This window comes from Microlunatus capsulatus (assembly GCF_017876495.1).
Classification (GTDB): Bacteria; Actinomycetota; Actinomycetes; order Propionibacteriales; family Propionibacteriaceae; genus Microlunatus; species Microlunatus capsulatus.
Genome location: NZ_JAGIOB010000001.1, coordinates 1,422,768 through 1,538,110, shown reverse-complemented (window position 1 = coordinate 1,538,110; position 115,343 = coordinate 1,422,768). Strand labels below are relative to the sequence as shown.

The window sequence follows — 115,343 nt, the reverse complement described above, 5'->3', positions numbered from 1 at the left end:
ACCTCAAGCAGTTCATCTACGACCTCGACGTCCCCGTGATCGTCGGCGGCTGCGCCACCTACCAGGCGGCGCTGCACCTGATGCGCACCGGCGCGGCCGGCGTGCTCGTCGGCTTCGGCGGGGGAGCGGCGTCCACCACCCGCTCCGTGCTGGGCGTCGCGGTGCCGATGGCCTCGGCCGTCTCCGACGTCGCCGCCGCCCGCCGCGACTACCTCGACGAGTCCGGCGGCCGCTACGTCCACGTCATCGCCGACGGCTCGGTCAACCGCTCGGGCGACATCGCGAAGGCCGTCGCCTGCGGGGCCGACGCCGTGATGGTCGGCTCGCCGCTGGCCAAGGCCGTCGAGGCGCCCGGGCACGGCTTCCACTGGGGCCCCGAGGCCTGGCACGCCACCCTGCCGCGCGGCGAGCGCGCCCACTTCGAGACCGTCGGCACCCTGGAGCAGATCCTGCTGGGGCCCTCGACGGTGCCCGACGGGACGATGAACCTCGCCGGCGCCCTGCGCAAGGCCATGGCCACCACCGGCTACACCGACGTCAAGGAGTTCCAGCGGGTGGAGATCGTCGTCGGCTGAGGACGCCGCCACCCGCACGCAGCGACGGGCGCCACCGGAGTCCGGTGGCGCCCGTCGCTGTCGTGCGGGGGTGGGTCAGGCGGTCAGTCGCGCGCCGCCTCGCGAGCGCTGGTGAGCGTGGCGGTCGGGGAGACCTTCGTGCTCGTGCCCAGCTTGACGGTCATCGACGTGCCCTTCTGCTTCGTCACCTTCAGCGTGACGCCGACGCCCGGGGTCTTGACCCCGGTCCGCGGCTGCTCGGCGCGCCAGTAGCTGCGGGTGTCGTCGAACAGCGGCTGCGCCTTCGCGCCCCGGATGTAGCTGGGGGTGCCGTTGATGTGCAGCGTGAACGAGTCGGCCCGCTTCAGCGAGAACGGCGCGTCGTAGGTCTGCACGCGACCGCGGAACGGCTGCCCGTTGAGCCCGTAGAACAGGTCCGGGTGGGCGTCGACCGGCAGCACGAGCCCGTTGCCCGGGTGCTCGCTGGTGTTGTTGTCGCCGTACGAGGTGTCCCAGTAGTTGACCAGCAGGCCGGTCTGGTACGGGAAGAACTCGGCCTTGTTCGGCGCCGTGGCCCCGAAGCCGAAGTTGTACGGCCCGGTCTTCATGTACCGGTCGTAGGACTGGTAGGTCCGGTTGGACGCCAGGTAGTACTGGTTGTACAGGTCGGAGCGCGAGTCGCCGACGGCGGTGAAGCCGTCCGCGACCCAGCCGCCGGCGCCGGACTCGGCCCCGTCGCTGAACACCGTGGTCGTGCCGCTGGTGACGGCGATCTGGTCGGCGAAGAAGCCGATCCCGCCCTCGGCCCCGTCGGTGCGGTAGGCGAGACGGAGCTGGACCGAGCGGCCCGCGTAGGCCGACAGGTCGAAGGAGGCCGGGACGTAGCCCTTCGACGTCCCGTCGATGCCGTTGCCCTCCTCGGGGTTGGTGATCGTCCCGGCAAGGGACGCCCAGCCGGAGCCGTCGTTGACCTGCACGTAGGCGTAGTCGCAGGCTGTCTCGTCGCAGTCCTCGATGTCCCACGCGGCCTGGAAGGTCAGCGTGGCCGGACCGGTCGGCAGCGTCAGCGAGCGCGTGAGGGTGTTGCTGAGGTCGTCACCCTGGCCGCTCCACCACTGCTTGGCCCCGGCCGCCGGGGTGACGAGCGGGGTCTTGACCTCCTTGTCCGGGAGGACGACGGCGAGAGCCTGGGCCTTCTTGGTGTTGTACTCGTGCGGACCCAGCTTGAAGGTCTTCTTCTGGCCGGCGACCGCGGTCTCGTAGTCGAGCCAGTCGAGCTGCAGCTTGTCCCAGACGCCGAGGTCGGCCGGCCGGGTGCCGATGCCGACGTCGTCCTTGCCCCGGACGCGGCTCTGGGCCATCAGGGTCCACCAGTTGACGGGGTTGTCCCCGCTCTCGGCGGTGTCGTAGTGGTCCGGCAGGCCGAGGTCGTGGCCGAACTCGTGGGCGAAGACCGACAGGCCCCCGTTCTCGGGCTGGATGGTGTAGTCGCCGACCCACAGGCCCGTGTCGCCGACCGGCGTGCCGCCGAGCTTGTTGTTCGCGGGACCGGTCTTGCCCTCGTCGGTGTAGTACGCGTACCAGCGGTGGGACCAGATGGCGTCCTCACCCTGCTGCGGGTCCCCGTCGGCCTGGTCGCCCCCGGAGTGGACGATCTGGAAGTGGTCGAGGTAGCCGTCCGGCTCGTTGAAGTTGCCGTCGCCGTCGTAGTCGTAGCGGTCCTGCTGGTCGAAGGACGCAACGCCCTTCTTGATCTCGGCCGCGGTGCGGCCGGCGGCCTTCTGGTCGGCCACCCACTGGGTCAGCGCGTCGCTCAGCAGGGCCCAGGTGTTGTCGCAGACGTTGGAGTTGCAGACCGCCGGGTCGTCGCCGTTCGCGTCCTTCGGATTGTCGTCGGACCGGCCGTAGCGGGCCTCGTTGTACTTGACCTTCACCCAGGAGGTGACGCCACCGGTGACGGAGTAGCGGCCCGAGGACTGCTTCTCGTAGTAGGTCTTCAGCGACTCCTGGCCCTCGGCGTCGCCGAAGTAGAGGTCGCGGTAGTGCTGCGGGCTGTAGTTCGGCTGCCAGATCGTGGAGTTGTCCACGCTCCGGTCCGGCTCCGGGATCTGGTTGTGCAGCGGGCCCTCGAACGTCGTCGGGCCTTCCGTCCTCGGGTCGACGTCCTTGTCGGGGAAGTCCGGGTGGCGCTCGTCGCCGAACTCGGCCAGCACCACGAAGATCTTGTCGGTCTGCTGGCGGTCGAGCTCGACGTAGGAGTCGACCTTCCGCGGCTTCACCGCCTTGCCCGCCGCGAGCGCCTTCAGCTCGGCCTTGCTGTAGGGGGCGGTCTTGGTGCCGACCCGGACGACGTCGGACCCGTTGATCCGCTCGATCTTCCGCTCCCCGGTCAGCACCAGGTCGAGCGCCTTCTGCCGCAGCGCCCGCCGGTCGCTCTCCATCGGGCTGGAGAGGTCGTCGTCGACCTTCTCCGCCTTCGGAGCGGCCCCGAGCGGCCCCTCCTTGCCCACCCCGGTCACGGGGCTCCCGCCACTGCTGGGTCCTGCGACCGCCAGCCCACCGCTGCCCGCGGCGAGCGCCGCCGTCAGCGTCAGGCCCAGCAGCCCCATCGTTGCTCTGCGCAAGACAAACCTCCCCTGGGTGGCTCGTGGCCACCCTCGAACGATCGGATGTGGGCTCACCCTAGGCACCGGTCGCACAGGAAAGATAGGGGCCCCTCAACGAAGACCTACGTCAATTCGTGCCCCAGTGTGAAGGTTCAACCGTGCACCACGACGAAACGACGCCACCTCAGCGATGAGGTGGCGCCGTACCCGATCCCGGTCACCCCCACCGACGGGGGGACCGGGGCTTGACGCGCGACCGGCGGGGGCGCCGGCCGCGCGAGCTCGTCAGCCCGTCCGCACGCTCATCAGCCAGGCGAGCAGGTAGGCGCGGCTGTTGCCGTCGTCGACCCACTCGTCGTCGAGGTCGCGCGCCTGCTCCAGGGCGGCCCGCCGCTGGTCCTCACCGGCCAGCGCCGAGTACATCAGCAGGTAGTCGCCGAACTTCTGGCCGAACCGGCCGCCCGTCGCCTCGGCGACGTTCGCGTCGATCTGGGCCGGGTCGCCGGCGAGGTAGGTCGACGCCGGGCTCATCGGGATCACGAGGATGCCCAGCATCGCCGCGGGCTCGGGGGAGAACCAGGTCGCGTAGTCGCGCTTGCCGCCCCAGTTCAGGGCGACGATCTCGTGGCCGTAGCCGGCGTAGGCGGGGTCGTCCCGGTCCGGGTTGGTCCAGTAGGCGAGCCCGGCGTGCGCCTCGCTGGAGAGCAGCCACGTGGCTTCCCCGGCCAGGTCGGCATTGTCGCGCACCTCGGCCCACAGGGCCAGGCCCGTCCAGGCGGTGACCGCCTCCGAGCTCGACTCCTGGTTGTTGCCGTCGGCGAAGGGCGACGTGCCGGAGGCCCAGGAGTGGCTGGCGTAGGCGTCGAAGACCCGCAGGTCGGGGAAGGCGCCGTTCGCCGCGGACGAGCCGATGTCGGCCGCCAGCAGGTCCATGACCGGCGCGTACCGCTCGGCGAGCGACGGGTCGTCCTCGGCCAGCACGGCGGCGGCGTAGAGGAAGTAGCCGTAGTGGAAGTGGTGGTCGTTGAACTCCTCCGAGCCGAACGACGGCGTGAGCCCGACGAGGCCCTTGGCCTGCTCGTCGTAGACGAAGCAGAACGCCTCCCGCTCGGCGCACCCCTGCGGCTCGGTCCAGCGGCCCAGGGTCTCGGTCAGCTCGGCCTTCATCGCCGCCGCGGGAGCGTCGGCGCCCAGCTGCGCGGCCAGCCGGTAGAGCATGGCGCCGCGGTAGAGGGCCTTGCCGCCGAAGTAGGTGTCGGCGGGGAAGTCCGGGGTGGCGGCCACGTCGGCCTCGACCTGGCGGGTCAGCTCGGCCTTCTCGTCCGCGCTGAGCCCGCTGAGGTCCAGCCGGCCGGTGGCCGGGGACCGCGGGACGGTCCAGGTCAGCTCGGTGCCCGCGCAGAGCGCGAGCGTGCCGTAGATGCTGGGGTAGCTGCCCAGCGCGCAGTCGGTGCCGGCGGCCAGCCCGCCCCGCTGGTGGGGCATGACGGCGAACGCGGTGCCCCCCTCGGCCTGGTAGCCGAGCGTGGTGGTGACGTCGTCACCGGCCAGCGCGTAGCGCAGGGTGCTGGCCGTGACCGGGTGCGCGGCGAGGGCGCCGAGCGCCTCCACCGAGCCGTCGGCCGGGACCGGGAACCAGGTGGCGCGGCCGCCCTCCTCCAGCTCGACGGCGCCGCCGTCCACCGTGCCGTCCTCGACGGCCAGGCCGTAGGTGACCCCGCCGGCCTGCGCCGTCCAGAGGTCCCCGGCGGCGGTGAAGGTGAGCGGGGTCCGCAGGGTCTGCTCCCGCTCGGCGGTGTAGTGCACGAAGGGCGAGCCCTGGGCGATGACGGTCCGGCCCAGCACCTCGCCCGCGTCGTCGCGCTGGTCGAGGGTGACGGTCAGGGTGTCGTAGGCGCTGACGACCGAGGAGGCTGCGCCCGTGTCGACGGCGACGTCGGGCTTGAAGCCGCCCGCGATGTTCTTCGCGGTCGCGCTGACCGTCGGCAGCCCCAGGGCGAAGCCGTTCTCGGTCAGCCCGAAGGACAGCGGCAGCGGGAACACTGGCTGCGGCTGGTCGCCGAAGACCAGGCCCGAGAACCACCGGTTGGTGGGCGGCACGAGGTCGGGGGCCAGCCGCTGCACCGGGAGCTCCTTGACCGTGCGGTGCACCACGCCCTCGACGAGGGGGTCCACCTCCGCGGCGGGGAACACCGCGCCGGTGCTGGTCGGGCCCGCGGGGGCCGGGTCGTCGCCGGCCGCGCCCGGTCCGGAGGCCGGGTCGGCGTCGCAGGCCGCGACGGCCAGCACGGCCAGGGCGACCCCGCCGGCGAGCGCGGTGCGCAGCAGCCGGCCCGGCCTCACGAGAGGCCGATCTGGCGGAGGAAGGCGAAGCCCGCGTCGCCGACGCCGGCCAGCGGGCCGTCGTCGCGGAGCTGGACCGTGGCGACGACGGGCGTGCCCGACTTCGCGAGGTCGGCGTTGGCGCCCTCGTGCAGGCCGGGGGCGTCGATCCGGATCCGGGTCAGCGCCTGGCCGGCCTCGGTGGCCACGGTGGTGGAGCTGACGGTGCCGATGACCGTGGTCCGGTCGGGCAGCAGGACCGTGGCCTCGGCGCCCTGGACGACCCGGGCGTAGTCGCCGGGGGAGAGCAGGTAGGTCGCGTCGACGTACTGGGTGTCGGTGACGGTCAGCTGGGCGAACGGCTCACCGGTGCCCAGCGCGTTGCCGAGGGTGGCCTCGAGCTGGTCGACCTGCCCGGCGACGGTGGCCTTGTAGGTCAGCGTGCCGGCCTTCGCGTCGACGTCGTAGGCCGCGGAGCTGCGGACCTCCAGGCCGTTGGCCAGGTCCTGCTGCAGCGGGACGCTCTGCACGGTGAAGAGGTCGTCGCCCTCCTGCACCACGTCGCCCTCGTCGACGAACTGCTCGACGACGGTGCCGCCGTACGCGGCGCCGACGGCGTAGGTGTCGGCCGCGACGGTGGCGGAGAGGCTGGCGGCGCGGGTCTGCCGCTGGTTGAACACCACGGTCAGCACGGCCACCAGCAGGAGGACGGCCAGCACGCCGGCGGTGAGGCGGAGTCGGTTGGTCCAGGTCATGAGCGCACTACCTCTTTCTGGGCGCGCCGAGGCGCGGGTTCGTCGGCGGGCACCGGGCGGTCGTCGCCTCGGGTGCCGGGGAGCGGGGCGGGGTCGGCGCCGGCGCGGCGGATCGGGTCGCGGCGGGGCAGCGGCCCGTCGTCCTCCAGCAGCGCACGGACGTCGAGGAGGTCGTCGTCCTCCGAGGCCGCCGCGGCGGCCTGGCCGAAGGCCGGCTCGGTGACGGCGGCCGGCACGCCGGCGAGGGCGGCGTCGGTCTCGACCGGTGCGGCGACCGGGCGGGGGTGCTTGATGTGGTGGGCCTCGCGCAGCGCCACGACCATGAAGGAGCCGAGGATGAGCGCGTTGGTGACGGTCCAGGCGGTGGCCAGGCTCAGCTGGCTGTTGCCCAGGTCACGCCAGACGGCCACCACGGAGGTGAGGGCCAGGAAGACGAAGACCAGCACCTGCGGGATGATGAAGTTGAACGGCGAGTCGGCCCGCACCTTGCTGCCGGTCACGTGCCACTTCTGCTCCTTGCCGATCAGCGCGTTGTAGAGCGCCTGCAGGTAGATCGGGAACGAGACGGCGGCCAGCATCAGCACCTCCCAGCGGAACGAGCCGAGGGTGTAGAAGGCGAGCAGGATCTGGAGCAGGTAGAAGCCGGCGTAGAACAGCAGCCAGGTGGTCCAGTCGATGGAGAGGTTCACCGGCCGCAGGTCGAAGAAGATCTCCAGCGGCGGCACCAGCAGCAGCAGGCCCGGCGCGATGCCGGTGAGGTAGTGGGTCGCGGTGACCAGGTACATGATCCGCTGGTCGAGGGTGAGGCGGCGGCGCGGGTTGAGCGGGTTGCGGGTGAGCATGATCTCGAACCCGCCCGTCGCCCAGCGCAGCTGCTGCTTCGTGTAGGCCTCGATGGTCTCGGGGGCGTCGCCCACGGCGAGGGTCTTCGGGATGTAGATGGTCTTCCAGCCGCGCTCGTGCAGCATCAGCGAGGTCCACACGTCCTCGGACTTCGAGTCGGTGTAGATGCCGCCGATGTCGTTGATGGCGGCGCGGCGGAAGATCACGTTCGTGCCGACGCAGAAGGCGGCGTTGAAGTGGTTGCGGCCGGGCTGGACGAACTTGTAGAACACGGCCTGCATGTAGCCGGCGCCGCGGGAGATGAGGTTGACCAGGTTGCCGTAGGTCTGCGGCGTCTGGACGAAGGCCACCGTGGTGTCCACGAAGAACGGCACGGTCTCGACCAGGAAGTCGGGGTGCGGCACGAAGTCGGCGTCGAACACGCAGAAGAAGTCGCCCTTGGCGATCGACAGCGCGTGGTTGATGTTGCCGGCCTTGGCGCCGTTGCTGGAGAGCCGGCGGATGTAGAAGCAGCCCAGCTCGTCGGCGAGGGCGCGGACCTCGTCCGAGCGGCCGTCGTCGAGGATCCACGTGCGGTGGCGGCCCTTGATCTCCAGCGCGGCCGCGGCGGTGGCGCGGATCTTGGCCAGCGGCTCGCCGTAGACGGTGATGAAGACGTCGACGTCCACCTCGCGGCCCTTGACCAGGACCGGCCAGAGCGTGGGCTGGCCCTTGAGGCCGGCCTTCTTGATCATCTTCGTGTCGAAGAGCTCCCGCTTGGCCTGGAAGAAGCCGAAGTCGCGCGGGCTCTTCGCCCCCGAGAGGATCGTCCACATGGCCAGCAGGGCGTGCGCGACCAAGATCGTCTCGGCCAGGATCACCAGCGCGTAGGGCAGGAAGTCGCCGCGGTTCGCCGGGTTCAGCAGGAACTGCGCGTAGAACAGGATGCCCAGCGTGGCCACCAGCGAGATCAAGATCATCACGGGTGAGTAGGGGTTGGCGGACGCGGCACGGCGCGTGACCGGTACGTGCCGGTCGACGCGTGCGTAGTCGTGGTCAGGCATGCGGGACTCCCACAAGTCGGTGTTCGTGGTCGGTCGTCGCGCAGCGCGGAAGAGCACAGGGTCGGTCGTCGGGGAGGGGGGAGGGGCTCGGGCAGACCCGCCCCTGCCTCGACGTGCTGGGCAGTTCCGCCGGCTCGACGGATGCGGCGTCATCGCCACCGGGAACTGCGCACACGCACGCTGCTGTACTGCGAACCGCCCCCGATTCGGCCCGACGTCGTACCGCCGGGAAGAGCCCGTCGACGACGGGCCGAGACCATGATCGACACCGGGGGACGTGGTCCCTGCCGGGTCGCCGTGGACTCGATGTTTCAACTGTAGAGGAGTTCGGGGTCTGCCGTGGGCGTTCGGCGCAGCGCTCCCGGACCCCTCGGCCGGCCCCGCGCCGCTGCGGTGGGAGGGCAGACCACCGGGGGCCAACTGGTATCACCCGGTCGTCCCCGGTGGGCTGAACCGGTTCGACGCGCGCGACCGCGCTCGTCCCGGGGCGAGCCGGTCGCCGCGGTGACCGCTACTGGTATCAGTCCAGTACCGGTGGTGGTCGTGTGACGCACGTCGCCCGGTACCGGCCCCGGGGTGCCGCACCTCACACCCGGCCCCGTCCCGGGGCGCGGCCGGGGCGGGTCGGACGCCGGGTGCGGAAACTAGGGTGACCCCATGACCGACCCGGTGACCGCCGAGCTCCTGCGGCTGCGCGACAGCATCGACAACATGGACGCCGCCCTGGTCCACCTGCTCGCCGAGCGGTTCAAGATCACCCAGCAGGTCGGGGTGCTCAAGGCCGAGCACGGGCTCCCGCCCGCCGACCCGGCCCGCGAGGCCGAGCAGATCGCGCGGCTGCGCAGCCTCGCGGTGCAGGCCAAGCTCGACCCCGAGTTCGCCGAGAAGTTCCTCGGCTTCGTCGTCGCCGAGGTGGTCCGCCACCACGAGGCCATCGCCACCGCCCAGCCCGGCCGCTAGCCGGTCGGCGCCGCGGCGGACCTCGCGCGGGGTCGGACGAGGTCACGAACGGGTCTCCGACCGCCCTGCTGCGGGTGGCGCCCTTGCCGCTGCCGACGGCGGCGTGGCACGGTCGACGGGCGGGGGGACCCGTGCGGGCCCAGCGCGGGCCTCGGGGGCACGTCGAGGAAGTTGAGCGGATGGTCGTTCGAGCACGCCGGTGGCTGACCGGAGGGCTGGTCGCGGTGCTGGGGGTGGCCCTGCTGGGCGGTGCCGGTGCGGCGGCCCCGCCCGCTCTCGCGGCCCCGCCGGTGACCGCCCCGCGCCCCGCCGCTCCCGCCGCGGGGCGCGACCCCGCCCCGGTCCGGGTGCCCGCCCGCTACCTCCAGCAGCAGGTCCGCTGGGAGCCCTGCGACTTCGACTACTTCGTCCGCAGCATCGCCCCGTCCGCGCCGGAGACCCGCTGCGCGGACCTCGTGGTGCCGATGGACTGGCGCCACCCCGACGACCACCCCGACATCACCGTCGCGGTCGCCCTGAGCCTGGCCACGGGCCGCTCGCAGGGCCTGCTGGCCCTGAACCCGGGTGGTCCCGGCCTGCCGGCGCTCGACAACACCGCGCTCTTCGCCGCCAGCGAGCGGCCGCGGCTGTTCCGCGAGTACGACCTGCTGGGCTTCGACCCCCGCGGCTTCGGCCGCAGCACCCCGGCCTCCTGCCGCGGCTCCGCCCGAGCCGCGGCGGCCCTGCCCGTCGTCGCCGACCCGCGGGTGCGCGGTCGCGCCACCCACCGCTGGGAGGTGGTCTCGGCCCGCTACGAGGCCCGGGCCTGCACGGCCGAGCTGACGCCGTTCCTCGGCACCCAGCAGACCGTCGAGGACCTCGAGTTCACCCGGGCCTACCTGCAGAGCCGGCGCCCGGCGGGCGACCGGCGCTACGAGCGGCTCAACTACGTCGGCTTCTCCTACGGCACCTGGCTCGGCGCCTGGTACGCCGACACCTACCCGTCGCGCACCGGCCGCTTCCTGCTGGACTCGAACATGGACTGGACCGCCTCGATGGACGCCAACCAGGCCTCGGACCCGGCCTCGTTCCAGCGCCGCCGGGACCGGATGTTCTTCCCCTGGGTGGCGCGGCACGCGCGGACCTACGGGTTGGGCACGACCGCCGCGGCCGTCCGCCGCCGCTACGAGCAGATCCGCGCCGGCGTGCTGGCCAGCTACGCGGACGGCCGCTCACCGGCCACGGCCACCGACCTGGACCGGGAGGTCCTGCTCCTCCTCTACAGCGACCGGGACTTCCCGGCGGCGGCCGAGACCCTGCGCGACTACGCCGAGCTGGCCGAGCCGGCGGGCGACGACGCCGTGACCCGCGCCCGCGCCCGGGCTCGTGACGCGTCGGCGCCGACCCGGCCCGGCCGGGTCACCCGGCCCGCCGTCGAGGACGACGAGCTGACGTGGGACCCCGCCCTGGCCGTCCGCTGCAACGACAGCGTGTGGTCGCGCGACGTCGCGGCGGTGCAGCGGCGCACGGACGTCGACGCCCGGCGCCAGCCCTTCGTCGGCTACTGGAACGCGCTGACGATGTGCACCTACTGGCCCTTCCCGGCGCTGACCCGGACCGTCGACCTAGTCGGGGCGCCGACGGTGCTCATGGTGCAGTCCGAGGGCGATCCGGCGACCGCCTACGAGGGAGCCCTGCGGGCGCACCGCGCGACGCCGGGGCGCAGCCGCCTCGTCTCCGTGCAGGACGAGGGCCAGCACGGCCTCTACCTGTCGGGGGTGTCGCCGTGCGTGGAGCGGATCGGCGACGCGTTCCTCTTCGCCGGCACCCTGCCGGCGGAGGACACGGTCTGCCCGACCACTCCGCTGCCGGGGGACCGCGCGGTCCACCCGCTGGTCAGTGGGGTGGCGGGCACGCCTGGACGCCAGCGGGTCCGCCCTGCGGCACCCACAGCCCGAGCCGACCGCGCCGAGCGCGGCCGGCGGGCCGTCCAGCGGATCCGCCGGGCGGTGGCCGCCGCCGAGCTCGGCTGAGCGGCTAGCGGCCGACGGGGTTGGTCCGCAGCGAGCGCGCGTCCACCCGGCGGGCCTGCAGCCGGCCGTCGACCTCGCGCACCTCGAAGGCGGCGGCGGGCCGGGTCGGCGGGCCGAGGACGACGGAGCCGTCCTGCAGGTCGAACTTCCCGCCGTGCCAGGGGCAGACGACGCAGCCGTCCTCCAGCGTCCCCTCGTGCAGCGGGCCGCCCCGGTGGGTGCAGCGGTCGGCGTAGGCGACGACCCGGTCGTCCAGCCGGGTCAGCACCAGCGGCACGCCGTCGAGGTCGCCCTCGGCGAGCTCGCCCGCGCGCACCTCCTCGGCGCCGGCGACGTCGGTCCAGCGCTCCTCGGCGTGGGAGAACGCGGTGGTGTCCACCCCGACGCCCAGCGCGTAGGCCAGGTGCCCGCCCATCCAGCCGCCGAGGCCGACGGCGCTCATCCCCAGCAGGGAGGTGACGACCCCCGCCCCGTCGCGGCCCTGGCGCCGCAGCAGCCAGCTGGCGGTGTAGGCCGCCAGCGCGACGGTGTTGGCCGCCAGGTGCACCAGCCCGACGCGCCGCTCGGCGCCCTCGGTGCTGCTCCAGTCGTGCAGCCCCGTGAAGGCGGTGGGCAGCGCCGACAGCAGGCCGAAGCCGACGAGGGTCCGGGCGGGCTCGGGCCGGCGCAGGCCGTCGAAGAGCAGGGCCCCGGTCCACGCCCCGATCGGGACGGTGACCAGCAGCGGGTGCAGCGGGTGCCCGATCGGGGTGCCCGCCGCGACGTGCCGGACGGCCGCCGGGGTGAAGACCGGCGCCACCGCGTTCGCCAGCGCGTCGCCCGGCCGGTCGAGGATCTTCGCCCGCTCGATCCGGGAGGTGACCGCGTCCGTCAGCTTGTTCAACATGAGGGCTCCTGCGCGCTCGAGGGGTGGACGGCTCAGGGCTTCAGCATGATCTTGACCGCGCCGTCCTGCTTCTTCTGGAAGATCTCATAGGCGTGCGGGGCCTCCTCCAGCGGGAGCCGGTGGGTGGCGAAGTCGTCGACGCCCAGCGGGTCGGCGTCGGTGAGCAGGGGGAGGATCTCCGGCACCCACTTCTTGACGTTGGCCTGGCCCATCCGCAGCTGGATCTGCTTGTCGAACATCGTCATCATCGGCATCGGGTCGGCCATCCCGCCGTAGACGCCGCTGAGGGAGACGGTGCCGCCGCGCCGGACGAGGTCGAAGGCGGTGTGCACCGCGGCGAGCCGGTCGACACCGGCCGTCTTCAGCAGGGGCTGGGTGACGGCGTCGGGCAGGTGGGCCGCCATCCGCTGGACCATCGACGCGCCCGGTGAGCCGTGCGCCTCCATGCCGACGGCGTCGATGACGGCGTCGGGACCGCGGCCCCCGGTCATGTCCTGGACCACGGCCAGCAGGTCGTCCCCGACGGCGTCGAGGTCGACGACGCGGACCCCGCGGGCCTGCGCCCGGGCCAGCCGCTCGGGCACCATGTCGACGCCGATGACGGTGCGCCCCGGATTGTTGTGCAGCGCGATCCGGCAGGCCATGTCGCCGATCGGGCCGAGGCCCAGCACGACGAGCGAGCCCTCCGCGGGCACGTCGGCGTAGGTCACCGCCTGCCAGGCGGTCGGCAGCACGTCGGAGAGGTAGACGAAGCGGTCGTCGGGCGGGCCCTCGGGCACCTTGACGTGGGTGAAGTCGGCGTGCGGCACCCGCAGGTACTCCGCCTGGCCGCCGGGGACCTGGCCGTAGAGCTTGGAGTACCCGAACAGCGCAGCACCCGAACCCTGCTCGCGCACCTGGGTGGTCTCGCACTGGGTGTAGAGGGTCTGGTCGCACATCCAGCAGTGCCCGCAGGCGATCTGGAAGGGGATGACGACGCGGTCACCGGCCCTGAGGTTGGTGATGCCGCTGCCGACCTCCTCGACGATCCCCATCGGCTCGTGGCCGAGGATGTCGCCCGGGTCCATGAAGGCCCCGAGGACCTCGTAGAGGTGCAGGTCGGACCCGCAGATGTTGGTGCTCGTGACCTTGATGATGGCGTCGGTGGGCTGCTCGATGACGGGGTCGGGGACGGTGTCCACGCTGACCTTGCGCCGGTCCTGCCAGGTGACTGCTCGCATGCTCTCGACGCTAACCCCCGCTCCCGAGCCCCTGCGCCCGCCCCCCGTCCGGGCTCCGGCCGGGTGCCCGGGGGCCGGGCGCGCCGACACTAGACTGCCGGTGCCCGGGCCGACCGGGCCCCCCGCCCCCGGGGAGCGTCGCCCGAGAGGTGCAGTCCCGATGAGCCAGCCCCAGACCGTCGGAGGCGAGGACGCCCCGGTCCGCGTCGGCAGCGAGGCGGTCGACCACGACCTCGTCCTCGTCGTCGACTTCGGCGCCCAGTACGCCCAGCTGATCGCCCGCCGGGTCCGCGAGGCCAACGTCTACTCCGAGGTCGTGCCGCACACGGTGACGGCCGCCGAGATCGCCGCCCGCAAGCCCAAGGCGGTCATCCTGTCCGGCGGCCCGCAGTCGGTCTACGCCCCCGGCGCCCCCCAGGTGGACCCGGCCCTCTTCGAGACCGGCGTCGCCACCTTCGGCATCTGCTACGGCTTCCAGGCCATGGCGCGCGCCCTCGGGGGCGACGTCGCCCGCACCGGGATCAGCGAGTTCGGCCGGACGTCGGCCCACATCGGCACGCCCGGCACCCTGCTGGCCGACCTGCCCTCGCCGCTGCGCGTCTGGATGAGCCACGGCGACTCGGTGGCGGCCGCGCCGGCCGGGTTCACCGCGCTGGCCAGCAGCGAGGGCGCCCCGATCGCGGCGTTCGAGGACGCCGGCCGCGGCTTCGCCGGCGTGCAGTGGCACCCCGAGGTGCTGCACACCCAGGCCGGCCAGAAGGTGCTGGAGCAGTTCCTCTTCGACATCGCCGGCTGCCGCCCGGACTGGACCGCGGCCAACATCGTCGACGACGCCGTGGCCGCCGTCCGCGAGCAGGTGGGGGACAAGCAGGTCATCTGCGGCCTCTCCGGCGGCGTCGACTCCGCCGTGGCCGCCGCGCTGGTGCAGCGCGCCGTCGGGGACCAGCTGACCTGCGTCTTCGTCGACCACGGGCTGCTGCGCGAGGGCGAGGCCGAGCAGGTGAAGCGGGACTTCGTCGCCGCCACCGGCGTCGACCTCGTCGTCGTCGACGCGGCCGACCAGTTCGTCGGCGCGCTGGCCGGGGTCACCGACCCCGAGACCAAGCGCAAGATCATCGGCCGCGAGTTCATCCGCACCTTCGAGGCGGCGGCCCGCGACATCACCCGCAGCGCCGACGACGTCGAGTTCCTGGTCCAGGGCACGCTCTACCCCGACGTCGTGGAGTCCGGCGGCGGCGAGGGCGCGGCCAACATCAAGAGCCACCACAACGTCGGCGGGCTGCCGGACGACCTGCAGTTCGCGCTCGTCGAGCCGCTGCGGACGCTGTTCAAGGACGAGGTCCGCGCCGTCGGCGCCCAGCTGGGGCTGCCGGCCGAGATCGTCTGGCGGCACCCGTTCCCCGGTCCCGGCCTGGGCATCCGGATCATCGGCGAGGTGACCCGCGAGCGGCTGACGATCCTGCAGCAGGCCGACGCCATCGCCCGCGCCGAGCTGACGGCGGCCGGGCTCGACCGCGACGTCTGGCAGTTCCCCGTCGTGCTGCTGGCCGACGTGCGCTCCGTCGGCGTCCAGGGCGACGGCCGGACCTACGGCCACCCCGTCGTGCTGCGCCCGGTGAGCAGCGAGGACGCCATGACGGCGGACTGGAGCCGGCTGCCCTACGAGGTGCTGGAGAAGATCAGCACCCGGATCACCAACGAGGTGCGCGAGGTCAACCGCGTCGTGCTCGACATCACCAGCAAGCCGCCGGGGACCATCGAGTGGGAGTGACGGCGCGTGGGAGTGACGTGCGAGTTGGAGTGACCTCCCGCCTCCTGCCGTGCTGATCCTGCTGCCGCCGTCGGAGGGCAAGGCCGCGCCCCGGCGGCGGGGTCGCCCCGCGGACCTGGGCGCCCTCGGGCTGCCCGAGCTGACGGCCACCCGCGCGGCGGTCCGCGACGCCCTCGTCGCGGCCAGCGCCGGTCCTCACGCCCTCGCGCTGCTGGGGGTGGGGGAGAGCCTGCGCGCCGAGGTGGAGCAGAACACCCGGCTCGCGACGCTGCCGGGAGCCGGGGCGCTGGAGGTCTACACGGGGGTCCTCTACGACGCCCTCGACTTCGGCACGCTCTCGCCGGCCGCGAAGCGCCGGGCGGGACGGTCGCTGCGGGTGCAGAGCGCCCTGTGGGGGCCGGTCGGACCGGCTGACCGGATCGCGCCGTACCGGCTGTCGATGGCGGTGACCCTGCCCGGCGTGGGCCCGCTGGCCCGGGCCTGGCGCGCCGTGCTGCCGGGCCCGATGGCGGCCCTGGCCGGCGACGGCGTCGTCGTCGACTGCCGCTCCAGCACCTACGCCTCGGCCTGGCTGCCCGCCGGGGACGCCGCCCGGCGGCTGCTGGCCGTCCGCGTGCTCACCGAGGTGGCGGGCCGGCGGACGGTCGTCTCGCACCTGGCCAAGCACACCCGGGGCGAGGTCGCCCGCGTCCTGCTGGAGCACCCGGGCCGGCTGCGCACGGTCGTGGACGTGGCGGCAGCGGTGGCCGGGAGCGGCCACCGCTGCGAGCTGGTCGACCACGGGCGGCGGGGCCACAGCCTCGACGTGCTGCGCTGACGCCCCGCCCGGGCCGGGGTCCTGCCTAGCGGTCGTCCTCGGGACGCCCGGGCCCGACCGGCCGGTCGGTGACGGGGGCTCCGACCTGCGGCTGCTCCCAGGGAGCGCCCTCGCGACCCCAGACCGGGTCCTGCGGGGCGGGACCGGCGACGCCGCTCGGGGGCTGCGGCGGCCAGGCGGTCGGCGGCACGCGGGGCGGCGGCGGGCTGACCCGGTCGTCCTCGGGCACCACCAGGAGGGCGATGACGTAGACCAGCAGGGCGGCGCCGCTCGTGACCAGGGTGAGCACGACGGTGAGGATCCGGACCAGCGACGGGTCCATGTTGAGGTAGCGGGCGAGGCCCCCGCAGAGGCCGGAGACGACCTTGTCGTCGCGGCTGCGGGTGAGCCGCTTGGGGCCCTGGGTGGGGTGGTTCATGGTGACCTTCCTGAGGTGGGACGGGCGGGACGAGGACGGCGACGGGGTCATCGACGGCGGGTGAGCAGCAGGCCCAGGGCGCCGACGGCGACCAGGACGAGGGGGGCGGCGGTGCCGATCAGGCCCCAGTCGAGCGGGCCCACGAAGGTGAGCCAGAGGGCTCCGCCCGCGACGACCACGAGCAGCAGGCCGAGGACGAGGGAGACGACGTCGAGGCGGCCCCGGGTGGGGCGGGGGGTGCTCACCGGACCACCGCCACCTGGCCGAGCTCGGCCGACAGGTCGAGGGTGAGGGTGGGTCGGCCCGCCACGGGCGGCTCGAGGTCGGCGGTGTCGTGGAGGTCGAAGCCGGACCGGCTCTGGTCGCCGAGGATCTCGACGGCGCCGAGGTCGACGCCGTAGCGGACCTCCACGTTGACGTCGTCGGGGACCCGCACCTCGAGCTGGCCGGCCTCGAGCTGGGCGGTGTAGGTGGCGTCGTCGGTGAGGACCAGCCGGCTGAGGTCGACCTCGGCCTGGCCGGACCCGAAGACCTCGGGGGTGCGGGGGAGCTGCTCGACGCTGACGTAGCTGCGCTGCACCCGGGTGAAGTCCTCGGGGGCGGGCAGGACCTGGGCGGCCGCGGCCGTGACCACGACGACCGGGACCAGCAGCAGCCCGACGGGGAGCAGCCCGCGCGCCCGGCCGAACCAGGTGGCCGCGACGAGGGCGAGGCCGACGACGAAGAGCGCGGCCGCGGCGTAGCCGGCCGGCGTCACCGCCGCCCCGGCGCGGTCGAGGAGGGTGAGCCCGCCGAGCACCAGACCGAGCACCAGCAGGGTGAGCAGCCGCAGCCGACGGGCGGCCAGGCTGTCGCGCCGGTTCAGCGGAGCGGCCAGGGCGGTGGCCCCTGCGGGCTCGTCGTACAGGCCGGCGGGGTCGGCGGTGGCGAGGAAGGCGCTCCGCTCGGCCACCTCCGGGTCGGGAGCGGGGTCCTGGACGGTGCTCGCGGCGGCCGGGGCGCCCGGCCACGTCGTCGCCGCGGCGACCGGGGCCGCGACGCGGGCCTGCTGGACGTGCTCCTCGATCCGTCGGCGCCAGCTGTCGGCGGCCGCCGTGAACGGGGTGGGGGGCCCGGGGTGGGTGACGAACGTGGGAGCGGCCGGGGCGGGCGGCTGGTCGCCGACGCCGACCGGGGCCGGCGCGGCGCTCGGGGTGCCCTGGCGCTGCTTGTAGAAGCCGAAGTACCAGATGCACGCGATGACGACGGCGGGCCCGATGCCGAAGGGGCTGGCCGAGCCGAAGATGGCGAAGACGGCCAGGCAGGCCAGCGCGACGAGGGCGACCCACACCTCCTTCGGCCACCGGCGGGTCTTGTCACCCAGCAGGTCGTCGAGGGTGGCGGTGCTGCGCCCCTGCACGGGGACGAGCAGCCAGGCGGCGACGTAGAGGACGACGCCGATCCCGCCGCTCAGCGCCAGCAGCACCCAGCCGACGCGGACGAGCACGGGGTCGACGCCCCAGTGCTCGGCGACGCCGCCGCACACGCCGGCGACCTTGGTGTCGGTGGCGCTGCGACGCACGGTCCAGATCGAGCTCATGGCGCCATCCTGCCCAGCGGGGGTGCCGGCGGGCATCAGGGACGACCCCCAGTCGCCCCCTCGTCAGCCCTGGCGGCCGCCCGGCCGCCGGGTTCCGGGGGTGCGGCCGGGGGAGTCCCTGGTGGTCAGACGGGCGCGCGCGTGGAACGCTGGGACGCACCATGTCGACCGCCGAGGGAAGCCGCCTGCACGCTCCGCCCGCGGAGCGGCCCGCGCCCCCGGCCCCGGTGACGCCCCCGGCGAGACCCGGGCCCGTCCCGCCGGTCCCGTTGCGTCCCCTCCCGGGCAGCAGCACCCCGGCCGGCTCGGTCCCGCCCGGGTCCACCGCGCTGGAGCCGGTGCCGCCCGGCCGCCCCCGCGCCACCCGGGTGTCCGAGGGCGCGATGATCGGCGGCGTCTGCACCGGCCTCGCCCGCCACCTCGGCTGGCCCGTGCTGGCGGTCCGGATCGCGTTCGTCGCCCTCACCCTCTTCCAGTTCCTCGGCGTCCTCGCCTACGGCGCCCTCTGGCTGCTGCTCCCGGCCCAGCCCGCGGTCAGCTCGCCCGGTCTGGAGGCGGCGACCCGCACGGGGCTGCGCAAGCCGTCGGCGCCCCGGCGCCGCGTCGACTGGGGCGCGGTCGTCGCCCTCGCCGCGCTGGGCAGCGGCCTGCTGTGGCTCGTCCAGGTCAGCGGGCTCGGCGTCAGCCAGCGGCTGTTCTGGCCGGTGGCCTTCGCCTGCGTGGGCGCCGCGCTGGTCTGGCGGCAGGCGGACTCGGCCCAGCAGAAGCGCTGGCAGGCCGAGGCCGGCGGGCGGGCCTGGCTCGCCCCCCTCGTCGCCCGCGGCGGCTGGCCCGCCCTGGTCCGGGTCATCGTGGGGCTCGGCCTGGTCGGCGCCGCCTTCGGGCTCGTCGTCGCCCAGCAGGGCCAGCTCGACCAGCTGCCCGAGGTGATGGCCATGACGGTGATGGCGCTCGCGGGGCTGGCCGTCGTCGTCGCCCCCTGGATCCACCGCTCCCGCACCGCCCTCAACACCGCCCGCGCGGAGAAGGTCCGTGCCGACGCCCGCGCCGACATGGCCGCCCACCTGCACGACTCGGTGCTGCAGACGCTCGCGCTGATCCAGCGCCAGTCGGAGGACCCGCGCGCGGTCCAGCAGCTGGCCCGCCGCCAGGAGCGCGAGCTGCGCACCTGGCTCTACGGCGAGGAGCTGACCGAGACCACGCTCAAGGCGGCGCTGACCACCGCCGCGGCCGAGGTCGAGGACGAGCGGGCGGTGCCCGTCGAGCTCGTCGTCGTCGGCGACGTGGAGCCCTCCGACGCCGTCCAGGCCCTGGTCCGGGCCGCCCGGGAGGCCATGGTCAACGCGGCCAAGCACTCCGGGGCGGACAAGATCGACGTCTACGCCGAGGTCGACGAGGACCTCATCGAGGTGTTCGTCCGCGACCGCGGTGCCGGCTTCGCGCTGGACGACGTGCCGGAGGACCGGATGGGCGTCCGGGGCAGCATCATCGACCGCATGGCCCGCCACGGCGGCACCGCCACCGTCCGCTCCCGCCCGGGAGACGGCACCGAGGTACGACTGGAGATCAGACGATGACCCACCCGCAGCACACCCCGCCCGCCGGCAGCCGTCCGCCGGCCCCGGGGACCCCCGCCGGGGCACCCGCCGCGGCCCCCGACGCCGCTCCGCCCGGGCCGTCGCGGGTGGTCGTCGTCGACGACCACGCCATGTTCCGCACCGGCGTCAAGGCCGAGATCGGCCAGGCCGTCCGGGTGGTGGGGGAGGCGGCCGACGTCGACTCCGCCGTCGAGGTGATCACCCGCACGAAGCCGGACGTCGTCCTGCTGGACGTCCACCTGCCCGGCGGCGGCGGCGTCGAGGTGCTGCGCCGGGTGCACGCCGTCGCGCCGGAGCAGAAGTTCCTGGCCCTGTCGGTGTCCGACGCCGCCGAGGACGTCATCGGCGTCATCCGCGGCGGGGCGCGGGGCTACGTGACCAAGTCGATCAACGGCACCGAACTGGTGGACGCCATCCGGCGGGTGGCCGAAGGGGACGCCGTCTTCTCCCCGCGGCTGGCCGGGTTCGTGCTGGACGCGTTCTCCGGGGCGATCGACCTGGCCACCGTCGACGAGGACCTCGACCGGCTCTCGCAGCGCGAGCGGGAGGTCCTGCGGCTGATCGCCCGCGGCTATGCCTACAAGGAGGTGGCGCGCGAGCTGTTCATCTCCATCAAGACCGTGGAGACCCACGTCAGCAGCGTGCTGCGCAAGCTCCAGCTCTCGAACCGGCACCAGCTGACGCGCTGGGCGACCGACCGCCGCCTGGTCTGAGGTCCGGAGACGGAACAGCCCGGCCGACCACGAGGGTCGACCGGGCTGACCGGGTGAGCGGGACGCGTCAGGCGCGCGAGCCCGAACGGCCGCTAAAACGCGTGTAGAGCAGCAGGACGATGATCGCACCGATGATCGAGCCGATGATCCCGGCGGGCTGCAAGAAACTGCCGCCGTTACGGAAGATGAGGTAGCCAAGGAAGCCCCCAACGAAGGATCCGATGATTCCGAGGAGGATCGTCATCGGAATCGAGAGGTTCTGACGTCCTGGCACTACCAGTCGGGCGATGGCTCCCGCGATCAGGCCGACGACGATGATGCTGATGATGAGTCCGAACATGAAGTACCTCTCCTATGATGTCTGCTTCCAGCATGAGACCGGATATTGACCCGGTCGTGGCTGCAGAGCACTGAAGTCAACCACCCGTAGGTTCGAGTCATGCAACTGGGCCAGGAAATTGTCGTGCTGGTGCACCTGGTGGGCTTCGCCGCGCTGCTCGGCGGGATCCTCGTCCAGACCCGGGTGGCCGAGCCCGAGGTCAGCGCCACGATGCTCGCCGGCGGCTGGACCTCGCTGCTCAGCGGCGTCGTCCTCGTCGTGCTGGCCCTGGTCGCCGGCCAGGACGTCGCCTGGGGTCCGGTGGGCGTGAAGACCGGCGTCACCCTCGTCCTCGTCCTGCTGCTGGCCCGGAACCGCCGCTTCCTGTCGGTGCCGCGCGGGCTCTGGCTGCTGATGGGCCTGCTGACGCTGGCGAACGCGGCCCTCTCGGTGCTGTGGCGCTAGGCTGCAGGGGTCGTCCGACCCGGGCCCGGGCCCGGTACGACCGAGCCCGAGGAGACCGCGTGAGCAGGACGGACGTGCCCGCGTGAGGCTGTCGGCCCGGGTGGACTACGCGCTCCGCGCCACCGCCGAGCTGGCGGCCGCCGACGCCCCCCGCACCGTCGACCAGCTGTCGGCGGCCCAGCGGATCCCGCCGAAGTACCTCGAGAGCATCCTCGGCGAGCTGCGTCGTGGCGGGCTCCTGCGCAGCCAGCGCGGTCCCGACGGCGGCTACCGGCTGGCCCGGCCCGCGTCCGACATCAGCATCGCCGACGTCATCCGCGCCCTCGACGGCGAGCTCGCGAACGTCCGGGGCAGCCGTCCGGAGCACCTGCAGTACGAGGGCGCCGCGGCGCCCCTGCAGGAGGTGTGGATCGCGCTGCGGGCCTCCGAGCGCGCCATCCTCGAGGGCGTCAGCCTCGCCCACGTCGCGGCCGGCCAGCTGCCGGCGCCCGTGGTCGACCTCGTCGCCAACCCCGCCGCCTGGAGCTGAGCCCGGCCCTCCTCCGTCCCAGGACTCCCTCCTGTCCCGGAGGTGTCCACATGTCGGATTGTCTGATCACCAAGTGAGACGAGCGGTGGGCAGGACGCCGAGGGCTTGCTACGTTCCTGCAATTCCTAGTAACTCGCTAGGCATCGGGAACAAGGTGGACCACCCATGCGCAAGCTCATCGTCCTCGCCCTCGTGGGGTTCGGGGCCCAGCTCGTCGACGGCAGCCTCGGCATGGGCTACGGCGTCACGTCGTCCACGCTGCTGATCCTGGCCGGCCTCACGCCGGCTGCGGCGTCGGCCTCGGTGCACTTCAGCGAGCTGGGCACCAACCTCGCGTCGGGCTTCTCGCACTGGAAGCTCAAGAACGTCGACTGGCGGGTCGTGGCCCGGATCGCCGGACCCGGCGCCGTCGGCGCCTTCCTCGGCGCCACGGTGCTCTCCAACCTCTCGACGGAGGCGGCCGCGCCCGTGATGGCGGCGATCCTCGCCGCGCTCGGGCTCTACATCATCATCCGCTTCGTGCTGGGCGTCCGGCCCGCGCTGAAGAAGGCGCTGACGATGAAGTTCCTGGCCCCGCTCGGCCTCTTCGCCGGCTTCATCGACGCCACGGGTGGCGGCGGCTGGGGCCCCGTCGCGACCCCGGCCCTGCTGGTCGACGGCCGGATGCCGCCCCGCAAGGTGATCGGCTCCATCGACACCTCCGAGTTCGCCGTCAGCGCGGCCGCCAGCCTGGGCTTCCTCTTCGGCCTCGGCGCCGCGGGCATCAACTGGGGCTTCGCCCTGGCGCTGCTGGTCGGCGGCCTGGTCGCCGCTCCGCTGGCCGCCTACCTCGTGAAGGTCGCCCCGGCCCACCTGCTGGGCGTCGCCGTCGGCGGGCTGATCCTGCTGACCAACAGCCGCACGCTGCTCAAGACCTACGACGTCGCCGACGGCACCCGCTGGGTGGTCTACGGCGCGGTGCTGGTGCTGACCGTCGTCGGGCTCTCGGTGGCCGTCCAGCGGCAGCGCCGCCGGGGCCCCGTCGACGAGGAGGACCGCGCGCAGGAGTCCGTCAGCGTCTGACGCCGTCGCTCCGCTCGGTCCCGCCCCAGCCCTCCCGGTCCTCGACCGGGAGGGCTGCGGCGTCTCAGAGCAGCGGGCGGAAGGGGGTGAGGACGGTCTCGGAGAACTTGACCATCGCGTGCCGGCGGCGCCAGGCGGCCAGCGTCAGCTCGACGGTGTTGGAGGAGTCGAGGGCGAAGATCTCCTCCATCTGCCTCGCCACGTCGGCGTTGAGGACCTCCATGTTGATCTCGTAGTTGCCCGTGAGGCTGAGTCGGTCGAGGTTCGCCGTGCCGATCGTCGACCACTGGCCGTCGATCGTCGCCGTCTTCGCGTGCACCATCGCGCCCTGGTAGAGGAACAGCCGGACCCCGCCGCGCAGCAGCTGGGTGTAGAAGCCGCGCGACAGCCAGTCGGCCACGATGTGGTTGGACTCGGCCGGGACGATGATCCGCACGTCCACGCCCCGCCGGGCCGCCCGCAGCAGCGCGTCGAGCATGTCGGTGTCCGGGATCAGGTAGGCGTGGGTGAGGTAGATGTGGTGGGCGGCGCGGTCGAACGCGTCGAGGTAGACCCCGCGGATGGGGTAGACGACGTTGCGCGGGATGTTGCGGTGGATGCGGATGTCGGACTGCCAGGTCCGGCCGCCGACGTCGGGCAGCTCGGGGCGCCGTCGGCCGGCGAACAGGTTCCAGAAGTCGATGAACGCGTTCTCGGCGTCCCAGACGATGTCGCCCGTCAGCTTGGCGTGGGTGTCGCGCCAGTCCGTCGCGTAGAGGCTGCCGATGTTGTAGCCGCCGAGGAAGGCCACGGCGTCGTCGACGACCACGAGCTTGCGGTGGTCGCGGCCGGAGTTGCGGACGCTGGGCCACGAGCGCCCGATCGGGTGCCGTCGGACGTGGATGTTGTCGGGGAAGTGGAAGAAGCTCCGGGGGACGACGAGGTTGGCGAACTCGTCGAAGACGACGTAGACCTCGACGCCGCGGTCGGCGGCCTCGGTCAGCGCGTCCTTGAAGGCCTGGCCGACGGCGTCGCCCTTCCAGATGAAGGTCTCGAAGAACACCCGGCTGCGGGCCTGCCGGATGGCGTCCAGCATGTCGCGGTAGAGGTCCTCGCCGTAGGTGTAGACCGTCACCTCCGAGCCGCCGGCGGTCACCGAGCGGGGGGCGACGCGGGGGAAGACGGCGGGCTTGCGGGTCCGCTTGCGGCGGTGGTCGACCACGGCGAGGACCGCCAGCGTCGTGCCCTGGACGGCGGCGACGGCGAGCGCGGTGTGCTGGAGCACCGTCCGCAGCCTGATCCGCCTCATCCACCCCATGTGCCTACGGTAGCCCGCGCGCCCGGGCCGCTGACGCGGCAGGTGGACCTCCCCGCGCGCGGGAGGAGGGCGTTGTCGGCGGTGGCGTCTAGGGTGGATCGGGAGATGACCAGTGCGCCCCGCCCCCTCGTCCCCACCCCGTCCGACGGCCTGCCGGACGACCTGTTCCCGGAGGTGACCGTGGCCCGCCCGCGCACCCGGACGTCGTCCGGCCCCAGCACCGACAGCCTGCTCGAGGGGCTCAACCCGCCCCAGCGCGAGGCCGTCCTGCACGCCGGCGGCCCGGTCCTCGTCGTCGCCGGCGCCGGGTCGGGCAAGACCCGCGTGCTCACCCGCCGGATCGCCCACCTGGTGGGGGAGCGGAAGGTGCACCCCGGCTCGATCCTGGCCATCACCTTCACCAACAAGGCCGCCGCCGAGATGCGCGGCCGGGTGATGGACCTCGTCGGCAACCGCGCCAAGCTGATGTGGGTCTCGACGTTCCACTCGGCCTGCGTGCGCATCCTGCGCTCCGAGATCGGCCGCTTCCACGTCTCCCGCACCTTCTCGATCTACGACGACGCCGACTCCAAGCGGCTGATGCAGCTGGTCGCGAACGACCTCGAGCTGGACCCCAAGCGGTTCCCGGTGCGGGCCATCATGAGCTGGGTCTCGAACTGCAAGAACGAGCTGGTCGACCACGAGTCGGCCCGCGGCCGCGCGGCGGAGGGCAGCGTCGAGGCGTCCTACGCCGAGGCCTACGCGGAGTACCAGCGGCGCCTCATCGCGGCGAACGCGCTGGACTTCGACGACCTCATCATGACCACCGTGCACCTGCTGCAGGCGTTCCCCGACCTGCGCGAGCAGTACCGCCGGCGCTTCCGCCACGTGCTGGTCGACGAGTACCAGGACACCAACCACGCCCAGTACGTGCTGGTCCGCGAGCTGTGCTCGGCCGACGTCGAGCCGGGCCCCGAGACGGTGGCGGCGGAGCCGCCGGAGCTGATGGTGGTCGGGGACTCCGACCAGTCCATCTACGCCTTCCGCGGCGCCACGATCCGCAACATCAACGACTTCGAGCTCGACTTCCCGGGCGCGCGGACGATCATGCTGGAGCAGAACTACCGCTCCACGCAGACGATCCTCACCGCGGCCAACGCCGTCATCGGGCAGAACGCGGGCCGCAAGCCGAAGAACCTGTGGTCCGACGCCGGTGACGGCCCGATGATCGTCGGCTACGTCGCCGACACCGAGCACGACGAGGCCCAGTTCGTCGCCAGCGAGATCGACCGGCTGAGCGACGCGGGGGAGGGCCGCTACGGCGACACGGCCGTCTTCTACCGGACCAACGCCCAGTCGCGGACGTTCGAGGAGGTGTTCATCCGCGTCGGCCTGCCCTACAAGGTCGTCGGCGGGGTCCGCTTCTACGAGCGCCGCGAGGTCCGCGACGCCATCGCCTACCTGCGGGCGATCAGCAACCGCAGCGACGACGTCTCGGTCCGTCGGATCCTCAACGTGCCCAAGCGCGGCATCGGCGACCGGGCCGAGGCCGCCGTCGCCGACCTCGCGAACCGGGAGCGGATCAGCTTCGGCGAGGCGCTGCGGCGCATCGACGACATCCCGTCGCTGGCCACCCGCTCGGCCAACCAGCTGCGCGGCTTCGTCGACCTGATGGACGCCCACGAGGCGATGGTGGCCGAGGGGGCGCCCGCCGACGCCATCCTCACCAGCGTGCTGGAGGCCTCGGGCTACCTGGCCGAGCTGCAGACCTCGTCCGACCCGCAGGACCAGACCCGGCTGGAGAACCTCGTGGAGCTGGTGACGGTGGCGCGCGAGTTCGTCAGCGGGGTGGCCGTGCTGGCCGCGGTCGACGACGACGTCGTCGACGAGGCCTTCGACCCGGCGGCCGAGCTCGCCGCGCTGACGGCCCCGGTCGTGGAGCCGCGGGCGGGCGTCCGGCTGGCCGAGCTGCCGCCGGAGTTCGACCCCCTGGACCCCGAGCAGGACCTGGCCGCGGGTGCCGCCGAGGTGGACGACTCCCTCGGCGCGTTCCTCGAGCGGGTCGCCCTGGTGGCCGACTCCGACCAGATCCCGTCCCCGGACCGCGAGAGCGCCGGCGTCGTCACCCTGATGACGCTGCACACCGCCAAGGGGCTGGAGTTCGACAACGTCTTCCTGACCGGCTGCGAGGACGGCGTCTTCCCGCACATGCGGGCGCTCAACGACCCCGACGAGCTGGCGGAGGAGCGGCGGCTGGCCTACGTGGGCATCACCCGGGCCCGGAAGCGGCTGCACGTCTCCCGTGCGGTGGTCCGCGCGGCGTGGGGCACCCCGCAGCACAACCCGCCCAGCCGGTTCCTGGGGGAGATCCCCGACCGGCTGGTCGACTGGCGGCGCACCGAGCGGGCCGTCACGTCGTGGCGCAACACCTCGGCGACGACGCGCTCGAACCAGTCCTGGCGCACCACCGTCGGCTACGGCGCCGGCAAGCCGAAGGTCCGCGAGATCCCGGTCCTGGCCGCCGGGGACCGGGTGCTGCACTCCACCTTCGGGCTGGGCTCGGTGGTGGCCACCTCGGGCACCGGCGACGACACCAAGGCCGACGTCGACTTCGGCTCGGCCGGGCTCAAGCGGCTCTCGCTCAAGCACGCCCCGCTCGAGAAGCTGTAGGGGCCCCGGAGAGGCGACCACCGCCGGCCCGGGACCGGGCGGCGGTGGTGTGCGGGGGGTGGAGCGCGTCGGCTACGGGTTGATGCCGTGCGCGTTCAGCCAGGTCAGCGGGTTGACGGCCTTGTAGACGTCGCCCGGGGTGATCCCGGCGGGGTAGATCTCGAAGTGGACGTGCGGGCCGAAGGTGCGGCCGGTCATCCCGACGGCGCCGACGGTCTGGCAGGCCGTGACGGTCTGGCCGACGCTCACCGAGACCGTCGACATGTGCGCCATCAGCGACGAGGTGCCGTCGGGGTAGCGGATCGCGACGTAGTTGCCGGCCCACCCGCTGGCGGACCCGGAGCCCGCGTTGGTGACGACGCCGGAGGCGGGGGCCTGCAGCGGGGTGCCGACGGGGGCGGAGAAGTCGAAGCCGGTGTGGTAGCGCGACCACGAGCCGACCTGGCCGAAGCGGGCCGCGATGCTGTAGCCGCCGCGGACGGGCATGCAGCTCTTGCCGCTGGCGTTGACCGGGCCGCTCTCGGCGGGGGCCGTCGTGGCGGGGGCGTCGGTGGTGCCGGGAGCGGGCGCGGGGGCGTCCGGCTCGGCGGCCTGGGCCAGCTCGGCCGCCCGCTTGGCGTCGGCGCTCTTCTTGATGAGCACCGCCTGCTCCTGGGTGGACTCCGAAGCCGACTCCAGCGTCTTCTCCCGCTTGGCGGCGGCCTTGGTGCTGGCGGCCTGCTCGATCTGGTCGTCGGTCTTGGCCAGCTCCTCGGCGCGCTGGTCGGCGAGGCTCTGCAGCTTGGCCTGGTCCAGGGCGGGGCGGCCGGCGCTGTCCCGGCTGGTGGAGGAGGCGTCGCGGTCGAAGGCCGACGGCAGCTGGACGGCGGGGTCGGTGCTCGCGGTGACGCGGGTGCTGGGCACGGCGACCTGGGAGGGCTGGGCGTTGCCGGTGAGGACGACCGAGCCGGCCACGCCGAGGCCCAGCAGCGAGACGGCGAGCGCGGCGGCACCGTGCTGCAGCCAGCCCCGACGGTCGTCCTTGATGTCCTCAATCAGCGCACGACGCGCAGGCGCGTCCGGCGTTGTTGACTTGGGCACTCAGGATCTCCTACGTACGACGACATGGGCCGGTCCGGCCTCATGAACAAGTGCGTCGGTTCCCGCTCCCTCGAGGCCCTGCTGGCTCACTCCCAGCAGCGGACGGTTGAAACCATAACGGATGCGTAACAGCGAGCAAAAACGAGACGGCGTCCGCCAGGCGTGAGGACGCGCGGCGTGTGACCGAGATCTCCGTGCACGCGCGGTCAGCGGGTGGTGACGCCCGCGGCGCGGAGCCACGGGACGGGGTCGACGGCCTGGTAGACGTCCCCGTAGCGGACACCGGCAGGGTAGAGCTCGAAGTGCAGGTGAGCGCCGAACGCGCGGCCGGTCTGGCCCACGTAGCCGATCACCTGGCCGGCCTGCACGGTGTCCCCGGCCCGCACCGTCATCGAGGACATGTGGGAGGACATGGTCGTCATGCCGTCGCCGTGCAGCACGGCCACGTGGTTGCCGGCCCAGTTGCCCGAGTTCCCGGCGTAGAGCACCTGGCCGGACTTCACGGCCCGGATCGGCACCCCGTAGGCCGCCCGGAAGTCCAGGCCGGTGTGGTAGCGCGACCACAGCCCGTACTGCCCGAAGCTGGCGCCGACCACTGCGCCCGGGACGGGGGAGACCCCGCCGCCGCTGCCGGTGACCGGCGGGGTGACCGGCGGGGCGACCGGGACGGCGCGCGTCGCGGGGCTGGTCGGGGCGGCGCCGGGGACCGGGGTCGGCGCCGGGGTGGCGCTCGACGCCGCGCGGGCGGCGGCCTCGGCCGCGGCCCGGGCGGTCACGGCGGCCGCGCGGGCGGCCGCGGCGCGCTCGAGGGCCGCGCGGGCGAGCTCCTCGCCCTTGGCCTGGGTGGCCTGCTCGGCCGCGGTCAGACCCTGCTGGCGGGCCTGCTCGCGGGCACGGGTGGCCGCCCGGCTGACGGCCTCGGCGTCCTTGGCGAGCTCCTCGGCGCGCTGGGCCGCGCGCTCGGCGACGACGGCCTGCCGCAGCGGCTCGCCGCCGTCCCCGCCGAAGCCGTACGTCTCGAGCAGCGACGGGTCGAGGCTGGGGGTCGGGGTCGCGACCCGCACGACCGGCGGGCGCAGCCCGGCACCGGGCGCGGCGGGCCGGGTCTCGGCGCTGCCGGTGGCGGTGAGGGAGCCGGCCAGGGCCAGGCCGAGGGCCGAGACGGCCAGGGCGGCGGCGGCGGTGGAGAGCCAGTGCCGGTGCTCGCCGGCGGCGGCGACGGCGGCCGGGCGGGCCGGACGTCGGGGCGCTGGCACGTCCACGGCGGGTTCTCCTGGGTCTGCGGGCGGCGACGCGGGGGCGACGCGTCGGGGGCTCGGTCCCGACCGGGACAGTTCGCCCCGCCCCAGGATACGGACGACCGGGCCCGCTATCCACCGAATCCGCAGGGTCTTAGGTCCTCTTTTCGCGGGGGTCGGCGCCGGTGGTCGGAGCCCGCCCGCGCTCGCCGCCCGTGAGCTCGGCCAGCGTCGCCGCGATCTCGCGGGCGACGCGGGCGTCCCCGGTGAGCGAGAGGTGCCCGACGCCGCGGACCGCGAGGTTGCGGACGTCGAGGTCGGGGTGCTCGAGGGCTGCGTTCCGGCCGGGCACCACGAGGTGGTCGAGGTCGGTCCGGACGGCGAGGAACCGGGTCCGGCAGCCGGGTGCCGGCTCCGCGAGCTCGGCGATGACGTCGGACCCGGGCGCCAGCTGGCGGAGCAGCGGCAGCCCGGGGAGCGCCCGGGCCAGCACGGTGCCGCCGTGCGGGGTGCCGAGCGTGACCAGGGTGTCGACGCGCGCGTCGCCGCCCTGGCGCTGCACGTGGTAGCGGGCGATCAGCCCGCCGAGGCTGTGGCCCACGACGTGCAGCCGCTCGTGGCCGGTGCTGGCGCACAGCGCCTCCACCGCCTCCCCGAGCTGGCGGGCGGCCGCGCGGACGTCGCGGGTGAGCAGGCCGTAGTCGTGGGTGGACACCGTCCGGAAGCCGCGGCGGCGCAGCTGGCGCTGGAGCAGCGCGAAGATCGTGTGGTTGTCGCCGATGCCGTGCACCAGCAGGATCGGCGTCCCGGCCGCCTCGACGTCGCGGCTGGCCAGGCCGCGCTGCGCGGGGCTCAGGTCGGCGAGGCCGCCGGCTGCCGCGGCGGGCACCGGGGCCCGGCGCAGCCCCCAGGGGTACAGGGCGAGGTGCGCGGCGGTGTAGCCCGCCTCGACCGCCACCCCGGCGGCGACCCGCGGGAGACCACGACCGAGCCGCCACGCCGCCCGCACCAGCTCCGGGGGCGGGCCGCCCCGCCGAGGACCGTCGGGCACCGGGCCAGGTTACCGCGCAGTAGCCTGACCCCCGTGGAGCCCTCCGAGCAGCCCGGGACCGGCCGACGCCTGCGGGTCGTCGTCGCCAAGCCGGGGCTGGACGGCCACGACCGGGGGGCCAAGGTGGTCGCCCGGGCGCTCCGCGACGCCGGCATGGAGGTCATCTACACCGGGCTGCACCAGACCCCGGAGCAGATCGTCCGGACCGCGCTGGCCGAGGACGCCGACGCCGTCGGGCTGTCGGTGCTCTCCGGGGCGCACCTCACCCTCTTCGCCCGGGTGCTCGAGCTGCTCGCGGCCGAGGACGCGTCCGACGTCGTGGTCTTCGGCGGCGGCATCATCCCGCCGGCCGACCGGGCGGCCCTGCTGGAGCTCGGCATCGGCGAGGTCTTCACCCCCGGCGCGACGATGGCCGACATCGTCAGCTGGGTCCGGGGCCACGTCGGCCTGGACCGCGACCTCTGAACCCCGTCACCGGTCCGGGGCCGCCGAACCACTAGGCTCGTCCTCGGTCCGCCGGCGGCGGACCGACACCGGGGCCGGGCCGGGCCCGGGTGTCCGAGGCGGTCGACCAGCCGGTGACGGCGGGTCGCGACCAGGAGGCGCTGTGGATCTGTACGAGTACCAAGCCCGGGACATGTTCGAGGCGCACGGGGTCCCCGTGCTGCGCGGCATCACCGCGACCACCCCCGAGGAGGCCCGGGACGCTGCGGCGGAGCTCGGCTCGCCCGTCGTGGTCGTCAAGGCGCAGGTGAAGACCGGGGGGCGCGGCAAGGCCGGCGGCGTCAAGATCGCCCGGAGCCCCGAGGAGGCGGCCGCCCGCGCCGAGGAGATCCTCGGCCTGGACATCAAGGGCCACGTGGTCAAGACCGTGATGGTGACCGAGGGCGCCGACATCGCCGAGGAGTACTACTTCTCGCTGCTGCTGGACCGGGCCAACCGCCGCTACCTCGCCATGTGCTCCAAAGAGGGCGGCATGGAGATCGAGCAGCTCGCCGTCGAGCGCCCCGAGGCCCTCGCCCGCGTCGCCGTCGACCCGATCGTCGGGATCGACCAGGCGAAGGCCGACGAGATCGTGGCCGCGGCCGGCTTCGACGCCGCCGACGCCGCCGAGCTCGCCCGCGTCTTCCAGCTGCTGGGCCAGGTCTACCTGAAGTCCGACGCGACGCTGGTCGAGGTCAACCCGCTGGTCAAGACGGGCAGCGGCTCGATCGTCGCCCTCGACGGCAAGGTCTCGCTCGACGAGAACGCCGACTTCCGGCACCCCGAGAACGCCGCCCTGGTGGACAACTCCGCCACCGACCCGCTGGAGAACGCGGCGAAGGAGAAGGGCCTCAACTACGTCAAGCTCGACGGCTCCGTCGGCATCATCGGCAACGGCGCCGGCCTGGTGATGAGCACCCTCGACGTCGTCGCCTACGCCGGCGAGGAGGTGGCGGGGAACCCGAAGCCCGCCAACTTCCTCGACATCGGCGGCGGCGCGAGCGCCGAGGTGATGGCCAACGGCCTGGAGATCATCCTCGGCGACGCCCAGGTGAAGAGCGTCTTCGTCAACGTCTTCGGCGGGATCACCGCCTGCGACGCGGTGGCCAACGGCATCGTGCAGGCCTTCCAGCTGCTGGAGAGCCGCGGCGAGGCCGTCACCAAGCCGCTGGTCGTCCGGCTGGACGGCAACAACGCGGAGGAGGGCCGGCGCATCCTCACCGAGGCGGCGCTGCCCGGTCTGGAGCAGGTGGACACGATGGACGGCGCCGCCAAGCGCGCCGCCGAGCTGGCTGGGAACTGAGGACCGACTGACATGGCAATCTTCCTGAACAACGCATCCAAGGTCATCGTGCAGGGCATGACCGGCTCCGAGGGGCGCAAGCACACCTCCCGGATGCTGGCCTCCGGCACCGCCGTCGTCGGCGGCGTGACCCCCGGCAAGGGCGGCCAGTCCGTCGACTTCGACGGCACCGCCGTCCCCGTCTTCAACTCGGTCGGCGAGGCGATGGCCGAGACGGGCGCCGACGTCACCGTCATCTTCGTGCCGGCCAAGTTCACCAAGGCCGCCGTCGTCGAGGCGATCGAGGCCGAGATCCCGCTGGCCGTCGTCATCACCGAGGGTGTGCCGGTCAAGGACAGCGCCGAGTTCTTCACCCTGTCGCAGGGGTCGAGGACCCGGCTCATCGGGCCGAACTGCCCCGGGCTGATCTCGCCCGGGCAGGCCAACGCGGGCATCATCCCGTCCGACATCACGAAGGCCGGCCGGATCGGCCTGGTGTCGAAGTCGGGCACGCTGACCTACCAGATGATGTACGAGCTGCGCGACATCGGCTTCTCCTCCGCGGTGGGCATCGGCGGCGACCCGGTCATCGGGACCACCCACATCGACGCCCTGCAGGCGTTCCAGGACGACCCGGACACCGACGCGATCGTCATGATCGGCGAGATCGGCGGCGACGCCGAGGAGCGGGCGGCCGAGTACATCAAGGTCAACGTCACCAAGCCGGTCGTCGGCTACGTGGCGGGCTTCACCGCCCCCGAGGGCAAGACCATGGGCCACGCCGGCGCCATCGTCTCCGGCTCCTCGGGCACCGCGGCCGCGAAGCAGGAGGCCCTCGAGGCCGCCGGGGTCAAGGTCGGCAAGACGCCGAGCGAGACCGCGCAGCTGATGCGCGAGATCATGCAGGGGCTCAGCAGCTGAGGCTGCCCCCTCACCCGCACGACCCCGACGTGCCCCGGACCTGCTGGTCCGGGGCACGTCGGCGTCCGGGGCGGCGCTCCGCACGCGCGGGGGCGGTTGGCAGGATCAGGGCCATGTGGACGACGACCGCCAGCCGGACCGCCTACGAGAACGCCTGGATCCGGGTGCGGGAGGACCAGGTGGTCCACCCCGACGGCCGGCCCGGTCTGTACGGGGTGGTGGAGGTGCGCTCCCCGGCGGTGTTCGTCGTCCCGGTCACGGCGGCCGACGAGGTCGTGCTGGTCACCGTCGACCGCTACACCACCGGCCGGGCCACGCCCGAGGTGCCGGCGGGCGGCTCCGACGGCGGCGACCTGCTCGAGGCGGCGCAACGCGAGCTGCGCGAGGAGACCGGGCTGGCCGCGGCCACCTGGCGGCCGATCGGGGCGGTGGACTCGCTCAACGGCGTCGCCGCGGCCCCCGGCCAGGTCTACCTGGCCACCGACCTGACCGAGGTCGGCGGGGACGAGGCCGCGGCCGAGGGCATCACCGCCGTCCGGCGGGTCCCCTGGGCCGAGCTGGTGGCGATGGTCGGCCGGGGCGAGGTGACCGACAACGAGACCCTCGGCGCCCTGATGCTCGCCGCCGTGGCCCTGGGGCGCGTGCGCACCTGAGGGCGTGCTGGCCCCTTCGACGGGCTCAGGGGGCGGTGGGCCCGGGAGCGGGAGCGCTCAGGGGACCTGGGTCATCCGCTGCCCGGCACGGACCGCGACGCGGTCCCACTCGCCGTCGGTGAGGTCGTAGCCGCCGTCCAGCGGGTTGAGGAAGGTGTAGGCCACCTTGGCGCCGGAGGAGACGATGCCCACCCGGTAGCGCTGGGTGCCCTGGGTGGACTTCTGCGCGACGCGGGAGGTCCAGCCCGTGACCTGGGCGGCCGAGGCCCCGACGCCGGTCACCTTCTCCGGCTCGGAGACGTTGGCCGTGAGCTTGCGCTTCTCGCAGCTGTCCAGGTCGGACTTGATCTTGGCGACCAGGTCGGACGCCGCCTTCTCGTCCTCCATCGTCAGCACGATGGCGTTCAGCCCGAAGGTCGTGCTGCTCGGCACGAGGTACACGCGGCTGCTCGAGGTCTCGGCGTCCAGCCGGGCCCAGGTGACGGTCTCGCAGCCGGAGCCGGCGAAGTCGGTGCTGACGGGCTCGGCGGGCGTCGCGACCCACAGCTCGTCGTCCTCACCGGCGGGCGGCAGGTCGCCGCTGGCCAGGAAGCCCGGCACGTCGCCGCCGAGCGGCGGGGGTCCGAACGCGACGGACGGGTCCGGGGTGCAGGCCTGGCCGGCCGCCTGGCACTGCTTCTGGGTGACGGCGCCCAGCGCGGCGGCCACCTCGCGCACGCCGAGCGGCTTGCCGGCCCGGGCGGCGTCGACGAGGTTGACCACGCTGCCGGAGCGGTTCAGCACGATGCTGTGCCACTGCGTCTTGCCGCCGCTGACGACGTTGGCGATGAGCCCGGTCGACTGGTCGCCGAGCCCGCTGACGGCGGAGCCGTCGTAGATGTAGCTGCCGGGGCTGACGCAGCCGCCGAGGGTCTTGGCGGCGACGGCGTAGGCCTGCGCGGCCTCCTCGGGCGAGGCGTAGGCGCTCGCGTGGTGCAGCGCGCTCGGGGCGTCGTCGCCGGAGCCGCTGAGCAGCCGGAGCACGTCCTGCTGCGCGGTGGGCTGGCCCTCGGCGGGCTCGCCGGTGGTGCAGGCAGCCGTCGGGGCGTCGTCGGCCGGCGGCCGCTGGGTCAGCGCGACGGTCCAGGTGCCCGGGTCGATCTGGGCGGCCGTCGCCGGGTCGAGGAGGACGGCGTCGGCGAGCACGGCCCCGGGGTCGCCGGCCGTCGGGGCGGGGGAGCCGGAGGCCGACGGGGCGGGCGCGGAGGTGCTGGGCGCCGGGTCGGCGGTGGGGTCGCCCACCGTCGAGACCGCGTAGCCGATGGCCAGGCCGACGGCGATGACGGCGGCCAGCGCGCCGACGAGCAGCGCCAGCCGGCCTCGGCGGCCGAGCCGGGTGCGCGGCTCGTCGTCGTCGAGGCGCTCCTCGCGCTCCGCGCCCGGCCGGCGGCCGGCGGCGGGGGTGCGGGGGAGCAGGGTCGTGGAGTCCTCGTCGTCCGGGGTGCGCCGGGCGCGGGGCTTGAACACGGGCCGGGTCACCCGGGTCTCCTCACCGAGCGGGGAGCCGCCGGCCGTCGGGGCGGCCGGCTCGTCGCGGTAGAGCGGCTTCGGCTGGTCCTCGTCGTCGGCCGGGACGGGCGCGGGGGCCGGGGCGGGCGGCTCGCCCGCGGGGGCCGGGCCGGACGGCGTCGGGGCCGCTCCGCCGGTGGCGGGCGTGCCGGGCGCGGGCGTCGCGGGGGTGGTCGCCCCCTCGGGCGCATCACCGCCCGACGTCGAGCCGTCGGCGGCGCGCCGGGGTCGGTACCCGGGGTCGGGATCGACCATGCGAAGAGCTCCTAGCGGTCACGGGGACGAGCGGTCGGGTCCGGCCGGGGCACCCGTGCGCCGGGACGCGGACCACAAGACTTTACCCCCCGGCGGGCGTGTCCGGCCCAGCCCAGCCGGCCGCCTGGGTGAGCATGGACGCGCCATGGCTTCCCTGTTGACCCCTCGCCGCACCGCTCCCGCCGTCGTCCTGCAGGCCACCGAGCCCTCCCGCCCGGTGCCCGAGGACCGCGCGGGGGACGGCGGACCCCGCCCCGGATGGGGGGTCACCGCCGTCGCGGCCGGGCTGCTGTGCGCGCTCACCGGCTGGCTGCTGGTCGCCGGCCTGGCCGTGGTCGGCTGGGTGACCGCCGACCCCGGGACCCTCGTCGGGGCCCTCGTCGTCGGCACCGGCCTCTGGCTGGCCGGCCACGGCGTGGCGGTCCCGCTGGGCGGTCTCGTCGTCACGCTGGTGCCCTGGGGGGTGGCCGCGCTGATGGCCGTGCTGCTCTCCCGGGCCGCCGGCTTCGCGGTCCGCTCGGCCCGCCCGGGGCAGCACCCGCGCGCTCTCGGGGTCGCCGCCGCCCTGGTCGGGGCGTACGCCGCCCCGCTGCTGGTTGCCGCTGCCCTGCTGGGCCGCGTCGGGGCCGCTCCCGGGCACCTCGTCGCCGTGCTGGCCGTCCTCCTCGCCGCGTCCCTGCACGGGGCCGGGCGGGCGCTGGGCACGTCGTGGACCGACGCCCTGCCCGGCTGGGCGCGCGCCGTCCCGCAGGCGGTGCTCGCCTCGCAGCTCGTGCTGCTCGTCGCCGGCGCCTCGGTGCTGGTCACCGGCCTGGCGCGGCACCTCGACCGGGTGACCGCCCTGCACGACGGCCTGGCCCCCGGCCTCGCCGGCGGGTTGGCCCTCCTGCTGGCCCAGCTGGCGCTGGCGCCCAACGCCGTCGTCTGGTCCGGCGCCTACGCCCTCGGCGGCGGCTTCACCCTCGGCAACGGCTCGCTCGTCTCCCCGTCCTCGACCGACCTCGGCGTGGTCCCCGGCCTCCCTCTGCTGGGGGCCCTGCCCGCCGAGGGCCCGGGACCCACCGCCGCTCTGTGGTGGCTGGCCGCCGGGGTGCTGGCCGGCGCCGTCGCCGCCTGGTTCGTCGTCCGCGCCCGCCCGCAGGCCCGCTTCGACGAGACGAGCCTGGTCGGCGGGCTGGCCGGTGTGACCGGCGGCCTCGTCTTCGTCGCCCTCGCCTGGGCGACCTCCGGGGACCTGGGCACGCTCCGGCTCACCGGGCTGGGCCCGCTGCTGCTGCCGCTCCTGGTCATGGCGGTGACCACCCTCGGCCTGGCCGGCATGGTCACCGGGCTGGCCCTCGGGCTGTGGCGCCGTGCGCGCCGTGGCGCCGACCTCGAGCGCGCCGAGTCCACGAGCGTGCTCCGCCGCCGCGCCACCGCCGTCCCGGTCCGGGACGAGGGGTCCGAGGAGGCCCGCGAGGGCGACGGTGAGCTCACCGAGGTGCTGGGGCGCGGACACCCCGACCACGAGCCGACCGAGGTGCTGCCGCGGTCCGCCGGGTCCTCGCCGTCGGAGGACCCCCGCTCCTCTCGATAGGGTGGCAGCCGTGCCCGAGCCCGCCCCGACCCCGACGACGGGGCCCCCGTCCGCGGACGGGCCCGCCCGCGTCGTCGTGCTGATCTCCGGCACCGGCACCCTCCTGCAGGCCCTGCTCGACGCCTGCGCCGGGCCCGGGTTCGGCGCTCAGGTGGTCGCCGTGGGCTCGGACCGGCCGGGCGTCGCCGGGCTGGCCCGGGCCGAGGCCGCGGGGGTGCCGACCTTCGTGCACCCGCTGAGCCCCGGCGCCGACCGCGCCGCCTGGGACGCGGGCCTGCGCGACCGGGTCGCCGCCCACGCCCCCGACCTCGTCGTCAGCGCCGGGTTCATGAAGCTGGTCGGCCCGGCCTTCCTCGCCGCCTTCGGCGGCCGCACCCTCAACACCCACCCCGCCCTGCTGCCGGCCTTCCCCGGCATGCACGGGCCGCGGGACGCGCTGGCCCACGGCGTCAAGGTCGCCGGCGCCACCGTCTTCCTCGTCGACGAGGGCGTCGACACCGGCGTCATCCTCGACCAGGCCGCCGTCCGGGTGCACGACGACGACACCGTCGCCTCGCTGCACGAGCGGATCAAGGTCGTCGAGCGCGACCTCCTCGTCTCCACCACCCACCAGCTCGCCACGCGCACGTGGCAGGTCGTCGACAGAAAGGTGCGCTGGGACTCATGACCGAGCCGCAGACCGCAACACCCGCCCCCGAGGGCCGCCGGCCGCTGCGCCGTGCCCTCGTCTCGGTGTACGACAAGACCGAGCTGCTGACGGTGGCCCGCGCCCTCGTCGACGCCGGCGCCGAGATCGTCTCTACCGGGTCCACCGCGCGGACCATCGCCGACGCCGGGCTGCCCGTCACCCCCGTCGAGGACGTCACCGGCTTCCCCGAGTGCCTCGACGGCCGGGTCAAGACCCTGCACCCGAAGGTGCACGCCGGCCTGCTCGCGGACCTCCGGCTGGAGTCGCACCGCGACCAGCTGGACGAGCTGGGCGTCGCGCCGTTCGACCTGCTGATCAGCAACCTCTACCCGTTCACCGCGACCGTCGCCTCGGGCGCGACGCCGGACGAGTGCGTCGAGCAGATCGACATCGGCGGGCCGGCGATGGTGCGCAGCTCGGCCAAGAACCACGCCTCCGTGGCCGTGGTCACCTCCCCCGACCAGTACGACGCGCTGCTGGCGGCCATCGCCGCCGGCGGGTTCACCCTGGCCGAGCGCCAGGGCCTGGCCGCGGCCGCCTTCGTGCACACGGCGACCTACGACGTGGCCGTCGCCAGCTGGATGGGCAACGTGGTCACCGACACCTCCGCCGGCTCGGGCTTCCCGGCCTGGGTGGGGGCGACCTGGGACAAGGTGGCCGGGCTCCGCTACGGCGAGAACCCGCACCAGCCGGCCGCGCTGTACCGCTCCGGGTACGGCGACGCCGGCCTGGCCGGCGCGCAGCAGCTGCACGGCAAGGAGATGTCCTACAACAACTACGTCGACACCGACGCGGCCCGCCGCTCGGCGCACGACTTCGAGGCGCCCGCCGTCGCGATCATCAAGCACGCCAACCCGTGCGGGATCGCCGTCGGCGCCGACATCGCCGAGGCCCACCGGCTGGCGCACGCCTGCGACCCCGTCTCGGCCTTCGGCGGCGTCATCGCCACCAACCGGCCGGTCAGCGTGGCCATGGCCGAGCAGGTCGCCGAGGTGTTCACCGAGGTGATCGCGGCGCCGGGCTACGAGGACGGCGCCGTCGAGGTGCTGGCGCGGAAGAAGAACATCCGGATCCTCGTCGTCGATCCGCCGACCCCGGGCGGGGTCGAGATGCGCGGGATCGACGGCGGCATGCTGATGCAGCACCGCGACCAGGTCGGGCTGGAGCACGACCAGGCCGCGCACTGGACGCTGGTCGCGGGTGAGCCGGCCTCGGCTGAGACCCTCGCCGACCTCGAGTTCGCCTGGCGCGCCGTCCGCGGGGTCAAGAGCAACGCGATCCTGCTGGCCGCCGGCGGCGCCTCCGTCGGCGTCGGGATGGGCCAGGTCAACCGGGTCGACTCCTGCAAGCTCGCGGTCGAGCGGGCGGGGGACCGGGTGCAGGGGGCCGTCGCCGCCTCCGACGCGTTCTTCCCGTTCGCCGACGGCCCGCAGATCCTGCTCGACGCCGGCGTCCGCGCCATCGTCCAGCCGGGCGGCTCGGTCCGCGACGAGGAGGTCGTCGCCGCGGTGCAGGCCGCCGGCGCGACCATGTACGTCACCGGCGCCCGGCACTTCTACCACTGACCGCACGGCACCACCACGGCACGCCCCGGTACCAGCACAGCACCAGCACCCGCACCCCGATCGGAGAACCATGACCGCGCAGATCCTCGACGGCAAGGCGCTCGCCGCCACCATCAAGGCCGAGCTCAAGGAGCGGGTGGCCGCCCTGGCCGCGCGCGGGATCGTCCCCGGGCTGGGCACCGTGCTGGTCGGCGACGACCCCGGCAGCCACTCCTACGTCGCGGGCAAGCACCGCGACTGCGCCCAGGTCGGGATCGCGTCGCTGGAGGTCAACCTCCCCGCCTCGGCCAGCGCGGCCGAGCTGCAGGCCGAGATCGAGCGGCTCAACGCCGACCCGGCGTGCACCGGCTTCATCGTGCAGCTGCCGCTGCCGGGCAGCCTGGACGACAACTGGGCGCTCGGCCTGGTCGACCCAGGCAAGGACGCGGACGGCCTGCACCCGGCCAACCTCGGCCGGCTGGTGCTGTCCGAGCCCGGCCCGCTGCCCTGCACCCCGCGCGGCATCGTCGAGCTGCTGCGCCGCAACGGCGTCGAGCTGGCGGGGGCCGAGGTCTGCGTCGTCGGCCGCGGCACCACCGTCGGGCGCCCGCTGGGCCTGCTGCTGACCCGCAAGAGCGAGAACGCCACCGTCACCCTCTGCCACACCGGCACCGTCGACGTCGCGGCGCACACCCGCCGGGCGGACATCGTCATCGCCGCGGCCGGCCGGCCCGGCCTGGTCACGGCCGACATGGTCAAGCCCGGCGCGGTCTGCGTCGACGTCGGCATCACCCGCACCGAGAAGGGGCTGGTCGGCGACCTCGACCCCAGCGTGCACGAGGTGGCCTCCTGGGTCGCGCCCGTGCCGGGCGGGGTGGGCCCGATGACCCGAGCCATGCTGCTGAGCAACGTCGTCGACCGGGCCGAGCGGCTCGCCGACGCCGCGGCCTGAGCCCGGCCGGGTGAGCCGACCCGAGGCCGGGCCGCCGCAGCCCCAGCGACCCTGGCCCCTGCTGGTCGTCGTCGCCGGGGTGGTGCTGGGCCTCGCGCTGAGCGTGCTCGGCCAGACCACCTGGCGCGCCGGCTCGGTCGTCGTCGGCGCATCCCTGCTGGTGGGCGCCGTCGAGCGGCTGGTGCTGAGCGACCGGGCGGCCGGGTTGCTGCAGGTGCGGGCCAAGGCCTTCGACGTGGCCCTGCTGGGGCTCGCCGGGGTGGCCGTCGTCGTCCTGGCCCTGGCGGTGCCGCCCGGCCGCTGAGCGGCCTAGGAGCTGGCGCTCAGGGTGAGGGCCAGGACGAAGATCGCCACGAAGGCGAGCAGTCCGAGGACCCAGAGCGCCGTCGAGACGATGCCGAGGATCCGGCCGACGACGACCAGCTGCTCGTTGCGGGGGTGCGCCCCGCTGGACCGGATCTCCCTGAGGGCCCGGCCGCCCATGATCCAGGCCACCGGCCCCAGCACGCCCACGAAGAAGCCGGCGATGCCGAACACCAGGATGAGCGTGCCCTGCGGGTGGTCGGCGCTGCCGTAGGGCTGCGCCGAGACGCCGTAGCCGGGCTGGCCGTAGGCCTGGGGGGCGTAGCCCTGCTGGCCGTAGCCCTGGTCCCCGTAGCTCGCGTCGCCGTACGTCGAGGTCTCGTAGCCCTGGTCCCCGTACCCCGGGCTCCCGGAGCCCTGCTCACCGGCCGGACGGCCGTCGCCGTCGTCGGCCCGGGCGGGGTCGGCGTAGGGCGGCGGCTCGGACGTGGAGCCCTCGTCGCGGCGCTCCGGCTCGGGGGTGGCGGACGGGTGCTGCGGGTCGGTCATGGTGCTCCTCCGGGAGACGGGAGAGCCGGGACGGGCCGGCTCGGTCGGGTCAGGTCAGGTCGTGCCCCAGCGCCACGACGGCGACCAGGTAGAACAGGATGGCTCCGGCCCAGACGACCAGGGCGACGATGCTGAGCAGCCGTCCGACCACCACCGGCGTGCGGTTGGAGTAGAGCGTCGGGCGGGCGTCGATCTCGCGCAGCACCTGCGTGCCGCGCAGCAGCCCGGGCACCGCGACGGGGGCGAGCGCGAGGCCCAGGATCCCCAGCACCAGCACCAGCGTCCCCTGGGGGTGCGGCCGGCCGTAGCCGCGCACGGGGGGCGGCTGGTACGGGTTGCTCACGCCCGACATCCTCGCGCACGGCCGGTCCGGCGCGACGGAGGCGCCGCGCGGGCCTCACCCGGAGACGCGCTGCACGAACGCGGCCAGGTCGGCCGACTGCTGCAGCCGGCTCGGCTCGTGCACGTACATCATGTGGCCGGCCTCGTAGTAGTCCCAGGTGACCCGGTCGGCGACCTGGGGCGGCACCCGCAGGTGGGCGAAGACGTGCTCGGCGGCGAAGTGCGGGGTGGCCCCGTCGAAGTAGCCGCAGGAGACGTGCACCTGCAGGTGCGGGTTCGAGCGCAGCGCCGACGCGAGGGCCGAGGCCGACTCGACGGAGCGGCCCTCGAACTCCTTGTACGACCACGGGTGCACCTGGCCGGTGAGCAGGTTGTAGGCCAGGTCGGTGCGGTAGCCCAGCTCGCCGTGCAGGTAGGCGTTGGCCGCGGCCGCGTACGGCCCGACCAGCGCGCGGTAGCTGGGGTCCTCCCCGCTGCGGCTGGCGTTGCCGTGGTCGGGCCAGGACGTGAAGCGCAGGTCCAGCCGGCCCAGCTGCAGGCCGCGGTCGCGGAGCAGCTCGGTGACGAAGGAGAACAGGTCCACCCGCAGGTCCGCGCGGTCGACGTAGCCCGGGTCGAGCCCCGTCAGCTCGGCGTAGCGGGCGACGACGGCGTCCCGCTCGGCGCCCTGCAGCCGCGACCCCCGGCCCAGCGCCCAGGGCAGGTCCCGGGCGGCGAACTCCTCGGCCTCGGCGACCCGGGCGCGCAGCTCGCCCCCGATGCGGCCGTGGTGGTGGGCGGCGGCGGTGTAGGTGGGCAGGTAGAGCGCGTAGGGGAGGTCGTTGCCCTCGACGAAGTCGACGGTGCCGATGTCCAGCACCGAGGAGATGAGCAGCAGCCCGTTGAGGTAGAGCCCGCAGCCGTCGGCGAGGTGCTGGGCCAGCGCGGCCGCGCGGGTGGTGCCGTAGGACTCCCCGGCCAGCAGCTTGGCCGACGACCAGCGGTCGTTCCGCGTCGTCCACAGCCGGATGAACTCCCCGACCGACTCGACGTCCCGGGTGTAGCCGTGGAAGTCGCCGGCCTGGTGACCGGGGGCGGGACGGGAGTAGCCGGTGGTGACCGGGTCGACGAAGACGAGGTCGGAGACCCGGAGCAGGGTCTCGAGGTTGTCCGCGAGGCCCCACGGCGGCGGGACCAGGGCGTCGGCGTCGCCCATCACCACCCGGCGCGGGCCCAGCAGGCCCAGGTGCAGCCAGGCCGAGGACGAGCCGGGGCCGCCGTTGAAGGCGAAGGTGACCGGGCGGGTGCGCGGGTCGACGTCGTCCAGCACGTAGGCGGTGGAGAAGATCTCGGCCCGCGGCTGGGGGTCGCGCACGGTGCCGTCCTCGACGACCTCCTCGCGGAGCACCGTCCGGCCGGTCGTCACGGAGTAGCGCAGCCGGCCGCGACCCACCCCCACCGCGTGCTGCGTGGTGACGAGGTCGTCCTCGGGCGCGCGCGGCGCTCTGGGCTCGGGGCTGGGGGCGTCGGCCATGGTCCGACCCTAGGCGGCAGGGCTGACAGGGCCGCGGGCCGGTCAGCTGCCGGAGGCGACCCCGATGACGAAGAACAGCGCCCAGAGGGCCGCCACGACCAGCCCGATGATGCCCGTGACCACCCCGGCGTTGGCCTTGCTGCGGCCGGTCCAGCGGGCCGGGTCGCCGTCGATCTCGCGCTTGGCCCGGCCGCCCTGCACGATGCCGGCGATGCCGACCAGGCCGCCGACCCCGCAGAAGAGGCTGGTGGCCAGGCCGACGATGCCCAGGACCAGCGCGGAGGCGACGGCGGGGTGGTCGGTGGGCCCGTAGGTGTAGCCGAACCCCGAGCCGTAGGGGCCGGGCTGCCCGTACGGTGCGGGCTGGCCGTAGGGGGCCGGCTGGCCGTACGGGGCGGGCTGGCCGTAGGGGGGCTGCTGGGCGTACGGGTCGGGCTGGCCGTAGGGCGGCTGCTGGCCATAGGGGTCGGGCGCCGAGCCGTAGGAGGCCGCCGGCGGCTGCTCCGCCCACGGCGGCTGGTAGGGCGGGGCCGGCTGGTAGGGCGCGGGCTGCGGGGAGGGCGGGGCGGCCTGCTGGGCGTCGGGCGGCCACGTCCCCGGGTCGGCCGGCGCGCCGGGGGCCGGCTGGCCGTAGACGGGGTAGGGGCCGTCCTCGGCGCCGGACGGGGCTGGCGTCGGCGGGCTGGCGGGCGCCGGGCCGGATCCGTCCGTGGTCCGGTCCTGGGGCGACCAGGACGGCGAGGTCCAGGGCGCGGGCTTCTCGCCCGAGGGCGGCGTGCCCGCCGCCGCGGCGCCCTCGCGGCTGAACGGGTCGGGCCCGCCCGTCCCGTGGTCGGGGTGGACGGGCCCTGCTCCCTGGTCGCTCATGGTCGAAGTCTGGCCGACGGGCCGGTCAGTCGATCAGGCCGAGGGAGCGGACGGCCTCGCGCTCCTCGACGAGCTCGGCGGCCGAGGCGTCGATCTTGGCGCGGGAGAAGTCGTTGACCTCGAGGCCCTGGACGATGCTGTACGCACCGTCGGCCACCGTGCAGGGGAACGAGGAGATGATCCCCTCGGGCACCCCGTAGGAGCCGTCGGAGGGCACCGACATGGAGACCCAGTCGTCCTCGGGGGTGCCGTGCACCCAGTCGCGCACGTGGTCGACGGTGGCGTTGGCCGCGCTGGCCGCCGAGCTGGCGCCGCGGGCCTCGATGATCGCGGCCCCGCGCTGCTGGACCTTCGGCAGGAAGTCGCTCTCCAGCCAGGCCTGGTCGACCAGCTCGGCGGCCGGGCGGCCGCCCACGGTGGCGTGGAAGACGTCGGGGTACTGGGTGGCGCTGTGGTTGCCCCAGATGGTCAGGTGGCGCACGTCGTTGACGCTGCTGCCGGTCTTGGCGGCCAGCTGGGCGACGGCGCGGTTGTGGTCCAGCCGGGTGAGCGCGTTGAACCGCTCGCGGGGGATGTCGGGGGCGTTGCTCATGGCGATCAGCGCGTTGGTGTTGGCCGGGTTGCCGGTGATCAGCACCTTGACGTCGTCCGCGGCGTGGTCGTTGAGGGCGCGGCCCTGCGGCTTGAAGATCGCGCCGTTGGCCTCCAGCAGGTCGCCTCGCTCCATGCCCTTGGTGCGCGGCCGCGCACCCACGAGGCAGGCGATGTTGACCCCGTCGAAGACCTGGTTCGGGTCGTCGCCGATCTGCACGCCGGCCAGCAGCGGGAAGGCGCAGTCGTCCAGCTCCATCACGACGCCCTCGAGCGCCTTGAGGGCGGGCGTGATCTCCAGCAGCCGCAGCTCGACCGGCTGGTCCGGTCCGAGCATCGAGCCGCTGGCGATGCGGAACAGCAGGCTGTAGCAGATCTGCCCGGCGGCTCCGGTGACGGCGACTTTGACGGGTGTCTTCACAAAAGCTCCTCGGGAGGTGGACTGCGTAGGGTGACGCTAGCAACGTCCGCCGACAGCCGTGGCAGGGAGGTCAGGTGCCGGTCCTCGTCCCCGCGGCCGACCTGCCCGGGTTGGTCGCCGCGCGGCTGCGCGAGCGCAGCGGCACGTCCTGGGTGGGGGTCGACGGCTTCGGCGCCGCGGGGAAGACGACGCTGGCCGCCGCCCTGGCCCGCGCACTGCCCGGCGCGGCCGTGGTGCACGTCGACGACTTCGCCCGCCCGTCGGTGCAGGGCTGGGAGCGCGACCGGTTCGTCGAGCAGGTGCTCGTGCCCCCGGCCGCCGGCCGGGCCGCCCGCTACCAGCGCTGGGACTGGGGCTCCGACACCGGCGCGGAGTGGCACGACGTGCCGCCCGGCGTCCCCGTCGTCGTCGAGGGCGTCTCCAGCACCGACGTCCGGCTCGCCGTGCCCTGGGACGTCCAGGTGTGGGTGGAGGCCGGCCGCGAGGTGCGGCTGGCCCGGGCCCTCGCCCGCGACGGCGCGGCGATGATGGAGCAGTGGCTCACCGACTGGATGCCCAGCGAGGAGCGCTACGCCGCCGACCAGCGCCCGCGCGAGCGAGCGGACTACTGCGTCCGGACCAGCTCCTGACCTACGGTGAGCCATGGGCTACCTGGACGAGCCACCCGTCGAGGGTGCGGTCGCGGACCTCTACGCCGCCGACGAGGCGAGGTTGGGGTACGTCGCCAACTACACGCGGGCCTTCGCGCACCGCCCGGAGGTCTACCGCGCCTGGCAGGCGCTGAACACCGCCGTGAAGGCCGCGATGGACCCGGTCCGCTACGAGGTGGCGACGGTCGCCGCGGCCGGGGAGCTCCGGTCGAGCTACTGCTCGCTGGCGCACGGCCAGGTGCTGGCCGGGCAGCTGGGCGAGGACGAGGCCGTCCGGGTGGCCGAGGGCCGGCCCGGCGACCCGGCCGTCGCCGCCGTCGCCGCGCTGGCCCGGCAGGTGGTGTCCGAGCCGTCCGCCGTCGCGCCCGCGGACCTGGAGCCGCTGCGGGCGCTCGGGTTCAGCGACGCCGACGTCCTCGACGTGGTCCTCGCGGCCGCCGCCCGGAGCTTCTTCAGCTCGGTGCTGGAGGCGACGGGGACCGAGCCCGACCCCGGCTACGCGGCGCTGCCGGACCGGCTCCGGTCCGCGCTCACCGTCGGACGGCCCGTGCAGGCCGCCGACGGCTGAGCGCCGACCCGGGGGGCGGTCAGGCGGTGAGGCTGGCCAGCGTCGCGTTGAGCGTGGCCGACGGCGTCATGACGGCCGTCGCCAGGGCGTCGTCGGGGTGGAAGTAGCCCCCGATGTCGGCCGGTGAGCCCTGGACGGCCAGCAGCTCGGCGGTGATGGTGTCCTGCTCACCGGTCAGCCGCGCGGCGACGTCGCGGAAGGCCGTCGCCAGCTCGGCGTCCGCGGTCTGGGCGGCCAGCTCCTGCGCCCAGTAGAGGGCCAGCCAGAAGTGGCTGCCGCGGTTGTCGATGCCGCCGACGCGCCGGGTCGGGGACTTGTCCTCGTTGAGGAAGGTCCCGGTGGCCCGGTCGAGGGTGTCGGCCAGCACCTGCGCGCGGGCGTTGCCCGTCGAGGTGGCCAGGTGCTCCAGGCTGACGGCCAGGGCGAGGAACTCCCCGAGGCTGTCCCAGCGCAGGTAGTTCTCCTTGACCAGCTGCTGCACGTGCTTCGGCGCCGAGCCGCCCGCGCCGGTCTCGAACAGGCCGCCGCCGTTGATCAGCGGGACGACCGACAGCATCTTGGCCGAGGTGCCGAGCTCGAGGATCGGGAACAGGTCGGTGAGGTAGTCGCGCAGCACGTTGCCGGTGACCGAGATGGTGTCCTCGTCCCGGCGGATCCGCTCCAGGGAGAAGGCGATGGCCTGCTCCGGCGGCATGATCCGGATCTCCAGGCCCTCGGTGTCGTGCTGGGGCAGGTAGTGCTTGACCTTGGTGATGAGGTTCGCGTCGTGGGCGCGGTCCTCGTCCAGCCAGAACACCGCGGGGACGCCGGTGGCGCGGGCCCGGGTGACGGCGAGCTTCACCCAGTCCTGGATCGGCAGGTCCTTGGTCTGGCACATCCGCCAGATGTCGCCCTGGCCGACCGGGGTCTCCAGCACCGTGGCGCCGGTCTGGTCGACGACGCGGACGGTGCCCGGCGCCGGGATCTCGAACGTCTTGTCGTGGGAGCCGTACTCCTCGGCCGCCTGGGCCATCAGCCCGACGTTGGGCACCGAGCCCATGGTCGTCGGGTCGTAGGCGCCGTGCGCGCGGCAGTCGTCGATGACGACCTGGTAGATCCCCGCGTAGGAGGAGTCCGGGATGACGGCGAGGGTGTCGGCCTCCTCGCCGTCGGGGCCCCACATGTGGCCCGAGGTGCGGATCATGGCCGGCATCGAGGCGTCGACGATGACGTCGCTCGGCACGTGCAGGTTGGTGATGCCGCGGTTGGAGTCGACCATCGCCAGCGCCGGTCCGTCGGCCAGGCCCTGGGTGATGGCGTCGTGGATCTGGGTGCCCTGCTCGAGCTTGTTGAGCCCGGCGAGGATGGCGCCCAGGCCGTCGTTGGGGCTGAGGCCGGCGTCGGCCAGGGTGTCCTCGTAGCGGGTGAACACGTCGGGCAGGAAGGCGCGGACGACGTGGCCGAAGATGATCGGGTCCGAGACCTTCATCATCGTCGCCTTGAGGTGGACCGAGAACAGCACGCCCTCGGTCTGGGCCCGGGCGATCTGCTCGGTGAGGAAGACGCGCAGCGCGGCGACGTCCATCGCCGTGGCGTCGACGACCTCGCCGGCCAGCACGGGGACGGACTCGCGCAGCACCGTGACCGTGCCGTCCTCGCCGACGTGCTCGATGCGCAGGGTGCCGGCCTCGACGACCGCGGAGGTCTCGTTGGAGCGGAAGTCACCCGACGTCATGTGCGCGACGTTCGTCCGGGAGTCCGGGGACCAGGCGCCCATCGAGTGCGGGTGCGTGCGGGCGTACTGCTTGACCGAGGCGGGCGCGCGGCGGTCGGAGTTGCCCTCGCGCAGGACCGGGTTGACCGCGGAGCCCTTGACCTTGTCGTAGCGGGCGCGGACGTCGCGCTCCTCGTCGGTGGCGGGGCTCTCGGGGTAGTCCGGCAGGGCGTAGCCCTGGGACTGGAGCTCGGCGACGGCGGCCTTGAGCTGCGGCACCGAGGCGGAGATGTTGGGGAGCTTGATGATGTTGGCCTCGGGCGTCTTGGCCAGCGCGCCGAGCTCGGACAGCGCGTCGCCGACCTGCTGCTCGGGCGTCAGGCGCTCCGGGAACTGGGCCAGGATGCGGCCGGCGAGGGAGATGTCGCGGGTCTCCACCGACACCCCGGCCGTCGAGGCGAAGGCCTGCACGATCGGCAGCAGCGAGTAGGTGGCCAGCGCGGGCGCCTCGTCGGTGCGGGTGTAGATGATGGTGCCGGAAGCAGTGGAAGTCTCGTTGTCGGTCACGCCGCGAGGTTATCGCGTCGGGTCCGGGGGTCGCCGTGGTGCCGACTTGTCAGACTCCAGTTGACCCTGAGGTCAACTCGGTTCTGACAACTCGGCCGCTGTCCACAGATCGGCGGCGAGGGCTGGTCGACCTGGGCCAGGGGTGGCGACCGTGGTGGTGTGCGACGTCCTCCCGAGCTCCCCGTCGGCCTGCCCCCGCTGGCCCGTCGGCAGCAGAGGGTGGTCACGCGTCACCAGCTGGTGGCGTTGGGACTCAACCACTTCGAGATCCGGGCGCAGCTGCAGGCTCGACGGTGGACCGCTTGGGGCGCTCACGTCGTGCTGCTGCACAACGGGGACCCGACGCCGCGGCAGCGGATGTGGGCTGCCGTGCTCGACGCGGGCGAGCCCGCAGCGTTGGCCAGCCACACGGCGCTGGAGCTGTGGGGCTTCCGGTCCTTCGCGGCGGAGTCGTCAGCGGTGCATCTCGTGGTGCCGCGTGGTGCCAAGGTGCACCGCTGGCCCGGCCTGGTGGTGCACGAGTCGCGACGGTTGCAGCCGGACGAGCACGTCCTGCGGCAGGGGCTGCCGTGCACCCCGGCTGCCCGCTCGACGCTGGATGCCGCGGCGTGGCAGCCCTGGCCGCGGTTCGCCTGCGCGCTGCTCGCCGCCGTCGTGCAGCAGCGAGTCTGCACGGTCGACGACGTCGACGAGGCGCTCCGGAGGATCGGGCGGATCCGGCACAAGGCCCATCTCCGGGATGCCCTGCGCGACATCGCCGGCGGTGCGGAGGCGGTCAGCGAGCTGGACCTCGGCCGGCTCTGCCGACGGTTCGGGCTGGTTCCCCCCGCCCGCCAGGTGCGGCGTCGTGGCGCCGACGGTTCGCTCCGCTACCTCGACGCCGAGTGGGAGGTGAGTGGCCGCCGTGTGGTCCTCGAGGTGGACGGCGCTCACCACCGGGACGTGGGGCACTGGCAGGCGGACATGCGCCGTGACCGGGAGCTCGTCGTCACCGGGGCCCGGGTGCTGCGAGCCACGGCGTCAGAGGTGAGGTTCGAGCCGGAGGTGGTGGCCCGCGACCTGCTCAGGGCCGGGGTGCCGCGGAGTTGTCAGAAGCCTGTTGACCCAGGGGTCAACTCACTTCTGACAAGTCGGCAGGAGGGTGGGCGTCGGGGTCAGGCCGGGTAGGGGACCGGGAGGAGGCCGCGGGCGCCGACGTCGGCGACGTAGACCGAGCCGGCGTGGGGGCCGCCGGAGCCGCCCTCGTCGGAGGTGGTGATGAAGAGCTGGTCGAGGTCGTCGCCGCCGAAGGTGCAGGCGCTGGTCTGGGTGGGGCCGTCGACCTCGACGACGTCGAGCACCGCGCCCGAGACGGGGTCGAGGCAGCGGACCTGGCCGCCGCCCCAGACGGCCACCCAGAGGCGGCCGTCGCGGTCGACCGTCATCCCGTCGGGGGAGTCCTCGCCCAGGTCGGCGAGGGTACGGCGGTCGTGCCAGGAGCCGTCCTCGGCCACGTCGAAGACGTCGACGTGGGAGGTGGGGGTGTCGTTGTAGTACACGCGCCGCCCGTCGGGCGACCAGGCCAGGCCGTTGGAGACCGAGACGCCGGTCAGCACCGTCGAGACGTCGCCGTCGACGCCCAGCCGGTAGAGCGCGGCCCCGCCGCTCGGGTCACCGGTCTGCATCGAGCCGCAGAGGAAGGCGCCGTCGGGGGCCGTGGCGCCGTCGTTCATCCGCCGCCCCTCGTCGGACCACAGCTCGCCGAGGTCGTGGGTGGTGCCGTCGTGGTCGACGAGGACGAAGGAGCGCAGCGCCGCCGCGACGAGGCCGCCGCCGGTCCGCGGGCGGAAGGCCCCGACGAAGGAGCCGACCCGGGTCCGGCGGGCCACCGTGCCGTCCGCGGCGAGGCTGACGACCTCGCCCTGGTAGGCGTCGGTGATCCGGAGGCCCTCGCCGGGCCACCAGACCGGGCCCTCCCCGTGGCCGGCGACGACGTCGGAGAAACGGGTGGCGCGCGTCATGGCGTCAGCGTAGGACCCGTCCCGACGTAGCGGCCGGCGGCCACCGCCCCCACCCCGGCGTCGGCCGGCAGCCCGGTGACCAGCACCGTCACCGACTCCCCGTCGCGCAGGTCGAGGTAGTTGTCGCTGAACCGGGCGGCCGGGTGGTCCGGCGCCGTCACCCGCACCAGGTAGCTGAACCCCGTCGACGTCAGCGTCACCGCGAGCGTCCCCGGCCCGGCCACCTCGACGACGTGCTCCAGCCGGCCGCCGCCGAGCGGCAGGTCCTTGATCTCGGCCAGGAAGGCCCGGCCGGGCCCGAACGCGCCGTCGGCCGCGTCCACCCACAGGTAGCGGTCCGCGCTCAGCCCTTCCGGTCCGCCCGACCAGCCCCAGACCACCTCCGACGCGCCCGCCGCCACGTCGACCGGGACCTCGACGCGCAGGTGCTCGGTCCCGTCGAAGCCGGCCAGGGTGACGACGGCCGTCGTCCGGACCGGGGCGGTGCCGCTGGACGTCACCCACAGCTCGGCCGTGCCCGCCGCCGCGTCGACGCGGAAGCTGGCCAGCACGGGGGCGAAGGCCCGGCGCAACGCGTAGTAGCCGGCCTTGGGGACGGTGTCGTGGTCGACGACCGACCAGCTGAACCCCGGCCAGACGTCGTTCAGCTGCCAGACCAGCGTGCCGCTGCAGTGCGGCTGGCGCCGCCGGTAGTGCTCGACGCCGAACTTCAGCCCCTCGGCCTGGGACACCATGGTGAAGTCGACGTACTCGGCCATCGAGGTGGGCAGGCCGGTGACGATCTCCAGCAGCGCGTCGCCCTTGTCCTTGGGGTGGTCCTTGTTGTGCGCGTCGAAGGCGTCGCTGTGCACCGCCAGGGACGCCTGGTCGACCCAGCGCTCCAGCGTCGCGAGGGCCGGCGAGGCGTGCAGCCCGAACTCGCTGACGAACTTGCCCCGGTCGTTGGCGTAGCGCCGGTAGTGCCGGGCCTCGCCGACGGAGTCGTAGGGGCCGCCGCCCGCGCCGAAGTCGAAGCCGTGCCAGACCTCCCAGGCGTGCCGGTCCCCGTCGAGGACCCCGTTGACGGCCATGAAGCCCTCCGCGGAGTCCTCGCCCCACGGGCTGCCGGGCCAGTAGGGCGTGCTCCCGTCGAACCGCTCGACCGCCGCGGGCAGGATCTCGTGGAAGAAGTGCTCGCCCCAGCCGCCCGGTCCGTAGCCCTGGTAGGCGAAGCCGTGGATGAGGTGGACCTCGTTGTTGCCGCTCCACAGGGCCAGGCTGGCCCGGTTGCGCAGCCGCCGCACCTGGTGCTCGGCCTCGGCCGCCACCTCGCGCTGCAGCTCCGGGTCGTCGCTGGGGTAGTCGGTGCAGGCGAACATGAAGTCGTGCCAGACGAGCACGCCCAGCTCGTCGGTGGCCGCGTAGAAGGCGTCGTGCTCGTAGACCCCGCCGCCCCAGATCCGCAGCATCGTCATGTTCGCGTCGCGGGCCAGCCCGACGAGGGCGCGGTACCGCTCGGCCGTCACCGAGCCGACCATCATGTCGGCCGGGATCCAGCACGCTCCACGGGCGAACAGCGGGACGCCGTTGAGGACGAAGCGGAACAGCCGGCCGCCCTCGGGGTCGTCGGCGCGGTCCAGGGCGACCGTCCGCAGCCCGACGCGGTCGGTCCGGACGTCGAGCACGTCGTCGCCCTCGCGCAGCTCGACGCGGACGTCGTGCAGGGCCGGGGTGCCCAGGTCGTGGGTCCACCACAGCTCCGCGTCCTCGACGACGAGCCGGCCGCGGGCCTCCCCGTCCTCCACCGGCAGCGCGGCCGTGAGGACGCGGCCCGAGGGCGCGGTCAGGGTGACGTGCGCGGTCCGGCCCGGTGCCGCGACCACGGCGTCGACCTCGACGAGCAGCTCGACCTCCGCCGTGCCGCCGGTGAGGGCGAGGGTGCGGACGTGGTGGTCGCGGACCACGGCCCGCCGCTCGCGGACCAGCGTGACCCGCTGCCAGATCCCGACCGACGGCAGCCGCGGCCCGAAGTCCCAGCCCCAGGAGAACGTCGCCTTGCGGCGACGGGTGGCCAGCGGGAGCATCGCCGGCAGACCGCCGCCCTCGCCCGGGTCCTCGGCCGCGTCCCCCTCCCCGCCCAGCTGGGCGAACACCGCGCCCAGCCGCTGACCCAGGTCGGCGACGGCGGGCGGCACCGTCAGGCCGGCGAGCGGGGGCGCGAAGCGGAGCAGCAGGGCGTGGTCGGCGCCGTCGGCCAGCGCGTCGGTCACGTCGAGGACGAGCGGGGTGAACATGTTCTGGTGGGCGGCGAGCGGCCGCCCGTCCAGCCACAGCTCGACGACGGTGTCGAGGCCGGCGAAGACGAGCCGCAGCCGCTCGTCGGCGGCCAGGTCGCCCGGCCCGGCCAGCGTGGTGCGGAACCACCAGTCCTGCTCCTCCACCCAGCGGGCGTCGTCCTCGTGCCGGTCGCGGTAGGGGTGCGCCAGCAGGCCGGCGGCGATGAGCGACTCGTGCACCCCGCCCGGGACCAGCGCGGGCACCCACGGCCGCGGGTCGGCCACCACCTCCTCGGGCGTTCGGCCGGGTACCGCGCCGAGGAGCGCGAAGCCCTCGACCGGGGTGCTGGAGCGGGGCGGGCGGACGTCGGCGGTGCGGGGCATCGGTGCTCCTGGAGGCAGCGGCTCTCAACTGACAGTGACTACCATAATCGCGGCGAACGCTCGGCCGCTAGCCTGCGGGCGTGGGGCTGAGGGAGCAGAAGGCGCAGCGGACGCGGACGGCGATCGCCGACGCGGCCCTCGACCTGTTCGAGCGCCAGGGCTACGACGCGACGCCGATGGAGCAGATCGCCGAGGCGGCGCAGGTGAGCCCCTCGACGTTGTACCGCTACTTCCCGACCAAGGACGCCACCCTGCTGGACCACCCGGGCATGGACCTGGCCTCGCTCAGCGCCGAGCTGGGCCGGCGGCCCGCCGACGAGCCGCTCGCCGAGGCCCTGGGCGCGGCGGTCCGGGCCGCCCTGGAGCAGGCCGACGCGCACGCCGACCAGCTGCTCCGGCTGCGCCGCCAGCTCGACGTCACCCCGGTGGCCCGGGCGCGGCTCTGGGACCTCTGGCACGCGCAGCGCACCCGGCTGGAGGACGCCATCGCCGCCCGGGCGGGGGTGCCGGCCGGGACGCTGTGGGTGCAGCTGAGCGCGCACACCTGCCTGCTCGTGGTGCAGATGGCCCTGGACCGGGTCCGGGCGACGCCGACGCCGGGCTCGGCCGTCGCCCACGCCGCCGAGGTGATGGCCGGGCTGGCGGGCCCCGACGTGGTGCTGCCCCGGCTGCCCCCGACCGCCGACGACCCGCTCCCCGGTGCGCCGGCCGGCTGACGACCCGGGGCCTCAGGGCCGCGCGTAGAGGACCAGGTCGTCGCGCGTCCCGTCGCCGAGCGGCTCGCAGCGGGGCAGGACGCCGACCTCGCGGTAGCCGGCCTCCGTCGCCACCCGGCGCGACGCGGTGTTGCCCGCGGCGGCTCGGACGAGCAGGGAGTCGACCAGACCCGTCTCCTCGGCGTGCCCGGTGACCCGGCGGGTGGCCTCGGTGAGCACCCCGCGGCCGCGGGCGTCGGGATGCGCCCAGTAGCCGATCTCGGCGCGCTGGCTGTAGCCGCCGAAGCCCTCCAGGCTGATCGCGCCGAGGCAGCGGTCGTCGCCCGCGTCGGCCACGCACCAGACCAGGCCGGTGCCCTCGGCCGCGGCCTCGCGGGTGGACTCGACGTAGCCGAGGGCGTGCTCGCGGGTGTAGGTCCGCGGCAGCGAGACCAGCCAGTGCTGCGTGCGGGCGTCCCGGCAGGCCTCGGCGATCCGGTCGGCCTCGGCCTCGGCGAAGGGTCGCAGGCGGATCCGGGGGCCGGAGAGCACGGGCGGGTCGGCCCAGAACCGGGCGGTCCGCGGGTCGGTCGCCAGCAGGGTGCCGACCCAGCCGTCCAGCAGCTCGCCGCGGTGCACGAGCGAGGCGCGGACGACGCCCTCGCAGGGCCAGCCGGCGGCCGCGGCCACCCGTCGGGACCCCCAGTTGCCGACGGCGGCGCGCCAGCGGACGGCCTGCAGCCGGGCCACGTCGAAGGCGAAGTCGCGGACCAGCCGCAGCGCGCCGCTCATCAGGTGCCGGCCGCGGGCGTCGGGGTGCAGGCCGAAGCCGACCTCGCCGACGCCGTCGCCCTGCAGCCGCAGGTCGATGCTGCCGCAGAACACCCCCGGCCGGTCCCGGCCCTCGACCGCCCAGCAGAGGTTCTCCCCGCTCCGCCAGCCCGCGACGACGACGTCCTCCAGGAAGGAGCGCGCGTCGGCCAGGCCGTAGCCGCCGGGCGGGGTCGGCACCGTCGTCCAGCGGATGCTCTCGGGGTCGCGGCACTGCTCGACGACCCGGGGTAGGTCGGCGGCGACGAGGGGCCGCAGGGTCACCCCGACGGCCGGGTCGACCAGGACGGGCACCTCGTCGGGGTGGGCGCGGGCCAGCAGGGGGGCGTCGGGCATGGGCCCATCCAAGCCAGCGCGCGCGGGCCGGGGCAACCGGGTTGCGGCCCCCGGGCGGCGGGTCACCGCGTCGGCCGGTTCGCGGGCGCCGTCCCCGCTCACTACCCTGGTGCGGTGACCAGGACCGACCCGGCCGCGGCGGCCTCCGCCGTGCCCGCGACGACCGAGCCCGCCGCCCCGGCGGTGGACGGTCCGCTGCTGCCCGACGCCGACGAGGGCGACGCGCACAGACCCGGGGACTCCGTCGGAGTCCCAGCCCCCTCAGCCGCCTCGCGGCCCGCACGTCCCAGGACCGCAGCATGAACCCCGTCCTCGTCAACATCGCCCTGATCCTGCTGTTCATCGTCGTCGGCGGCATCTTCTCCGGAGCCGAGATGGCGCTGGTCTCGCTGCGCGACAGCCAGGTCCGCCAGATCGCCCACCAGGGCAAGCGCGGCCAGACCGTCGCCCGGCTGACGGGCGACCCCAACCGCTTCCTCAGCGCCGTGCAGATCGGCGTCACCCTGTCCGGCTTCCTGTCGGCCGCCTTCGGCGCCGCCACGCTGGCCGACGACTTCTCCCCGGTGCTGCAGCGCCTGGGCCTGGCGCAGGGGCCTGCGGACACCGTCGCGCTGGTGCTCATCACCATCGCCATCTCCTACGCCTCGATCGTGCTGGGCGAGCTGGCGGCCAAGCGGCTGGCCCTGCAGCGGGCCGAGAGCGCCGCGCTGCTGCTGGCCCCCCTGGTCGACCGGATCGCCTGGTTCGCCCGGCCGGTCATCTGGTTCCTCGGCGTCTCGACCAACGTCGTCGTCCGGATCCTCGGCGGTGACCCGAAGGCCAGCCGCGAGGAGGTCACCGACGAGGAGATCCGCTCGATGGTCAGCGGCTCGACCACGCTCGGCGCCGAGGAGCGGCGGATCGTGGACGACGTCTTCGACGCCGGCGAGCGCGGCCTGCGCGAGGTGATGCTGCCGCGCACCGAGGTCGACTTCCTGCCCGGCGACCTGCCGGTGCACAAGGCGGTCCGCGAGCTGAGCAAGGCGCCGCACTCGCGCTACCCGGTGACGGGGGAGTCGGCCGACGACATCCTCGGCTTCGTGCACGTCCGCGACCTGCTGGACCCCGACGTCAGCACCCGGAGCATCCCCGTCTCCGACCTCGCCCGCCCCGTGCTCTCGATGCCGGACACCGTGCGGGTGCTGCGCGCGCTCAGCGAGATGCGCCGCTCGTCCTCGCACCTGGCCATCGTGCTCGACGAGTACGGCGGCACCGCCGGCATCGTCACCATGGAGGACCTCGTCGAGGAGCTCATCGGCGACATCACCGACGAGTACGACGTCGTGGAGGAGCCGCGCGTCGGCCTCCGCGGCGACCTCGAGGTGGACGGCCTCATCACCCTCGACGAGTTCGGCGAGCGCACCGGGTTCGTGCTGCCGGAGGGCCCCTACGACACCGTCGCCGGCTACTTCATGGCCCAGCTGGGCCAGCTGCCCGAGGTGGGGGACAGCATCCAGTCCGACGTCCTGCCCGTCGAGGCCGACGACGCCGAGCCCACCCCGCTGGAGCTCCGGGTCAGCGAGCTGGACGGCCGCCGCGCCGCCCGGCTGGTGGTGCACCGCGTCGACGGCGGCGAGCTGCTGCCGCGCGTCGAGTAGGCCGTCGACGGGCTCAGGCCGCGGGGTCGCCAGCGCTCAGGCCGCGGGGGTCGACAGAGCTCGGGCCACGGGCAGAACGGACGGGCGCCGGGTGCGGGCTGCGTGATTGGATGGACATCATGTCCACCTCCGACCGCAGCGGCCGGCCCCGCGTCCTCTCCCTCGCCCAGCCGACCGCGGACTCCCTCCACCTCGGCAACTTCCTCGGGGCGCTGCGGCAGTGGGTGCCGCTGCAGGACTCCCACGACGCGTTCTACGGCGTCGCCGACCTGCACGCGCTGACCGTCGAGGTCGAGCCCGCGGTGCTGGCCGAGCGCTCGCTGCGCAGCGCCGCCCAGATGCTGGCCGCCGGCATCGACCCCTCCCGCTCGACGGTGTTCCTGCAGTCCGCGGTGCCCGAGCACACCCAGCTGATGTGGGTGCTGTCGGCCATGACCGGCTTCGGCCAGGCCCAGCGGATGACGCAGTTCAAGGACAAGTCGGCCCGCTTCGGCGCCGAGGCCACCAACGTCGGGCTGTTCACCTACCCCGTGCTGATGGCGGCCGACATCCTGCTGTACCAGGCCGACCGGGTGCCGGTGGGGGAGGACCAGCGTCAGCACCTCGAGCTGACGCGCGACCTCGCCGGCCGGTTCAACTCGCGCTACGGGCGGACCTTCGTCGTCCCCGAGCCGCACATCCTGCCCTCGGTCGGCAAGATCCAGGACCTCGCCGACCCGACGGCGAAGATGAGCAAGAGCTCGTCCTCGCCCAGCGGCATCGTCGAGCTGCTCGACGAGCCGCGGGTCAACGTCAAGAAGATCAAGTCCGCCGTCACCGACTCGGGCCGCGAGGTGACCTACGACGAGGTGGCCAAGCCCGGCGTCGCCAACCTGCTGACCATCCAGTCGGCGCTGACCGGGACGCCGGTCCCCGAGCTCGTCGAGGGCTACGCGGGCCGCGGCTACGGCGACCTCAAGAAGGCCGTCGCCGAGGCCGTCACCGCCTTCGCCGCCCCCTACCGCGAGCGCACCCTCGAGCTGATGGGGGAGCGGACCGAGCTGCAGGCCCTGCTCCGGGACGGCGCCGAGCAGGCCCGCGCGGTCGCGAGCCGCACCCTCGCCGACGTCTACGCCAAGGTCGGCCTGGTCCGCTGAGCGGCTGACGCGGGTCGGTCGGCCGGAGGTCAGCGCGACGCGAGGGCGAGCCCGACGGGCTCGGCCGGGCGCACCCGCGGGGGCACCGCCCGCCAGGACGAGCCGAAGCAGACGAACGGCACGACCGACCCGTGCTCGGTGGCCCCGGCGAGCGCGGTGGCCGCGTCGTCGCCCCCGGCCAGCCGGCGGTGGTAGTCGACCATCACCTCGCGGGCGCGGTCGTCGGCCACCTGGCTGACCCCGGCGACGACGCAGCGCGAGCCCAGCGCCAGCAGCACCCGCGTCCAGCCCAGCGCCTCGTCGCCGGGCCGGGTGGTGGCCTGGCCCAGCTCGCAGGCCGAGAGCACGACGTGCGGGGCCACGGCGCCCACCTCGTAGGCGAACAGGGCCCCGTCGGCCAGCTGGAGCGAGGAGAACAGCGGGCTCTGCCGCTGGTGGGACCCGTGCGCGGCGACGTGCACGACGGTGGCCGTGGCCAGGCTCGTCGTCAGCCGGGAGCGGGTCGCGCCGCCGCCGGTCGCGGCGGTCGCCTCCGCCGTCGGGCGCCAGGTGGTGGCCACCTCCGACACCTCGTCGACGGCGCTGGCCAGCCCCGGCCCGGCCAGCGCGGCCACCCGCAGCGGCTCCGTGCCGGCAGCGCCGCGGGTGCCCGCGAGCCAGGACGTCGCCGTGGGGGACACCTCGACGGGACGGCCGCGCAGGCTGGGCAGGCAGGTCCACGGCAGCGTCGACGTCGGCCCGGTGGGCACGACGACGAGCGCCTGGTCCCCGAGCCGTAGCGGCCGGACCAGCTGCGCGTCGAGGGCCGCGAGCGAGCGGGCCAGGGACCGCTCCACCGCCCGACGCACCTCTGCGGGCACCCGGCCCAGCGCGAGCACGTCGAGGTCGGCCTGCGCGCGGCGTGAGAGCTCGACGGTGCGGGCGTCGCCGGGCAGGTCGACGACGCGCGGCCGGCCCCGGCCCAGCACCACGGCCGACCAGCGGCCCTCGACCTGGACGTAGCTGACCAGCACCTTCCCCTGCGCCGCCACCTGCTCGGCGACGGTGGCCATCGGCGCGGCGTGCACCACCTCACCGGCCCCGACGGCGCGCCAGGAGAGGGCGTTGAGCTGGCTGTACAGGGCGGCGCTGCGCTGCCGCAGGGCCAGCACGGTGCTGCGCTCGGCCGGGTCGTCGCCGAGGGCCCGGAGGGCCTCGGTGACCTGCCGCAGCTCGGCCAGCGCCGGCTCGGACGCGTCGGCGGGCGGGGTCACCGCCGTCAGCCGGCGGGAGACCGCGCGCCCGCGCTCGACGGCGTTGAACAGCCCGGCGGGCCGGCGCCCCGCCAGGGCGAGCCGCAGGTCGAGGGCGACGAGCCGCCGGCCGTGCACCGCGCCCGCGGTCTGCAGGTCGAGGCTGCCGAACTGGGCCTGGTGCCGGCCGAGCTCGGTCAGGCCGGACCGGACCTGGCTGCGGGCGGCCGCCTCCTGCTGCCCGGCGAGGGAGATCTCGGCCGCCACCACCCGCTGCTGGAGCTTGAGCCCGATGGGGTCGGTGCGGCTGATGGGGTCCAGCTCGGCGAACCAGGCGCGGGCCTGGTCGGGGCGGCCCAGCGCCGTCAGCGCCGCGCAGCCGACCAGCGCCGCCGTCCGGGCGGACAGCTCGAGGTCCTGCGCCGCGAACTCCGCCGCCAGCCGGCGGGCGGGGGCGAGCAGCCGGGCGGGCGGGCGGCCGGCCGCCTGGTCGGCGGTCAGCAGGGTCAGCTCGGCGACCCGGCGCCAGCGGTCGTTGCCGCGCCGGGCGAAGCGCGTCCGGGCCGAGGCGGCCAGCGCGCGGGCGTCGCCGAGCCGCTCGCCGAGCAGCGCGCACTCGGCCCGGGCCAGCTCGGTCTCGGCCCGCTCGTGCGTCAGCCGGCCGCGGCGGAACTCCTGCTCGGCCTGCGCCAGCACCGCGTCGGCGGCGTCGGTGAGCCCGGCCTCGATGAGCACCCGCGCCCGGTCCAGCCCGGAGATGGCCAGCGACGTGCCCGCCGACAGCGCGGCCGCGTCGTCCATCAGCTGCAGCGCCCGCGGCAGGTTCCCGCGCAGGTGCTCGAGGTAGCCGAGGTTGTGCGCGGCCATGAAGGCGACGCTGCCCAGGCTGTCGTCCGCCGAGCCCTCGGCGAGCCGGACGGCGCGCTCCAGGTCGTGCCGGGCGGCGCCGAGGTCGAGCCTCTGCAGGGCCAGGTTGCCGCGGTTGAGGTGCAGGATGCTCGCGTCGCGCCGGGACGCGGAGGCCTCCAGCCCCTCGGCGACGCCGAACTCCACGAGGGCCGCGTCGTGCTCGCCGCGGCGCAGGGCCCGGGTGGCGGCGGCGTTGTGGACGGCGAAGCCGAGCGCAGCGTCGTCGAGGTCCTCGGCCAGCCGGCGGGCGTCGGCCAGCCGCGGGCCGCCGTCCCCGCGCGTCTCGTCCTCGACCACGGCCAGCGTCATCAGCACCCGGACGCGGACGGCCCGGGCTTCCGCGTCCGGCGGAGCCGCGTCCAGCAGGTCCAGGGCCCGCAGCAGCCCGCGGTGCGCCAGGTCGAAGCGTCCCCGGTCGCACTGCGCCTGGGCGCGGCGGTGGGCCGCGGTCGCCTGGACCAGCACCCGCCCATCCTGGCCCGCACGGCGGGTCACGTACAGAGGCAGGCGACGGTGCTGTCGGTCCTCGCTCCGCTCGGACGCGTCCGGGGCTCTGGCCCGCCGGCGTCGTCGTCCCGGGTGGACGAGGAACGTGTCCACCCGCTCCTCCTCCGTCCGGCGGCGCCCCGTCCGGTTGCCGCTCGGGTTCGCTCGACCCTCTTACAGCTCCACCGCCGGGCTCAGGACCGTGGCCTCGCCGTCGCCGGCGGGGACGTGCAGGACGAACTTGGCCAGGCCGACGGGGACGCGCTCGAAGACGAAGCGGCCGTCCTCGTCGGCGGTGGTCGCCTGGCTGCCGCCGGCGTGCAGGACCTCGACCCGGACGCCGGCGCCGGGGGCGGCCCAGCCGTCGACGCGGACGCTGCCCGCCTCCTGCGGGGTCAGGGTGACCATCGTGGTCACCGACTCGCTGGTGAAGGTGATGGTCCGGACCGCCTCCGTGGAGCTGCGGGCCCCGGAGCCGACCAGGTCGACCTGGGTGAGGGTCGCCACCTCCGCCTGCAGCGCGTCGAGGGTGAGCTCGAACTCGATCCGGTCCACCAGGCCCTCGGGGACGGGGTCGTGCTCCTCCAGCAGGGCGCGGATCGCGCCCAGCACCGCGGCGTCGTCCGCGTCGAGCGGCTCGGCGGCCAGGGCGTCGAGCCGGGCGTCGTCGTCGCGCGGGTCCGGCGTGCTCACGGGGTCTCCCAGGCGGGATCGGCGGCCAGGGCCAGGCGGAGCTTCGCCAGGCAGCGGCCGCGGGTGGGTCCGATGCTGCCCTGGGGCATCCCCAGGGAGCGGGACAGCTCGGCGTAGTCGGGGCGGTCGGCGAAGGCGATCACCCGCAGCAGCGCCCGGCAGCGCTCCGGTAGCGCGGCGATGTGGCGCCACAGCGTCGAGTTGGTGGCCGCACCCAGCACCTCCTCCTCGACCGACGGGGTGCCGACGGCCTCGACCACGGCCCCGGCGGCGCTGTCGCTCGCCTCGAAGTCCTCGGGGCGGGTGCGGGTCTGCGCCCGCGACACCCGCCACGACTCGCGCTTGGTGCTGACCACCAGCCACTGCAGCACCGCCACCGGGTCGGTGATGGTGTCGGCGTGCCGCACGAGGGCCAGCCACACCGTCTGCAGCACGTCCTCCGCGGTCGCCGCGTCCAGCCGGGCGCCGCGCGCGGTGTGCCACAGCAGCGGCGTCACCAGCGTGACCAGGTCACCCATCCGCGCCGCGTCGCCGTCGCGGTAGGCCAGGAACAACCGCGCCGCCCGCACCGCCAGCCGCTCCGGCTCCGCACCGCCGGCCCCTCCCGTCCGGCCGTCCGCCCCGTCCTCCACCGCGCCCGTCATCGCCCCACCCACGTCCCGTCCGTGTGCTCGCCGTCCGTGGTGCCGGTGGTCCCGGCCCCGTCCTGCCCGTCCTGCCCGTCCTGCCCGTCGTGCCCGGTCGTGTCCGGCCCGGTGGTGCCCGGCCGGACCAGCGACGGCACCCGGGCGGTCACCGCGGCCCAGGCCCGCGCCACCGCGGCGGCCGGGTCGACGTCGTCGGCCCGCAGGGCGCCGGAGGCGTGCAGGTGCTGCGCGATCTCCCCGACCAGCACCGGCGCCGAGAACGACGTGCCGCTCCAGACCCCGAAGCCGGCGCTGAAGTCGTCCGGGTCGATGGTGGCCCGCGGCGCCATCCCCAGCGGACGGCGCTCCAGGGTGGGGGAGCGGGAGCCGTCGAAGGCCGGCAGCGTGCTGACCAGGGCCGCGCCCGGCCGGTGCGCGTGCACCCACGGACCCTCGTTGGAGAACAGCGCGACGGTGCGGTCGGGGTTGGTGGCGCCCACGGCGACGACGGGCACCTCGTCGGCCAGCGGGGCCGGCACCAGCCCGCCGGGGTGCGGGGAGAAGGCCGCCGGGTACATCGGCCGCAGGGTGGCGTCGTTGCCGGCCGAGACGACGACGGCCACGCCGAGCCGGCCCAGCGCCCGGACGGGGGCGAGCAGCAGGGGGTCGAAGGCCGCGTCGGCCGGGGTCTCGTGGTAGTAGCCGAGCGACATCGAGACGACGTCGACCAGCTCCTCGGGACGGCCCCGGCGCAGCGCCAGCGCCTGGCGCAGCCAGAGCATGCCGAGGGCCTCCAGCAGGTCGGCCTCGGCGACGACGCCGTCGCCCTGCACCACCCGGACGGCCAGCAGCCGCGCGTCCGGGCACTTCTGCCGGACCAGCCCGGCGATGAAGGTGCCGTGGCCCGCGCTGGGGTCGACCTCGCCGACCAGGGTGTTGCTGCGGACCGACGGGTCCTCGGGGGCGGTCGAGGCGTCGGTGAGCCCGATTCGCAGCCCCTCCACCGTGGGGGCGCGGTCGACGACCTCGCCCTCGGGGAGCCAGTAGTGCCGGCCGATCCCGGTGTCGAGGACGGCGACGACGGGGCGCCGGCGGCCGGCCGGCAGCGGGCTCAGCACCGGCTCCGGACCCAGCCAGGCCACCGGGGTCCGGCCGCCGTGCCCGGGGGCGGCGTACTCGGCCAGCCCGCCCGCGGCGTCGGTGCCGCCGGGCACCTTCCAGTAGGGCTGGCCCGAGGTGCCGGGGACCTTCCAGTACGGGTTGCCCGACGCGCTCGGCACCTTCCAGTACGGGTTGGCCGTGACCCCGTCCTCCCCGTGCGGCGTGACGACGTGGTCGAGCTGGACGCTCGCCCCCTCGACCGAGTCGGCCGGGTAGCTGTGCCGGAAGGCCTGCAGCACCGGCCAGGCGTCGGGCGGGCCGACGGGGCCGTCGTCGTAGCGGGCCCGCAGCTCCACCCGGAGCACCAGCGGCTGCGGCTCCTCCGGGCCGATCCCGGCCGCCCGGGCCAGGTCGCGCAGCCGCACGTCCAGCGGGTCGACGACGACGTCGAGGCCGAAGCGCGTGCCGGCCACCTCGGTGAGCCGGGCCAGCACGGCGTCCTCGTGGGCGGTGGGGCGGACCAGCAGCCGGCTGCCCCGGTAGACGGTGCTCTGCAGCGGCTGCCCGCCGGCGCGGACGGCGGTGCTCGGGTCGAGGGTGCGGCCGTCGTGGCGCTGCAGCAGGTCCGCGGGCGGCGCCCCCCGCTGCGGCGAGGTGTCCATCCCGCTGGTGTCCACCGGGCCGAAGCCGGTCAGGGGCGCTCGCTGGCCCGGGGTGGCGCTGGCGCGGGGGTCTGAGGTCATCGCTCGCTCTCCGGTGGGGTCGGGCGGCGCGCGGGCGCGCCCACCCAGTTGTACCGGTCAGGAGGCGATCTGGGGAGCCCTGATACACCGCTCCCGGGACGGGCTGCGCTCAGCCGAGCCGCTCGTCCACGTAGCACCAGCGCCAGGACTCCCCGTCCTCGTGGCTGCGCATCACCGGGTGGTGGCTGGTGCGGAAGTGCCGCTCGGCGTGCCGGCCCACCGAGGAGTCGCAGCAGCCGACGTTGCCGCAGGCCGCGCAGCGCCGCAGGTGGACCGACCGGGTGCCCTCGCGGACGCAGTCGAGGCAGACCTCCGAGAGCGGCTCGGCGTCGACCTCGGCGGGGGCGGCGTCGAGGTGCACGCAGGAGCCGCTGGGATCGACCGGAGTGGCCACCGTCTGGTTCTCGCTCAGCCGGTCGGCGCGCTCGGTGGCGATCGTCAGCATCGACTCCTCGATGTCGAAGCTCGCCAGCACCTGCTCGATGACGTCGTGGTCGACCGTGCCGCTGGAGCGGATCCGCAGCACCTCGTCGCGCTCGGCCCGCATGGCGCCCAGCCGGAGCCGGCGGTACTGCTCGGCCGGGGTCTCGGTGGAGTCGCGGCCGGTGCCCAGCTTCTCCCACAGGGCGTCGGAACGGGCGGTGATCCGGTCCCGGACCAGCTGCACGGCGCTCGGCTCGTCGTCGGGCCGGGCCTGCTCCTCCAGCGCCGCCAGGCCGGCGTTCCCGGCCGTGGTCAGCACCGTGGCCGCCTGCAGGGCGTCCGAGCGCGCGTCGGGCCCGCGCATCCGCAGTGCCCGGACCAGCCAGGGCAGCGTCAGCCCCTGGATCAGCAGGGTGCCGGCGGTGACGACCATGGCGGCGAAGATCAGCACCGCCCGGTGCTCGACGTCCTCGGGTATGAGGAAGGCCGCCGCCAGCGTGACGACACCGCGCAGCCCCGCCCAGCCGACGACGACGGTGTGCGACCACGGCGGCCGGCCCTCGCCGGTCTCGCGGTCGACGCGGTAGATGAGGAAACGGGAGATCGTCACCCAGACCAGCCGCAGCACGATCACCCCGACCAGGACCGACACCACGAACAGCGCGATCAGGCCGCCGGACAGCGTCGAGGTGGACAGCGCCTCGATGATCCGCCGCGCCTGCAGGCCGATCAGCAGGAAGACGGTGTTCTCCAGCAGGAACTGGATCGTGGCCCAGTTGACCCGCTCCGCCAACCGCGACTGCCCGCTCTGGATCACCGGCGACTTGTGGCCGAGCAGCAGGCCCGCCGTCACCACGGCGATGACGCCGGAGCCGTGGTAGTCCTGGTAGCCGAGCTCCTCGGCGGGCAGGTAGGCCACGAAGGGCACCAGCAGCGAGATCGCGGTGTCGAAGACCGGGTTGTTCACGTGCCGGCGGACGGCCACCGCGAGCGCGGCCACCGCTGCACCCACCAGGGCGCCGGTGACGGCGATGGCGAAGCCGAGGCCGATCTCCGCGGCGCTGACGGCGCCGGCGATGGCCACCAGGGCGACGCGCAGGCAGGTGATGGCCGTCGCGTCGTTGAGCAGCGACTCGCCCTCCAGCAGGGTGACCACCCGGCGCGGCAGCCCGATCCGGCGCGCGATCGCGGTGGCGGCCACGGCGTCGGGCGGCGCGACGACGGCGCCCAGGGCGAAAGCCACCGCGAACGGGACGGGCAGCAGCAGCCAGGTGAGCAGGCCGATGCCGAGGGCGGTGATGACGACCAGCAGCACCGACAGGAAGCCGATGGGCCGGAAGTTCGTGCGGAAGTCGATGACCGACGAGCGGATGGCGGCCGCGTACAGCAGCGGCGGCAGGAAGCCGATGAGCACCAGCTCCGGGGTCAGCTCGGGCTCGTCGATGAACGGCACGAAGGACGCCCCGATCCCGACGAGCATGAGCAGCAGGGGCGCCGGGAACCGGATCCTGTCGGCCACGGCGGTCACGACCAGGACCGAGGCGACGATCGCGCAGATGCCGAGGGCTGTGTCCACGGGCGCCATGGTCCCATCCCCGTGCGCGCCCGGCGGGCCGCCGCCGACCGGTGGGACCTCCCCGGGGCGGGGCCTCTGGCAGGATCGCCGGATGGACGACGGCGCCGGCCTGCTCACCTCCGCGGAGGTGGGCGACCTGCTGGGCGCCGCGGTGGAGCACGCCGGGGGCCGGCTGGCGGGCTGGCGGCTGGACCACGTCGACGCCAGCCCGGGCCGCAGCACCACCGCCACCTACGCCGCCACCGTGGCCTGGCCGGGCGGGGTGCGCGAGGAGCTGCTGGGTGCCAGCGCCCGGGTGGGCGGACGCCGGGGCAACGACGAGCGCGCGGTGATCTTCGGGGACGGCGACCGGGAGGTGGCCGTCTGGCTCTACCCGGCAGACCCCGACCTGCCCGGCCTGCCGCGCGCCGCCGTGCCGCAGGAGCTGGCCCGGCTGCTGACCGAGCACGACGTCTGGGGCGGCGCGGTGCGCCCCGAGGACCTGGCCGTCGAGGTCGTCAGCTACCGGCCGCGCCGGCGGGCGGTGCTGCGGGTGCGCAGCCGGCGGCCCGGAGGACCGGCCACGGTCTACGTGAAGGTGCTCCGGGAGGCCCTCTTCGGGCCGGCGCTGGAGCGGCACACGCTGCTGAGCCGGGCCGGCCTCCCGACCCCGGTCGTGGCGGCGGCCACCCGCGACTGCCTGCTGGTGCTGCGCGAGGTGCCCGGGCGCCCGCTGGCCCAGGCCCTGTTCGACGAGGCGCTGCCCTGCCGGGCCGAGGAGCTGGTGGCCGTGCTGGACGCGCTGCCGGCCCAGGCCGCCCGGCTGCCCCGCCGGCCGGCCTGGTCCGACGCCGTGGCCGGCTACTCCGACGTGGTGGCCGCCGCGCTGCCGGCCCTGGGGCCACGGCTCGACCGGCTCGTCGGGGCCATCGCCGCCGGCACCGCGGGGGAGCCGCCCGGGGAGGAGGCGACCCACGGCGACTTCCACGAGGGGCAGCTCTTCGTCCGCAGCGGCCGGCTGACGGGGCTGATCGACGTCGACACCGTCGGGCCGGGCCGCCGCGTCGACGACCTGGCCTGCCTGCTGGCGCACCTGTCGACCGTGCAGCGGATGGACGCCGCCCAGGCCGCCGGGCTGGAGCGGCTGGTCCGGCTCTGGCTGCCGGTCTTCGACGCCCGTGTCGACCCGTCGTCGCTGCGGCTGCGGGCGGCCGGGGTGGTCGTCTCGCTGGCCACGGGCCCCTACCGCGGGCAGGAGCCGGGGTGGGCGGCGTCGACCACGGCGATGGTGGCCACCGCCGAGCGGCTGGTCGCCAGCGCCTGAGGACCCGAGCGTGGGGCCTCGTGCCGCGATGTCGCGGCACGACCCGCCACGATCCCCGCCCGGCGGAGCGGCGGGCGGTGCGGAGCGCTGTGGAAGCATGCAGGACGAGGCGCAGCCCCTGGCGCCCGCGAGGAGGACCCATGACCGGCCGGACCGAGTCCGGGACGCCGTTCGAGCCCGTCTACTCCGCCGAGGACCTCGCCGGCTTCGACCCCGCGACGACGCTGGGCGCTCCCGGGGCGCACCCCTACACCCGCGGCGTCCACCCAGGGATGTACACGTCCCGGCCCTGGACGATGCGGCAGTACGCGGGCTTCGGCACCGCCGCCGAGTCCAACGCCCGCTACCAGGAGCTGATCGCCCACGGGACGACCGGGTTGAGCGTCGCCTTCGACCTGCCGACCCAGATGGGGATGGACTCCGACGCCCCGCTCGCCTCGGGCGAGGTGGGCAAGGTGGGCGTCGCGATCGACTCGGTCGACGACATGCGCGAGCTGTTCGCCGGCATCCCGCTGGCCGAGGTCTCCACGTCGATGACCATCAACGCGCCCGCCGCGGTGCTCCTGCTGCTCTACCAGCTCGTCGCCGAGGAGCAGGGCGCCGACCCCGCAGCGCTGACGGGCACCATCCAGAACGACGTGCTCAAGGAGTACATCGCCCGCGGCACCTACATCTTCCCGCCGGCGCCCTCGCTCCGCCTGGTCAGCGACACCTTCGCCTACTGCGCCGAGCACCTGCCGCGCTGGAACACCATCTCCATCTCCGGCTACCACATGGCCGAGGCCGGGGCGACGCCCGCGCAGGAGGTCGCCTTCACCCTCACCGACGGCATCGCCTACCTGCAGGCGGCGCTGGCCGCGGGGCTGGCCGTCGACGACATCGCGCCCCGGCTGTCCTTCTTCTTCGTCGCGCGCACCACGCTGCTGGAGGAGGTGGCCAAGTTTCGCGCCGCCCGGCGGATCTGGGCCTCGGTGGTCCGCGACGAGTTCGGCGCGCAGAACCCGAAGTCGGCGATGCTGCGCTTCCACACGCAGACCGCCGGGGTGCAGCTGACGGCGCAGCAGCCCGAGGTGAACCTGGTCCGGGTGACGGTGCAGGCGCTGGCCGCGGTGCTGGGCGGCACCCAGTCGCTGCACACCAACTCCTACGACGAGGCGCTGGCCCTGCCCAGCGCGAAGGCGGCGCGGCTGGCGCTGCGCACCCAGCAGGTGCTGGCCCACGAGACCGACCTCACCAAGACCGTCGACCCCTTCGCCGGCTCCTACGTCGTGGAGTCCCTCACCGACGGCCTCGAGGCCGAGATCCGCCGCCTGATGGGCGAGGTGGCCGAGCGCGGCGGCGCGGTGCAGGCCATCGAGGAGGGCTACCAGAAGCTGGAGATCGAGCGCTCGGCCTACGACGTCGGCCTGCAGATCGACAGCGGCGAGCGAGTGGTCGTCGGGCTCAACCGCTTCGGCGGCGCCGAGGACGAGCCCTACGAGCCGCTGCGCGTCGACCCGGCCCTCGAGGCCGCTCAGGCCGCCCGGCTGACCCGGCTGCGCGCCGAGCGCGACCAGGCCGAGGTCGACGCCGCCCTGGCCGCGCTGAGCGCCGCGGCCACCGGCACCGACAACGTGCTCGTCCCGATGAAGCGCGCGCTCGCCGCCCGCGCGACGGTGGGGGAGGTCTGCGACGCGCTCCGCGCCGTCTGGGGCGTCCACCGCCCGAGCGACGCCTTCTAGTCCCGCGCCGGGACGGCCCTCGCCGCCGAGGGTGCGCGTGCGAGGATGACGTGGATGTCTTCCACCGCGAGCGACGCCCTCCGCCGCGCCCTCATCGACCGTGCCGTCGACGACCTGACCGACGAGCTGGTCGCGGTCCGCCGCGACCTGCACGCGCACCCCGAGGTCGGCAACGCCGAGCACCGCACGACCGCCCTCGTGGTCGAGCGGCTGGAGCGCGCCGGCCTGGTCGCCAAGGTGCTGCCCGTCGGGACGGGCGCCTGGTGCGACGTGCTGCCGGCCGGCTTCGACTACGCCGACGGCCTGGTGGGGCTGCGCGCCGACCTCGACGCGCTGCCGATCGGGGAGCGCACCGACCTGCCCTTCGCCTCGACCGTGCCGGGGGTGGCCCACGCGTGCGGCCACGACGTGCACACGACGATCCTGCTCGGCGTCGGGCTGGTGCTGGCCCGGCTGCGCGACGAGGACCTGCTGACCCGCGGGGTCCGGCTGATCTTCCAGCCCGCCGAGGAGACCAACCCCGGCGGCGCCGTCGACGCGATCGAGGGCGGGGTGCTCACCGACGTCCGCGAGGTGTACGCCCTGCACTGCGACCCGCGCACCGACACCGGCCGGATCGCCCTCAAGACCGGGCCCATCACCTCCGCCGTCGACCAGGTCCGGGTGACGCTGACCGGCACCGGCGGGCACACCTCGCGCCCGCACCTGACCCAGGACGTCGTCGGGGCGCTCGGGGCGCTGGCCACGCAGGTGCAGCTGCTGCTCTCGCGCCGGGTGGACCCGCGCAGCGGCGTCTCGCTGATGTGGGGCCGGATCCAGGCCGGCTCGGTCGCCAACGCCATCCCCAGCTCCGGGGAGATCGAGGGCACCCTGCGCGCGCTCGACGTCGCCGGCTGGCAGCAGGCCAAGGAGCTCGTGCCGCAGCTGTGCGCCGAGGTGGTGCGGCCCTTCGGCGTCGAGGTCCAGGTCACCGTCAACGACGGCGTGCCGCCCGCGGTCAACCACGTCCGCGGCGTCCGCCGGCTCACCCGCGCCGCCGAGGAGATGCTCGGCCCGCACGGGGTGACGACGACCGAGCAGTCGCTGGGCGGGGAGGACTTCTCCTGGATGCTGCAGCAGGTGCCCGGCGCCCTCGCGCGGCTCGGCGTCCGGCCGCCCGGGGCGTCCTCGACCCCCGACATCCACCAGCCCAACTTCGTCGCCGACGAGCGCTGCATCCCTGTCGGCCTGCGGGTGCTGGCCGACGTCGCCTCCTCCGCGGAGCGCCCCGGCATCTGAGGGCGCTCCGCAGCAGCCTCAGAGGTCGACGACCCGCACTCCCATGTTGACCGGGATGGTGACGGTGTAGCGGCGTGTGCTGCTCTTGGTCGAGGTGCTGGTGACCTCCTTGACGTCGGCTTTGACGTACCCGTAGGTGCGCTGGCAGAGCACCGACTCGTGCGACCTGAGCACGACGCTGCCGCCCGCGGTGGTGGCCTGGCTCGCGCTCTGGCTGACCGAGCTCGTGATGTCGATCGAGGTCGAGGCTTCCGCGACACCGAAGACCTGTGCCTTCACGCCTGCCGTCAGGGAGATGGAGCCGGTGGTCGTGCGCGAGATCGACTTCGTGAAAGAGCAGTGCATCGTCACCTTCTTCGACGACTTGTTCTCGAGCGAGACCGACTCCACGACCTTGAGGTGCTTCTTCACGTTCGACACCGTGACGCATCGGCTGGAGCCGGTACCACCCTGACAGCGGGTGGCGGCGGCGGCGGGGGGAGCGGTCAGCAGGGCGACAGGGCCAAGGGCCGTTCCCAGGACGACCAAGCCGGCAAGGAGCTTCTTCATCGGACCTCCGGAGTTCGTCGGGGCCGCGCTGGCCTCCGAGTGGTCGCGATCCCACCACCCTCGCAAGGTCCACGTCTGACGACACGCTGAGAGCCGGCGCCCGTTCCTCTCAGCCCGGGGGCTCGCCGAGCGTGCGGGTCGGCGGTGCCGGAGCCGGTATCGTTCGTGCACGGCGTGTGAGGCAGCGGCACGAGGATGCCCCGCTGCTCGCGCCTCCCACCGCACATCTGTCGCACCCTGGAGGTCCTCGGTGAAGAAGTCCTTGTTCGCCGGTTCAGCGCTCGGCGCTGCCGTCCTGCTCACCCTCGGCGCCTGCGCCGAGGCCCCGGGCACCGCCGAGCCCGGCGCCAGCACGAGCGCCAGCGCCGGCGCGAGCGCCAGCGGCGCTGCCGCCGACTTCAAGGCCTGCATGGTCTCCGACTCGGGCGGCTTTGACGACAAGTCGTTCAACCAGACCTCCTACAAGGGCCTGACCGACGCCGCCACCTCGCTGGGCATCCAGACCGGGCAGATCGAGTCGAACGCCGACGCCGACTACGCGACCAACGTGCAGTCCATGATCGACGCGAACTGCAAGATCATCGTCACCGTCGGCTTCAAGCTGGCCGACACGACGCTGGCCGCGGCCAAGGCGAACCCCGACGTCGACTTCGCCATCGTCGACTCGAACGACCCGAAGTTCGCCGGCGTCGAGAACCTCAAGCCGCTGGTCTTCAACACCGCCGAGTCCAGCTTCATGGCCGGCTACCTCGCCGCGGGCATGTCGCAGACCAAGAAGGTCGGCACGTTCGGCGGCCTCAAGATCCCCACGGTGACGATCTTCATGGACGGCTTCGCCCAGGGCGTCGACTACTACAACGAGAAGAAGTCGGCCGACGTCGCCGTGCTCGGCTGGGACGTCTCGAAGCAGGACGGCCAGTTCACCGGCGACTTCGAGGACCAGAAGGGCGGCGCGAACACCGCCGGCAACCTGATCAGCCAGGGCGCCGACGTCATCCTCCCCGTCGCCGGCCCCGCCGGCCTGGGTGCGCTGCAGGCCGCCAAGGCCAGCAGCGGCAAGGTCAACGCGATCTGGGTCGACACCGACGGCTGCGTCAGCGCCGAGCAGTACTGCCCGCAGATCATCAGCAGCGTCTACAAGGGCCTCGACGTGTCGGTCACCGACGCGATCAAGGCCTCCCAGGACGGCAGCTTCAGCTCCGAGCCCTACGTCGGCACCCTCGAGAACGGCGGGACCGGCCTCTCGCCGTTCAACCAGTTCGACTCCAAGGTCCCGGCCGAGCTGAAGACCGAGCTCGAGACGATCAAGACCGACATCGAGTCGGGCTCGATCACCATCGAGTCGAAGTCCCAGCCCAGCTCCTGAGCCCCGTCGATCGGGTGGTCCACCGGCGCCCCGGCGCCGGCCGGGCCACCCGATCGTCTCGTCCGGGGCCGGTGGCCCCGTGTGGAAGGATCGCGACGTGACCGACCAAGCCCCGGGCCTGCGCCTGCGCGGGATCACCAAGCGGTTCGGCTCGCTGGCCGCCAACGACGCGATCGACCTGGACGTGCTGCCGGGGGAGATCCACTGCCTGCTGGGGGAGAACGGCGCCGGCAAGTCCACGCTGATGAACGTCCTCTACGGGCTGCTGCAGCCCGACGAGGGCGAGATCACCGTCGACGGCCGGCCGCAGGTCTCCCGCAGCCCCAAGGACGCGATCGCCGCCGGGATCGGGATGGTCCACCAGCACTTCATGCTCGTCCCGGTCTTCACCGTGGCCGAGAACCTGGTCCTCGGCCAGAACGCCGGCGGGCTGCTCAACATGCGCCGCGCGCGGCAGACCGTCCGCGCCCTCTCCGAGCGCTACCGCTTCGACGTCGACCCGGACGCCGTCGTCGAGGACCTGCCCGTGGGCGTCCAGCAGCGGGTCGAGATCCTCAAGGCCCTGGCCGAGGACGCCCGCTACCTGATCTTCGACGAGCCCACCGCCGTCCTCACCCCGCAGGAGATCGACGAGCTCATCGCCGTCATGCGCTCGCTGCGCGACGAGGGCAAGGCCATCGTCTTCATCACGCACAAGCTGCGCGAGGTGCGCGCCATCGCCGACCGGATCACGGTGATCCGGCGCGGCCGCGTCGTCGGCACCGCCCTGCCGAGCGAGTCCGAGGGCCACCTCGCCGAGCTCATGGTCGGCCGCGCGGTCAGCCTGGTCGTGGACAAGGCCCCCGCGCGGACGAGCCCGGAGCCCCGGCTGGTCCTGCAGGGCGTCTCGGTCGCCAGCCCCGGCGGCACCCTGGCCGTCCGCGACCTCGACCTCGAGGTGGCCGGTGGCGAGATCGTCTGCGTCGCCGGCGTGCAGGGCAACGGGCAGACCGAGCTGGCCGAGGCGCTGCTCGGGCTGGCCCCGCTGACCAGCGGCACGGTCCAGCTGGACGGCCGCCCGCTGCCCACCGGCTCGCCGCGCGACACCATCGAGGCCGGCGTCGGCTTCGTGCCCGAGGACCGCCAGCACGACGGCTTCGTCGGCAGCTTCACCGTCGCGGAGAACCTCGTGCTCAACCACTTCGCGGACGCGCCCTACGCGCGCGGCATCGCCCTCGACCTGGGGAGCATCCGCCGCAACGCCGACGAGCGGGTCGCCGAGTTCGACATCCGCACGCAGTCCGTCGACACCCCGGTGGCCTCGCTGTCGGGCGGCAACCAGCAGAAGGTGGTGCTGGCGCGCGAGCTCTCCCGCCCCCTGTCGCTGCTGGTGGCCAACCAGCCCACCCGCGGCGTCGACGTCGGCGCCATCGAGTTCCTGCACCACCGCCTGGTCGCCGAGCGCGACAAGGGCACCGCGGTGCTCATCGTCTCGACCGAGCTCGACGAGGTGGTCGCGCTCGCCGACCGCGTCGTCGTCATGTACCGCGGCCGCATCGTCGGCACGGTGCCGCCCAGCACGTCGCGCGAGGTCCTGGGTCTGATGATGGCCGGGGTGCCCGCCGAGGAGGCCCTGGCCAGCGCCACCTCGACCACCCGGTCCGAGGAGGACGCGGCCCTCGAGGCCGCGCTGGAGGAGGAGTCGTGACCACGACCGAGACCGCACCGGCGCCCGGGGGACCGGCCACGCCCACCGCCAGCCGCCGGCCGGCCCGCCGCTTCCCGTGGACCGACGTCGTCACCACCGCGGCCGCGTTCGTCCTGGCCTTCCTCGTCGGCGCGGTGCTGATGATCGTGTCCGACACCGAGGTGCGCAGCACCTTCGCCTACTTCTTCGCCCGGCCCGGCGACGCGCTGGGCGCCAGCTGGGACAAGGTGAGCGGCGCCTACGCGGCGCTGCTGCAGGGCGCGGTCGGCGGTTACGGCCCGCTCACCCAGTCCGCCGCCCAGGCCGCCCCGCTGATCTGTGCCGGGCTGGGCGTCGGCCTGGCCTTCCGGGCCGGCCTGTTCAACATCGGCGCGCAGGGCCAGGCGATCCTCGGGGCGATCGTGGCCGCCTACATCGGCTTCGCCTGGCACCTGCCCCCGGGCGTCCACCTGCTGGTGGCCCTGCTCGGCGGCCTCGTCGGCGGCGGGGTGTGGGGCGGCGTCGTCGGCTTCCTCAAGGCCCGTGCCGGCGCCCACGAGGTGATCGTGACGATCATGATGAACTACATCGCCGTCGGCCTGCTGTCCTACCTGCTGACGACGACGGCCTTCCTGCGGCCCGGCCGCACCGACCCGATCTCCCCGGTCGTGGACTGGAACGCCACCTTCCCCCGGCTCGAGGGCGGCCAGCTGCACCTCGGCTTCGTGCTGGCGCTGCTGGCGGCCGTCGGGGTGTGGTGGCTGCTCGACCGCTCCACCACCGGCTTCGCCATCCGCGCCGTCGGGGCCAACCCGCACGCGGCGGCCACGGCCGGCATGAGCGTGGCCCGGACGACGATCATCACCATGGCCCTCGCCGGGGCTCTCGCCGGCCTCGCCGGGGTGCAGGCCGCCCTGGCCCCCAGCGCCAACGGGGTGCCGGTGCCGCTGTCGGCCGGCCTCGTCGGCTCGGTCGGCTTCGACGCCATCACCGTCGCCCTGCTGGGCCGCTCGCGGCCGCTGGGCATCGTGCTCGCCGGCCTGCTGTTCGGCGCGCTGCACGCGGGCGGGCTCTCGATGCAGAGTGTCGCGGAGACCCCGCTGACCCTGACCACCGCGCTGCAGGCGCTCATCGTGCTGTTCGTCGCGGCGCCCGCCCTGATCGCGAAGCTGCTGCCCTGGCTGCGACGGCGTCGCCTGCGGCCCGTCGGGCCCGCAGCGGAAGGAGGGCTCGCGTGAGCTCCGTCCTCGACCCCGCCCCTGCGCCCGCCCCCGGCCCCCGCGCCGACGGCCCCGGTGCCGGCGACGGCTCCGCCGGCCGCGTCGAGTCCGCTGAGCGCCGCCGGCAGCGGATCTCCACCGGCGCGCTGATCGCCCTCGTGGGCGTGCTGCTGCTGGTCAGCCTGGGCTCCACCAGCGGCACGGCCCGCTTCGCCCTGTCCAACGCCTTCGACGAGGTCCAGCTGCCCACCGTCGGGCTGCCGGGGCTGCCCACCGTCGCCGTCTGCGCCGTGGTCTGCCTGGCCGCGGCGGCGGCGTTCCTCTCCGGGCGGCTCCGCGGCCGCGCCCCGGCCCTGGCCGGGACGGTGGCCGGGCTGGCCGTCGTGCTCGGCTTCCTCACCTGGGCCGCGGCCGGTCGGGACCTGCCCTTCCCCGTCAGCAACCAGCTCGCCGGGACCCTCGCCCTGGCCACCCCGCTGGTCTTCGGCGCCCTGTGCGGCGTGCTCTGCGAGCGCGCCGGCGTCGTCAACGTCTCGATCGAGGGCCAGTTCCTGTCCGCGGCCTTCGCCGCCGCCGTCGTCGGCAGCCTGACCGGCTCCGTGCCCGCGGCCATGCTGGCCGCCGTCCTGGCCGGGCTGGCGATGGCCGCCCTGCTGGCTGTCTTCTCCATCAACTACCTGGTCAACCAGGTCGTCCTCGGCGTCGTGCTCAACCTGCTGGCCGTCGGCATCACCGGCTTCCTGTTCGACCAGCTCGTCCAGCCCGCGGCCGACCGCTACAACTCCGCGCCCGTGCTGGAGACCCTGCCCATCCCGGTGCTGTCGCAGATCCCCTTCTTCGGCAGCGTGCTGTTCGCCCAGACCGTGCTCGCCTACCTGGCGGCGGTCTCGGTGCTGGCGGTGTGGCTGCTGCTCTACCGCACCACCTGGGGCCTGCGGGTCCGCGCCACCGGCGAGCACCCGGAGGCGGTCGACACCGTCGGCATCAGCGTCAAGACCATGCGCTGGTCGGCCGTGCTGGTCGGCGGCCTGTTCGCCGGGCTGGGCGGCTCGTTCTTCACCCTCGCCTCCACCGGCTCGTTCTCCAAGGAGTTCACGGTCGGCAACGGCTTCATCGCCCTCGCGGCGGTGATCATGGGCCGCTGGCGGCCGGTGCTGGCCACGCTGATGTGCCTGTTCTTCGGCTTCGTCACCCAGATGGCCTCCCAGCTGCAGACGCTCAGCACGCCGATGCCCAGCCAGTTCCTGCTGGTGCTGCCCTACGTGGCCACGATCATCGCCGTGGCCGGCCTCGTCGGGCGGGTGCGACCACCCGCCGCCGACGGCGTGGCGTACGAGAAGTGAGCGCCCTGGACCGGGAGGGCGCAGCCGCGCCGTCCGGCATCGACTGGGAGCTCCTCCGCGCCCGCGCGCGGGAGATGACGGCGCTGGCCTACGCGCCGTACTCCGACTACCAGGTCGGCGCGGCCGCGCTGGTCGACGACGGCCGGGTGGTCGTCGGCTGCAACGTCGAGAACGCCGCCTTCGGCGTCACGCTGTGCGCGGAGTGCGGGCTCGTCTCGGCCCTGCACGCCAGCGGCGGCGGCCGGCTGGTCGCCTTCGCCTGCGTCGACAAGCGCGGCCTGGCCCTGATGCCGTGCGGCCGCTGCCGCCAGCTGCTGTGGGAGAACGGCGGGCCCGAGTGCCTCGTCGACACCCCGCAGGGCGTCCTGCCGATGACCGCGGTGCTCCCGCAGGCCTTCGGGATCGACCAGCTCGACGCCGTCGACCGGCACCCCGACACCCCCGCCTGACCCGCAACGCCACCGAACCCGAGGACCCCCATGACGCTCGCCCCCGACCTGCTGCGCTCGCTGCCGAAGGTCTCCCTGCACGACCACCTCGACGGCGGCCTGCGGCCCGCGACGGTCTTCGAGATCGCGGCCGAGATCGGCCACCCGCTGCCCGCCGACAGCCCGGAGGCGCTGGGTCGCTGGTTCGCCGAGTCGGCCAACTCCGGCTCGCTGGTCCGCTACCTCGAGACCTTCGACCACACCATCGCCGTCATGCAGACCCCGGAGCACCTGCGCCGCGTCGCCCGCGAGTTCGTCGAGGACCTGGCCGCCGACGGCGTCGTCTACGGCGAGGCGCGCTGGGCGCCCGAGCAGCACACGCGGTCCGGGCTCACCGAGGCCGACGCCGTCGAGGCGGTCCGCGACGGGCTGGCCGAGGGGATGCTCGTCTGCGCCGACCGGGGACAGCGGCTCCAGGTGCAGCAGCTCGTCACCTCGATGCGGCACGTCGAGCCCTCCACCCGGATCGCCGAGCTGGCCCTGGCCTACCGCGACCAGGGCGTCGCCGGCTTCGACATCGCCGGCGCCGAGGACGGGTTCCCCGCCGAGCGGTTCCTGCCCGCCTTCCAGCTGCTCAAGCAGGCGAGCTTCCCCTACACGATCCACGCGGGCGAGGCGGCCGGCGTCGACTCGATCTGGGGCGCGCTCCAGGTGTGCAGCGCCAACCGGATCGGCCACGGCGTGCGCGTCGTCGAGGACATCACGACCAACGACGACGGCTCGGTCACCCTCGGCCGGCTCGCGGCCTACGTCCGCGACCAGCAGATCCCGCTGGAGCTCTGCCCCTCCTCGAACGCCCAGACCGGCGCCGTGGCCTCGCTGGACGAGCACCCCTTCGCCCTGCTCGACGGGCTCGGCTTCCTGGTGACGGTGAACAGCGACAACCAGCTGATGAGCGGCACCACCCTCAGCCACGAGATGGGCGTCCTCGTCGACCACCTCGGCTTCGACCTCGACGGCCTGGAGCGGGTCACCCTCAACGCCGCCGCCAGCGCCTTCCTGCCCTACCCGCTCCGCGAGGAGCTGATCGACGACGTCATCCTCCCCGGCTTCGAGGCCGCGCGGGGCTGAGCTCCCACCGACGTGTCAGAACTGCTGTCGGTCAGGACCGACGTCAGTTCTGACAACTCGGCCCCCGGCCGGCGTCAGGTGCAGTGCCGCAGGATCACGAGCGTCAGGACGCGGGCGCAGGTGAGGACCTCGGCCAGCGGGACCCGCTCGCCGGGGCCGTGGGCGGTGCGGATGTCGCCCGGGCCGTAGTGCAGGGTCGGGATGCTGGCGCCGGCGTAGAGCCGGAGGTCGCTGCCGTAGGGGGCGCCGCGCTCGGTCGGCGGCGGACCGCCGGCCACCGCGGAGTGCGCCATCCCGACGACGTCGCGCAGCACGTGGCCCGAAGGCAGGTGCCCGCCCGCGAACTGGCCACCGGGCCAGGTCACCACGGGCGGGTGGTCGCGCAGGAACGGGTCGGCGCCGGCCGCCTCCGCGACCGCCGCCTCCAGCTCGGCCCGCGCCGTCGCCGGGTCCTCCTCGACGCGCAGCCCGTAGCGGCCCTCGGCCACCAGCCGGTCGGGCACGCTGCTGGGCCAGTCCCCGGCCCACAGCCGGCCGACCGAGAGCGGGTAGGCGACGGGCAGGTGCCGCAGCAGCGGCTCCGGGTCCTCGTTGCGCCGGTCCTGCAGGGCGGCCAGCGCCCGGTGCAGCCCGAGGTAGCCGTCGACCGCGGAGACCCCGACGTAGGCCGTGCTGCCGTGGGTGGCGACGCCCGGCACCTCGATCCGGAAGGTGAGCGCGCCGGCGTTGGCCGTGACCAGGTCCAGGCCCGTGGGCTCGGGGATGACGCAGGCGGCGCCGCGGTGGCCGCGCTGCAGGGTGGCGAACGCGCCCAGCCCGCCGTCCTCCTCGCCGACGACGCAGTGCACGGCGAACGGCCGCACCAGCTCGACGCCGCTGGCCCGGACGGCGGCGGCCGCCGCCAGCACCGCGGCGAGCCCGCCCTTCATGTCGTTGCTCCCGCGGGCGACGAGGTCGTCGCCGTCGAGGACGGGGGTGAACGGGTCCGAGCCCCAGGCGTCGAGGTCCCCGGGCGGCACGACGTCGACGTGGGCCTGCAGCACCAGCGCGGGCACCGGGTCCTCGCCGTCGCGGCCGCCGGTGGTGCCGACCAGGCCCCACGCCTCGGCCCGCTCGACCTCCTCGCCCGGGTGGCCGGGGTGCGCGCGCAGGGTGTGGAGGTCCAGCGGCCAGTGGTCGACGTCGTGGCCGAGGTCGGCCAGCCGGCGGGCCAGCAGGGCCTGGATCTCGGCCTCGGCCGCGCTCCCGCCGACGCTGGGCACCGCGACCAGCTCCTGCAGGGTCGCCACCGCTGCGCCGTCGTCGAGGGCGGCGAGCGCGGCGGACTCGGCGGGGGTGAGCACCGGCTCAATGTAGTGGCGCTGACGCCTAGGCTTCCCCCATGAGCTCACGCGTGCTGACCGCCGTCGCGTGGCCGTATGCCAACGGCCCGCGCCACATCGGTCACGTCTCCGGATTCGGGGTCCCGTCCGACGTCTTCTCCCGCTACCAGCGGATGATCGGCAACGACGTCCTGATGGTCTCCGGCACCGACGAGCACGGCACGCCGATCTCGGTGCAGGCCGAGCGCGAGGGGATGACGACCCGCCAGCTCGCCGACAAGTACAACCGGGTCATCGTCGACGACCTGCAGGGCCTCGGGCTCTCCTACGACCTCTTCACCCGCACCACCACGCTCAACCACTACGCCGTCGTGCAGGAGCTGTTCCTCGGGCTGTGGAAGAACGGCTACGTCGTCCCCAAGACGACGATGGGCGCGGTCAGCCCGTCGACGGGCCGGACCCTGCCGGACCGCTACATCGAGGGCACCTGCCCGATCTGCGGCTACGACAGCGCCCGCGGCGACCAGTGCGACAACTGCGGCAACCAGCTGGACCCGGCCGACCTCATCGACCCGCGGTCGCGGATCAACGGCGAGACGCCGAAGTTCGTCGAGACCGAGCACTTCTTCCTCGACCTGCCCGCGCTGGCCGGCTCGCTGGGGAAGTGGCTGGGGGACCGCACGGACTGGCGGCCCAACGTCCTCAAGTTCAGCCAGAACCTGCTGGCCGACCTGCGGCCCCGCGCCATCACCCGCGACCTCGACTGGGGCGTCCCGGTGCCGCTGGACGGCTGGCGCGACCAGCCGATGAAGCGGCTCTACGTCTGGTTCGACGCCGTCATCGGCTACCTGTCGGCCTCGGTCGAGTGGGCGCGCCGCACCGGCGACCCCGACGCCTGGCAGCGCTGGTGGATCGACCCGGAGGCGCTCAGCTACTACTTCATGGGCAAGGACAACATCGTCTTCCACTCCGTCATCTGGCCGGGCATCCTGCTCGGCCACAACGGCGAGGGCGACCACGGCGGCAGCACCGGCCCGCTGGGTGAGCTCCGGCTGCCCGACGAGGTGGTCTCCAGCGAGTACCTGACGATGAGCGGTGCCAAGTTCTCCACCAGCCGCAACAAGGTGATCTACGTCGGGGACTTCCTCCGCGACTTCGGCCCTGACGCGCTGCGGTACTTCATCGCCGTCGCCGGGCCCGAGACGACGGACTCCGACTTCACCTGGGACGAGTTCGTCCGCCGCACCAACTTCGAGCTGGCCAACGAGTGGGGCAACCTCGTCAACCGCTCGGTCTCGATGGCCCACAAGAACAACGGCGCGGTCCCGACGCCGGGCACCCTGACCGACCTCGACCACGCGCTGCTGACCACCGCCCGCGGCTCCTTCGACGTCGTCGGGGAGCTGCTGGGCCGCAACAAGCTCAAGGCGGCGATGGGTGAGGCGATGCGGGTGGCCGGCGCGGCCAACAAGTACCTCTCCGACGCCGAGCCCTGGAAGCTCAAGGACGACCCGGAGCGCCGCGACACCGTGCTGCACACCGCCCTGCAGGTGGTCAGCGACGTCAACACCCTGATGACGCCCTTCCTGCCGCACGCCGCGCAGAAGGTGCACGAGGCCCTCGGCGGCAGCGGCGTCTGGGCGGCCGAGCCCGAGGTCCGCGAGGTCTCCGAGGAGGGCGGCCCGGACTACCCGGTGATCATGGGCGACTACGCCTCGGAGCAGGCGCGCTGGGCCAGCCGGCCGCTGGAGCCGGGCCGACCGCTGGTCAAGCCGACGCCGCTGTTCGCCAAGCTGGACGAGAAGCTGGGCGCCACCGGACCCGACTGGGCCCCGATCGAGTCCTGAGGGCCCCGCCGGTTCCGCCGGTTCAGCCGGCCGGCAGCTCCAGCCGGTGCACCCGCGCCATCCCGTCCACCCGCCACCGGCTCGTCGGGGTGGGGTAGGCGCGCGTCGTCAGGCTGCGGCCGTCCGCCGCGAAGGCCTCGACCAGGCTGCCGTCGACCAGCACCCGGACCGCCCCGCCGGCGGCGAAGGCCGGGTCGAGCACGAGCTGCTCGTGGTCCCCGTCGGCCAGGGTGAGGCCGACGGGCCCGTCGGCCAGCACCTCGAAGGCCTGCTCGGCGAACGGCCCGGCCGCGTCCAGCACGGCCCCGCGCAGCGCGTCCAGCTCCCGGGCCGGCCGGCTGGTCAGCACCCCGTCCACCAGGCCCAGCTCGCGCGGGCAGGTGAGCAGCCCGGCCCAGCCGGCGTCGGCGACCTGCTCGACGCTGCGGCCCAGCTCCCAGGACCACCCCCACAGCAGCACCCGGTCGCCGTCGGGCAGCAGCTGCGGGGCGTAGAAGGCGGGCCCCTCGTCCAGCACGCCGCCCGTGGTGGGCACGAAGCGCAGGCCGGCGCCGGCGGGCTCGAGGTCGCCGACGAGGTAGCGCACACCCGACAGCTCGCCCTCCCCGTCCCCCACGGCCCGCCACAGCGACAGCACCAGCAGCCAGCGGCCGTCCAGCCGGACGAGGTTGGGGCACTCCCAGATCTGGGCGTCGGCGACGGCCGCGGCCACCGGGTCGTCGTCGGTCAGCAGCGGCCCGAGCGGCTCCCAGCGGCGCAGGTCGTCGCAGCCCCACAGCAGCAGCCGGGGCCGGCCGTCGCGGCCGGAGCCGCCCGCCCCCTGGACGCCGTAGCGGCGGCCGTCGACGGTGAGCACGAAGGGGTCGCGGACGTCGGTGACGGCCGGGTCGTCGGGCGCGGGCACCACCGCCGTCGTCCCCTGCTTCCACTGCCGCAGCGTGCGGTCGCTGGTCGCCAGCAGCACCTGGGCGTCGGAGGCGTGAGCCGTCACCGCGCTGTAGACCGCGGTGGGCACGCCGTCGTCGTCCACCAGGCAGCCGGTCCAGCAGCCGGCGGCGTCCGGGTGGCCGGGCCGGGGGACCAGCGCGACCGGCTCCTCGGTCCAGCGCAGCAGGTCGGGGGAGCTGACGTGGCCCCAGGCGATCTCGCCGTGCACCGGGGCGCCCGGGTTGTGCTGGAAGAAGACGTGCCAGGTGCCGTCGACGTGCGCGAGCCCGTTCGGGTCGTTCAGCCAGCCCCGCCGCGGACGGGGGTGCAGCACGGGGGCGGCGAGGTCGCCGTGGTCGTCAGAGGTCACCGGTGGTCTCCGTCCAGGGTCGGGAGCGCCAACCTACGGCGTGACCCGCCCCGTGAGCACGAGCGCCCGCCACGACGACGCCGCCCGGCGCCCGTGGCCCGGGTCCACCCCGACCAGGCGGCCGCCGACCAGCCTCGTCGTCTCGTGCCGGGCCGTGACGTCCAGGTGGGTGCGGACGGCCAGCTCCGGCGGCACCCGGAACTCCTCCTGCGACCAGTCGTAGACCGAGCTGTGGCCGTGCACCTGGCTGAAGGGCAGCACGTGCTCGACCCAGCCCGGGACCAGCTCGGTGGCCGCCGCGGCCCAGACCGGCCCGGCGGCGCGGTGCGGCCGGCGCCCCGTCAGCATGTGGCCGGGCCGGAACAGGGTGGCGTCCTCCCGGCCGGCCAGCGCGTCCAGTCCCGCCGCGGCCGCGGTGGCGTCGGCGGGGGCGCCGAGCTCGGCCCAGAACCCGGCCGTCAGCCCGGCGTGGGTGACCAGCAGCTCGTCCTCGTCGGTGCCGACGGCGGCGGCGACCCGCATGGCGCCGTCGGCCCACCAGCGGCGCAGCACCTCCCGGACGTCGGGGTCCAGCCGCTCCGGCCAGTCGAAGAGGGGCTCGCCCAGGTACTGGGCCTCGTGGTTGCCCACCAGCTGCACCCACTGCCGCGGCTGCGTCCTCAGGTAGTGGTCGGCCAGCGCGACCACCCCGGCCGAGTCGGGGCCCCGGTGCACGAGGTCGCCGACCTGCACGACCGTGAGGTCGTCGGGCAGCCGGCCGGTGGCCGGGTCGGCGCCCAGCCGCACCAGCTCGGCCGCCAGCGCCTCCCGGTGCCCGCCGACGTCGCCGACGACCGCCACCCGCCCGTCCGCCCCGGGCTCCCCGCTCACGACGGCGGCGGCGAGGCCCAGGCCTCGACGGGCACGTACTGGGCGACGTTGTCCATCCGGCGCTGCACCGACGCGACCTCGCGGACGGCCTGGGCGATGACGCTGCGGTCCAGCGGGGAGACCTGCTCCATCCGCAGGACGTCGGTGGGCCGGGCGCCGCGCTGGTGCTGGCGGACCTGGTAGCGCAGCCGGAGCCGCTGCAGCACCTCGAACACCTCGACGAGCGTCTCGCCCTGGGCCTGGGGCAGCATCGCCGAGCCGGCGGCCGCGCGCAGCCGCTCGGTGGTGGGCAGGGCCGCCGACCCGACGCTCAGCGCGGCCCAGCGGGCCAGGTTGACGATGGGCAGCACCGCGTGGTCCTTGACGTCGAAGCTGCCGCCGCGCCGGCCGAGCAGCCCGCGGGCCGGCGGCTGCTTGGCCCGCCGCGCCAGCGACTCCTGGAGCAGCAGCCGCATCGTCCCGGGGTGCCGGCGCAGGTCGCTGAACACCGCGGCCGCGGCGGGCAGGCCGGGGTCGCCGTGGATGGGCCGGGCGTCGACCAGCAGCGAGGTCATCACCGCGCCCTGGTTCTCCGCCGGCCGGGCCAGCCACTCCCGCGCCGCCTGCCGCCAAGCCGTGTTGGTGCGGGCGAAGGGGGACCGCTCGGCGCTGGCGCCGTGCTCGTCGCCGTTGATCCCGGCCCGGGCCAGCACCCGGCCCACCTCGGCGAAGACGGCCCGGTAGCGCTCCAGCAGCTCGGGGTCGGTCGCGTCGTCGAAGGCGACGGCGGAGTCGACGTCGGAGCTCAGCACCGCCTCCCGGCGGCCGTGGCTGCCCAGGCTCAGCCAGGTGAAGGCGTCGGCCGAGAGGCCCGGGTGCTGCTCGACGACCAGGGTGAGCGCCCGCCGGACGACGGCGTCGACCAGCGCGGAGTGCACGGCGACGACCTTGTCCGAGGCCAGCCCGCGGCGCAGCAGGTCCCCGAGCACGCCGGGCACGGTCCGGGCCCGCAGCTCCAGCTGCTCGGTGCTGGCGGCCCGGCGCAGCTGCTCGTGCACGGAGACGCCCGCGGTGGTGGGGGAGACGGCGAAGTCGCGGGGGGAGACCACCCCGCGCAGCACGCCCGCCCGGTCGGTGACCAGCAGGAACTCCGCCTCCCGGTCCAGCAGGAGGATCAGCGCCTCGGCCGCGGAGTCGCCGAGCACGGCCGTCGGGCCGGCGGGGTCCATCACCGCCGCGGCGGGGGTCTGGTCGGAGCGCCCCGCCAGCAGCACCCGTTCCCGGAGCAGTGCGTCGGTGACGAGGCCGTAGCCGCCGCCGCGGGGGTCGTGGACGGCGGCGTAGCCGGCACCGGCCTCGGTCATCAGCCGGGCGGTCTCGGCGACCGTGGTCGTGGGGCCGACGACCACCGGGGGCCGCACGATCAGCTCGTCGACGGTGCTGTAGGCCGGGGCGGGGGCGGCCGGGCGGCCCGCGGCGGAGACCTGCTCGGCCAGGAACCGGGCGCCGGGCCGGGACGCGAACGCCGGGGCGACGACGGAGGCGGGGATCCGGGCGACCGTGGCCTCGCCGGCCGCCACCGCCCGCGGCCCGACCGCGCGCTCGGTGAGCATGGAGGAGAAGCCGAAGACCCCGCCCGGGCCCAGGTGCTCGTCGGGCGGCCCGTCGAGCGCGTCGGCGCGGTTCCACAGGTCCACGGCGCCGGCGATGACGAGGAAGACCGAGGCCGACGGCGCGGTGAACGCGTCCTGCACCAGCTCGCCGCGGTGGAACCGGGTCACCTCCGCGGCGGCCGCCACCGCGCGCAGCGGCTCGGGGCCGAGGGCGTCGAAGGGCGGGTAGCCCGCGAGCAGCGCCGTCAGGTCCTCGCTCACCACGTCGGCCATCCTCCCAGCCCCAGCCCGCGGCGGGGTGCGCCCGGCCCGGCCCTCCCGTCGCGGGAGGGCCGGGCGCGGGCGGCGACGCGGCTCAGACGACCGAGCTGTCGTCGGGCTCCAGGCTGTCCGGGGTCACGTCGCGGCCGTAGGTGGGCCCGTCCTCGGACCAGACGGCCTTGAGCCGGTCGCCGGTGTTCGCGACGACCTTGGGCTTCACGACCTGCCAGCCGATGGTCAGGGCCACCACCAGGACCGGGATGCCCAGCACGACGACGAGGAAGGTCGTCTTGTGCCAGAACTCGTCGGAGGACTGCCAGCCCGACACCGCCAGGCCGACGATCACCAGGGCGAGGAAGACGAGGCCGATGATGCTCGTGTAGGGGTGGCCGGGCATCTGGAACGGGCTCTTCTCGATGACCCCGAGGTTGACCAGCTTCCGCAGCCGCAGCTGGCACAGGAAGATCGTCGCCCAGGTGAAGACGACGCCGATCGACGCGGCCTCCAGGGCGATCTCGAAGGCCTCGGCCGCGAAGTAGTTGAGCAGCGCGCCGAGGACGTAGACCACCGAGGTCATGACGATGCCGGCCCACGGGACGCCCGAGCGGCTCATCTTGAGGGTGAAGCCGGGGGCCTGCTTGGACATGCCCAGGCTGCGCAGCACGCGGCCGGTGGAGTAGAGGCCGGAGTTGAGGCTGGAGAGCGCGGCGATGATGAGCACGACCTGGATGGCGGTGCCCATCCAGCCCAGGCCCAGCCGCTCGAAGACGGTGACGAACGGGCTGGTGCCGGCCTGGTAGTCGTCGGTGGGCAGCATGGAGACCAGCAGCAGGATCGAGCCGCAGTAGAAGACGCCGATCCGGAAGATCACCGCGTTGACGGCCTTGGGCACCTCGCGCCGCGAGTCCTCCATCTCCCCGGCGGCGACGCCGACCATCTCGATGGCGGCGTAGGCGAAGACCACCCCGGACATCACGAGGATCGGCCCGTACCAGTTGAAGTCGCCGGCCGAGGGCCAGAATCCGCCCGGGTTGCTCCACAGGTTCGAGAAGCCCGCCTTGTGGCCGCCGATGTCGAAGCCGCCGATCACCACGACGAGGCCGACGACGAGGAAGACGACGATGGCGCCGACCTTCGCCACCGAGGCCCAGAACTCGAACTCCCCGAACGCACGGGCCGAGAGCAGGTTGACGGCGAGCACGACGGCGAGCGCGACGAGCACCGACAGCCAGGTGGGCAGGTCGGGGAACCAGTACTGCATGTAGAGCCCGACGGCGGACAGCTCGGCGATCCCGGTGAGCGCCCAGTTGAGCCAGTAGAGCCAGCCGGTGATGAAGGCGGCGCGCTCGCCGAAGAACTCGCGCATGTAGGAGACGAAGGCGCCGGAGGTGGGCCGGTGCAGGACCAGCTCGCCGAGGGCGCGCATGAGGAAGTAGGCGATGACGCCCACGAAGGCGTAGCTGAAGAGGAGGGCGGGCCCGGTGCTGTGCAGCCGGGAGGCCGAGCCGAGGAAGAGGCCGGTGCCGATGGCTCCGCCGATGGCGATCATCTGGACCTGCCGCCGGCCGAGCGTCTGCTTGTAGCCGACCTGTTCGGCGTCGAGCGCGTGCGGGGGGTTCTCGGTCTGGGTCATGCGTGCTCCCTCGAGTGGTCGACGTGCAGCGGGGCGCGCGCCTCGGCGTGGCCGGGCGCGGCCTGGGGGTGGGGGTGACGCCGCCGGGGCGGGGGAGACGGCGTCGTCGGCGCTCAGGAGGGCTGCCGACGTCGACGCTATCCAGCCCGACGCACGCCTCACGTCGACGGCGTTACGGTGATGTTAAGCCTTGCTATCTATGCGGTCGAGCCCCCGCGCCCGGTGCCGGCGGGCGGTGCGCCGGCCAGCGGCGCCGGCCCCGCCCGGCACCGCCCCGGCCCCCGCTCGCCCGGTCGCCCCACCCTCGGCCCCCGCACGTGGCCGAGGGGCGGAGCCGGGTCGTCCGTCGGGCCGCCCCGGGGGGCGGGCAGCCGGCGGCCCACGCTACGCCGCGGTCGGCCCGCCCGGGTGCGGTGCTAGCATTTACATAGTCTTACTAAGTAAACAGGGAGGCCCACCCATGCCCCGCAGCAGCACGCCGCCTGCCACGTCGTCGACCGGCAACAGCGCCGGCACCACCAGCACCGCCGGGGCGCCCGGCGGCGGCGGGGCCGGACCGGGGGAGCGCGGCAGCATCCTGCGCCAGCCGCGCGCGGTGTGGGCCGTCGGCTTCGCCTGCGTCATCGCCTTCATGGGCATCGGCCTGGTGGACCCGATCCTGCCGGCGATCAGCGCGCAGCTCGGGGCCACGCCCGCCCAGACGATGCTGCTGTTCACCAGCTACCTGCTGGTCACCGGGCTCGCCATGTTCGTCACCAGCTGGGTCTCCAGCCGGCTCGGCGCCAAGCGCACCCTGCTCGTCGGGCTCGTGCTCATCGTCGTGTTCGCGGCCCTGGCCGGGGCCTCCAGCAGCGTCGACATGGTGATCGGCTTCCGCGCGGGCTGGGGTCTCGGCAACGCGCTGTTCATCTCGACCGCGCTCGCCACCATCGTCGGGGCCGCCGCGGGCGGCGTGGACCACGCGATCATCCTCTACGAGGCGGCCCTGGGCCTGGGCATCGCCACCGGGCCCCTGCTGGGCGGGCTGCTCGGCGGCATCTCCTGGCGCGGCCCGTTCTTCGGCACCGCCGTGCTGATGGCCGTCGGCCTGCTGGCCATCGCCCTGCTGCTGCCGCGCACCCGGACGGCCACGCCGCGGGTGCCGCTGTCGGCCACCGTCGCCGCGCTCCGGCACCCGGCGCTGCTGACGCTGGGCCTGGCCGCCCTGTTCTACAACTACGGCTTCTTCAGCCTGCTGGCCTACACCCCGTTCCCGCTGGAGCAGGCGGCGCGCGCCGCGGGCTCGACGGGCTTCGGCGCCCACGAGCTGGGCCTGGTCTTCTGCGGCTGGGGCCTCTGCCTGGCCCTCACCTCGGTCTTCGCCGCCCCCGTCCTCACCCGCCGCTTCGGCCGGCAGCGCGTGCTCCGCGCGGTGCTGGTGCTGCTGGCGGCCGACCTCGGGGTGATGGCCTGGCAGGTCCACGCCTTCGTCGTGCTCGTGGTGGCGACGGTCGTCGCCGGGCTGTTCCTCGGGGTGCTCAACACGGTGCTCACCGAGTCGGTGATGGAGGCCACCGAGCTGCCCCGCAGCGTCGCGTCCTCCACCTACTCGGGCATCCGCTTCGTCGGCGGCGCGGTGGCGCCGGCGGTGGCCGGCGTGGTCGCGGCCCGGCTCGACGCCGCGGCGCCGTACGCGCTGGGGGCGGTCGCGGTGCTCGTCGCGGTGCTCGTGCTGGTCCTCGGCCGGCGGCACCTGCGGGTGCTGGACGCCGAGCCGGTGCCCGGTGCCCGCGACGAGGCGGACGTGCTGACCGCCGCCGACGCCTGAGGGGGAGGCCCGACCCGGGCGCTGCGGCGGCCCGGGCCGTCGGTCCGCCGGGTACGGTCGGGGCAGCACCACCGACCGCTGGAGGAGACGCGCCATGGGCTGGGCCCGCACCGAGAAGAAGGCCCTGGTGGACACCTTCCGCCGGACCGACCCCGACGCCCCCACGCTGTGCGAGGGGTGGGACGCCAAGCGGCTGCTCGCCCACCTCGTGCAGCGCGAGCAGGACCCGCGGGGCACCCTCGGCGACGCCGTCGCCAAGGCCGGGCCGGGGCACGAGAAGCACCTCGGCCGGCTGGCCGGGTCCGCGTCCACCCCGGAGGGCTGGTCCGGGCTGATCGACCGGTTCGTCGCCGGCCCCCCGCGGTGGTCGCCCTTCAGCTGGGCCACCGAGCAGGTCAACGGGCTCGAGTACGTCATCCACCACGAGGACGTCCGGCGTGGCGCCGGCACCGCCGCTCCGCGGGAGGTCCCCGCCGCCCAGGCCGACACGGTCTTCCGCCAGCTGCCGCTCATGGCGCGGCTGACCTTCCGCCGCTCCCCGGTCGGGGTGGTGCTGGCCCGGCCCGGCGGCGCGACCGCCGCCGTCCGCAGCGGCACCCCCGCCGTCACCGTGACCGGCGAGCCGGTCGAGCTGGCGCTGTGGGTCAGCGGCCGCCGCGCCGCGGCCCGGGTCCAGCTGTCCGGCCCGCCCGAGGCCGTCGCGTCCTTCGAGGAGTGGCTGACGACCCAGGGCTGACCGCCCGGCGCCCGGGCCCGGGTGGTCCGGGCTCGGGCGGGGTCGGGCTCAGGCGGGGGTCGGGCTCAGGCAGGGTCGGGGCGGACGGCCTCGGCCAGCGCCGCGGCCAGCTCGTCGCGGGTGAGGCGCGGGCCGTAGCCGGGGGTGCCCGGCTCGATCCGCCAGGTCTCCGCCAGCGCGTCCACCTCGAGGGCGTCGAAGCCGATCTCGTCGACGAAGGCCGCCACCTCCGCCCGCGCCGCCGCGTCGTCGCCCGCCACCACGAGGGCACGCCGTCCGGGCGTCCCGGCCGGGGCCGCGTCCCCGAGGATCTTCAGCGCCTCGATGTGGTTGAAGGCCTTGACGACGTGCGCGTCCGGGACGAGGTCGGCGAGCAGCTGCGACGACGTCGTCCGCTGCTGGTCGAGCGCCTCGACGTGGCCGTCGCGCTGCGGGTAGTAGTTGTTGGTGTCGACGACCGTCCGGCCGGCGAGCCCGGCCAGCGGCAGGTCGCCGATCGCGTGCAGGGGCACGGTGACGACGACGAGGTCGCCGGCGGCCGCCGCCTCCGCCGCCGTCGCGGCCCGGGCGCCGTCACCGAGCTCGGCCACCAGGTCGACGAGCGTCTCGGGGCCGCGGGAGTTGCTCACCACGACCGACCAGCCGTGCGCCGTCGCCGCGCGGGCGAGGGCGCTGCCGATGTGGCCCGCGCCGACCAGGCCCAGCGTGCGGGACGCGGTGCCGTCGTCGGCGGTCGGGGTGGGAGGGACGGGGGTCGGCTCGGCGCCGGTCAGGTCGGAGTTGCTCATGTCCGGGCAACGGCGCCGTCGGGCGCGGCATTCCCCGCCCGTCGGGCGCGCTCAGACCGGGATGGTCCAGGTGAGCAGCAGCCCGCCGTCGGGGGAGGAGCCGAGCTCCAGCGTGCCGCCCAGCTCCTCCGCGCGCTCGCGCTGGACGGCCAGCCCGCTGAGCGCCACGCGGGCGGGCATCCCGACGCCGTCGTCGGCCACGGTGACGGTGAGCAGCCGGCCGTCGGTGACCAGCCGCACCGCGGCAGCGGACGCCTCGGCGTGCAGGGCGACGTTGGTGACCGCCTCGCGCAGCACCCCCTCCACCACGGCGGCCACCTCCTCGCGGAGCACCGTGTCGAGCGGCCCCTCGACCCGCAGGGTGGGCGTGAACCCGAGGACCGGGGCCAGCTCGGCGAGCACCGCTGCCAGCCGGGAGCGCACGGAGGCGGTCGCCGCCCGCGGGGTCTGCAGCTCGAAGATGGAGGTCCGGATGCTGCGGATCGTCTCGTCGAGGTGACCGACGGTGGTGCCGAGCCGGCTGCTCACCACCGGGTCCTGGACCGCCCGCATGGCGCCCTGCAGGGTCAGGCCGACGGCGAACAGCTTCTGCACCACGTGGTCGTGCAGGTCGCGGGCGATCCGGGCCCGGTCCTCCAGCACGGCCAGCTGCTGGTGCTCCCGGCGGGAGGCGGCCAGCTCCAGGGCCAGCGCGGCCTGCCCCGCGAAGCCGGCGGCCATCTCGACGTCGGCGTCGGTGAAGGGCTCGGGCGTGCTCCGCACCACCACGATGGCGCCCTGCACCTGCTCGGCCCCCTGCAGGGGCAGCGCCATCACGTCGGAGACGGCGATCAGCGGCCGCACCCGCGTGTAGATGCCGCGGAGCTCGTCGTCCGAGCCCCGGGCCAGCACCCCGCGGCCCTCCTGCATCGCCTGCCAGGCGATGCTGCCGTCGACGCGGTAGCGCATCTGGTGGAACTGCTCGGCGGCCTGGCCGCAGCTGACGGCGACCATGAGCATCTCGGGCTCGTCGGGGTCGGGGACGACGATGCTCACCGTCTCGGCCGGGGCCAGCCGCTGCACGGTGGCGGCGATGTCGCCGAGCACGTCGTCGGGGTCGACGTCGCCGGCGAGCAGCCGCTGGCTGATCTCGGCCGAGGCCCTCAGCCACTCCTGGCGCCGGTGCGACTCGGCGTAGAGCCGGGCGTTCTCGATGGCGATGCCGGCCGTGGCGGCGAGCGCGGTCACCAGGCTCTCGTCCTCGGCGGTGAACCCGCTGCCGCCGAGCCGGTTGGCCAGGAACAGGTTGCCGTGCGTGCTGCCGGCCGAGCCGACGGCGACGCCGAGCAGGGAACGGACGCCGGCCTCGGTGGCGGTGGTCGCGACGGGGCCCGGGAACCACCGGCGCAGCGGCAGCGGGCTCTCGGGCACGACGCCGGAGAGGCCGGCCGGCGTCCCCTCGCCGTCACCGGGCGCACCGGGCCGCAGGTCGGTGCCGCTCTGGATGAACTGCTCCAGGGTGCCGTGCGGACCGACGACCTCCAGCACCGCGTACTCGGCCTCGACGACCTTGCGGGCCGACTCGACGATCAGGCGCAGCAGGCTGTCCAGGGACAGCTCCGCGACGATGGCGCGGTTGGCCACGACGAGGCTGCGGAGCCTCTCCTGGGTCTGGCTGCTGGTCGCCGGCTGGCTGCTGGTCATGCACATCTCCCGGGTCGTCCTGCCGCACCGGAATGCGGTTCTCCGACGGCCGCGGGACCCCCCGGAAATGCGCGCCGTCGGGGATGAGGATAGCCGAGGGCGGACCATTCCCCGGCCATTGTCAGCCCTTCTCCGCCGCACCCGGAAATGCGTGCCCGACGGCTTCTCAACCGGGCAGCGGGATGCTCCACCGCACCAGCAGCCCGCCCTCCGGCGCCCGCTCCAGCTCCAGCCGGCCGCCGCGCTGCTCGGCCCGGAACCGCAGGTTCGACAGGCCGCTGCGCCGGGCCGAGGGCCGCAGGCCCACCCCGTCGTCGGCGACGGTCAGGGTCAGCGTGCGGGCGGCGGTGACCAGCCGGACGGCCACCGCGCCGGCCCGGGCGTGCTTGGCCGCGTTGGTCAGCGACTCGCGCAGCACCGCCTCCACCTCGTGCCCCAGGCTCTCGTCCACCACCGTGTCCAGCGGCCCGTCGAAGGAGAGCAGCGGGGCGAAGCCGAGCACCGGCGTCATCTCCCCGAGGACCCGCATCACCCGGCTCCGCACCGAGGCGCCCGGCAGGTTCGGCTCCTGCAGCTCGAAGATCGACGTCCGGATGGTCCGGATGGTGTCGTCGAGGTTGTCGACCGCCCCGGCCAGCCGCCGGCGGAGGTCGGCGTCGCCCACCATGGTGGCCGTGCCCTGCAGGGTCAGGCCGGCGGCGAAGAGCTTCTGCACCACGTGGTCGTGGAGGTCGCGGGCGATCCGGGCCCGGTCCTCCAGCATGGCCAGCTTGTGGTGGTCGGTGCGGGCGTCGGCGAGCTCCAGGGCCAGGCCGGCCTGGCTGACGAAGCCGTCCGCCAGCTCGAGGTCGTCCGGGCTGAAGGGCTCGTCGACCATCCGGACGGCGACGATGGCCCCCCGCGGGCGCCCCGTGCCCTGCAGGGGGAGGGCGACGACGTGCCGGATGGCCGGGAACGCGCCCAGCTCGCCGATGGCGGCGACGCGCTCCTCGAAGCCCTCGAGGACCCGGCTGCGCTCCTCCTGCATGACGCGCTGGACCTGGCTGCCGCGGACCGGCACGCGCAGGCCGCGCAGCCGGTCGAGGCCCTCGGCGCCGCCGCCGTCGACGACCTCCATGACCAGCTGGTCGGGGTCGTCGGCGGCGGGCAGCAGGATGGCGACGGCGTCGGCGCCGGTGAGCCGCCGCACCGAGGTGGCGACCTCGGCGAGCACCGGGCCCTCGTCGACGGAGGCCAGCAGGCGGTGGCTGACCTCGGCGCTGGCCCGCAGCCAGTCCTGGCGGCGCTGGGACTGCGCGTGCAGCCGGGCGTTCTCGACGGCGATGCTGGCGGTGGCGGCCAGCGCCGTCACCAGGTTCTGGTCCTCGGCGCTGAACTCGGGCTGGCCGATCCGGTTGGTGAGGTAGAGGTTGCCGTAGACCGAGCTGGCCGAGCGGATCGGGACCCCGAGGAACGAGTCGATGGGCGGGTGCCCGTCCGGCACGCCCGAGGAGCGGGGGTCGTCGGCGAGCGCCCGCAGCCGGATGGGCTCGGGGCGCTCGAGCAGCGCTCCCAGCAGCCCCCGGCCCTTCGGCAGCTCGCCGATGGTCTCCACCACGTCGACGTCCATCCCGCAGTGGATGAACTGCTCGAGCAGGCCGTCGCGGCCGACGACGCCCAGGGCGGCGAACTCGGCCCCGACGATCTCGCGCGCCGACTCGACCACGCGCCGCAGCAGCCCGTCCAGGGAGAGCTCCGCGACGATCGCGTGGTTGGCCTCCACCAGCTTCTGCAGGCGGACCTCAGGAGAGTCCCGGGTCGCCTCGGTCCCGTCCAGCACGTGCACTCCTCAGCTTCCGTTCTCCCCGGCCGAGTTCTGCTGCTGACCCCCCGCATCAACGCCCGCGCCCGTGGCGCGTGACCTCACCCTACGGTCCCGCGCAGAAGCGGGACAACCGAGCCCCGGGTCGGCGGGAAACGGTTCCGGGCGCCCCGCGGGGAGAGGGAGGAACGTTATTCGAACGAGACCAGAAACATGCCCGGACCTGAGCCCCGGGGCACTTTTCCCGGCGTGGGAAAAGGCGCGGAAAAGCGGGCTGGGCGGCTCAGGACCGGGGGCGGCGGGCGGCCTCGACGGCCCGGGTCGCGGCCGCCATCGAGACGGGCCGGCAGCCCTGGGCGAGCGCGTGGGCCCGGATGCCGGGCTCGGCCCGCCACAGGGCCAGCCCGCGGCGGACGAGCACGACCAGGGGCTTGCGGCGCTCGGCGACGTCGCGCAGGAAGCGCCGCAGCATCGTCGCCGTGCGGGAGCGGTCGAGGTAGACGGCGTCCATCGGGACGCCGCTGGCCCGCAGCGGGCCGACGACCTCGGGGGCGAAGACGCCCTCGGCGACCAGGACGGGCGAGCCGGCGAGGTCGACGACCCGGTGGCCGCGGCGGCGGCTGGCGCCGATGTCGTAGACGGGCACGTCGGCCACCCCGGTCCGGCACAGGCGGACGACGGCGGCCACGGCCGCCTCCCGGTCCCAGGAGCGCGGGTCGTCCCAGTCGACGATGCCGAGCGTGCGCGGCAGGCCGGGGTGGTCGCCGTCGTGGTAGAAGTCGTCGAGGTTGAGCCGGGGGCAGCCGGTGGCCAGGGCCAGCCGGGACTTCCCGCTGCCCGACGCCCCGGCCAGCAGGATGACGGTGCCGACGGGGTGGTGGTCCGGCGGAGGGGCCGCGGCGCCGGCCGGGGAGGTCGGGTGGTCGGCGGCCATGCGCCGATCCTACGGGCGCCGTCCCGCGCGTTGCGCGGCCCGGACGGGGCGGACGTCGACGACGTGCGGGGGACCGGTTCCCCGCGCGGGCGTCAACTTCAGGTAACGCCCGGCGCGCCGGGCGGGGGCGCGGCTAGGCTGGGCGCGGCTCGGGGTGAGTTCTAGGAGCGCGTGCATGTCCCGACCCCCCCGACCCCTCCTCCCGCTGCTCGTCGCGCTCGGTGCGGTGGCCGCCCTCGTCGCCGCGCCCGGCGCGCGGCCCGCAGCCGCAGCGATCAGCTGCTCCGACCTCAGCACCCCGGTGCTGCACCGGGTCAAGCCCGCCAGCGGAACCGGCCTGCTGACCACCTCGACGAACGAGGCCGCCCGGGCCGGCAGCGCCTACGGCTTCACCGACGACCGGGGCGCCGCCTTCCGCGCCGCCGCGACCGCCCGCCCGGGGCTCGTCGGCCTGCACCGGCTCTACTCCGCCCGGTCCGACGACTTCCTCTACAGCGCCGACGCCGCCGACGTGCGCGCGGCCGAGGAGCAGGGCTACGTCGACCAGGGCGTGCGCTTCCACGTGTCCGCGACGGCGTCCGCCTGCCTCACCCCCGTCGAGCGGTGGACGCGCGGCGGCCGGCACCAGATGGTGACCAGCCCGGCCTCGACGACGGCCCTGGCCGCGGCCGGCTGGCGCAGCGAGGGCGTCGCCTTCTGGGCCCGTCCCGTCGCCGTGCCCGCCACCGGGTCCGCCGGGCTGGTGAGCAGGCCGATCGCGACGACGACCGGCACCACGTTCTCCTTCGCCGCCGTCCCGGACACCCAGATGGAGGTGATCAGCGCGGGCGACACCCGGTTGACCAACCGGTCCAGCTGGGTCCTGCAGCAGAAGAAGATGAGCTTCCTGCTGCAGACCGGCGACCTCGTCAACTGGGACACCCCGGGCCACGAGCAGTGGGCGCACGCCAAGCGCGGCCTGGCTCCGCTGGAGAAGGCGGGGCTGCCCTACACCTTCGCCGTCGGGAACCACGACACGATGGCCACCGGCGTCGGCGGCAGCGCCCGCGACGCCACCCGGAGCAACGCGCTGCTGCGCGACACCGAGACCCTCAACTCCTACTTCGACGCCGCCGACTTCCGCGGCGTGGGCGGCGTGTTCGAGCGGGGCAAGGTGGACAACGTCTTCACGATGTACACCGCCGGCGGGCTCAGGTGGATGGTGCTCACCCTCGAGTTCTGCCCGCGGGCCTCGGTGGTGGCCTGGGCGAAGAAGGTCGTCGCCAGCCACCCGGACTACAACGTGATCATCTCGACGCACTACTACCTGACCAAGTCGGGCGGCATCGGCACCACCAACGCCGGCTACGGCGACACCAGCCCCGAGTACGTCTGGAAGAACCTCGTCCGGCCTTACCCCAACGTGAAGTTCGTCTTCTCCGGCCACACCGGCAAGGCCCGCAAGGCCCGCGTCGACACCGGCGCGAAGGGCAACAAGGTCTACTCCTTCCTGACCACGATGCACGACCGGGACACCAACCCCACCCGCGTCGTCACCATCGACACCAAGGCCCGGACCCTGAAGACCAGCGTCTACGCGCCGGCGACGAAGAAGACCTGGTCGGCCTACACCGAGACCCTCAAGGGCCTGACCTTCGTCAAGTAGGTCCGCTCCGTTCGAGGGGTCTCGCATGCGGGGTCGGGCTGGTCAGACAGCCCCGATGAGTGCTGAAGAACCGTCGCCGACGGGGGCCCAGATGTGTGGTTCTTCAGCACTCGCGCCCGCGGCGCCAGTTGCGCTGCCCACCGCTGCCTGAGCTCGTCGAAGGCCCTTCGACAGGCTCAGGGCGCGAAGTCGGGTCTGACGGCCAGCGGCGGTGAGTGCTGAGAAACCGTCGCCGACGGCGACCCTGATGTGCGGTTGTTCAGCACTCGCGCCTCGCAGCGCGTGTGGGCACCAACTGCGGGAAGACGACGGGCGGAGCGAGGTCCGGGGCTGTCGTCCTCCCGCAGTTGCGCTGCCCACCACTGCCTGAGCTCGTCGAAGGCCTTTCGACAGGCTCAGGGCGCGGTCGCCGGTCAGCTGAAGGCGTTCTCGCCGGTGAGGGCCTGGCCGATGACCAGCTGGTGCACCTCGGAGGTGCCCTCGTAGGTCAGCACCGACTCGAGGTTGTTGGCGTGCCGCATCACCGGGTAGTCCAGCGTGATGCCGTTGGCGCCGAGGATGGTGCGGCACTCGCGGGCGATCTGCAGGGCCTCGCGGACGTTGTTCAGCTTGCCGAGGCTGATCTGGCGCGGCTCCAGACGGTGGTCGTCCTTCAGCCGGCCCAGGTGCAGGGCCAGCAGGAAGCCCTTCTGCAGCTCCAGCGCCATGTCGGCCAGCTTCGCCTGGGTGAGCTGGAACGAGGCCAGCGGCTTGTCGAAGATCTCCCGGGTGGCGGCGTAGTCCAGGGCGCTCTCCAGGCAGTCGCGGGCCGCGCCCAGGGCGCCGAAGACGATGCCGAACCGTGCCTCGTTGAGGCAGGAGAGCGGCCCGCGCAGGCCCGTGACCCCGGGCAGGACGGCGTCGGCCGGCAGGTGCACGTCCTCCAGCACCAGCTCCGAGGTCACCGACGCGCGCAGCGAGAGCTTGTGGCCGATGGCCGGTGCCGAGAACCCGGGCGTGCCGGTGGGGACGACGAACCCGCGGATGCCCTTGGCGCCCTCGGCCTCGTCGGTCGCGGCCCAGACCACGGCGACGTCGGCGATCGAGCCGTTGGTGATCCACATCTTCGTGCCGTTGAGCAGCCAGCCGTCGCCGTCGCGCTTGGCCCGGGTGCGCATGCCGGCCGGGTTGGAGCCGAAGTCGGGCTCGGTGAGCCCGAAGCAGCCGACGAGCTCGCCGCGCGCCATCCCCGGCAGCCAGACCTGCTTCTGCTCCTCGCTGCCGAAGGCGTGGATCGCGAACATGGCCAGCGAGCCCTGCACCGAGACCATGCTGCGCACGCCGGAGTCGCCGGCCTCCAGCTCCAGGCAGGCCAGGCCGTAGGAGACGGCGTTGGTCCCCGCGCAGCCGTAGCCCTCCAGGTGCATGCCCAGCAGGCCGAGCGAGCCGGCGTCGGACAGCAGACCGCGGTCGATCTCGCCGCGCTCGAACCAGCCCGCGACGTGCGGCTTCACCCGGGTGGTGACGAAGTCGCGGACCGCGGCCTGCACGTCGCGCTCGTCCTCGCTGAGCAGGTGGTCCACACCCAGCAGCTCCAGGGGGGTGGTGCGGGTCATGTCCGTCCTCCGGTGGTGGTGGTGTCATCAGGGGGTCCGGGCCTCGCGGCCAGGGTGAGCGCGGCGAGCTCGATCTCGTCCTCGTCGAGCAGTACGTGCGCGGCCGCGGGTCCGAGCGGCACGAAGGAGTCCGCACTGGCCACCCGGGCCAGCGCGCCGTCGTGGCCGTGCTCGACCAGGGCCGTGACGACGCCCTCGCCAACGCCGCCGGCGTGCCGGGTCTCGTCGACGACCAGCACCCGGCCCGACGCCCGGGCGGCGGCCAGCAGGTCGTCCAGGGGGAGCGGGGCGAGCCAGCGCAGGTCCAGCACCGCGACCCGGAGGCCCCGGCCGCTCAGCCGGCGGGCCACCCGCAGGCTCATCAGGACCCCGTTGCCGAAGGTGACCAGCGTCAGGTCGGGAGCGCCGCCGTCCTCGGGCGGGTGCAGCCGGGCGCGGCCGACCGGCACGTGGCCCGCGTCGTCGGCGCTCAGCCAGCCGCCGTCGCCCGGCTCGTGCAGGTCGCGGCGGTGGTAGAGCGCGATCGGCTCCAGGAACACCGCCACCGTCCCGTCGGCGGCCGCCGCGGCGACGCAGGTGCGCAGCATGGCGGCGGCGTCGTCGCCGCGGCTGGGGCAGGCCAGCACCAGGCCGGGGATGTCGCGGAGCACGCCCAGCGCGTTGTCGTTGTGGAAGTGCCCGCCGAACCCGCGCTGGTAGGCGAGCCCGGCCACCCGGACCACCAGCGGGTTGGGGAACCGGCCGGAGGAGAAGAACCGCAGGGTGGCGGCCTCGCCGCGCAGCTGGTCCTCGGCGTTGTGCAGGTAGGCCAGGTACTGGATCTCGGGCACCGGCACCAGCCCCGCGAGCCCCGCCCCCAGCGCCATCCCCAGGATCGACTGCTCGTCGAGGACGCTGTCGAAGACCCGCGCGGCGCCGAAGCGCCGGGCCAGCCCGCCCGTGACGCCGTAGACCCCGCCCTTGACGCCCACGTCCTCGCCGAAGACCAGCACCCGGCGGTCGGCCTCGAGGATCCCGGCCAGGGCGGCGTTCACGCTCTCGGCCAGCGTCCGCCCGTCCCCGGGCCCGGGGGGAGGCCGGTACGCCTCCGCCGCCCGCGCCACCCGCTCGGGCCGGCGCGGGGCGAGCGGCGCCATCACCTCCGGTGCGGACCCGAGCCGCCGGCCACCGCGCAGCCGGTCCGCCTCGGCGTCGACGACGGCCCGGGCGGCGGTGTAGCGCTCCAGCAGGGCGGCCGGGGCGACGCCCCGCCCGGCGAGCACCCGCGCGGTGCCCAGCAGCGGGTCGCGGGCGTAGTCGGCCTCGATCGCGCGGGGGGTGCGGTAGCTGACCTCCGCGTCGCTGCCGGCGTGGCCGAGGAAGCGGACCGTGCGCAGGTGCAGGAAGAGCGGACGACGCCCGCGCCGGACCCGTGCGGCGGCGTCGCGGATCTGAGGCCAGGCGGCGCCCGGGTCGTCGCCGTCGACGGCGACGTAGTCCAGGCCTGGCCGGGACCCGTAGGCGTGCTCCACCCAGCCGGCCGGGGTGGGCACCGAGATGCCGTAGCCGTTGTCCTCGCAGACCAGCAGCAGGGGGACGTCGAGGCCGCGGTGGGCGGCGTTGAGGGCGGTGCCGACGGCGCCGGTCAGCGTCGAGTGGTTGGCCGAGGCGTCGCCGAAGGACGCGACGACGACGGCGTCGCGCGGCCAGGGGCACGCGACGCCCAGCCGGTGCGCCCGGTGGAGGGCCAGCGCGAGCCCGACGGCCCGCGGCAGGTGCGAGGCGATGGTCGAGGTCTGCGGGATGACGGCCAGGTCGGGGTGGCCGAACACCTTGTGCCGGCCACCCGCGATGGGCTCGTCGGCCAGCCCCATCAGCCCCTGCAGGACGTCGCGGACGGGCGTGCTGCCCGGCACCTGCGCCGCGCGCGCCGCGTAGAAGCCGCCCGAGCGGTAGTGCAGCAGCGCCGGGTCGGTCGGCCGCAGCGCTGCCGCGACCAGGGCGTTCGCCTCGTGCCCCGCCGAGCTGATCGTGTAGAAGCCCTCGCCGCGGGCCTGCAGCTCGCGGGCCACGAGGTCGAGGTGCCGGCTGGTCGCCTGCGCGTCGAAGATCCCCTCCCACCATTCGAGTGCCGAGGTGTCAGAACTGAGATCGGTCCTCACCGTCCTCACTTCTGACAACTCGGACAGGGCGGTGCGGGTGGCGGCGTCGAGCGGGTGCACGGGACTAGCCGGGCAGCCGGAAGGTGGTGTCGGGGACCAGCTCGACGACGTCCATCTGGGCCTTCTGCAGCCGCCCGGAGTAGTCCCAGTTGACCGACTGCCAGCGGGTGAACTGGTCGAGCACCCAGATGCCGGACTGCCGCGAGCCGTTGCCCGACTTGCCGTTGCCGCCGAAGGGCAGGTGGGCCTCCGCGCCGGAGGTCGAGTTGTTGATGCTCACCATCCCCGCGCCGATCCGGTCGCGGAAGGTGAAGGCCTCCGTGGCGTCGGCGGTGTAGATCGCCGACGACAGCCCGTAGCCCGGGGCGTTGGCCAGGTCGACGGCCTCGGCCAGCGTCTCGTAGGTCGTGACGCCGATGACCGGCCCGAACGTCTCCTCGTCGAAGAGACGATCACCCGGGCGCACCCCGTCGACGACCACGGGGTGGTAGAACAGGCCTGCCGCCGGGTCGCCGACGAAGCCGGCCCGGGGGTTGTCAGCCGTGATCCGGCCCTGCGCCCCGCGGACGCGGTGGTGCGGCTGCACCCAGGTCAGGTACTCCTCGTAGCGCTCGGCGAACTTGGCGTCGAGCAGCGGCCCCATGAGCACGTCCTCGCGCGGGTCGCCGACGGCCGCGCCGGCCACGGCGGCGTCCAGCCGGCGCAGGAACTCCTCGTGCACCGACGCGTGCACGATGACGGTGCCCAGCGAAGTGCAGCGCTGGCCGGCGGTGCCGAAGCCCGAGAACAGGGCGCCCTCGACGGCCAGGTCCAGGTCGGCGCTGGGCGTCACCACCAGCGGGTTCTTGCCGCCCAGCTCCAGGCACGCGTTCTGCAGGTGCCGCCCGGTCAGGGCGCCGATCTCGCGGCCGACGGGGGAGGAGCCGGTGAAGCCGACCTTGTCGACCAGCCCGGCCTCCAGTGCGCGGGCCAGCCCCTCCGACGTCGCCGCGCCGTCGGCGTGCACGACGTTGAAGACACCGTCCGGCAGGCCGCCGCCGCGGACGAACAGCTCGTGGAAGGCCGCGCTGACCACGGCGGAGTACTCCGCGGGCTTCCAGACGACGGTGTTGCCGGCCAGCAGCGCCGGCACGATGTACCAGGACGGGACCGCGACGGGGAAGTTGCCGGCGGTGATGATCGCGACGGCGCCCACGGGCTTGCGGAAGGTGAACAGCTGCTTGTCGGGCATCTCGCTGGGCACCGTCTGGCCGTAGAGCCGGCGGCCCTCGCCCAGGAAGAAGTCGCAGGTGTCGACGATCTCGCGGACCTCGCCGAGGGCCTCGGCGTAGGGCTTGCCGATCTCGTCGGTGACCAGCCGGGCCAGCGCCTCGGCGTTGTCCTCGACCAGGCGGCCGATGTGGGCGATGGCCCGGCCGCGGACGGGGGCGGGCACGGCGGCCCAGCCCTCCTGCGCCTTCCGGGCGGCCTCGGCCCCGGCCACGAAGGTGTCGGCGCCGGCCAGCACGACCTCGCCGACCACCCGGTCCAGGTGCGCGGGATTCGTGCTGCTCACCGTCCGGCCGCCGGGCACGGGGGAGCCCGCGACGACGCTGCTGACGGGGGCGGGGCTGGCGGGGGTGCTCATCGGGCGGACTCCTGGAGCTGGCGTGCGGGGGCGGCGGTGCGGGCGAGCGAGCGGCCGAAGGCGGCGACTGCCTCGTCGACCTCATCCTCGGTGATGGACAGGGCGGGACGGAAGCGGACCGACCGCGGGCCGCAGGGCAGCACGATGACGTGCTCGACGTCGTGCAGGTCGGCGACGAGGGCAGCCCGGGTCGCGGTGTCGGGGAGGTCGCAGGCGACGAAGAGCCCGCGGCCGCGGACGTTGTCCACCAGGCCGTGCGCCTCGGCGTGCGCGCGCAGCCCGGCCTGCAGCCGCTCGCCCTTAGGTCCTGCCTGCTCGATCAGCCCCTCGGCCTCGATGATCTCGAGCAGCCGGCGCGAGCGGACCATGTCGGTGAGCCCGCCGCCCCACGTGGAGTTGATCCGGCCCGAGACGGTGAAGACGTTGTCGGGCACCTCGTCGACCCGGCCGCCGCCCATCACCCCGCCCACCTGGGTCTTCTTCGAGAACGCGACGAGGTCCGGCTGGACGCCCAGCTGCTGGTAGGCCCAGGCGCTCCCGGTGGTCCCGACGCCGGTCTGGACCTCGTCGAAGACGAACAGCGCGTCGTGGGCGTGCACGATGTCGCGCAGGGCGGCGAAGAACTCGGCCCGGACGTGGTTGTCCCCGCCCTCGCCCTGGATCGGCTCGGCGATGAAGGCGGCGATGTCGTGCGGGTGCGCGGCGAACGCCTGCCGGGCCTGCTCCAGCGCGTGCTGCTCGGCGGCCTCGACCTCGGCCAGGTGGTCGGCGAGCGGGAAGCGGACGGCGGGCACGTCGATGCGCGGCCAGTCGAACTGCGGGAAGCGGTCGGTCTTGCCGGGCTCGGTGTTGGTGAGCGAGAGCGTGTAGCCCGAGCGGCCGTGGAAGGCGTGGGTCAGGTGCAGCACCTTGGTGCCCAGCCGGCGGTCGCGGCCGGCGGCCTCGTTGTGCCGGCTCTTCCAGTCGAAGGCGGCCTTGAGCGCGTTCTCCACCGCCAGCGCCCCGCCCTCGACGAAGAACAGGTGCGGCAGGGCCGGGTCGCCCAGCACGCGGACGAAGGTGGCGACGAACTCGGCGTAGGCCGTGGTGTACATGTCCGGGTTGGCCGGCTTGTTGGCGGCGACCTCGGCCAGCTCGGCCAGGAAGGTCGGGTCGTCGGCCAGCCCGGGCGGGTTGATGCCCAGGGGGGCCGAGGCGAAGAACGTGTAGAGGTCGAGGTAGCGCTCGCCCGTGCGGGCGTCCACCAGCCGCGAGCCGCGGCTGCGCCGCAGGTCGACGACGAGCTTCATCCCGTCGGTGAGGACGTGCCGCCCCAGCACCTCGTGCACCTCGGCGGGGGAGACGTGCGTGCGCTCTGCCATGGACCCTCCTGACGACAAGATCTGCGGCCTCGTGCCACCGATGGCGGAGATACTAGCGCCGATCAGCAGAAGGGCCGCACATCTGGTCGGACATCAGCCGTCGACGCCCGACCAGACCGCGCGCACCGTGCCGAGGGCGTCGGCGAGGGGCACCGACCGCTGGCGAGCCAGCCGGACGAAGCGCTCGGCGGCCCGGCGCAGCTCCAGGTCGACGGCCTGCCCGTCGCGGACCCGGGTCCCGCTGGCGCGGCTGGTGGTGAGCAGGCCGGCCGCCTCCAGCTCGGCGTAGGCCCGGGCGACGGTGCCCGTCGCCACCTGCAGGTCGCCGGCGAGCTGGCGGATCGAGGGCAGCCGGTGACCGGCGGCCAGGGTCCCGCTGCGCACCTGGTCGGCCAGCTGGGTCCGGATCTGCTCGAACGGGGGGACGGCGCTGGCGTGGTCGACGGTGATCAACGGCCGCTCCCCACCTGCTCCGCGGCGACGGCCACGGGTGCGGGGGCGGCGGTCGTGCCCAGCGCCGCGGCCACCGCCCCGCCGACGGCGACCCCGCCCAGCAGGAGCAGCAGCGCGCCCAGGACGGCGACGACGGCGGCGCCGGTGGCCGCGGCGCCGAAGCCGTCGACGCCGTTGAGCGCCATCCCGGCGGCGGTGCGGTGGACGGCCGAGCCTCCCACCGCGAGCACGCCGCCGGCGTAGCCCAGCAGGGCCGCGGTGGCCATCCGGCTGACGACGCGGGTGCTGGCGGTGCGCCACCGGCGGTCGGCAGCCTGCAGGCCCGGACCGGGCAGGGCCGAGGTGGTGGCCACCCGGTGCAGGGCCAGCCAGGCCGCGGCCAGCAGGAGCAGGGCGACGACGAGCACGGGGAGGCCGTAGTAGCCGCCCGGGAAGGGGCTCGCGGTGCCGGTGACCACGCCGTCGGCCGAGACGGCCGTGAAGGTGCGCCGGCGACCCTGCGCGTCGGGCGAGGCGAGCGCCGCGCCGGCTCCGAGGGCGACGACGAGCACGGCGCCGGCCAGGGCCGGGACGGCGAACGGCCGACGACCGGCGAAGGACCAGGGGTGGCGCCGGTCGAGGGAGCCGCTGGTGGCCGGGGCGGGCGGGCGGCGGGCGGCCGGGACGGCGCTGAAGACCAGCAGGCCGGCCGACGCGGCGAGCCCGGGCGCCACCGCCAGGGGGAGCCCGAGCCACCCCGGTCGGGCGCCCTGCAGGGCCAGCAGTCCGACCGCCGTCGCCGCCGCGGCGACCAGCCCCAGCAGGGCGCGGGAGCGGGCCCGGCCCGTCGTCGTCCGGACGGCGTCCGCGGACGCCGCGTCCAGCGGGGCCAGGGGCTGCTCGCGCCGCCCCGCGGTCGCCGCGCTGACCAGCGCCCCGCCGAGGAGGGCGAGCAGGAGCAGCAGCAGAAGGGTGGGTCCGGTCATGGTCGCTCCTGGGCTCGTGTGGTGACCCAGTGGTACACCAGAACCGGCTGGTGTGTCCACCACCTGCTACACGAGGAAGGCGCTCAGCCCTCGGCCAGCGCCCGCCCGCGGAGCTCGGGCAGGGCGGTCGCCGCCGCGGCGGCCAGGACGAACACCCCGGCGAAGACGCCGAAGACCAGGCCGGTGCCGCCGGCCCCGCTCAGCAGGGGCACGCACAGGGGGGCGACCACCGAGGCGATCCGGCCGACGCCCGCGGCCCAGCCCGCCCCGGTGCCGCGCAGCGAGGTGGGGTAGAGCTCCGGCGTCACCGCGTACAGGGCGCCCCAGGCGCCGAGGTTGAAGAACGAGAGCAGCATCCCCGCCGTCAGCACCGTGGCCGTGCTGCCCGCGCCGGCGAACAGCGCGGCCGCGGCGGCCGAGCCCACCAGGGCGGCGACGAGGGTGCGGCGCCGCCCCCAGCGCTCCACCAGCACCGCCGCCACGGCGTAGCCCGGCAGCTGGGCGAGGGTGATGAGCAGCGTGTAGCCGAACGAGCGGACCAGCGAGAACCCCGAGGCGTAGAGCAGGCTGGGGAGCCAGATGAAGGCGCCGTAGTAGGAGAAGTTGACGCAGAACCAGACGGCCCAGAGCGCGGCCGTGCGCCGGCGGAGCGGTCGTGCCCACAGGGCGGCCACCCGGCCGCCGGTCGCCGCGCCGGCGGCCTCGGCCGGCTCGTCGGGCTCGGGCGGGGCTCCCGCGGCGCGGCGGCCGTCGGCGGAGTCCTCGAAGCGGCGCACCACGCGCTCGGCCTCGTCGTGGCGGCCCGCCGACTCCAGGAAGCGGACGGACTCCGGCAGCCCCAGCCGGACGACGACGGCGTACAGGGCGGGCACGGCGCCGAGGGCCAGCGCCCAGCGCCAGCCGTCGTCGCCGCGGGGGACGACGAGGAAGCCGATGAGCGCCGCCAGGGTCCAGCCGACGGCCCAGAACGACTCCAGCACGACGACGACCCGGCCCCGGATCCGCGCGGGCGCGAACTCGCTGACCAGCGTGGAGGCCACGGGCAGCTCGGCGCCGAGCCCGAGGCCGACGAGGAAGCGGAAGACCAGCAGGGCCGCCAGCGACCAGGACAGCGCGGAGACGCCGGTCATCAGCCCGTAGGCCAGCAGGGTGAGCGCGAACACCTGCCGCCGGCCGAAGCGGTCGGCGAGGAGCCCGCCCACCGCCGCCCCGATCGCCATCCCCACGAAGCCGATCGAGGCGATCCAGGACGCCTCTCCGGGCGTCAGCCGCCACTGCACGGTGAGCTGGGCGATGATGAACGAGACCAGCCCGACGTCCAGCGCGTCGAGCGCCCAGCCGGTGCCCGAGCCCACCAGCAGGCGCCGGTGCTCGCGGGTGAACGGCAGGACGTCGAGCCGCTGGGCCCGCGTCGGGCTGCTGCTGCGGGTGGTCACGGGGGTTCCTCCGGGGTGCGGGACGTGGCTGTCAGTCGACCTGCAGCTCGCCCATCGTGTCCCAGCCGCTGCCCTCGACCTGACGGCTGACGATCCGTGGCGTGCTGGCCAGGGCCGGCCGCATCTCCTCCATGGCGCGGGCGAAGTGCGGGCTGCTGACGTGCGGGCCGGCGCCGTCGTCGGTGAAGGCCTCGACGAGGACGAAGACGTGCGGCTCCTCGAGGCTGCGCGACCACTCGAACCAGAGGTTGCCGGGCTCCTGCCGGGTGGCGGCGGTGAAGCCCGCCACCAGGTCCGGCCAGCGCTCGGTCCAGTCCGGCGTGGTCTCGAACTTCACGACGATGAGGTACATCGGGGCTCCTCTGCTCGGGCGTCGGGCCCCCGGCCGCTCAGAGGCCGAGGGCGGTGCTCATCTCGGTGCGGACCTGCGCCATCCGGTCCCGGGCGCGGGCGCGGGCGGCGACGAGGTCGGCCGTCGGGTCCTCGCGGACCTCCAGGTAGCACTTGAGCTTGGGCTCGGTGCCGGAGGGCCGGACGACGACCTGGGTGCTGGCGCCGCGCAGCAGCACGGCGTCGGTCGGGGGCAGCGCGGCCGAGCCGGGGGCCAGGTCCTCCACCACGACCGGCTCGCCGGCCAGGGTCGAGGGTGGGGCGGCGCGCAGCCGGGCCATCGCCTCGCCGATCAGGGCGAGGTCGGCGACCCGGACCGACAGCTGGCTGGTGTGGTGGACGCCGTGCACCCGGGCGATCTCGTCCAGCCGGTCGGCCAGCGTGCGGCCGTGCGCCCGCAGCTCGGCGGCCAGCGCCAGCACCCGGACGAGGGCCGAGATGCCGTCCTTGTCCGGCACGGCCTGCGGGTCGACGCAGTAGCCGATGGCCTCCTCGTAGCCGAAGGCCAGGCCGGGGACCCGGCCGATCCACTTGAAGCCGGTGAGGGTGGCGACGAAGGGCTGGGCCGACGCGGCGGCCAGCCGGGACAGCAGGGTGCTGGAGACGACCGAGCAGGCGTAGGTGCCGCGGACGCCGCGGCGCAGGGCGTCGTCGCCGAGCAGCGCGCCCAGCTCGTCGCCGGACAGCATCCGCCAGCCGCCGTCGACGACCACGGCCGCGGCGCAGCGGTCGGCGTCCGGGTCGTTGGCGACGACGAGGTCGGCCCCGGCCGCCTCCGCCTCGGCGAGGGCGAGGTCGATGGCGCCCGGCTCCTCCGGGTTGGGGAAGGGCACGGTGGGGAAGTCGGGGTCGGGCTCGGCCTGGGCGGCGACCACCCGCGCGGCGGGGAACCCCGCGGCCGCGACCACCTGCTCGACCAGCGCGCCGCCGACGCCGTGCATCGGGGTGTAGACCCAGCGCAGGTCCCGCGGTGCGTCGGCGTGGACCAGCGACGCCACCCGGTCGCGGTAGGCGTCGAGCAGCTCATCGCCGACGACCCGGTAGGCCGGGCTGCGCGGGACGTCGGCCAGGTCCCCGGCGGCGACCCGCGCGATCTCCGCCGCGATCTCGGCGTCGGCCGGAGGGACGATCTGGGAGCCGTCGCCCAGGTAGACCTTGTAGCCGTTGTCCTGCGGCGGGTTGTGCGAGGCGGTGACGACGACGGCCGCGGCGCAGCCGAGGTGCCGGATGCCGAAGGCGACGACGGGGGTGGGCGTCGGGGCGGCGGTCAGCAGCGTCTCGAAGCCGGCCGCGGCGAGGATCTCCGCGGTGTCGCGGGCGAAGACGGCCGACCCGTGCCGCGCGTCGTAGCCGACCAGCACCCGCTGCCCGCCGGCGTCGTGGGCGAGCAGGTAGCCGGCCAGCCCGGCGGCAGCCTGGCCGACGACGACGCGGTTCATCCGGTTGGGCCCGGCGCCCAGGGCGCCGCGCAGGCCGGCGGTGCCGAAGGCGAGCCGGCTGCCGAAGGCGTCGGCCAGCGCGGCGCGGGCGTCGGCGTCCCCGGACCGGGCGCGGTCCAGGCGCTCCTCGGCCTCGGCGCGGGTGGCCGGGTCGGGGTCCTGCGCGGTCCAGGCGGCGACGGTGCGGGCCAGGTCGTCGATGGCGGAGTCGCTCACGGCTGCCCCCGCCTCAGAGCGCCGCGCCGAGCCCGGCCAGCAGGCGGCTCAGCTGCGGGACGGCGGCGCGGCCGGCCTCCAGGACCTCGGCGTGGTGCAGCGGGGTAGGGGAGATGCCGGCGGCCAGGTTGGTGACCAGCGAGATGCCGAGCACCTCGAGACCCGCCTCGCGGGCGGCGATGGTCTCCAGCGCGGTCGACATGCCGACGAGGTCGCCGCCCAGCACGCCGGCCATCCGCACCTCGGCGGGGGTCTCGTAGCTCGGGCCGGGGAACTGGACGTAGACGCCCTCGGCCAGCTCGGCGTCGACTGTCCGGGCCAGGTCGCGCAGCCGCGGGGCGTAGGCGTCGGTCATGTCGACGAAGCGTGCCCCGACCAGCGGGGTGGCGGCGGTGAGGTTGACGTGGTCGCGGATCAGCACGGCCGTGCCGGGGGACCAGGCGGGGTTCAGCCCGCCGCAGCCGTTGGTCAGCACCAGGGTGCGGGCGCCCGCGGCGGCGGCGGTGCGGACGCCGTGCACGACCTGGGCGACGCCCTTCCCCTCGTAGTAGTGCGTCCGGCCGGTGAACAGGGCCGCCACCTTGCCGCTGCCGGTGCGGACGACCCGCAGCTCGCCGCCGTGCCCGACGACGGTGGGGGCCGCGAAGCCCGGCAGCTCGGCCAGCGGGCAGCGGCCGAGGACCTCGCCGAGGTCGTCGGCGGCCGCGGACCAGCCCGAGCCCAGCACGAAGGCCAGGTCGATGCTCTCCAGCGCGAAGCGGTCGCGGAGCGCCGCGGCGGCCTCCTCGGCCAGGGCGTACGGGTCAGTCGACATGGCGGCAGCCTACGGGGGCGCCGCGGGGGACCGGCCGCGGCGGTGGTCGGCGTCCCGGGGCCCGGCCGGGGTCACCAGCCGCTGGTGCAGGGCCGGCCGCGCAGCTCGGTCAGGTAGTCCTTCGGGGCGCCGGCGGCCTCGGCCGCGTCGGCGAGGATGCCGAGGGTGCGCGCGCTGGGCACGCCGCCCTCGAAGTCGTGCAGGACGTAGACCCAGGCGGCCAGCTCGCCCTCCAGCGTCTCGACGCGGACCCGCACCTTCTCGTACAGCCCCGAGTTGGCGCTCTCCCAGATGTCGAGGGACTGCTCGTCGGGCGCGGTGACGTCGTAGAGGCCGACGAAGACGTGCTCGTCGGGCTGCTCGACGACGGTCGGCAGCGGTCCGTCCCAGCCCTCCCCGCCGAACGTCAGCCGCCAGCCCTGCAGCCAGCCCGTGCCCCGCAAGGGGGAGTGCGGGCAGCGCTCAGCCATCTGGGCGGGGTCCAGGTTGCTTCCGTAGGCGGCGTACAGCACGAGCAGGAGGCTATCGGCCGTGCATGGAACACTGGACCGGTGACTCGCGTGGTGATCGTCGGTGGTGGACCCGGTGGGTACGAGGCCGCCCTCGTCGGCAGCCAGCTGGGCGGCGAGGTGACGTTGATCGACACCGACGGCCTCGGCGGTTCGGCCGTGCTGACCGACTGCGTGCCCTCCAAGACCTTGATCGCGACGGCCGAGGTGATGACGGAGGTCCGCGCCTCCGCCGAGCTGGGCCTGCGCTTCGGCGACGCCGAGAGCGGGCACGCCGACGCCGTCGTCAGCGTCGACCTGGCCGCGGTGAACGCTCGGGTGCTCGACCTGGCGCGCAAGCAGTCCGACGACATCTGCGAGCGGATCCAGCGTGAGAACGTCGAGCTGGTCATCGGCCGCGGCCGGCTCGACGGGCCCGACCGGGTCGTCGCCCAGACCGCCGAGGGCGAGCGCAGCTTCGACGCCGACGTGGTCCTGCTGGCCACCGGCGCCCGGCCGCGTCAGCTGGCCTCCGCGCAGCCCGACGGCGAGCGGATCCTCAACTGGACCCAGCTCTACAACCTCACCGAGCTGCCGGAGCGGCTGATCGTCGTCGGGTCCGGCGTCACCGGCGCCGAGTTCGCCAGCGCCTACGACGCCCTGGGCTCCGAGGTCGTGCTCATCTCCTCCCGCGACCGGGTGCTGCCCGGCGAGGACGCCGACGCCGCCCAGGTGCTGGAGGACGTCTTCGCCCGCCGCGGCCTGACGGTCCTGCAGCGCTCCCGCGCCGAGACCGTGACCCGGGACGGCGACTCGGTCACCGTCACCCTCAGCGACGGCCGGGAGGTCGTCGGCTCGCACTGCCTGGTGGCCGTCGGCTCGATCCCCAACACCTCCGACATGGGCCTGGCCGAGTCCGGCGTCGAGGTCAGCGACGCCGGCTTCATCACCGTCGACCGGGTCTCGCGCACCTCGGCCCGCAGCGTCTACGCCGCCGGCGACTGCACGGGCGTCTTCGCCCTCGCCTCGGTCGCCGCCATGCAGGGCCGGATCGCCATGTGGCACGCGCTCGGCGACGCCGTCTCCCCGCTGGACCTCAAGACCGTCTCGGCCAACGTCTTCACCGCCCCCGAGATCGCGACGGTCGGGGTCAGCCAGACCCAGGTCGACGCCGGCGAGGTGCAGGCCCGGACGGTGACCCTGCCGCTCCGGGGCAACCCGCGGGCCAAGATGCAGGGCAGCCGCGACGGCTTCGTCAAGCTGTTCTGCCGCAGCGTCACCGGCATCGTCATCGGCGGCGTGGTCGTGGCCCCGCGGGCCAGCGAGCTGATCTACCCGGTGGCCATCGCCGTCGCCGAGCGGCTGACGGTGGACCAGGTCTCCCAGTCCTTCACCGTCTACCCCTCGATGACCGGCTCGCTGGCCGAGGCCGCACGCCGGCTGCACGGCACCCGCTCGATCATCAGCTGAGCTGATCCCTCCCCCTCGCGCCCCGGCCCCGCTCCCTGAGCCTGTCGAAGGGTCCCCGACAGGCTCGGGCCACGGGGAGCCGGTTGCCCCGCCGGGTACCTTCGGGGCCGTGAGCGTGCTGCCCGACGTCGACGCCGCCGCGGCGGTCGCCGACCTGCTGCGCGGCCGTCGCTGGGTCGCGCTGACCGGGGCGGGGATGAGCACCGACTCCGGGATCCCGGACTACCGCGGGCCGACGTCGGTGCGGGCCACCCCCATGCAGTTCCAGGAGTTCGTGGGTTCGGAGGAGGCGCGGCGCCGGTACTGGGCGCGCAGCTACCTCGGCTTCCGCCGGATCGGGGAGGCCTCGCCCAATGCCGGCCACGTCGCGCTCGCCGAGCTCGAGGACGCCGGCCTGCAGGGGGTCCTGACCCAGAACGTCGACGGCCTGCACGCTGCCGCGGGCAGCCGCACGGTGATCGACCTGCACGGCCGGATCGCCGACGTGGTCTGCCTGGACTGCGGCGACGTCAGCGCGCGGCTGGACCTGCAGCAGCGGCTGGCCGCGCTCAACCCGGACCTCGACGAGCCGCCCGTCCTGGAGCACGCGGAGCTCAGACCGGACGGCGACGCCGTCGTCGAGGACTGGACCGGCTTCGTGCTCGCCGGCTGCGAGGGCTGCGGCGGCCGGCTGAAGCCCGACGTCGTCTTCTTCGGGGAGTCGGTGCCCAAGCCGCGCGTCGAGCAGGCCTACGCCCTCGTCGACCGCGCCGAGGTGCTGGTCGTCCTGGGCTCGTCGCTGACGGTGATGTCGGGGCTGCGGTTCGTCCGCCACCAGACCAAGGCCGAGCGCCCGACGGTGATCGTCAACCGCGGCGCCACCCGGGGCGACCCCCTGGCCACGCTCAAGCTGGAGCGGGGCTGCTCGGAGACGCTGACGGGACTGGTCGACCGGCTCTGCTGGCGCTGACCGGGGGTTCTCCCCGGGAAGTCAGCGCTCGACGTCCTCGAGACACCCCTCAGGGGCGGTGCGGACGGTCGAGCGCTGGATCCACAGGGGCGGCGGCTCAGTCGCCGCCGAAGAGCCCGCCGAACATCTCGCCGATGCCGTCGCCGATGCCCTCGAAGCCCTCGCCGATCCCGTCGCCGAGGCCTTCGAGGCCCTCGCCCAGCCCGCCGAGGCCCTCGCCGACACCGCCGAAGACGTTGCCCATGCCGCCGAACAGGAAGCTGCCGATCAGCATGCCGGAGAGCATGTCGCTGCCGCTCCAGCGGCTGTAGTAGCCCTGCGCCCAGGGGGCGTAGGCCTGACCGCCCTCCCAGTAGGGCACCCGCTGGGCGCCGACCTGGACGGTGCGGATGTAGGGGTCGGCGCCGGCGAGCACGCGCTCGGCGTCGGCGGGGCAGGCCGGGATGGCGCGCTGGGCGCCCCCGGGCGGGGCCCACTGGACGTCCTGGGACGACGGTCCGTGGGCGGGGTTGAAGAAGCAGGGCGGGCGCTTGGCCGGCAGCGGCCGGTCGGCGACCCGGGCCTTGACGCAGGCGACGGCGTAGCGGCCGTCCTCCAGGATCTCGGTCACGTGCTTGATCTCGTCGGGCTTCTGCACCGCGTCGAGAGAGCTCTTCGCGTCCTCGTAGGCGTCCAGGGCGCGCTGGTAGTCCTGCTGCATCGCCTCGTCCAGGGGGTGCCCGGCGACGTCGACGTCGAGCCGCTGGAGCTCCTCGCCGAACTTGGTGACGTCCTCGTCGGCGGCCCGCTTGGAGGTCGACAGCTGCGTCTCCAGCTCGGCCCGCCGGACGGCCTCGCGCTGGGCGATGGCGCGCCGGCGGTACAGCGACGCGCCGCCCACCACCAGGAGGACGATGACGATCAGCACCAGGAATTCACCCACGGTCCCAGTGTGCCCCGCGGCTCCGCGGAGCCCTCATCGGCGTCGGGGTTCTTACCCCTTTTTCACGCGTCCGCGGGCACCGGCGGCCGACCCGCTCAGGCGTCGACGATGTCGCAGAGGGTGGAGCCGCTGGTGACCGTGGCCCCGACCTCGGCGGTGAGCCGGGCGACGACCCCGCTGCGGTGCGCGGTCAGCGGCTGCTCCATCTTCATCGCCTCGAGGACGACGACGAGGTCGCCGCTGGCCACGGCGTCGCCCTCGGCGACGGCGACCTTGACGATGGTGCCCTGCATCGGGGAGGTGAGGGCGTTGCCCGACGGCGCCTTCGCCGCGGCCGCACCCCCGCTGCGCCGGGTGGGCTTGCGGCCCCCCGCGGCCGGGGCAGCGCCGGTGCCCGCCCCGAGGCCGGCGGGCACGACGACCTCCAGCCGCTTGCCGCCGACCTCGACGACGACCCGGGTGCGCTCGGCCGGCTCGGCGCTGCCGGCGGTGCCCGCCCAGGGCTCGATCGCGCCGGTGAACTCGGTCTCGATCCAGCGGGTGTGCACCCCGAAGACGCCGTCGGCGGCGGTGAAGGCCGGGTCGTCGAGGACGGCGCGGTGGAAGGGCACGACGGTCGGCATGCCCTCGACGACCAGCTCGGCCAGGGCGCGGCGGGAGCGGGCCAGCGCCTCGGCCCGGTCGCGGCCGGTGACGACGACCTTGGCCACCAGGGAGTCGAAGGCGCCGGGCACGGTCATCCCGGCCAGGTAGCCCTCGTCGACGCGGACGCCGGGGCCGGACGGCGCGCGCCAGGCGGTCAGCGTGCCGGGGGCGGGCATGAAGTTCCGGCCCGCGTCCTCGGCGTTGATGCGGAACTCGATGGAGTGGCCGCGGACCTCCGGGTCGTCGTAGCCGAGCTCCTCGCCGTCGGCGATCCGGAACATCTCGCGGACGAGGTCCAAGCCGGTCACCTCCTCCGAGACGGGGTGCTCGACCTGCAGCCGGGTGTTGACCTCGAGGAAGGAGATGGTGCCGTCCTGGCCGACGAGGAACTCGCAGGTGCCGGCGCCGACGTAGCCGGCCTCGCGCAGGATCGCCTTGGAGGCGCTGACGAGCCGGGCGCGCTGGTCGTCGGTGAGGAAGGGCGCGGGCGCCTCCTCGACCAGCTTCTGGTGGCGGCGCTGCAGCGAGCAGTCGCGGGTGGACACGACGACGACGCTGCCGTGGGCGTCGGCCAGGCACTGGGTCTCGACGTGCCGGGGGCGGTCGAGGTAGCGCTCGACGAAGCACTCGCCGCGGCCGAAGGCGGTGACGGCCTCCCGCGTCGCGGACTCGAACAGCTCGGCGATCTCGCCCATCTCGCGGGCCACCTTGAGCCCGCGGCCGCCGCCGCCGAACGCGGCCTTGATGGCGATGGGCAGGCCGTGCTCCTCGGCGAAGGCGATGACCTCGGAGGCGTCGGCGACCGGGTCGGCGGTGCCGGGCACCAGCGGGGCGCCCACGCGCTGGGCGATGTGGCGGGCGGCGACCTTGTCGCCGAGGTCCTCGATGGCCGAGGGCGGCGGGCCGATCCAGACCAGGCCGGCGTCGCTGACGGCGCGGGCGAAGTCGGCGTTCTCGGCCAGGAAGCCGTAGCCCGGGTGCACGGCGTCGGCGCCGCTGCGGGCGGCGACGTCGAGGATCTTGGCGACGTCGAGGTAGGTCTGCGCGGGGGTGTCCCCGTCCAGCGCGTAGGCCTCGTCGGCGAGGCCGGCGAAGAGGCTGTCGCGGTCGGCGTCGGCGTAGACGGCCACGCTGCCCAGGCCGGCGTCCTTCGCGGCCCGGATGACGCGGACGGCGATCTCGCCACGGTTGGCGATGAGCACCTTGCGAATTCCCACGGATCCTCCTCGGGCGTCGTCGACCGGCCGGCGCTGGGACGCGGCTGGCGGCCCGCCGCGGCAGGGAGCACCTGCGACCGGGCCCGAGGAGTCTAGGACATGGGGCTCCCGCCCCGTCGGCGCGCGGCCCCCTCCCGCAGCCGACGGCTCAGCCGGCGAGGCGGACCGCGTCGCCGGGCCGGAGCTGGGCGGCGGCGTCCGCGGCCGCGGGCGTCAGCACCGCCAGCACGGGGTAGCCGCCGGTCACCGGGTGGTCGGCGCCGAAGAGCAGCGGCTGGCCCGACGCCGGCACCTGGACCGCCCCGCGGACGAGGCCCTCGGAGGGCAGCTCGTCGGTCACCGCACGGGTCAGCGCCGGGCCGGACAGCCGGACGGCGACCCGGTCGACGTCGGCGGTGACGGCCCAGACGGTGCCCAGCAGCGTCGACCAGGCGTCGCCGGTGAACCAGTCGCGGCGCGGTCCCGGTCGGACGTCGAGCACGGTCACCGGCGCCGGGGCGGGGGCCCGGTCGGCGTCGGGCAGCGGTCGGGTCGGGTCGCCCACGGCCAGCACGTCGCCGACGGCGAGCGGGGCGGGGCCCAGGCCGGCGAGCACGTCGCGGCTCCGGCTGCCCAGCACCGGGGCGACGACGAACCCGCCGCGGACGGCCAGGTAGCTGCGCAGGCCGCGCGCCGGCCGCTCCACGTGCAGCCGGGCGCCGGCGCGGAGGACGACGGTGGTGTGCGAGGCCGTCGGGGTGCCGTCCACCCGCACCGTCGTCGGCGCGCCGGTGACGGCCACGAACAGCGTCGCCGTCGCCCGGACGACCAGCCCGCCGAGGGTGACCTCCAGCGTCGCCGCACCCTCCTCCTCACCGACCAGCCGGTTGGCCAGCCGGTGCGCCGCCCGGTCCGCGGCGCCGGACGGGGAGACCCCGAGGTGGGCCAGCCCCGGCCGGCCGAGGTCCTGCACGAGGGTCAGCGGGCCCGGGGCCTCCACGACCAGCGCGCCGCTCACGCGACCTCGAACCGGACCCGGGTGCCGGGCTGCAGCAGGGCCGGGGGGTGAGCCTCGAGGTCCCAGAGGGTGGTCGCCGTCCGGCCGAGCAGCTGCCAGCCGCCCGGCCCGGGGCGCGGGTAGACCCCGGAAAACGGCCCGGCCAGCCCGACCGCGCCCGCTGGGACGCGTGTCCGCGGCGTCGGCCGGCGGGGCACCCGGAGCCGTTCGTCGGGGCCGACGAGGTAGCCGAACCCGGGCGCGAACCCGCAGAAGCCGACCGTCCAGGTCTGGCCGGTGTGCGCGGCGACCACCCCGTCGGCGCCGAGGCCGGTGAGCGCCCCCACCTCGTCGAGGTCCTCGCCGTCGTAGACCACGGGCAGGGTGACGAGCGGTCCCGACGCCGTGCCCGTCGGCGCGGCCGGCAGGGTGAGCAGGAGCTCGCGGGCGTCGGCGGTGAGCGGCGCGGCCAGCCGCAGCAGCAGGGTGCGGGCCCCGGGCACGACCTCGACCACCGCGGGCACCGCCGCCCGCACCCGCGGGGCCAGCCCGACGGCGTCGGCGAGGTCGGCGCACTCCAGCAGGACGGCGTCGTCGCCGTAGCCGAGCAGCCGGCGGGCCACGGCTCAGCCGCCGGCGGGCGCGACGAACGGGGCGACGGCGATCCCGGCCGCGGCCAGCGCCGCCCGCACCGTCCTGGCCATCGCGACGGCGCCGGGGGAGTCGCCGTGGGTGCAGAGCGAGCCCAGCCGGCCCTCGCGGGCGACGGCGACGGCGCGCTCGGCGGCCTCGTCCGGGTCGTGCAGCAGGGCGCCGGGGAGCCGGCGGTCGACGAGGCGGCCGTCGTCGGTGTAGGCGCGGTCGAGGAAGTGCTCGCCGACGCCCCGCAGCCCGGCCTCGCCGGCCAGCCGGAGCAGGGCCGAGCCCGGCAGCCCCAGCACCGGCAGGGTCGGGTCGTAGGCGGCGACGGCGTCGACGACGGCGCGGGCCTGGCCCTCGTGGTCGACGGTGGCGTTGTAGAGGGCGCCGTGCGGCTTGAGGTAGGCCACCCGGCCGCCCGCCACCCGGGCGAGGCCGTCGAGGGCGCCGAGCTGGTAGAGCACGGCCGCGGTGAGGTCGTCGGGCGCCATGTCGAGGAAGCGCCGGCCGAAGCCCGCGAGGTCGGGGTAGCCCACCTGGGCGCCGATCGTCACCCCGGCGGC

General features: G+C 74.8%; 96 protein-coding genes and 1 pseudogene (2 of these 97 cut by a window edge). 42 read left to right on the top strand and 55 right to left on the bottom strand.

From position 1 onward, the window contains the following. Positions 1-575, top strand: partial view of a GuaB3 family IMP dehydrogenase-related protein gene (locus JOF54_RS07050; protein ID WP_210054244.1) — the 3' portion only. Its footprint begins 529 nt before the window's first position; the window shows 575 of its 1,104 coding nt (coding positions 530-1,104); its start codon lies beyond the left edge, outside the window; the stop codon is at positions 573-575. Positions 576-658: 83 nt separating this feature from the next. Here JOF54_RS07050 and JOF54_RS07045 read toward each other — a convergent pair whose 3' ends face one another. The 4 genes from JOF54_RS07045 to JOF54_RS07030 form a co-directional block, all read right to left on the bottom strand. Then, on the bottom strand, positions 659-3,178 hold the full coding sequence (locus JOF54_RS07045; protein ID WP_245358004.1) for an immune inhibitor A domain-containing protein: 2,520 nt from the start codon (positions 3,176-3,178) through the stop codon (positions 659-661). A gap of 267 nt (positions 3,179-3,445) precedes the next feature. Beyond that, positions 3,446-5,503, bottom strand: a complete 2,058-nt coding sequence (locus JOF54_RS21820; RefSeq protein WP_210054241.1) for a glycosyl hydrolase — start codon at positions 5,501-5,503, stop codon at positions 3,446-3,448. Continuing rightward, a complete protein-coding gene (locus tag JOF54_RS07035) occupies positions 5,500-6,237 on the bottom strand; it encodes an efflux RND transporter periplasmic adaptor subunit (RefSeq protein WP_210054239.1) in 738 nt (245 codons plus the stop codon). Before JOF54_RS07035 ends, JOF54_RS21820 begins: the two co-directional genes overlap by 4 nt. Continuing rightward, a complete protein-coding gene (locus JOF54_RS07030; protein WP_210054237.1) occupies positions 6,234-8,123 on the bottom strand; it encodes a glycosyltransferase family 2 protein in 1,890 nt (629 codons plus the stop codon). The genes JOF54_RS07035 and JOF54_RS07030 overlap by 4 nt, the downstream gene beginning before the upstream one ends. A gap of 657 nt (positions 8,124-8,780) precedes the next feature. Between JOF54_RS07030 and JOF54_RS07025 the strand changes: the two genes are divergently transcribed. Continuing rightward, a complete protein-coding gene (locus JOF54_RS07025) occupies positions 8,781-9,083 on the top strand; it encodes a chorismate mutase (RefSeq protein WP_210054236.1) in 303 nt (100 codons plus the stop codon). A 179-nt stretch (positions 9,084-9,262) separates the two neighbouring features. Then, positions 9,263-11,095, top strand: a complete 1,833-nt coding sequence (locus tag JOF54_RS07020) for an alpha/beta hydrolase (protein WP_210054233.1) — start codon at positions 9,263-9,265, stop codon at positions 11,093-11,095. Between the two features lie 4 nt (positions 11,096-11,099). On the opposite strand, the gene JOF54_RS07015 is transcribed toward JOF54_RS07020, so the two are convergent. Next, positions 11,100-11,981, bottom strand: a complete 882-nt coding sequence (locus JOF54_RS07015; protein WP_210054231.1) for a Rieske (2Fe-2S) protein — start codon at positions 11,979-11,981, stop codon at positions 11,100-11,102. Positions 11,982-12,013: 32 nt separating this feature from the next. Beyond that, the gene (locus tag JOF54_RS07010) at positions 12,014-13,201 is read right to left on the bottom strand and encodes a zinc-dependent alcohol dehydrogenase (protein WP_210054229.1); all 1,188 of its coding nucleotides are present in this window, start codon (positions 13,199-13,201) and stop codon (positions 12,014-12,016) included. Positions 13,202-13,361: 160 nt separating this feature from the next. Here JOF54_RS07010 and guaA point away from each other — a divergent pair, with 160 nt between their 5' ends. Both guaA and JOF54_RS07000 read left to right on the top strand, forming a co-directional pair. Further along, entirely contained in the window at positions 13,362-14,972 is a 1,611-nt protein-coding gene (gene guaA, locus JOF54_RS07005; protein WP_210054227.1) for a glutamine-hydrolyzing GMP synthase, read from the top strand. Between the two features lie 49 nt (positions 14,973-15,021). Then, complete coding sequence (locus JOF54_RS07000) at positions 15,022-15,789, top strand: YaaA family protein (protein ID WP_210054225.1); 768 nt, start codon at positions 15,022-15,024, stop codon at positions 15,787-15,789. A 25-nt stretch (positions 15,790-15,814) separates the two neighbouring features. Here the strand turns inward: JOF54_RS07000 and JOF54_RS06995 are convergent, their stop codons facing one another. Genes JOF54_RS06995 through JOF54_RS06985 form a run of 3 tightly spaced genes read right to left on the bottom strand, consistent with a single transcriptional unit; the run spans position 15,815 to position 17,786 of the window. Next, a complete protein-coding gene (locus JOF54_RS06995) occupies positions 15,815-16,207 on the bottom strand; it encodes a PspC domain-containing protein (RefSeq protein ID WP_210054224.1) in 393 nt (130 codons plus the stop codon). Between the two features lie 47 nt (positions 16,208-16,254). After that, positions 16,255-16,452, bottom strand: coding sequence for a hypothetical protein (locus JOF54_RS06990; RefSeq protein WP_210054222.1), 198 nt, complete (start codon positions 16,450-16,452; stop codon positions 16,255-16,257). After that, positions 16,449-17,786, bottom strand: a complete 1,338-nt coding sequence (locus JOF54_RS06985) for a PspC domain-containing protein (RefSeq protein WP_210054220.1) — start codon at positions 17,784-17,786, stop codon at positions 16,449-16,451. Before JOF54_RS06985 ends, JOF54_RS06990 begins: the two co-directional genes overlap by 4 nt. Before the next feature lie 269 nt (positions 17,787-18,055). On the opposite strand from JOF54_RS06985, the gene JOF54_RS06980 reads away from it, so the two are divergent. Both JOF54_RS06980 and JOF54_RS06975 read left to right on the top strand, forming a co-directional pair. Then, the gene (locus JOF54_RS06980; protein WP_245358002.1) at positions 18,056-19,363 is read left to right on the top strand and encodes an ATP-binding protein; all 1,308 of its coding nucleotides are present in this window, start codon (positions 18,056-18,058) and stop codon (positions 19,361-19,363) included. Beyond that, entirely contained in the window at positions 19,360-20,097 is a 738-nt protein-coding gene (locus JOF54_RS06975) for a response regulator (protein WP_281073340.1), read from the top strand. The genes JOF54_RS06980 and JOF54_RS06975 overlap by 4 nt, the downstream gene beginning before the upstream one ends. A 67-nt stretch (positions 20,098-20,164) precedes the next feature. Here JOF54_RS06975 and JOF54_RS06970 read toward each other — a convergent pair whose 3' ends face one another. Next, positions 20,165-20,437 (bottom strand): GlsB/YeaQ/YmgE family stress response membrane protein, encoded by a 273-nt coding sequence (locus JOF54_RS06970; RefSeq protein ID WP_210054216.1) that lies wholly within the window; start codon positions 20,435-20,437, stop codon positions 20,165-20,167. A gap of 99 nt (positions 20,438-20,536) precedes the next feature. On the opposite strand from JOF54_RS06970, the gene JOF54_RS06965 reads away from it, so the two are divergent. The 3 genes from JOF54_RS06965 to JOF54_RS06955 all read left to right on the top strand — a co-directional run bounded on the left by JOF54_RS06965 (position 20,537) and on the right by JOF54_RS06955 (position 22,472). Further along, positions 20,537-20,881, top strand: coding sequence for a hypothetical protein (locus JOF54_RS06965; RefSeq protein ID WP_210054214.1), 345 nt, complete (start codon positions 20,537-20,539; stop codon positions 20,879-20,881). An 82-nt stretch (positions 20,882-20,963) separates the two neighbouring features. Further along, the gene (locus tag JOF54_RS06960) at positions 20,964-21,410 is read left to right on the top strand and encodes an RrF2 family transcriptional regulator (protein ID WP_210054212.1); all 447 of its coding nucleotides are present in this window, start codon (positions 20,964-20,966) and stop codon (positions 21,408-21,410) included. 165 nt (positions 21,411-21,575) lie between these two features. After that, positions 21,576-22,472, top strand: coding sequence for a sulfite exporter TauE/SafE family protein (locus JOF54_RS06955; RefSeq protein ID WP_210054210.1), 897 nt, complete (start codon positions 21,576-21,578; stop codon positions 22,470-22,472). Between the two features lie 64 nt (positions 22,473-22,536). On the opposite strand, the gene JOF54_RS06950 is transcribed toward JOF54_RS06955, so the two are convergent. Next, positions 22,537-23,769 carry a phospholipase D-like domain-containing protein gene (locus JOF54_RS06950; protein ID WP_210054208.1) on the bottom strand — a complete coding sequence of 411 codons (1,233 nt, stop codon included), beginning with the start codon at positions 23,767-23,769 and terminating at the stop codon, positions 22,537-22,539. Between the two features lie 105 nt (positions 23,770-23,874). Between JOF54_RS06950 and JOF54_RS06945 the strand changes: the two are divergent. Together JOF54_RS06945 and JOF54_RS22125 are read left to right on the top strand one after the other, a co-directional pair. After that, positions 23,875-26,146, top strand: a pseudogene (locus JOF54_RS06945) (UvrD-helicase domain-containing protein); the annotation flags it as partial. A 134-nt stretch (positions 26,147-26,280) separates the two neighbouring features. After that, the gene (locus tag JOF54_RS22125) at positions 26,281-26,418 is read left to right on the top strand and encodes a hypothetical protein (RefSeq protein ID WP_372443512.1); all 138 of its coding nucleotides are present in this window, start codon (positions 26,281-26,283) and stop codon (positions 26,416-26,418) included. Positions 26,419-26,490: 72 nt separating this feature from the next. On the opposite strand, the gene JOF54_RS21815 is transcribed toward JOF54_RS22125, so the two are convergent. The 3 genes from JOF54_RS21815 to JOF54_RS06930 all read right to left on the bottom strand — a co-directional run bounded on the left by JOF54_RS21815 (position 26,491) and on the right by JOF54_RS06930 (position 29,787). Continuing rightward, entirely contained in the window at positions 26,491-27,498 is a 1,008-nt protein-coding gene (locus tag JOF54_RS21815) for a M23 family metallopeptidase (RefSeq protein WP_210054204.1), read from the bottom strand. Between the two features lie 206 nt (positions 27,499-27,704). Then, positions 27,705-28,760 (bottom strand): M23 family metallopeptidase, encoded by a 1,056-nt coding sequence (locus tag JOF54_RS21810; RefSeq protein WP_210054202.1) that lies wholly within the window; start codon positions 28,758-28,760, stop codon positions 27,705-27,707. 130 nt (positions 28,761-28,890) lie between these two features. Beyond that, on the bottom strand, positions 28,891-29,787 hold the full coding sequence (locus JOF54_RS06930) for an esterase/lipase family protein (RefSeq protein WP_307803916.1): 897 nt from the start codon (positions 29,785-29,787) through the stop codon (positions 28,891-28,893). A gap of 33 nt (positions 29,788-29,820) precedes the next feature. Between JOF54_RS06930 and JOF54_RS06925 the strand changes: the two genes are divergently transcribed. The 4 genes from JOF54_RS06925 to JOF54_RS06910 all read left to right on the top strand — a co-directional run bounded on the left by JOF54_RS06925 (position 29,821) and on the right by JOF54_RS06910 (position 33,126). Next, positions 29,821-30,252 carry a cobalamin B12-binding domain-containing protein gene (locus tag JOF54_RS06925; protein ID WP_307803915.1) on the top strand — a complete coding sequence of 144 codons (432 nt, stop codon included), beginning with the start codon at positions 29,821-29,823 and terminating at the stop codon, positions 30,250-30,252. 142 nt (positions 30,253-30,394) lie between these two features. Next, positions 30,395-31,573, top strand: a complete 1,179-nt coding sequence (sucC, locus tag JOF54_RS06920; protein WP_210054199.1) for an ADP-forming succinate--CoA ligase subunit beta — start codon at positions 30,395-30,397, stop codon at positions 31,571-31,573. A 12-nt stretch (positions 31,574-31,585) separates the two neighbouring features. Continuing rightward, positions 31,586-32,473 (top strand): succinate--CoA ligase subunit alpha, encoded by an 888-nt coding sequence (gene sucD, locus JOF54_RS06915; RefSeq protein ID WP_210054197.1) that lies wholly within the window; start codon positions 31,586-31,588, stop codon positions 32,471-32,473. Positions 32,474-32,586: 113 nt separating this feature from the next. Continuing rightward, on the top strand, positions 32,587-33,126 hold the full coding sequence (locus JOF54_RS06910; RefSeq protein ID WP_210054195.1) for an NUDIX domain-containing protein: 540 nt from the start codon (positions 32,587-32,589) through the stop codon (positions 33,124-33,126). 57 nt (positions 33,127-33,183) lie between these two features. Here the strand turns inward: JOF54_RS06910 and JOF54_RS06905 are convergent, their stop codons facing one another. Continuing rightward, positions 33,184-34,929 (bottom strand): hypothetical protein, encoded by a 1,746-nt coding sequence (locus tag JOF54_RS06905; RefSeq protein WP_210054194.1) that lies wholly within the window; start codon positions 34,927-34,929, stop codon positions 33,184-33,186. 145 nt (positions 34,930-35,074) lie between these two features. Here JOF54_RS06905 and JOF54_RS06900 point away from each other — a divergent pair, with 145 nt between their 5' ends. From JOF54_RS06900 to JOF54_RS06880, 5 genes are all read left to right on the top strand, one after another. Then, on the top strand, positions 35,075-36,505 hold the full coding sequence (locus tag JOF54_RS06900; RefSeq protein WP_210054192.1) for a cell division protein PerM: 1,431 nt from the start codon (positions 35,075-35,077) through the stop codon (positions 36,503-36,505). Between the two features lie 10 nt (positions 36,506-36,515). After that, positions 36,516-37,172 (top strand): phosphoribosylglycinamide formyltransferase, encoded by a 657-nt coding sequence (gene purN / locus JOF54_RS06895; RefSeq protein ID WP_210054190.1) that lies wholly within the window; start codon positions 36,516-36,518, stop codon positions 37,170-37,172. Continuing rightward, positions 37,169-38,758: a bifunctional phosphoribosylaminoimidazolecarboxamide formyltransferase/IMP cyclohydrolase gene (gene purH, locus JOF54_RS06890; protein ID WP_210054188.1), complete on the top strand. Its 1,590-nt coding sequence runs from the start codon at positions 37,169-37,171 to the stop codon at positions 38,756-38,758. Before purN ends, purH begins: the two co-directional genes overlap by 4 nt. A gap of 70 nt (positions 38,759-38,828) precedes the next feature. Then, positions 38,829-39,689 carry a bifunctional methylenetetrahydrofolate dehydrogenase/methenyltetrahydrofolate cyclohydrolase gene (locus tag JOF54_RS06885; RefSeq protein WP_210054185.1) on the top strand — a complete coding sequence of 287 codons (861 nt, stop codon included), beginning with the start codon at positions 38,829-38,831 and terminating at the stop codon, positions 39,687-39,689. A 10-nt stretch (positions 39,690-39,699) separates the two neighbouring features. Continuing rightward, positions 39,700-39,993 carry a DUF3017 domain-containing protein gene (locus tag JOF54_RS06880; protein WP_210054183.1) on the top strand — a complete coding sequence of 98 codons (294 nt, stop codon included), beginning with the start codon at positions 39,700-39,702 and terminating at the stop codon, positions 39,991-39,993. A gap of 5 nt (positions 39,994-39,998) precedes the next feature. Here JOF54_RS06880 and JOF54_RS06875 read toward each other — a convergent pair whose 3' ends face one another. The 5 genes from JOF54_RS06875 to JOF54_RS06855 are packed head-to-tail and all read right to left on the bottom strand — an operon-like array spanning position 39,999 to position 44,275. Continuing rightward, on the bottom strand, positions 39,999-40,541 hold the full coding sequence (locus JOF54_RS06875; RefSeq protein WP_210054181.1) for a DUF4190 domain-containing protein: 543 nt from the start codon (positions 40,539-40,541) through the stop codon (positions 39,999-40,001). A 49-nt stretch (positions 40,542-40,590) separates the two neighbouring features. Further along, entirely contained in the window at positions 40,591-40,884 is a 294-nt protein-coding gene (locus JOF54_RS06870; RefSeq protein ID WP_210054179.1) for a hypothetical protein, read from the bottom strand. Positions 40,885-40,938: 54 nt separating this feature from the next. Continuing rightward, positions 40,939-42,396: a S10 family peptidase gene (locus JOF54_RS06865; protein ID WP_210054177.1), complete on the bottom strand. Its 1,458-nt coding sequence runs from the start codon at positions 42,394-42,396 to the stop codon at positions 40,939-40,941. 42 nt (positions 42,397-42,438) lie between these two features. Next, positions 42,439-43,263, bottom strand: coding sequence for a DUF4190 domain-containing protein (locus JOF54_RS06860; RefSeq protein ID WP_210054175.1), 825 nt, complete (start codon positions 43,261-43,263; stop codon positions 42,439-42,441). Between the two features lie 25 nt (positions 43,264-43,288). Next, positions 43,289-44,275 carry a malate dehydrogenase gene (locus JOF54_RS06855; RefSeq protein WP_210054173.1) on the bottom strand — a complete coding sequence of 329 codons (987 nt, stop codon included), beginning with the start codon at positions 44,273-44,275 and terminating at the stop codon, positions 43,289-43,291. Positions 44,276-44,349: 74 nt separating this feature from the next. Here JOF54_RS06855 and JOF54_RS06850 point away from each other — a divergent pair, with 74 nt between their 5' ends. After that, a complete protein-coding gene (locus tag JOF54_RS06850) occupies positions 44,350-44,904 on the top strand; it encodes a nucleoside/nucleotide kinase family protein (protein WP_210054171.1) in 555 nt (184 codons plus the stop codon). A gap of 13 nt (positions 44,905-44,917) precedes the next feature. Then, positions 44,918-45,493 (top strand): carboxymuconolactone decarboxylase family protein, encoded by a 576-nt coding sequence (locus JOF54_RS06845; RefSeq protein ID WP_210054169.1) that lies wholly within the window; start codon positions 44,918-44,920, stop codon positions 45,491-45,493. Between the two features lie 19 nt (positions 45,494-45,512). Here JOF54_RS06845 and JOF54_RS06840 read toward each other — a convergent pair whose 3' ends face one another. Then, positions 45,513-47,753 (bottom strand): NADP-dependent isocitrate dehydrogenase, encoded by a 2,241-nt coding sequence (locus JOF54_RS06840; protein WP_210054167.1) that lies wholly within the window; start codon positions 47,751-47,753, stop codon positions 45,513-45,515. A 159-nt stretch (positions 47,754-47,912) separates the two neighbouring features. On the opposite strand from JOF54_RS06840, the gene JOF54_RS06835 reads away from it, so the two are divergent. Further along, positions 47,913-48,920 carry a DUF559 domain-containing protein gene (locus JOF54_RS06835; protein WP_210054165.1) on the top strand — a complete coding sequence of 336 codons (1,008 nt, stop codon included), beginning with the start codon at positions 47,913-47,915 and terminating at the stop codon, positions 48,918-48,920. Here the strand turns inward: JOF54_RS06835 and JOF54_RS06830 are convergent. Both JOF54_RS06830 and JOF54_RS06825 read right to left on the bottom strand, forming a co-directional pair. Next, positions 48,908-49,753, bottom strand: a complete 846-nt coding sequence (locus JOF54_RS06830; RefSeq protein WP_210054163.1) for an SMP-30/gluconolactonase/LRE family protein — start codon at positions 49,751-49,753, stop codon at positions 48,908-48,910. The genes JOF54_RS06835 and JOF54_RS06830 overlap by 13 nt on opposite strands. Beyond that, positions 49,750-52,392 (bottom strand): glycoside hydrolase family 2 protein, encoded by a 2,643-nt coding sequence (locus tag JOF54_RS06825; RefSeq protein WP_210054161.1) that lies wholly within the window; start codon positions 52,390-52,392, stop codon positions 49,750-49,752. Before JOF54_RS06825 ends, JOF54_RS06830 begins: the two co-directional genes overlap by 4 nt. 80 nt (positions 52,393-52,472) lie before the next feature. Between JOF54_RS06825 and JOF54_RS06820 the strand changes: the two genes are divergently transcribed. Further along, positions 52,473-53,108, top strand: a complete 636-nt coding sequence (locus JOF54_RS06820; protein ID WP_210054159.1) for a TetR/AcrR family transcriptional regulator — start codon at positions 52,473-52,475, stop codon at positions 53,106-53,108. Between the two features lie 12 nt (positions 53,109-53,120). Here JOF54_RS06820 and JOF54_RS06815 read toward each other — a convergent pair whose 3' ends face one another. After that, positions 53,121-54,254 carry a GNAT family N-acetyltransferase gene (locus tag JOF54_RS06815; protein WP_210054157.1) on the bottom strand — a complete coding sequence of 378 codons (1,134 nt, stop codon included), beginning with the start codon at positions 54,252-54,254 and terminating at the stop codon, positions 53,121-53,123. A gap of 299 nt (positions 54,255-54,553) precedes the next feature. Between JOF54_RS06815 and JOF54_RS06810 the strand changes: the two genes are divergently transcribed. Continuing rightward, positions 54,554-55,891 (top strand): hemolysin family protein, encoded by a 1,338-nt coding sequence (locus JOF54_RS06810; RefSeq protein WP_210054155.1) that lies wholly within the window; start codon positions 54,554-54,556, stop codon positions 55,889-55,891. Between the two features lie 119 nt (positions 55,892-56,010). After that, positions 56,011-57,027 carry a tryptophan--tRNA ligase gene (gene trpS, locus JOF54_RS06805; RefSeq protein WP_210054152.1) on the top strand — a complete coding sequence of 339 codons (1,017 nt, stop codon included), beginning with the start codon at positions 56,011-56,013 and terminating at the stop codon, positions 57,025-57,027. 29 nt (positions 57,028-57,056) lie between these two features. Here trpS and JOF54_RS06800 read toward each other — a convergent pair whose 3' ends face one another. The 5 genes from JOF54_RS06800 to JOF54_RS06780 form a co-directional block, all read right to left on the bottom strand. Then, a complete protein-coding gene (locus JOF54_RS06800) occupies positions 57,057-59,633 on the bottom strand; it encodes a CHAT domain-containing protein (protein WP_210054150.1) in 2,577 nt (858 codons plus the stop codon). A gap of 195 nt (positions 59,634-59,828) precedes the next feature. Then, entirely contained in the window at positions 59,829-60,347 is a 519-nt protein-coding gene (locus tag JOF54_RS06795) for a hypothetical protein (protein WP_210054148.1), read from the bottom strand. Beyond that, a complete protein-coding gene (locus tag JOF54_RS06790) occupies positions 60,344-60,991 on the bottom strand; it encodes an RNA polymerase sigma factor (RefSeq protein WP_210054146.1) in 648 nt (215 codons plus the stop codon). Before JOF54_RS06790 ends, JOF54_RS06795 begins: the two co-directional genes overlap by 4 nt. Next, the gene (locus JOF54_RS06785) at positions 60,988-62,817 is read right to left on the bottom strand and encodes a S8/S53 family peptidase (RefSeq protein ID WP_210054144.1); all 1,830 of its coding nucleotides are present in this window, start codon (positions 62,815-62,817) and stop codon (positions 60,988-60,990) included. Before JOF54_RS06785 ends, JOF54_RS06790 begins: the two co-directional genes overlap by 4 nt. Positions 62,818-62,926: 109 nt before the next feature. Further along, on the bottom strand, positions 62,927-64,825 hold the full coding sequence (locus tag JOF54_RS06780; RefSeq protein ID WP_210054142.1) for a Na+/H+ antiporter: 1,899 nt from the start codon (positions 64,823-64,825) through the stop codon (positions 62,927-62,929). Positions 64,826-64,907: 82 nt separating this feature from the next. Here JOF54_RS06780 and JOF54_RS06775 point away from each other — a divergent pair, with 82 nt between their 5' ends. From JOF54_RS06775 to JOF54_RS06765, 3 genes are all read left to right on the top strand, one after another. Continuing rightward, on the top strand, positions 64,908-66,119 hold the full coding sequence (locus tag JOF54_RS06775; RefSeq protein ID WP_210054140.1) for a phosphotransferase: 1,212 nt from the start codon (positions 64,908-64,910) through the stop codon (positions 66,117-66,119). 140 nt (positions 66,120-66,259) lie between these two features. Further along, positions 66,260-67,840, top strand: coding sequence for an acyl-CoA mutase large subunit family protein (locus JOF54_RS06770; protein WP_210054139.1), 1,581 nt, complete (start codon positions 66,260-66,262; stop codon positions 67,838-67,840). Positions 67,841-67,894: 54 nt separating this feature from the next. Next, a complete protein-coding gene (locus JOF54_RS06765; protein WP_210054137.1) occupies positions 67,895-69,118 on the top strand; it encodes an amidohydrolase in 1,224 nt (407 codons plus the stop codon). 18 nt (positions 69,119-69,136) lie between these two features. Here the strand turns inward: JOF54_RS06765 and JOF54_RS06760 are convergent, their stop codons facing one another. After that, the gene (locus JOF54_RS06760; RefSeq protein ID WP_210054135.1) at positions 69,137-69,667 is read right to left on the bottom strand and encodes a hypothetical protein; all 531 of its coding nucleotides are present in this window, start codon (positions 69,665-69,667) and stop codon (positions 69,137-69,139) included. Positions 69,668-69,917: 250 nt separating this feature from the next. On the opposite strand from JOF54_RS06760, the gene JOF54_RS06755 reads away from it, so the two are divergent. The 6 genes from JOF54_RS06755 to JOF54_RS06730 all read left to right on the top strand — a co-directional run bounded on the left by JOF54_RS06755 (position 69,918) and on the right by JOF54_RS06730 (position 76,821). Beyond that, positions 69,918-71,033 carry a BMP family lipoprotein gene (locus tag JOF54_RS06755; RefSeq protein ID WP_210054132.1) on the top strand — a complete coding sequence of 372 codons (1,116 nt, stop codon included), beginning with the start codon at positions 69,918-69,920 and terminating at the stop codon, positions 71,031-71,033. 97 nt (positions 71,034-71,130) lie between these two features. Beyond that, the gene (locus JOF54_RS06750; protein ID WP_307803911.1) at positions 71,131-72,720 is read left to right on the top strand and encodes an ABC transporter ATP-binding protein; all 1,590 of its coding nucleotides are present in this window, start codon (positions 71,131-71,133) and stop codon (positions 72,718-72,720) included. Beyond that, the gene (locus JOF54_RS06745) at positions 72,717-73,937 is read left to right on the top strand and encodes an ABC transporter permease (RefSeq protein ID WP_210054128.1); all 1,221 of its coding nucleotides are present in this window, start codon (positions 72,717-72,719) and stop codon (positions 73,935-73,937) included. The genes JOF54_RS06750 and JOF54_RS06745 overlap by 4 nt, the downstream gene beginning before the upstream one ends. Continuing rightward, entirely contained in the window at positions 73,934-75,262 is a 1,329-nt protein-coding gene (locus tag JOF54_RS06740) for an ABC transporter permease (protein WP_210054126.1), read from the top strand. Before JOF54_RS06745 ends, JOF54_RS06740 begins: the two co-directional genes overlap by 4 nt. Positions 75,263-75,267: 5 nt before the next feature. After that, complete coding sequence (locus JOF54_RS06735; protein ID WP_281073618.1) at positions 75,268-75,711, top strand: cytidine deaminase; 444 nt, start codon at positions 75,268-75,270, stop codon at positions 75,709-75,711. Positions 75,712-75,741: 30 nt separating this feature from the next. Beyond that, positions 75,742-76,821, top strand: coding sequence for an adenosine deaminase (locus tag JOF54_RS06730; protein ID WP_210054124.1), 1,080 nt, complete (start codon positions 75,742-75,744; stop codon positions 76,819-76,821). A gap of 74 nt (positions 76,822-76,895) precedes the next feature. Here JOF54_RS06730 and JOF54_RS06725 read toward each other — a convergent pair whose 3' ends face one another. Further along, positions 76,896-78,164, bottom strand: a complete 1,269-nt coding sequence (locus JOF54_RS06725; RefSeq protein WP_210054122.1) for a M20/M25/M40 family metallo-hydrolase — start codon at positions 78,162-78,164, stop codon at positions 76,896-76,898. 38 nt (positions 78,165-78,202) lie between these two features. On the opposite strand from JOF54_RS06725, the gene metG reads away from it, so the two are divergent. After that, positions 78,203-79,990, top strand: coding sequence for a methionine--tRNA ligase (gene metG / locus JOF54_RS06720; RefSeq protein ID WP_210054120.1), 1,788 nt, complete (start codon positions 78,203-78,205; stop codon positions 79,988-79,990). Positions 79,991-80,012: 22 nt separating this feature from the next. On the opposite strand, the gene JOF54_RS06715 is transcribed toward metG, so the two are convergent. The 4 genes from JOF54_RS06715 to JOF54_RS06700 form a co-directional block, all read right to left on the bottom strand. Beyond that, complete coding sequence (locus JOF54_RS06715) at positions 80,013-81,287, bottom strand: glycoside hydrolase family 32 protein (RefSeq protein ID WP_210054118.1); 1,275 nt, start codon at positions 81,285-81,287, stop codon at positions 80,013-80,015. A gap of 33 nt (positions 81,288-81,320) precedes the next feature. Continuing rightward, positions 81,321-82,157, bottom strand: a complete 837-nt coding sequence (locus JOF54_RS06710; RefSeq protein ID WP_210054116.1) for a metallophosphoesterase — start codon at positions 82,155-82,157, stop codon at positions 81,321-81,323. Next, positions 82,154-84,013 (bottom strand): putative nucleotidyltransferase substrate binding domain-containing protein, encoded by a 1,860-nt coding sequence (locus tag JOF54_RS06705; RefSeq protein ID WP_210054114.1) that lies wholly within the window; start codon positions 84,011-84,013, stop codon positions 82,154-82,156. Before JOF54_RS06705 ends, JOF54_RS06710 begins: the two co-directional genes overlap by 4 nt. Before the next feature lie 91 nt (positions 84,014-84,104). Further along, positions 84,105-85,643, bottom strand: coding sequence for an amino acid permease (locus JOF54_RS06700; protein WP_210054112.1), 1,539 nt, complete (start codon positions 85,641-85,643; stop codon positions 84,105-84,107). Positions 85,644-86,103: 460 nt separating this feature from the next. On the opposite strand from JOF54_RS06700, the gene JOF54_RS06695 reads away from it, so the two are divergent. Next, positions 86,104-87,450: an MFS transporter gene (locus JOF54_RS06695; protein WP_245358000.1), complete on the top strand. Its 1,347-nt coding sequence runs from the start codon at positions 86,104-86,106 to the stop codon at positions 87,448-87,450. A gap of 94 nt (positions 87,451-87,544) precedes the next feature. Further along, positions 87,545-88,186: a TIGR03085 family metal-binding protein gene (locus JOF54_RS06690; RefSeq protein WP_210054110.1), complete on the top strand. Its 642-nt coding sequence runs from the start codon at positions 87,545-87,547 to the stop codon at positions 88,184-88,186. 65 nt (positions 88,187-88,251) lie between these two features. Here the strand turns inward: JOF54_RS06690 and JOF54_RS06685 are convergent, their stop codons facing one another. From JOF54_RS06685 to JOF54_RS06670, 4 genes are all read right to left on the bottom strand, one after another. Beyond that, the gene (locus tag JOF54_RS06685; protein ID WP_210054108.1) at positions 88,252-88,974 is read right to left on the bottom strand and encodes an NADPH-dependent F420 reductase; all 723 of its coding nucleotides are present in this window, start codon (positions 88,972-88,974) and stop codon (positions 88,252-88,254) included. Positions 88,975-89,025: 51 nt separating this feature from the next. Next, complete coding sequence (locus tag JOF54_RS06680; RefSeq protein ID WP_210054105.1) at positions 89,026-90,657, bottom strand: sensor histidine kinase; 1,632 nt, start codon at positions 90,655-90,657, stop codon at positions 89,026-89,028. A 166-nt stretch (positions 90,658-90,823) separates the two neighbouring features. Next, complete coding sequence (locus JOF54_RS06675) at positions 90,824-92,476, bottom strand: GAF domain-containing sensor histidine kinase (RefSeq protein WP_210054103.1); 1,653 nt, start codon at positions 92,474-92,476, stop codon at positions 90,824-90,826. A gap of 265 nt (positions 92,477-92,741) precedes the next feature. After that, positions 92,742-93,392, bottom strand: a complete 651-nt coding sequence (locus tag JOF54_RS06670) for a uridine kinase family protein (protein ID WP_245357998.1) — start codon at positions 93,390-93,392, stop codon at positions 92,742-92,744. Between the two features lie 175 nt (positions 93,393-93,567). On the opposite strand from JOF54_RS06670, the gene JOF54_RS06665 reads away from it, so the two are divergent. After that, positions 93,568-95,037, top strand: coding sequence for a metallophosphoesterase (locus tag JOF54_RS06665; RefSeq protein ID WP_210054101.1), 1,470 nt, complete (start codon positions 93,568-93,570; stop codon positions 95,035-95,037). 413 nt (positions 95,038-95,450) lie between these two features. On the opposite strand, the gene JOF54_RS06660 is transcribed toward JOF54_RS06665, so the two are convergent. From JOF54_RS06660 to JOF54_RS06610, 11 genes are all read right to left on the bottom strand, one after another. Next, positions 95,451-96,632: an acyl-CoA dehydrogenase family protein gene (locus JOF54_RS06660; protein ID WP_210054099.1), complete on the bottom strand. Its 1,182-nt coding sequence runs from the start codon at positions 96,630-96,632 to the stop codon at positions 95,451-95,453. Further along, entirely contained in the window at positions 96,629-98,773 is a 2,145-nt protein-coding gene (locus JOF54_RS06655) for a thiamine pyrophosphate-dependent enzyme (protein ID WP_307803908.1), read from the bottom strand. The genes JOF54_RS06660 and JOF54_RS06655 overlap by 4 nt, the downstream gene beginning before the upstream one ends. Before the next feature lie 64 nt (positions 98,774-98,837). Beyond that, complete coding sequence (locus JOF54_RS06650) at positions 98,838-100,400, bottom strand: aldehyde dehydrogenase family protein (RefSeq protein ID WP_210054095.1); 1,563 nt, start codon at positions 100,398-100,400, stop codon at positions 98,838-98,840. Next, a complete protein-coding gene (gene lat, locus JOF54_RS06645) occupies positions 100,397-101,761 on the bottom strand; it encodes an L-lysine 6-transaminase (protein ID WP_210054093.1) in 1,365 nt (454 codons plus the stop codon). Before lat ends, JOF54_RS06650 begins: the two co-directional genes overlap by 4 nt. Positions 101,762-101,854: 93 nt before the next feature. After that, entirely contained in the window at positions 101,855-102,214 is a 360-nt protein-coding gene (locus JOF54_RS06640; protein WP_210054091.1) for a GntR family transcriptional regulator, read from the bottom strand. After that, entirely contained in the window at positions 102,211-103,179 is a 969-nt protein-coding gene (locus JOF54_RS06635) for a hypothetical protein (protein WP_210054089.1), read from the bottom strand. Before JOF54_RS06635 ends, JOF54_RS06640 begins: the two co-directional genes overlap by 4 nt. Positions 103,180-103,262: 83 nt before the next feature. Next, the gene (locus JOF54_RS06630; RefSeq protein ID WP_210054087.1) at positions 103,263-104,615 is read right to left on the bottom strand and encodes an MFS transporter; all 1,353 of its coding nucleotides are present in this window, start codon (positions 104,613-104,615) and stop codon (positions 103,263-103,265) included. A 31-nt stretch (positions 104,616-104,646) separates the two neighbouring features. Next, positions 104,647-104,967, bottom strand: a complete 321-nt coding sequence (locus JOF54_RS06625; protein ID WP_210054085.1) for a putative quinol monooxygenase — start codon at positions 104,965-104,967, stop codon at positions 104,647-104,649. A 37-nt stretch (positions 104,968-105,004) separates the two neighbouring features. Further along, positions 105,005-106,660, bottom strand: coding sequence for a phospho-sugar mutase (locus tag JOF54_RS06620; RefSeq protein WP_210054083.1), 1,656 nt, complete (start codon positions 106,658-106,660; stop codon positions 105,005-105,007). Positions 106,661-106,673: 13 nt separating this feature from the next. Beyond that, complete coding sequence (locus tag JOF54_RS06615) at positions 106,674-107,474, bottom strand: purine-nucleoside phosphorylase (RefSeq protein ID WP_210054081.1); 801 nt, start codon at positions 107,472-107,474, stop codon at positions 106,674-106,676. 71 nt (positions 107,475-107,545) lie between these two features. Continuing rightward, entirely contained in the window at positions 107,546-107,986 is a 441-nt protein-coding gene (locus tag JOF54_RS06610; protein ID WP_210054079.1) for a gamma-glutamylcyclotransferase family protein, read from the bottom strand. Positions 107,987-108,025: 39 nt separating this feature from the next. Between JOF54_RS06610 and JOF54_RS06605 the strand changes: the two genes are divergently transcribed. Then, the gene (locus JOF54_RS06605; protein ID WP_210054077.1) at positions 108,026-109,432 is read left to right on the top strand and encodes an NAD(P)H-quinone dehydrogenase; all 1,407 of its coding nucleotides are present in this window, start codon (positions 108,026-108,028) and stop codon (positions 109,430-109,432) included. Positions 109,433-109,541: 109 nt separating this feature from the next. Continuing rightward, on the top strand, positions 109,542-110,381 hold the full coding sequence (locus tag JOF54_RS06600; protein ID WP_210054075.1) for an NAD-dependent protein deacetylase: 840 nt from the start codon (positions 109,542-109,544) through the stop codon (positions 110,379-110,381). Between the two features lie 97 nt (positions 110,382-110,478). Here JOF54_RS06600 and JOF54_RS06595 read toward each other — a convergent pair whose 3' ends face one another. From JOF54_RS06595 to JOF54_RS06575, 5 genes are all read right to left on the bottom strand, one after another. Further along, positions 110,479-111,303, bottom strand: a complete 825-nt coding sequence (locus tag JOF54_RS06595; protein WP_210054073.1) for a hypothetical protein — start codon at positions 111,301-111,303, stop codon at positions 110,479-110,481. A 95-nt stretch (positions 111,304-111,398) separates the two neighbouring features. Then, on the bottom strand, positions 111,399-113,165 hold the full coding sequence (locus tag JOF54_RS06590) for an acetyl/propionyl/methylcrotonyl-CoA carboxylase subunit alpha (protein WP_307803905.1): 1,767 nt from the start codon (positions 113,163-113,165) through the stop codon (positions 111,399-111,401). Positions 113,166-113,313: 148 nt separating this feature from the next. Further along, a complete protein-coding gene (locus JOF54_RS06585; protein WP_210054071.1) occupies positions 113,314-114,162 on the bottom strand; it encodes a 5-oxoprolinase subunit C family protein in 849 nt (282 codons plus the stop codon). Next, positions 114,159-114,764 carry a 5-oxoprolinase subunit B family protein gene (locus JOF54_RS06580; RefSeq protein WP_210054069.1) on the bottom strand — a complete coding sequence of 202 codons (606 nt, stop codon included), beginning with the start codon at positions 114,762-114,764 and terminating at the stop codon, positions 114,159-114,161. The genes JOF54_RS06585 and JOF54_RS06580 overlap by 4 nt, the downstream gene beginning before the upstream one ends. A gap of 3 nt (positions 114,765-114,767) precedes the next feature. After that, a protein-coding gene (locus JOF54_RS06575; RefSeq protein WP_210054067.1) for a LamB/YcsF family protein crosses the window boundary here: on the bottom strand, positions 114,768-115,343 show its 3' portion. The gene runs 177 nt beyond the window's last position; 576 of the gene's 753 nt are visible here — the last part of the coding sequence; the start codon falls outside the window, past its right edge; it ends in the stop codon at positions 114,768-114,770.

Coding starts and splice junctions, on each gene's coding strand:
- JOF54_RS07035 (WP_210054239.1), bottom strand. CDS start 6,237: ATGACCTGGACCAACCGACTCCGCCTCACCGCCGGCGTGCTGGCCGTC.
- JOF54_RS07030 (WP_210054237.1), bottom strand. CDS start 8,123: ATGCCTGACCACGACTACGCACGCGTCGACCGGCACGTACCGGTCACG.
- JOF54_RS07025 (WP_210054236.1), top strand. CDS start 8,781: ATGACCGACCCGGTGACCGCCGAGCTCCTGCGGCTGCGCGACAGCATC.
- JOF54_RS07020 (WP_210054233.1), top strand. CDS start 9,263: ATGGTCGTTCGAGCACGCCGGTGGCTGACCGGAGGGCTGGTCGCGGTG.
- JOF54_RS07015 (WP_210054231.1), bottom strand. CDS start 11,981: ATGTTGAACAAGCTGACGGACGCGGTCACCTCCCGGATCGAGCGGGCG.
- JOF54_RS07010 (WP_210054229.1), bottom strand. CDS start 13,201: ATGCGAGCAGTCACCTGGCAGGACCGGCGCAAGGTCAGCGTGGACACC.
- guaA (WP_210054227.1), top strand. CDS start 13,362: ATGAGCCAGCCCCAGACCGTCGGAGGCGAGGACGCCCCGGTCCGCGTC.
- JOF54_RS06995 (WP_210054224.1), bottom strand. CDS start 16,207: ATGAACCACCCCACCCAGGGCCCCAAGCGGCTCACCCGCAGCCGCGAC.
- JOF54_RS06985 (WP_210054220.1), bottom strand. CDS start 17,786: ATGAGCTCGATCTGGACCGTGCGTCGCAGCGCCACCGACACCAAGGTC.
- JOF54_RS06975 (WP_281073340.1), top strand. CDS start 19,360: ATGACCCACCCGCAGCACACCCCGCCCGCCGGCAGCCGTCCGCCGGCC.
- JOF54_RS06970 (WP_210054216.1), bottom strand. CDS start 20,437: ATGTTCGGACTCATCATCAGCATCATCGTCGTCGGCCTGATCGCGGGA.
- JOF54_RS06965 (WP_210054214.1), top strand. CDS start 20,537: ATGCAACTGGGCCAGGAAATTGTCGTGCTGGTGCACCTGGTGGGCTTC.
- JOF54_RS06955 (WP_210054210.1), top strand. CDS start 21,576: ATGCGCAAGCTCATCGTCCTCGCCCTCGTGGGGTTCGGGGCCCAGCTC.
- JOF54_RS06950 (WP_210054208.1), bottom strand. CDS start 23,769: ATGGGGTGGATGAGGCGGATCAGGCTGCGGACGGTGCTCCAGCACACC.
- sucD (WP_210054197.1), top strand. CDS start 31,586: ATGGCAATCTTCCTGAACAACGCATCCAAGGTCATCGTGCAGGGCATG.
- JOF54_RS06910 (WP_210054195.1), top strand. CDS start 32,587: ATGTGGACGACGACCGCCAGCCGGACCGCCTACGAGAACGCCTGGATC.
- JOF54_RS06905 (WP_210054194.1), bottom strand. CDS start 34,929: ATGGTCGATCCCGACCCCGGGTACCGACCCCGGCGCGCCGCCGACGGC.
- JOF54_RS06900 (WP_210054192.1), top strand. CDS start 35,075: ATGGCTTCCCTGTTGACCCCTCGCCGCACCGCTCCCGCCGTCGTCCTG.
- purH (WP_210054188.1), top strand. CDS start 37,169: ATGACCGAGCCGCAGACCGCAACACCCGCCCCCGAGGGCCGCCGGCCG.
- JOF54_RS06885 (WP_210054185.1), top strand. CDS start 38,829: ATGACCGCGCAGATCCTCGACGGCAAGGCGCTCGCCGCCACCATCAAG.
- JOF54_RS06875 (WP_210054181.1), bottom strand. CDS start 40,541: ATGACCGACCCGCAGCACCCGTCCGCCACCCCCGAGCCGGAGCGCCGC.
- JOF54_RS06865 (WP_210054177.1), bottom strand. CDS start 42,396: ATGGCCGACGCCCCCAGCCCCGAGCCCAGAGCGCCGCGCGCGCCCGAG.
- JOF54_RS06860 (WP_210054175.1), bottom strand. CDS start 43,263: ATGAGCGACCAGGGAGCAGGGCCCGTCCACCCCGACCACGGGACGGGC.
- JOF54_RS06845 (WP_210054169.1), top strand. CDS start 44,918: ATGGGCTACCTGGACGAGCCACCCGTCGAGGGTGCGGTCGCGGACCTC.
- JOF54_RS06830 (WP_210054163.1), bottom strand. CDS start 49,753: ATGACGCGCGCCACCCGTTTCTCCGACGTCGTCGCCGGCCACGGGGAG.
- JOF54_RS06825 (WP_210054161.1), bottom strand. CDS start 52,392: ATGCCCCGCACCGCCGACGTCCGCCCGCCCCGCTCCAGCACCCCGGTC.
- JOF54_RS06815 (WP_210054157.1), bottom strand. CDS start 54,254: ATGCCCGACGCCCCCCTGCTGGCCCGCGCCCACCCCGACGAGGTGCCC.
- JOF54_RS06810 (WP_210054155.1), top strand. CDS start 54,554: ATGAACCCCGTCCTCGTCAACATCGCCCTGATCCTGCTGTTCATCGTC.
- trpS (WP_210054152.1), top strand. CDS start 56,011: ATGTCCACCTCCGACCGCAGCGGCCGGCCCCGCGTCCTCTCCCTCGCC.
- JOF54_RS06790 (WP_210054146.1), bottom strand. CDS start 60,991: ATGACGGGCGCGGTGGAGGACGGGGCGGACGGCCGGACGGGAGGGGCC.
- JOF54_RS06785 (WP_210054144.1), bottom strand. CDS start 62,817: ATGACCTCAGACCCCCGCGCCAGCGCCACCCCGGGCCAGCGAGCGCCC.
- JOF54_RS06780 (WP_210054142.1), bottom strand. CDS start 64,825: ATGGCGCCCGTGGACACAGCCCTCGGCATCTGCGCGATCGTCGCCTCG.
- JOF54_RS06775 (WP_210054140.1), top strand. CDS start 64,908: ATGGACGACGGCGCCGGCCTGCTCACCTCCGCGGAGGTGGGCGACCTG.
- JOF54_RS06770 (WP_210054139.1), top strand. CDS start 66,260: ATGACCGGCCGGACCGAGTCCGGGACGCCGTTCGAGCCCGTCTACTCC.
- JOF54_RS06765 (WP_210054137.1), top strand. CDS start 67,895: ATGTCTTCCACCGCGAGCGACGCCCTCCGCCGCGCCCTCATCGACCGT.
- JOF54_RS06760 (WP_210054135.1), bottom strand. CDS start 69,667: ATGAAGAAGCTCCTTGCCGGCTTGGTCGTCCTGGGAACGGCCCTTGGC.
- JOF54_RS06730 (WP_210054124.1), top strand. CDS start 75,742: ATGACGCTCGCCCCCGACCTGCTGCGCTCGCTGCCGAAGGTCTCCCTG.
- metG (WP_210054120.1), top strand. CDS start 78,203: ATGAGCTCACGCGTGCTGACCGCCGTCGCGTGGCCGTATGCCAACGGC.
- JOF54_RS06700 (WP_210054112.1), bottom strand. CDS start 85,643: ATGACCCAGACCGAGAACCCCCCGCACGCGCTCGACGCCGAACAGGTC.
- JOF54_RS06695 (WP_245358000.1), top strand. CDS start 86,104: ATGCCCCGCAGCAGCACGCCGCCTGCCACGTCGTCGACCGGCAACAGC.
- JOF54_RS06690 (WP_210054110.1), top strand. CDS start 87,545: ATGGGCTGGGCCCGCACCGAGAAGAAGGCCCTGGTGGACACCTTCCGC.
- JOF54_RS06685 (WP_210054108.1), bottom strand. CDS start 88,974: ATGAGCAACTCCGACCTGACCGGCGCCGAGCCGACCCCCGTCCCTCCC.
- JOF54_RS06680 (WP_210054105.1), bottom strand. CDS start 90,657: ATGACCAGCAGCCAGCCGGCGACCAGCAGCCAGACCCAGGAGAGGCTC.
- JOF54_RS06670 (WP_245357998.1), bottom strand. CDS start 93,392: ATGGCCGCCGACCACCCGACCTCCCCGGCCGGCGCCGCGGCCCCTCCG.
- JOF54_RS06665 (WP_210054101.1), top strand. CDS start 93,568: ATGTCCCGACCCCCCCGACCCCTCCTCCCGCTGCTCGTCGCGCTCGGT.
- JOF54_RS06660 (WP_210054099.1), bottom strand. CDS start 96,632: ATGACCCGCACCACCCCCCTGGAGCTGCTGGGTGTGGACCACCTGCTC.
- JOF54_RS06650 (WP_210054095.1), bottom strand. CDS start 100,400: ATGAGCACCCCCGCCAGCCCCGCCCCCGTCAGCAGCGTCGTCGCGGGC.
- lat (WP_210054093.1), bottom strand. CDS start 101,761: ATGGCAGAGCGCACGCACGTCTCCCCCGCCGAGGTGCACGAGGTGCTG.
- JOF54_RS06635 (WP_210054089.1), bottom strand. CDS start 103,179: ATGACCGGACCCACCCTTCTGCTGCTGCTCCTGCTCGCCCTCCTCGGC.
- JOF54_RS06625 (WP_210054085.1), bottom strand. CDS start 104,967: ATGTACCTCATCGTCGTGAAGTTCGAGACCACGCCGGACTGGACCGAG.
- JOF54_RS06615 (WP_210054081.1), bottom strand. CDS start 107,474: ATGTCGACTGACCCGTACGCCCTGGCCGAGGAGGCCGCCGCGGCGCTC.